Annotated in this window: 84 protein-coding genes and 1 tRNA gene (1 of these 85 only partly in view); 23 read left to right on the top strand and 62 right to left on the bottom strand. The window is 64.5% G+C overall.

From position 1 onward, the window contains the following. Positions 1-729: 729 nt before the first annotated feature. Both G405_RS0112615 and G405_RS0112610 read right to left on the bottom strand, forming a co-directional pair. On the bottom strand, positions 730-1161 hold the full coding sequence (locus G405_RS0112615) for a CBS domain-containing protein (RefSeq protein WP_022701892.1): 432 nt from the start codon (positions 1159-1161) through the stop codon (positions 730-732). Positions 1162-1244: 83 nt separating this feature from the next. Next, positions 1245-1958 (bottom strand): rhomboid family intramembrane serine protease, encoded by a 714-nt coding sequence (locus G405_RS0112610; protein WP_022701891.1) that lies wholly within the window; start codon positions 1956-1958, stop codon positions 1245-1247. An 84-nt stretch (positions 1959-2042) separates the two neighbouring features. Here G405_RS0112610 and hfaA point away from each other — a divergent pair, with 84 nt between their 5' ends. From hfaA to hfaD, 3 genes are read left to right on the top strand one after another with little or no spacing between them, the layout of a single operon-like run. Further along, the gene (hfaA, locus tag G405_RS16030) at positions 2043-2510 is read left to right on the top strand and encodes a holdfast anchoring protein HfaA (protein WP_022701890.1); all 468 of its coding nucleotides are present in this window, start codon (positions 2043-2045) and stop codon (positions 2508-2510) included. After that, on the top strand, positions 2500-3489 hold the full coding sequence (hfaB, locus tag G405_RS0112600) for a holdfast anchoring protein HfaB (RefSeq protein WP_022701889.1): 990 nt from the start codon (positions 2500-2502) through the stop codon (positions 3487-3489). The genes hfaA and hfaB overlap by 11 nt, the downstream gene beginning before the upstream one ends. Further along, entirely contained in the window at positions 3404-4642 is a 1239-nt protein-coding gene (gene hfaD, locus G405_RS0112595) for a holdfast anchor protein HfaD (protein ID WP_156861505.1), read from the top strand. The genes hfaB and hfaD overlap by 86 nt, the downstream gene beginning before the upstream one ends. Positions 4643-4787: 145 nt before the next feature. Here the strand turns inward: hfaD and G405_RS0112590 are convergent, their stop codons facing one another. Next, positions 4788-5669, bottom strand: a complete 882-nt coding sequence (locus G405_RS0112590) for a hypothetical protein (protein ID WP_022701887.1) — start codon at positions 5667-5669, stop codon at positions 4788-4790. A 173-nt stretch (positions 5670-5842) separates the two neighbouring features. Here G405_RS0112590 and G405_RS0112585 point away from each other — a divergent pair, with 173 nt between their 5' ends. The 4 genes from G405_RS0112585 (at position 5843) to G405_RS0112570 (ending at position 9248) form a co-directional block, all read left to right on the top strand. After that, positions 5843-6427 (top strand): PAS domain-containing protein, encoded by a 585-nt coding sequence (locus tag G405_RS0112585; RefSeq protein WP_022701886.1) that lies wholly within the window; start codon positions 5843-5845, stop codon positions 6425-6427. Between the two features lie 55 nt (positions 6428-6482). Then, complete coding sequence (locus G405_RS0112580) at positions 6483-7097, top strand: PilZ domain-containing protein (RefSeq protein ID WP_022701885.1); 615 nt, start codon at positions 6483-6485, stop codon at positions 7095-7097. Positions 7098-7235: 138 nt separating this feature from the next. After that, complete coding sequence (locus tag G405_RS0112575) at positions 7236-7760, top strand: DUF4339 domain-containing protein (protein WP_022701884.1); 525 nt, start codon at positions 7236-7238, stop codon at positions 7758-7760. A 156-nt stretch (positions 7761-7916) separates the two neighbouring features. Further along, a complete protein-coding gene (locus tag G405_RS0112570) occupies positions 7917-9248 on the top strand; it encodes an OmpP1/FadL family transporter (RefSeq protein WP_022701883.1) in 1332 nt (443 codons plus the stop codon). A 63-nt stretch (positions 9249-9311) separates the two neighbouring features. On the opposite strand, the gene G405_RS0112565 is transcribed toward G405_RS0112570, so the two are convergent. Beyond that, entirely contained in the window at positions 9312-9839 is a 528-nt protein-coding gene (locus G405_RS0112565; protein ID WP_022701882.1) for a gamma carbonic anhydrase family protein, read from the bottom strand. A gap of 331 nt (positions 9840-10170) precedes the next feature. On the opposite strand from G405_RS0112565, the gene G405_RS0112560 reads away from it, so the two are divergent. Further along, a complete protein-coding gene (locus G405_RS0112560; protein WP_022701881.1) occupies positions 10171-10926 on the top strand; it encodes a PhoH family protein in 756 nt (251 codons plus the stop codon). 57 nt (positions 10927-10983) lie between these two features. Here the strand turns inward: G405_RS0112560 and G405_RS0112555 are convergent, their stop codons facing one another. From G405_RS0112555 to G405_RS16020, 8 genes are all read right to left on the bottom strand, one after another. Further along, positions 10984-12537, bottom strand: coding sequence for an ABC transporter permease/substrate-binding protein (locus G405_RS0112555; RefSeq protein WP_022701880.1), 1554 nt, complete (start codon positions 12535-12537; stop codon positions 10984-10986). Continuing rightward, positions 12530-13312 carry an ATP-binding cassette domain-containing protein gene (locus tag G405_RS0112550; RefSeq protein ID WP_022701879.1) on the bottom strand — a complete coding sequence of 261 codons (783 nt, stop codon included), beginning with the start codon at positions 13310-13312 and terminating at the stop codon, positions 12530-12532. The genes G405_RS0112555 and G405_RS0112550 overlap by 8 nt, the downstream gene beginning before the upstream one ends. Before the next feature lie 31 nt (positions 13313-13343). Next, entirely contained in the window at positions 13344-13571 is a 228-nt protein-coding gene (locus tag G405_RS0112545; RefSeq protein WP_022701878.1) for a DUF3126 family protein, read from the bottom strand. An 82-nt stretch (positions 13572-13653) separates the two neighbouring features. Then, entirely contained in the window at positions 13654-14481 is an 828-nt protein-coding gene (gene cysE / locus G405_RS0112540; RefSeq protein WP_022701877.1) for a serine O-acetyltransferase, read from the bottom strand. Between the two features lie 35 nt (positions 14482-14516). Then, positions 14517-15125 carry an NUDIX domain-containing protein gene (locus G405_RS0112535; RefSeq protein ID WP_022701876.1) on the bottom strand — a complete coding sequence of 203 codons (609 nt, stop codon included), beginning with the start codon at positions 15123-15125 and terminating at the stop codon, positions 14517-14519. Next, entirely contained in the window at positions 15122-18226 is a 3105-nt protein-coding gene (locus tag G405_RS16025) for an efflux RND transporter permease subunit (protein ID WP_022701875.1), read from the bottom strand. Before G405_RS16025 ends, G405_RS0112535 begins: the two co-directional genes overlap by 4 nt. Before the next feature lie 4 nt (positions 18227-18230). Continuing rightward, positions 18231-19367: an efflux RND transporter periplasmic adaptor subunit gene (locus G405_RS0112525; RefSeq protein WP_022701874.1), complete on the bottom strand. Its 1137-nt coding sequence runs from the start codon at positions 19365-19367 to the stop codon at positions 18231-18233. A 99-nt stretch (positions 19368-19466) separates the two neighbouring features. Continuing rightward, the gene (locus G405_RS16020; protein ID WP_022701873.1) at positions 19467-20186 is read right to left on the bottom strand and encodes a TetR/AcrR family transcriptional regulator; all 720 of its coding nucleotides are present in this window, start codon (positions 20184-20186) and stop codon (positions 19467-19469) included. Positions 20187-20326: 140 nt separating this feature from the next. Between G405_RS16020 and G405_RS0112515 the strand changes: the two genes are divergently transcribed. After that, on the top strand, positions 20327-20953 hold the full coding sequence (locus G405_RS0112515) for a nitroreductase family protein (protein WP_022701872.1): 627 nt from the start codon (positions 20327-20329) through the stop codon (positions 20951-20953). 3 nt (positions 20954-20956) lie between these two features. On the opposite strand, the gene rpiA is transcribed toward G405_RS0112515, so the two are convergent. Genes rpiA through glmU form a run of 3 tightly spaced genes read right to left on the bottom strand, consistent with a single transcriptional unit; the run spans position 20957 to position 24497 of the window. After that, positions 20957-21664 carry a ribose-5-phosphate isomerase RpiA gene (gene rpiA / locus G405_RS0112510; protein ID WP_022701871.1) on the bottom strand — a complete coding sequence of 236 codons (708 nt, stop codon included), beginning with the start codon at positions 21662-21664 and terminating at the stop codon, positions 20957-20959. Beyond that, positions 21661-23136, bottom strand: coding sequence for an NAD-dependent succinate-semialdehyde dehydrogenase (locus tag G405_RS0112505; protein ID WP_022701870.1), 1476 nt, complete (start codon positions 23134-23136; stop codon positions 21661-21663). Before G405_RS0112505 ends, rpiA begins: the two co-directional genes overlap by 4 nt. Before the next feature lie 2 nt (positions 23137-23138). After that, positions 23139-24497, bottom strand: a complete 1359-nt coding sequence (gene glmU, locus G405_RS0112500; RefSeq protein ID WP_022701869.1) for a bifunctional UDP-N-acetylglucosamine diphosphorylase/glucosamine-1-phosphate N-acetyltransferase GlmU — start codon at positions 24495-24497, stop codon at positions 23139-23141. A gap of 130 nt (positions 24498-24627) precedes the next feature. Here glmU and G405_RS0112495 point away from each other — a divergent pair, with 130 nt between their 5' ends. Continuing rightward, positions 24628-25323, top strand: a complete 696-nt coding sequence (locus tag G405_RS0112495; protein ID WP_022701868.1) for an HAD hydrolase-like protein — start codon at positions 24628-24630, stop codon at positions 25321-25323. Here the strand turns inward: G405_RS0112495 and G405_RS0112490 are convergent. Then, positions 25320-25538 (bottom strand): phosphoglycolate phosphatase, encoded by a 219-nt coding sequence (locus tag G405_RS0112490; RefSeq protein ID WP_022701867.1) that lies wholly within the window; start codon positions 25536-25538, stop codon positions 25320-25322. The genes G405_RS0112495 and G405_RS0112490 overlap by 4 nt on opposite strands. A 293-nt stretch (positions 25539-25831) precedes the next feature. Between G405_RS0112490 and G405_RS0112485 the strand changes: the two genes are divergently transcribed. Continuing rightward, a tRNA-Val gene (locus tag G405_RS0112485) sits at positions 25832-25906 on the top strand. Between the two features lie 58 nt (positions 25907-25964). Here G405_RS0112485 and G405_RS0112480 read toward each other — a convergent pair. After that, positions 25965-26639 carry a DUF4386 domain-containing protein gene (locus tag G405_RS0112480; RefSeq protein WP_022701866.1) on the bottom strand — a complete coding sequence of 225 codons (675 nt, stop codon included), beginning with the start codon at positions 26637-26639 and terminating at the stop codon, positions 25965-25967. A 289-nt stretch (positions 26640-26928) separates the two neighbouring features. Between G405_RS0112480 and G405_RS0112470 the strand changes: the two genes are divergently transcribed. From G405_RS0112470 to G405_RS0112460, 3 genes are read left to right on the top strand one after another with little or no spacing between them, the layout of a single operon-like run. Beyond that, positions 26929-27978, top strand: coding sequence for a Fe(3+) ABC transporter substrate-binding protein (locus G405_RS0112470; protein WP_022701864.1), 1050 nt, complete (start codon positions 26929-26931; stop codon positions 27976-27978). Further along, positions 27975-29564 carry an ABC transporter permease gene (locus G405_RS0112465; RefSeq protein ID WP_022701863.1) on the top strand — a complete coding sequence of 530 codons (1590 nt, stop codon included), beginning with the start codon at positions 27975-27977 and terminating at the stop codon, positions 29562-29564. Before G405_RS0112470 ends, G405_RS0112465 begins: the two co-directional genes overlap by 4 nt. Next, positions 29561-30655: an ABC transporter ATP-binding protein gene (locus G405_RS0112460; RefSeq protein WP_022701862.1), complete on the top strand. Its 1095-nt coding sequence runs from the start codon at positions 29561-29563 to the stop codon at positions 30653-30655. The genes G405_RS0112465 and G405_RS0112460 overlap by 4 nt, the downstream gene beginning before the upstream one ends. Here the strand turns inward: G405_RS0112460 and G405_RS0112455 are convergent. The 4 genes from G405_RS0112455 to G405_RS16015 form a co-directional block, all read right to left on the bottom strand. Then, a complete protein-coding gene (locus G405_RS0112455; RefSeq protein WP_022701861.1) occupies positions 30630-32219 on the bottom strand; it encodes an ABC-F family ATP-binding cassette domain-containing protein in 1590 nt (529 codons plus the stop codon). The two genes, G405_RS0112460 and G405_RS0112455, sit on opposite strands and share 26 nt — an antisense overlap. 140 nt (positions 32220-32359) lie before the next feature. Continuing rightward, positions 32360-33427, bottom strand: a complete 1068-nt coding sequence (locus tag G405_RS0112450) for a Leu/Phe/Val dehydrogenase (protein WP_022701860.1) — start codon at positions 33425-33427, stop codon at positions 32360-32362. 162 nt (positions 33428-33589) lie between these two features. Beyond that, positions 33590-34186, bottom strand: a complete 597-nt coding sequence (locus tag G405_RS0112445) for a uracil-DNA glycosylase family protein (protein WP_022701859.1) — start codon at positions 34184-34186, stop codon at positions 33590-33592. Next, positions 34179-34451 carry a DUF3253 domain-containing protein gene (locus G405_RS16015; RefSeq protein ID WP_022701858.1) on the bottom strand — a complete coding sequence of 91 codons (273 nt, stop codon included), beginning with the start codon at positions 34449-34451 and terminating at the stop codon, positions 34179-34181. Before G405_RS16015 ends, G405_RS0112445 begins: the two co-directional genes overlap by 8 nt. 23 nt (positions 34452-34474) lie before the next feature. Between G405_RS16015 and G405_RS0112435 the strand changes: the two genes are divergently transcribed. Beyond that, positions 34475-35197, top strand: coding sequence for an acyltransferase (locus G405_RS0112435; protein WP_022701857.1), 723 nt, complete (start codon positions 34475-34477; stop codon positions 35195-35197). 310 nt (positions 35198-35507) lie between these two features. Here G405_RS0112435 and G405_RS0112430 read toward each other — a convergent pair whose 3' ends face one another. Beyond that, complete coding sequence (locus tag G405_RS0112430) at positions 35508-36788, bottom strand: NupC/NupG family nucleoside CNT transporter (RefSeq protein WP_022701856.1); 1281 nt, start codon at positions 36786-36788, stop codon at positions 35508-35510. A 130-nt stretch (positions 36789-36918) separates the two neighbouring features. Between G405_RS0112430 and G405_RS0112425 the strand changes: the two genes are divergently transcribed. Further along, a complete protein-coding gene (locus G405_RS0112425; protein WP_022701855.1) occupies positions 36919-37116 on the top strand; it encodes a DUF1289 domain-containing protein in 198 nt (65 codons plus the stop codon). 12 nt (positions 37117-37128) lie between these two features. Here G405_RS0112425 and G405_RS0112420 read toward each other — a convergent pair whose 3' ends face one another. Beyond that, on the bottom strand, positions 37129-37947 hold the full coding sequence (locus G405_RS0112420) for a sulfite exporter TauE/SafE family protein (protein WP_022701854.1): 819 nt from the start codon (positions 37945-37947) through the stop codon (positions 37129-37131). A gap of 84 nt (positions 37948-38031) precedes the next feature. Beyond that, entirely contained in the window at positions 38032-39030 is a 999-nt protein-coding gene (dusA, locus tag G405_RS0112415) for a tRNA dihydrouridine(20/20a) synthase DusA (protein ID WP_022701853.1), read from the bottom strand. Positions 39031-39231: 201 nt separating this feature from the next. Between dusA and G405_RS0112410 the strand changes: the two genes are divergently transcribed. Both G405_RS0112410 and G405_RS0112405 read left to right on the top strand, forming a co-directional pair. Next, positions 39232-40698, top strand: a complete 1467-nt coding sequence (locus tag G405_RS0112410) for an aldehyde dehydrogenase family protein (protein WP_022701852.1) — start codon at positions 39232-39234, stop codon at positions 40696-40698. A 123-nt stretch (positions 40699-40821) separates the two neighbouring features. Continuing rightward, complete coding sequence (locus G405_RS0112405; protein WP_022701851.1) at positions 40822-41877, top strand: NAD(P)-dependent alcohol dehydrogenase; 1056 nt, start codon at positions 40822-40824, stop codon at positions 41875-41877. A gap of 84 nt (positions 41878-41961) precedes the next feature. Here G405_RS0112405 and pyrC read toward each other — a convergent pair whose 3' ends face one another. Next, a complete protein-coding gene (gene pyrC / locus G405_RS0112400) occupies positions 41962-43005 on the bottom strand; it encodes a dihydroorotase (protein WP_022701850.1) in 1044 nt (347 codons plus the stop codon). Between the two features lie 40 nt (positions 43006-43045). Further along, entirely contained in the window at positions 43046-45652 is a 2607-nt protein-coding gene (locus G405_RS16010; RefSeq protein WP_022701849.1) for a cation-translocating P-type ATPase, read from the bottom strand. Positions 45653-45800: 148 nt separating this feature from the next. Here G405_RS16010 and G405_RS0112390 point away from each other — a divergent pair, with 148 nt between their 5' ends. The 3 genes from G405_RS0112390 (at position 45801) to G405_RS16005 (ending at position 49611) form a co-directional block, all read left to right on the top strand. Further along, positions 45801-46349 carry a hypothetical protein gene (locus tag G405_RS0112390; protein WP_022701848.1) on the top strand — a complete coding sequence of 183 codons (549 nt, stop codon included), beginning with the start codon at positions 45801-45803 and terminating at the stop codon, positions 46347-46349. Positions 46350-46422: 73 nt separating this feature from the next. Then, entirely contained in the window at positions 46423-46995 is a 573-nt protein-coding gene (locus G405_RS0112385) for a response regulator (protein WP_022701847.1), read from the top strand. A gap of 75 nt (positions 46996-47070) precedes the next feature. After that, positions 47071-49611, top strand: coding sequence for a PAS domain-containing sensor histidine kinase (locus tag G405_RS16005; RefSeq protein WP_022701846.1), 2541 nt, complete (start codon positions 47071-47073; stop codon positions 49609-49611). 22 nt (positions 49612-49633) lie between these two features. Here G405_RS16005 and G405_RS0112375 read toward each other — a convergent pair whose 3' ends face one another. The 26 genes from G405_RS0112375 to G405_RS0112250 all read right to left on the bottom strand — a co-directional run bounded on the left by G405_RS0112375 (position 49634) and on the right by G405_RS0112250 (position 76067). After that, positions 49634-50212, bottom strand: coding sequence for a periplasmic heavy metal sensor (locus G405_RS0112375; RefSeq protein ID WP_022701845.1), 579 nt, complete (start codon positions 50210-50212; stop codon positions 49634-49636). After that, positions 50209-50628: a hypothetical protein gene (locus tag G405_RS16655; protein WP_156861503.1), complete on the bottom strand. Its 420-nt coding sequence runs from the start codon at positions 50626-50628 to the stop codon at positions 50209-50211. The genes G405_RS0112375 and G405_RS16655 overlap by 4 nt, the downstream gene beginning before the upstream one ends. Beyond that, entirely contained in the window at positions 50625-51278 is a 654-nt protein-coding gene (locus tag G405_RS15995) for an RNA polymerase sigma factor (protein ID WP_022701843.1), read from the bottom strand. Before G405_RS15995 ends, G405_RS16655 begins: the two co-directional genes overlap by 4 nt. A gap of 25 nt (positions 51279-51303) precedes the next feature. Then, positions 51304-51867 carry an EF-hand domain-containing protein gene (locus tag G405_RS0112360; RefSeq protein WP_169447520.1) on the bottom strand — a complete coding sequence of 188 codons (564 nt, stop codon included), beginning with the start codon at positions 51865-51867 and terminating at the stop codon, positions 51304-51306. Between the two features lie 73 nt (positions 51868-51940). Further along, entirely contained in the window at positions 51941-54820 is a 2880-nt protein-coding gene (locus G405_RS0112355) for a bifunctional [glutamine synthetase] adenylyltransferase/[glutamine synthetase]-adenylyl-L-tyrosine phosphorylase (RefSeq protein ID WP_022701841.1), read from the bottom strand. Between the two features lie 45 nt (positions 54821-54865). Next, positions 54866-56209, bottom strand: a complete 1344-nt coding sequence (locus G405_RS0112350; RefSeq protein WP_022701840.1) for a sensor histidine kinase — start codon at positions 56207-56209, stop codon at positions 54866-54868. Between the two features lie 113 nt (positions 56210-56322). Further along, on the bottom strand, positions 56323-56994 hold the full coding sequence (locus G405_RS0112345) for a response regulator transcription factor (protein ID WP_022701839.1): 672 nt from the start codon (positions 56992-56994) through the stop codon (positions 56323-56325). A gap of 61 nt (positions 56995-57055) precedes the next feature. After that, complete coding sequence (locus G405_RS0112340; protein ID WP_022701838.1) at positions 57056-58534, bottom strand: Do family serine endopeptidase; 1479 nt, start codon at positions 58532-58534, stop codon at positions 57056-57058. A gap of 136 nt (positions 58535-58670) precedes the next feature. Next, on the bottom strand, positions 58671-59876 hold the full coding sequence (locus G405_RS0112335; RefSeq protein WP_022701837.1) for a bifunctional alpha/beta hydrolase/OsmC family protein: 1206 nt from the start codon (positions 59874-59876) through the stop codon (positions 58671-58673). A 71-nt stretch (positions 59877-59947) separates the two neighbouring features. Beyond that, positions 59948-60319: a cytochrome c-type biogenesis protein gene (locus G405_RS15990; protein ID WP_022701836.1), complete on the bottom strand. Its 372-nt coding sequence runs from the start codon at positions 60317-60319 to the stop codon at positions 59948-59950. Then, entirely contained in the window at positions 60316-62283 is a 1968-nt protein-coding gene (locus G405_RS0112325) for a heme lyase CcmF/NrfE family subunit (protein WP_022701835.1), read from the bottom strand. Before G405_RS0112325 ends, G405_RS15990 begins: the two co-directional genes overlap by 4 nt. Beyond that, on the bottom strand, positions 62280-62780 hold the full coding sequence (gene ccmE / locus G405_RS0112320) for a cytochrome c maturation protein CcmE (RefSeq protein WP_022701834.1): 501 nt from the start codon (positions 62778-62780) through the stop codon (positions 62280-62282). The genes G405_RS0112325 and ccmE overlap by 4 nt, the downstream gene beginning before the upstream one ends. Further along, positions 62777-63736: a tetratricopeptide repeat protein gene (locus G405_RS0112315; RefSeq protein WP_022701833.1), complete on the bottom strand. Its 960-nt coding sequence runs from the start codon at positions 63734-63736 to the stop codon at positions 62777-62779. The genes ccmE and G405_RS0112315 overlap by 4 nt, the downstream gene beginning before the upstream one ends. Beyond that, on the bottom strand, positions 63733-64383 hold the full coding sequence (locus G405_RS0112310; protein WP_022701832.1) for a DUF938 domain-containing protein: 651 nt from the start codon (positions 64381-64383) through the stop codon (positions 63733-63735). The genes G405_RS0112315 and G405_RS0112310 overlap by 4 nt, the downstream gene beginning before the upstream one ends. Before the next feature lie 42 nt (positions 64384-64425). After that, complete coding sequence (locus G405_RS0112305; RefSeq protein ID WP_156861501.1) at positions 64426-65760, bottom strand: hypothetical protein; 1335 nt, start codon at positions 65758-65760, stop codon at positions 64426-64428. A 53-nt stretch (positions 65761-65813) separates the two neighbouring features. After that, positions 65814-67214, bottom strand: a complete 1401-nt coding sequence (locus G405_RS0112300; RefSeq protein ID WP_022701830.1) for a sensor histidine kinase — start codon at positions 67212-67214, stop codon at positions 65814-65816. Next, positions 67211-67897, bottom strand: coding sequence for a response regulator transcription factor (locus G405_RS0112295; RefSeq protein ID WP_022701829.1), 687 nt, complete (start codon positions 67895-67897; stop codon positions 67211-67213). Before G405_RS0112295 ends, G405_RS0112300 begins: the two co-directional genes overlap by 4 nt. A 15-nt stretch (positions 67898-67912) precedes the next feature. Next, positions 67913-68200 (bottom strand): PepSY domain-containing protein, encoded by a 288-nt coding sequence (locus tag G405_RS0112290; RefSeq protein ID WP_156861499.1) that lies wholly within the window; start codon positions 68198-68200, stop codon positions 67913-67915. A gap of 70 nt (positions 68201-68270) precedes the next feature. Then, positions 68271-69170: a DnaJ C-terminal domain-containing protein gene (locus G405_RS0112285; protein ID WP_022701827.1), complete on the bottom strand. Its 900-nt coding sequence runs from the start codon at positions 69168-69170 to the stop codon at positions 68271-68273. A gap of 79 nt (positions 69171-69249) precedes the next feature. Beyond that, positions 69250-73059, bottom strand: coding sequence for a baseplate multidomain protein megatron (locus G405_RS0112280; protein ID WP_022701826.1), 3810 nt, complete (start codon positions 73057-73059; stop codon positions 69250-69252). 16 nt (positions 73060-73075) lie between these two features. Beyond that, positions 73076-73510: an NlpC/P60 family protein gene (locus G405_RS0112275; RefSeq protein ID WP_022701825.1), complete on the bottom strand. Its 435-nt coding sequence runs from the start codon at positions 73508-73510 to the stop codon at positions 73076-73078. Next, positions 73510-74370, bottom strand: coding sequence for a DUF2163 domain-containing protein (locus G405_RS0112270; protein ID WP_022701824.1), 861 nt, complete (start codon positions 74368-74370; stop codon positions 73510-73512). Before G405_RS0112270 ends, G405_RS0112275 begins: the two co-directional genes overlap by 1 nt. Before the next feature lie 62 nt (positions 74371-74432). Further along, positions 74433-75050, bottom strand: a complete 618-nt coding sequence (locus G405_RS0112265) for a DUF2460 domain-containing protein (RefSeq protein WP_022701823.1) — start codon at positions 75048-75050, stop codon at positions 74433-74435. Next, entirely contained in the window at positions 75047-75592 is a 546-nt protein-coding gene (locus G405_RS15985; RefSeq protein ID WP_022701822.1) for a phage tail tape measure C-terminal domain-containing protein, read from the bottom strand. Before G405_RS15985 ends, G405_RS0112265 begins: the two co-directional genes overlap by 4 nt. Next, complete coding sequence (locus tag G405_RS15980) at positions 75589-75783, bottom strand: phage tail assembly chaperone (protein ID WP_022701821.1); 195 nt, start codon at positions 75781-75783, stop codon at positions 75589-75591. Before G405_RS15980 ends, G405_RS15985 begins: the two co-directional genes overlap by 4 nt. After that, entirely contained in the window at positions 75780-76067 is a 288-nt protein-coding gene (locus G405_RS0112250; protein WP_022701820.1) for a GTA-gp10 family protein, read from the bottom strand. The genes G405_RS15980 and G405_RS0112250 overlap by 4 nt, the downstream gene beginning before the upstream one ends. 57 nt (positions 76068-76124) lie before the next feature. Here G405_RS0112250 and G405_RS0112245 point away from each other — a divergent pair, with 57 nt between their 5' ends. After that, positions 76125-76328: a hypothetical protein gene (locus G405_RS0112245; RefSeq protein WP_022701819.1), complete on the top strand. Its 204-nt coding sequence runs from the start codon at positions 76125-76127 to the stop codon at positions 76326-76328. Here the strand turns inward: G405_RS0112245 and G405_RS0112240 are convergent. The 10 genes from G405_RS0112240 to G405_RS0112195 form a co-directional block, all read right to left on the bottom strand. Beyond that, positions 76317-76733: a phage major tail protein, TP901-1 family gene (locus tag G405_RS0112240; protein WP_022701818.1), complete on the bottom strand. Its 417-nt coding sequence runs from the start codon at positions 76731-76733 to the stop codon at positions 76317-76319. The two genes, G405_RS0112245 and G405_RS0112240, sit on opposite strands and share 12 nt — an antisense overlap. Next, positions 76730-77146, bottom strand: a complete 417-nt coding sequence (locus G405_RS0112235; RefSeq protein WP_022701817.1) for a DUF3168 domain-containing protein — start codon at positions 77144-77146, stop codon at positions 76730-76732. The genes G405_RS0112240 and G405_RS0112235 overlap by 4 nt, the downstream gene beginning before the upstream one ends. Further along, the gene (locus G405_RS0112230) at positions 77143-77730 is read right to left on the bottom strand and encodes a head-tail connector protein (RefSeq protein ID WP_022701816.1); all 588 of its coding nucleotides are present in this window, start codon (positions 77728-77730) and stop codon (positions 77143-77145) included. The genes G405_RS0112235 and G405_RS0112230 overlap by 4 nt, the downstream gene beginning before the upstream one ends. Positions 77731-77807: 77 nt before the next feature. Next, positions 77808-78995 (bottom strand): phage major capsid protein, encoded by a 1188-nt coding sequence (locus G405_RS0112225; RefSeq protein ID WP_233346035.1) that lies wholly within the window; start codon positions 78993-78995, stop codon positions 77808-77810. 55 nt (positions 78996-79050) lie between these two features. Next, positions 79051-79518 carry an HK97 family phage prohead protease gene (locus G405_RS15975; RefSeq protein ID WP_022701815.1) on the bottom strand — a complete coding sequence of 156 codons (468 nt, stop codon included), beginning with the start codon at positions 79516-79518 and terminating at the stop codon, positions 79051-79053. Positions 79519-79553: 35 nt separating this feature from the next. Continuing rightward, positions 79554-79808, bottom strand: a complete 255-nt coding sequence (locus G405_RS0112215; protein ID WP_022701814.1) for a hypothetical protein — start codon at positions 79806-79808, stop codon at positions 79554-79556. Further along, positions 79805-80962 (bottom strand): phage portal protein, encoded by a 1158-nt coding sequence (locus G405_RS0112210; RefSeq protein ID WP_022701813.1) that lies wholly within the window; start codon positions 80960-80962, stop codon positions 79805-79807. The genes G405_RS0112215 and G405_RS0112210 overlap by 4 nt, the downstream gene beginning before the upstream one ends. 17 nt (positions 80963-80979) lie before the next feature. Continuing rightward, positions 80980-82212 carry a DNA-packaging protein gene (locus G405_RS0112205; protein WP_028284781.1) on the bottom strand — a complete coding sequence of 411 codons (1233 nt, stop codon included), beginning with the start codon at positions 82210-82212 and terminating at the stop codon, positions 80980-80982. Continuing rightward, positions 82169-82681, bottom strand: a complete 513-nt coding sequence (locus G405_RS17220; RefSeq protein WP_156861497.1) for a hypothetical protein — start codon at positions 82679-82681, stop codon at positions 82169-82171. Before G405_RS17220 ends, G405_RS0112205 begins: the two co-directional genes overlap by 44 nt. 119 nt (positions 82682-82800) lie before the next feature. After that, positions 82801-83262 carry a YcgN family cysteine cluster protein gene (locus G405_RS0112195; protein WP_022701810.1) on the bottom strand — a complete coding sequence of 154 codons (462 nt, stop codon included), beginning with the start codon at positions 83260-83262 and terminating at the stop codon, positions 82801-82803. Positions 83263-83332: 70 nt separating this feature from the next. Between G405_RS0112195 and G405_RS0112190 the strand changes: the two genes are divergently transcribed. Then, on the top strand, positions 83333-84985 hold the 5' portion of the coding sequence (locus G405_RS0112190) for a transglycosylase domain-containing protein (RefSeq protein ID WP_233346034.1). The gene runs 318 nt beyond the window's last position; only the first 1653 of its 1971 coding nucleotides appear in the window; it begins with the start codon at positions 83333-83335; the stop codon falls past the right edge of the window.

The raw sequence follows: 84985 nt of genomic DNA, 5'->3' as shown, positions 1-84985 counted from the left end.
AAAGTGACAGAGATAACAGATACCTAACCGAAGCCAGATATCCAACCTCCACACCTTGAAGAGAAACTAACAAGCTAAACAGCTCTAAGTGAATGGCATCGCCCAATGGGCTGTTCCACTCGCAGAAAGCCGCCGCCTGCGCTTCTCTTTCCAAAAACCAACAATGTCAAAGAGCCGGCCAAATCATCCAGGCCGCAGCCCGGAAACCTGACCGCCGAACCGCCTCACGAAAGAAGCTACCCGGCTGAAGGAGCGCGGTTTCTAGTGAAACCCAAACCTTCCGTCAACCCCTCATGTGCAGCGCCGAAACGCCAAACCCGAGGGCCAACCAAGGAGCGCGGTTTCTATAAGAACCAAACTACCCGGTCAACTCCAAATCTCAGAAGTTCTGCAGTCGGTTAGGCCAGCTGAAAACGACACGAAAGCATCGGTTCCAGCGAAGCGGCTTCGCCGGTTTTTGAACTCCTTCCTTTCGGAGAGGCTCAGCAGTATGGGCCAGTTCGCTGCGGCCGGCAAGATCAATCTTCAGAAGATTTTCACTGGCCGGCTGCGAGGTCGTGTGCCCGCCGCCGAGGTCGTGGGGTGTATCCCCGCCTCCTGACGGGCGCAACCCTTGTGAGCGGTTTTTGTGCATCTTTGTGCAGACGCGGCGACAGTCCGCCTTTCGGCTCAAGCGCCGCCCAGACCGCCTGATGATGCGCCATGGCCAAAACCCACCAGACGGCGTGATCAGGCCCCTTCTATATAGGCCTTCAGGCTTTCGGCCTCCGCTTCGGTCTGGGCGATCTTGCGCTTGACCACATCACCGATCGAGACCACGCCCTGCATGTCAGAGCCTTGCATGATGATGATATGGCGCACCCGCTTCTCCGTCATCAGGGACAAAAGCGTATCGACCGTATCTGACGGGCCAGCCGTAATCAGACCCGTGCTCATCACGGAGCTGACAGGTTCAATGAGCGCAGATGCGCCTGACTGGGCGACGGCCCGGGCAAGATCGCGTTCGGAAAACACGCCGACCGGCTCCTGGTCCGCTCCCGTCACGATCACGGCGCCCACCTTGTATTGGGTGAGCGCTGCAGCGGCCTCTTGCAAGCTCTGCGTCGGGCGGACGGTGAAGACCGTCGCCCCCTTGTCGTCCAGAATACGCGCAGCGGTCATGGCGACCTCCCTGACTTCTTGTCATGAGAGTATAATCGTAAGACGGCTCGCCCTTCAAACGCTCTGCTTGAGCGACGCCGCTTTCAGACGGTCGGCCGGACACGCAAATAACGCACGAACGCCGGATAGGCGGCCATCCCCACCAGAAGCCCGCCCACATGCCCTGCCCAGGCGAGTGGCACGGGGAATACCAGGCCTGCGAGGGCGATCGCCAGGTTGATCAAGAACCAGGGCACGGCGAGCCGGAGCATGCCGGCGCGCCCGCCCCTCATCCAGCCGGCCGCCGCCAGCAACCCAGAGATCGCGGTTGAAGAGCCCGCCATCATGGAAGGCGCGTTCATATGCGTCAGCTGATGCAGCACAGCGCCGCCAACCGCGCAGGCGAAAAAGAAGGCCAGAAAGCCCAGATCGCCGCGCAAGCCCGGTCCGAACGGCGCGCGTGACACTGCGCCGAACGCCGCGAGCGCGCCCAGATTGATCAGGAGATGCGCCCAGCCGAAATGCACGAAGACGTGCAGTACATAAGGGCTGAGGCCGAAACCGGGCGCCGGGGGAAAGGCCTCTGCGGTCGCGCCGGTGCGCAAGGTTCCCGCCCAATAGATGAGACCATGGGCCAGCCCGCCCTGCCCCGCCGCCATCGAATCAGCGATCTGAACGCCCAGCATCACCGCGCCCAGCACCAGAACGACGCCGGGAAACGCATTGAACAAGGGTTCGCGCGATTGCGGTTCCGGCCGGGGCGGCGGGTCAATACCGGACGGGTCGTCTTCGGAGTGCGGCGGAGGCATGGCGCTCATGGCGAATTTCCCTGGCAGGCGATCAGTCTGGCACGGCCATTGCAGCCTGAAACGCAAACCGTCTTCAAAGAGGACACTTAAGGCATGACCCGTCAGCTTAAAGTCTGGCTCTGCGCTTCCGGCGCCGCGATTTTTGCAGCCTCCGCCGCCCTGGCGCAGTCCACCGCTCCCAATCCGTCCGAATGGACGCGGCCCTATGGTCAGGCCTATGGCGCGGAAAACCAAGCCTATGTCGGCGCCCGCCGCGGCGGCAACCGGGTCGTGCTGAACGGCGTCATCCAGACCGGCGTCGGCGTCTCTGCCCAGGCCAGCGCCCTCGCCCAGAGCTCGGCCGGCGTCGGACTGAACACGCAAAACCAGTCAGGCCTGTTCGCCTCCGCTGGCGCCAGCGCCGTCGGCAACCAGCTCAATGTGGTGGTGAACGGCAATTACAACACGGTGGTGGTGAACAACCGCCAGACCAATACCGGCGACATCACCGCCAATGCGGGCGCCGTAGCCGCGACCGCAAATTCTCAGTCCACCCAAGGAGCGTCCGCCAATGATCGTTAAGCGCCTCCTCGCCGCTGCCGTGTCCGCTCTGACGCTTACAGCCTGCGCCACCTCGACGCCGGGGTCTGACGGGCTGTACGCCACGCCGACCGGCAGCGCGCCGGTGACCCCGAACCCGACGCCTTATTCCGATGCGCTTGTGTGTCTGTCCGGATATGCGCGCCAGCATGGCCAGGCCGCGCCGCGCGTCGCTGTGGGCCGGATCGCGGACTATACCGGCCAGATGAACCCTGAAGGCGGCACCCGCGTCACCCAGGGCGCGTCCCTGATGGCGATCAGCGCCTTTGCGAAAGCGGGCGCACGGCTTGTGGAGCGTTTTGACACGTCGGTCGCCGAGCTCGAGCTGCGCTACGCCAACAACCAGCTGATCGGCGACGCCGCCGAGCAGGACGGCTATCGCCAGATCTACGCCGGCTCGATTCCCGGCTCTGACTATTATCTTGTGGGCGGGATCACCGAGCTGAACGCCAATATCCGCTCGAACGGGCAGGATATTCTGGCGGGCGACAGCGTTGATTCCAGCCCGTCAGGCGTCTTCTCGCGCCGCATGTATGTGATGAATGTGGGTCTCGACCTGCGCCTCATCGATTCGCGCACGTTGGAAGTGGTGGACGTCGTCTCCTACCAGAAGCAGATCATCGGCCGCGAATTGTCCGCCGGCGTCTTCGCCTTCTTTGGCGATGTGGTGCTGGACGCCTCGGCCGGCGGTCGCTCGCTCGAGCCGATCCAGCTGGCCGTGCGTTCGGTCGTCGAGCGCGCCGTGCTGGAGATTTCCTCCCAGCTTTACCAGGTCGCGCCAGAGCAGGTCTGCTCCTTCAACGACCCGATCGGCCCGTCCAACATTACCGGCGGCGTTCAGTTGAACACCGCTTACGCCCCCACGGAGGCTCCTTATGTCCAGGCTCGCACGAGTGTTAATCGCGGGCACCAGCGCCGCGACTCTGATATCCGCAGCCAGCTTCGCGGAACCTATCAATAAGGTCGAGCTCGACCAGGACCAGACGGGCCCTGTCTCAAGTGAAGACAATCAGAGTGCGGACGGCGTGCGGGACATGATCTCCACGGCTGTCGCGCAGGGCAATTCCGGCACGGGCGCGCTCTCTGGCGACAGCGAAATCTCGGGCGTGCAAAATTTCGACGGCTCGGTCAGCGCCAGCTCGCTTCTGAGCGCGAACGGGGTGTGGGCCAGCGTCATCAGCACCGCCACCGCTCAGGGCAACGCCCTGACGGCGGGTGTCGAGGATGGCGCCCTGGCGATGGATCTTGAGCAGACCGCCCAAGCCGGACAGGTCAGCGCGCTGTCACGCCTGCGCATATCTGACTATGCCGCTCACACCGTGCAAACCGCTTCGAGCGCCGTCAATGCGATCCAGACGAGCGCGGAAGGCGGTAAGACCTTGTCGATTCGCCAGGCGAGCGCGGCGGACTCAAGCGCTGACGCGCGCGTGGAAGCCGCAGGCGCCGAGATCGAAACCAGCGTCGTCGGCGCAGTCGCAGCAGGCAACAGCCTGCTCTCCACCGCCGAGGACGAGGATTCGGTGCTGACGCTGGATCAGTCCCAATCGGGGTCAACGACCTCAACCGCTTACGCCGAGATCGGCAATGCCGACTATGGCGTCACGGCGGCCTCGCAAGCTGCGGGCAACACCGCCACCTTCCAGAACGATTATGGCGACAGCCAGGTGGGCGGCGTCCAGTCCAATTCCGGCGATGTGCGCTCTGAAACCGTCATTCTGGCAGGCGAATTCGCCAATGGTTATGCGACAGGCTCCGCCAACGCCGTGGGCAACTCGGTCCTGACCTCCACCATCGGCGCGAACACCTATTCCGGCGTCCAGCAAACCAATTCCGGCGATGTGATCGCCAACGTGTCCATGGTGGGCGGTTATGATGGCGGCTCGGGCGCAGGCCTGGGCTCTGTTCTGAACGCCACCGCAATCGGCAATGCGCAATCGGCCTATGTCTGCGCCAGCTGCCCGGTGGGCGTGACGGGTGAGATCAACCAGATCAATTCCGGCGCCGTCACCGCCAGCGCCGTCACGGTGCACAACGGCCAGGTGCGCACGGTCACAAGCTCGGCCACAGCAGTGGGCAACGCCGCGACCTTCGCGACGCAGACCCGCGGCAACTAAGCCACACAGAATACCCACCCAACTGACTGGCCGCCTCATCTCTGAGGCGGCTTTTTCTTGTTCAGTGTCAGGGCGCCCGGCTTCGACGCACAAAAAACCCCGAAGGCGGAACCTTCGGGGTTTGTCTGTCACAAAGACCGGAGACTTAGTGGTATCCGCCCACGCCGCCATCGAGCATCAGGGTCATCGAGCTGCGCTCATACCGTTCGCTGCGGCGTTCGACAGTCTCGGTGTAATGTTCTTCATAGCGATACCAGATCAGCTTCACGCCCGGGCCGTGCAGGCGCAGAAGCGAGCGCTCATTACAGTTGCGGCGATGTTCCTGCGGCGCGCAGAACAGCTCGCCGCCGCGGCCATAGCGCAGCGCTTCGCCTTTCTGACACTGGATGGAGACGCCGTCGAAACGGTCCTCGCCATCTTCGCGCCATCCCAAAGTCGCCTGAAGCGCGGTGCCCGCGACGCAGCGGAAGATCTCGCCGTCAAAGTCAGGCGTCACGCGCTCATCAGGGTCCGGACGCGAAGCAGGATGCGGATTGCCGCTATCGTCCATGCAATAGGCGCGGACCAGCCGCCATTCCTCGACCCAGCGCGAGCGCTCTTCTTCATAGCTCTCGTATTCGCTTTCACCGGCCAGGCGCAGGCCTGAAACCATGCTCGCGGCCGGGGCCGTGCCGCGGCCGAAATATCCGCCGCCGCCATAATAGATCGTGGCGCCCGAACCTGATGACGCCGTGGCGGTCGCTCCAGCGCTGGCTGTCGCGCTGACATTGACGTTGACGGAGTTGTTCACCGTGACGCCGCCCACATGAACGCTAGGCGCGCCGATATTGATGCTGGGCGTGCCGATCACAGGCCCGCCCGGATGGGTGCAACACGGAGGCGGCGGAGGCGGCGGGGCGCAACACGGGTCCCCGGCGCCAGAGCCGGTCAGGGTCACAGCCTGCGCCGGCGCGGTCATCGCCGCGGACGCCAGAAGGCCCGCCGCCAGGGCGGCCAGTGCAGAAGCGTATCGTGTTGAAACGCGCATGGCGGTCTCCGTTCTCATTCCCCGATCCACTTGCAAGACAGAGGCCGAACACGGGCGCCGCATTTCTCAACACGGAAAAACCGCCTGAGACAGAGGTTTGGCAAGCCCCTTGCAATCTGTGCCGTCAAGTTCGGCGCCGCGCCTTTTCAAGGTTCGGAAGAGGGACGCCAGACATGACGAAGGAAGAGGGACGGCGCGTGAAGCACCCCAACACAAAAACTTTGCTGGCCTATTGGGACGCTCGCCGGCGTGGCGAGTCCGCGCCGCAACGCGCTGATATCGCCCCTGAGGATCTGGGTTCGTTACTGGCGAACCTGTTCTTGTTGCGCCGAATGGATCAGGGCCACCATGTGTTCCGGCTTGCAGGGACCGGGCTGTGCCGCATGCACCAGCGCGAATTCCGCGATCAGAACTTTCTCTCGCTTTGGCAGGGCCATGACCGGGCGCATGTCTCGGCGCTCCTGGAAGGCGCGCTGTCTACGCCCGCTCCAGCCAGCCTGGTGACTGAAGCTGTGAGCCTGGACAGCGAGCAGACGCAGGTGGAAATCGCGTTATTGCCGCTAAAGGGGCCGGAAGGCTGGTTGGACCGGGTGCTGGGTCTGTACCAACCTCTGACGCCGAGACCGGCCAATAGCCGCCCTATCGTCAGACACCGGCTGCAGGCTTTGCATCCAGCGCAATGCCCGGATCCGCATTTCTCCGCCTTCACCGCGCCCAGCTTTGAAGCGGTGGGCCTGCGTGTGGCGAACGACAGCTAAACTAGCGAAATATTAAGTCTGCGCGCCCTAGTCTGACGTGTGAGTCGAGGGTGAGATGACGCGACCGGTTGATTTGAGCGCCCGGCTGGACCGCCGGAAAATCAAGATTGCCGCGCGCGGCGCTGAAGAGCGCCGCCGTCATCGTCGTGTGCGCCTGTCTGTGAATGGACGAGGCCTGTCGCCCAGCGCGGGCGAATTCACCTGCACGCTTGTGGACATATCCCCCGGCGGCGCCCGCATCTCCAGCAAAACCCCGCCGGCGAAGGGCGAACGCGTCGTCTTGTTGTTTGACGGCCTGGGACGGCTTGAGGGCGAGGTTCTGCGTGCAGGTCGCTCAGGTTTCATCGTCCGGCTGCAAGGCTCCCAGCGCAAACGTGACCGGTTGGCAGACGCCATCACCTGGCGTTTCAATATGCAACGCTTGGGTCTGGATGAAGACCGCACCGCACCCCGCAAACCAGGCCGCGGACGCGCGAAAATCCGCTTGCGTGACGGGGTGGTGATCCAGGCGGACGTCATTGACGTCTCCATCAGCGGCGCCGCCTTCGCCTGCCTCGAACGCCCCCGTCTGGGAGAGGCCGTTCGTGTGGGCGATATGCAGGGTCATGTCGCACGATGGCTGGACAATGGCTTCGCAGTAGCGTTCGATCCTTCTGCCGACCGGAGTTGAGGGCTCCGGGTGGTTTTTCACAGATCACGCATGACAGCGTCATCTTGAGACACCATATACCGAGGGGAACGGCCCGTTTCTTGCCTCTGAGAGGATGACGCCTCAGGCAATAGGGCCCTTTGGCCGGGAGAATTATTGATGCCGCGCGACGACGGAATCGCCATGTCCTGGTTTGTGAAAGTGGAAGGCCGTGTGTACGGGCCTTACACCGGAGCGCAGATGCGCGCCTTCGTCGGCGAAGGCCGCGTAGCTGCGCATTCCACCGTATCAGAACAACGCGATGGTGAATTTCGCGATGCCCGCGACGTGCCGCAGCTCAAAGCCTGGCTGGATGAAGCCCGGCGCGCGCCGGGCGAACGCCGCCCCGCGCCCAGCGACGCCCGCACCTCCAATTTCGTCATCGTCGCCGACCTCAACTCTGACAGCCGCGGCGGGTTTGAAGCCGCGCTCAAGGATTTCGGGGATGTGGAAGCCATTACGCCCGGTGTCTGGTTGCTGCGCGGCGCTGCAAGCGCGGCACATTTGCGAAATGAGCTGAGCCATTTGCTGGCGCGTGATGACAAACTGCTTGTGGTGGACGCCTCGCGCGACCGCAGCGCCTGGTTCAATCTGGGCCGCACGGCGGATCAACGCATCCGCGACCTGTGGGGTCGCCGCGACTGATCCAAGGACTGCTGCGATTGCTGCACAGTATCGCCGGTGACATCACATCGCTGTCACAGGTCTGTTTTTATGCGTTGTCATGAATGCTGCGGATGCACATCTGTGCCCCAAAGGCTCTGAAGAGCCTGCACAGAAAAGCCATCCAAAGGATTGTTCATGCTCCGCACTCCCCCCCTCCTCGCCCATCTGGGGCTGGCCGCCGGCCTGGCTCTGACCACCGCCACCCCGGCTCTCGCAGGCGGCTTCAAGCTGTCGGAGTATTCGGTCCGGGATCTCGGCATGGCGGACGCCGGCTATGCGGCGCTGGCTGACGATCCCTCAACGATCTGGTCCAACCCCGCAGGCCTGGCGCGTCTGGACGGCTTGCAGGTTCAGGTCGGCGCGCACGCCATTATCGGCCAGGGCGACTTCACAAATGCGGGATCCGTGGATGTGCTGGGGCGCCCGCTGGGCGGCACCGAAGAAAACGATCTGTTCAACGACGCCGTCATTCCCAATTTCTATCTCTCCCGCCGCCTGAATGATCGGGTCGTGCTGGGTCTGGGCGTGACCGCACCCTTCGGTCTGGCGACAGAATACAATCAGGATTCCGTCACCCGCTTTCAAAGCGTGAAAAGCGCGCTGAAAGTCGCCGAGATCAACCCCTCCCTCGGCGTTCAGGTCACAGACCGTTTGTCGCTGGGGTTTGGCGTATCCGCGCAATACTCCGAAGCGACCCTGGCCAGCCATATCGACTTCAGCGCAGTCTGCCTCGGCCAGCTGAGCGCAGCGCAATGCACCGCGACCGGCTTTTTGCCGGGACGCCCCGAAGGCTATTTGCGGGTCACCGGCGATGACTGGGCGTTCGGCTGGAATGTGGGCGCGCTCTATGACCTGACCGAGACCACGCGCATCGGCGTCTCTTACCGCTCCAAAGTGGATCACACTCTGGAAGGCGAGGCCGATTTCGGTGCGCCGGCGAACGCCGCCCTCTTCCAGCCCGCCTTTACCGACACGCCTGGCTCGGCTGAACTCAACCTGCCGGCGGAGCTGGCGGTCAGCGTGGCGCACCAGGTCAATGACCAGCTCTCGCTGAACGCGTCCGTGGCCTACACCTTCTGGGATTTCGAGCGCCTGGTGGTCGAATTTGACAACCCCGCCCAACCGGCAGCAGGCGAGACCCTGGGCTATGACGGCGTGGCGCGCTACGCCATTGGCGGCGAGTATCGCTATAATACGCGTCTGACCTTGCGCGCGGGCCTGGCCTATGACGAAAGCCCGACCGAAGACGAACACCGCACGACGCGCGTGCCCGATTCAGATCGAACCATCGTCGCGCTCGGCGCTTCGTATCAGTTGACGGAAGCCCTGCAGCTCGACGCCGGCTATCAGCACCTGATGTTTGATGACGCGCCGATCAATCATGTGGGTTCCACCGGTGACCGCGTGATCGGCGAGTACGACAATGTCGCCGATATTGTCGGCCTGTCCCTGACCTGGCGCCGCTAGGTTCAAGCCCATCCCTACAATGACGGCGCCGCAGGAGCTCCTGCGGCGCCGTTGTGATTCAGTCTATCCGACCGGTTTCAGCCCCTTGGCGTAGCGCGCGGCGTTATCGGCGTAATGATCGGCGCTGGCCTTGAGCATCTCGGCCACCCCCTCACCAATCTCTTTCACCACCTTGCCCGGCGCGCCCATCACGACCGATCCGTCCGGGATCTCCTTGCCTTCGGTGATCAGGGCGTGTGCGCCAATGATGCAGTTCTTGCCAATCTTGGCGCCGTTGAGAATCGTCGCGCCGATGCCGATCAGCGAGTAATCGCCCACGGTACAGCCATGCAGCATGGCCTTGTGGCCTACGGTGACGCCTTTTCCCAAAGTCAGGGGAAAGCCCATATCGGTGTGCATGACCGAACCGTCCTGCACATTGGACTCTTCGCCGATGGTGATCAGCTCATTGTCGCCGCGCAGCACGGCGCCGAACCAGACTGACGCACGGGGCAAGAGTTTTACACGGCCGATCAACGCCGCATCGGGGGCGACCCAGGCGCCGTCATCACTGATCTCCGGGCTCACATCGTCCAGGCTGTACAGGGTCATTTGGGGCCTCCCCAGGTGTTGCGCCGCAATATATTGCGGTCTGAAAACATATTTATGTCGGCCATGAGACCTATGGACTCATACTTCGTTAGGCGTCCAACATCAGACTGTGCATGCGATTCGAGATCAAGGTTTCGATTCGCTTCGCACGCGCCGCAAGGCGCCGGATGTGTGAAGGAGGTCGCCATGGCGTACGCGCCACCGCAAGCTCAGATGACCCCGCCGCCGTGCGCGTCGGAATCGTCTGTGTCCTCAGCCTCCATCTCCACCGCTTTGATGACCCCTCCGCTGCCGCGTGAGGGGTTTTTTCTTGTCTTCTGGAGGGCCTGACATGGGCAGACGAGCCACCAAACGCCGCCAAGCCGGACAATTCAATGCTGACTCCTACGAGGAAGAGAAAGTTCGCTCGCTCTTTCCTGGAACCAGCTGGTCCCCGGACGACAAGGAGCCGATGCGCGACCAGAGCTATACCAAGAACGTCAAGCCGCGCTCTAAGAATCAGGCCGAGCTCATGGAATCCATTGATTCCCACAATCTGGTGATGGCTCTGGGCCCGGCGGGGACGGGCAAGACCTATCTCGCCGTCGCCAAGGGCGTGGAAGCGCTGGAAAACGGCGAAGTGGGCCGCATCGTCCTGTCGCGTCCTGCCGTGGAGGCAGGCGAATCGATCGGCTTCCTGCCCGGCGCCATGGAAGAGAAACTCGCCCCCTATCTGCGTCCGCTCTATGACGCGCTGGCGGACCGGCTGAGCCCCAAACGCCTGAAAGCGCTGATGGCGGAAGGCCTGATCGAGATCGCCCCGATCGGCTATATGCGCGGCCGCACCCTCAACAACGCTTTCGTGGTGGTCGATGAGGCGCAGAACTGCACCTACGCACAGCTCAAAATGCTGCTGACGCGCCTTGGGTGGAATTCCACCATGGTTGTCACCGGCGACCCGGCGCAAACCGACCTGTTGCCCGAGATGTCAGGGCTCGCAACCATCGCAGACAAGCTCGAAGAAGTTGATCATATCGGGATCATCCGGCTCCAGCAGGAAGACATCGTCCGTCACCCGCTGGTCGCCAGCATGCTGACCGTTCTGTAAGGCCAAACCCGGGAACAAATGAACGGCCTCGCGCTCCGGCGCGGGGCCGTTTCGCGTTCAGGGCTCAACAGCGTCCAGGATCAGCTGAGCGGCCTCGCTCACAGGTCGACGCTCGACTTCCACAACGGCGTTGGCCTGCCGCATCAAATCCGCATCGATTGCGCCCAGGAGCGGCGCCAGTGCGCGGGCGATCGCGGGACGCTGCGCCGCTTCGGCTGACAGCAGGATCACAGCGTCATAAGGCGGCAGCGCGCCAAGCGGGTCCTCAAGCACGACCAGGTCATACGCCAGCACACGTCCGTCAGACGTATAGGCGGTAATCACGTCAACCGCCCCGTTCTGAACCGCGTCATACATGAAGGTGGAATCCATGCTGCGTTGCTCGACGCCCTCCAGACCGTAAAGGCTACGCGTGCGCTCCCATTCAGGGCGTGCGAAAAACTCAGGGTCGGCCCCGATCGACAGCGATGACAAGCGGGCCAAATCTGAAATCGTTTCAAGTTCATTCGCGTCCGCAAACGTGCGGGTGACGGCGAATCCATAGGCGTTCTCAAATCCCAGCCGCCCCAGCGAGACGATTCCCGCATTGTCATACAGCCAGCTCGTCACTGCTGCGTTCATCAGATGCCGGCCTATGGGCGCATCCTCGCCCATGGCGTTGGCCCACAGCGTGCCAGTGTAATCCACATAGACGTCGATCTCACCCGAGCGCAGCGCGTCAAACACCACTGTGGAGCCCAGATTGTCACGGCGTTCCGTCTGGGCGCCCGCCGCGCGGAGCCGGGATTCGATGACTTCGGCGAGGATGTATTGCTCGGTGAAGCTTTTCGCGCCCACCACGACGGGCTGGTCGCTGAGCCCGCTTTCAGCGCGCGCCATCTCTGCGCCCGCTCTGTCATTGGGAGTGCTGTTGATGACACTGGCGGCGCCGAGGGCCAAAGCCGGAACGAGAACCGTGGCGAGCGCCGCCCCGATCGCGCCGCGACGCTCCCCCGATTTCAACGCACGTTCGAAGGCCGCGATCAGCTGGTCCAGCAACAGGGCCAAGCCCGCCGAGCACAGACAGCCGAAAATGACCGCCGCCCAGGTGCGTGTCTGCAGGCCGGAGAAAATGTAATTGCCCAGGCTGGTTGCCCCCACCGGCGTCGCCAGGGTCGCCGCGCCGACAACCCAGACCGTCGCGGTGCGGATTCCCGCAATGATGGCCGGCGCCGCCAGCGGCAGCTCGACCTGCATCAGGCTTTGCGCCGGCGACATCCCGACGCCCCGCGCCGCTTCACGGACTGTGACGTCCACGCCCTGAAGCCCGACAATGGTGTTGCGCAAAATCGGCAGCACGCCATACAGCGTCAGCGCAATGAAAGCGGGCAAAAACCCGATCATCCCGCCCAGCAACGGCACCATCAGCGCCAACAGAGCGAGCGCGGGAATGGTTTGCAGCACGCTCGCCACGCCCAGCGCCGGACGGCCGATGACGGGATTGCGCGCCGCGACGATTCCCACCGGCAAGGACACGATAAGCGCCGTCAGGATCGCAGCGACAGACAGGCGCATATGGCCGCCCAGATAGGCGGGCAGGTTTTCAATCAGGCTGGGTAGAGCGTCAAACATCGTCACGCTCCGCCTCGGCCTTCAGGGCCTGTACGGCGTCCGCTTCATGAAGCGGGCTTTCCAGCATGGTCCTGACAATGGCGTGGCCAGGCGCGTTCAGCAGCGTCCGGGGCCTGCCGGACTGGACGATCTCACCGTCATGCATGACCGCGATCCTGTCCGCCATCAACAGCGCTTCGGCCATGTCATGGGTCACCATGACCGCTGCAAACCCCATCCGCCGCTGCAAGGCGATGAAGTCACGACGCAAGGCGTCGCGCGTAATGGGGTCCAGAGCGCCGAAGGGTTCGTCCATCAAGACGAGGTTTGAGCCCGCCGCCAGCGCGCGCGCGACGCCGACTCGCTGGCGTTGACCGCCCGACAGCGTGCCGGGACGCCGATCGCGGAAAAGCGCCGGGTCCAGCCGAACCAGCTCCAGCACGTCATCCACTCTGTGTGAGATTTTCTGCGGCGCCCAGTCGAGCAGCCTGAGGGTGACGGCGACATTGTCGCCAACGCTCATATGGGGAAACAAGCCGTCGCCCTGCATCACCCAGCCGATCCGGCGCCGCAAGTTTACAGGATCAAGCCCGGCCGCATCTTCGTCTTCAACGAAGACCCGACCGGCGCTCGGCTCCAGCAGGCGGTTGATGCATTTAAGCGTTGTGGTCTTGCCGCAGCCGGACTCGCCGACCAGGGCCACCAGCTCTCCCGCATCCACGTCGAAGCTGACATCGCGGACGGCTTTCACGCCGCCGCGATAGGTTTTTTCAAGCTGGTCGACGCTCAGGATCACGGGAGGTGATATCGCCAGTCAGAGCGACTGATCAGATACCTTCAAGGTCGATGTCGAGGATGACGATCTCGAAGGAGTAAGAGGTTTCGCCCTCTTCGACATTCTTGGACACGACGCCGAGCAATTCGGATTCGATGTAGATTTCCGCGCATTCGTCCGCGCGCTGGCGCAGGCGGACCGCCAGTTTCGGGTTCAGCTTGCTGCGCAGAAAGGTTTCGACTTTTTTCGCTTCAGCAGCGGTAAAAACGGGCGCGGACACGGCACTACCTCTTTTTGATGGATCGATGAGTCAGGCGCACCCTAGCGTTCTCCCCGCTCAGGGCAACACAAAGGGCGCAGGGCTAGCTGTCGTCGCCGTTGGCGGGGAAGGTCTGGTCCATCGTGCGCGACGGCTCTGCGCACCGCCCGCCCACAGGCTTGGCGGGAACGCCCGCCACGGTGCAGCGCGACGGCACGTCAGACAATACGACCGATCCGGCTGCAATCCGCGCTTCCGCGCCGACGGCGATATTGCCCAGCACCTTGGCGCCGGCGCCGATCAGCACGCCATTGCCGATCTTGGGGTGACGGTCGCCGCTATCCGCGCCCGTGCCGCCCAGGGTGACTTCGTGCAGGATCGAGACATTGTCGCCCACCACCGCCGTCTCGCCGATCACCACCGAGGTGGCGTGGTCGATCATGATGCCGCGTCCCAGCTGGGCGGCGGGGTGCACGTCGACGCCAAAGCGCTCCGACATCCGGCTTTGCATATGAAACGCCAGCGTGTCGCGGCCTTCCCGCCAGAGGCGGTGGCTGATGCGATAACACAGAAGGGAGTGGAAGCCCTTGAAATACAAGAAAGGCTGCAGGAGCGACCGGCAGGCCGGATCGCGCTCATCCACGGCCAGCATATCAGCGGCGGCCTGCTCGACCAGATCATGCTCGGCTTCCAGCGCCGCCTTGGCCACATCATGGACCTGCAGGGCGTCGAGCTGGGAATCGCTCATCTTGGCAGCAACCCGGTGCGCCAGCGCTTCGGTCAGGCCGTCATGACGCAGGATCGCCGCGTTCAGGAAACTCGCCAGCATCGGTTCTTCCGCCGCCGCCGAAGCGGCTTCCAGACGCAGCCGGTTCCAGACAGAGCCGGCCAGCGGCGTCTCCGCGAAAGTCTGGGTTTGCGCGATGGTCATGGGCGGCTCCTGTGAGGGTCGCGAGTCAGGGCGTCTCAGGCTTTCTCAAGCCCGGACAGGATGGACCGGGAAAGGGCGGGGTCAAGTGCGCCAAGACGGGCCTTTTCAAACGCAGTCATCAGCATGATCAGAGTGAACCCGTCCCGAATAGCGCCAGAAGTGGCCATGGACAGCGCCTCGCGCAAGGGCAGACGCCGCATCTGCATGTCCGCCTCGCTGCCCTCACGGTCCGGCTCTCCCGCTTCAAGCCCCCAGGCGATAAAGCTGTGGGCGCGCTCATTGGTGATCGAATTTGACACATCAAACTCAATCAGCTCGCACCAGTGAGACGCGCTCAGGCCCGTCTCTTCCGCCAGCTCCCGTTTTGCAGCGCCGAGCGGATCGGCGCCCACTGCGCCGCCGCCCTCGGGCAATTCCCAGGAATAGGCGTCCAGCGCGAAACGATACTGCCCCACCAACACGGTATCGCCATTCGCAAACACGGGCAGCACGCCGATGGCGGCGTTGCTCGGCTCCACAACGCCATAAAGCCCCGGCGCTCCGTCAGGACGCAGCACGTCAAACTCTCGCACCCGCATCCAGGGATTCTCATAGCCCAGACGTTCTTTGAGGATCGTCCAGGGGCCGCGCTTGCGCTCCGTCATGACACAGGCTCCAGCGTATTGACGGCGGGCAGGTCTGGCCGGGCTTCAAATCTCGACAGCAGCACAAACGCCGCCGGCGCGAAGATCAGGGCCAGCAGCGCAGACCCCGCGACGCCGCCAGCGACGGCCGCCGCAAACGGCAGCCAGAAAGCGTCGCCCTGGATCAGCAAGGGCGCGAACCCGCCGATCGTGGTCAGCGTCGTGGCGATGATGTGCCGGGTGGCGTCCACCACGGTCTCACGCACGGCGTCAGCATCTCCCTGGCGGGCCTTGGTGTTGGCCTTCAAAGCCGAGAGCACCACGATGGAGCCGTTGATCGCCAGCCCCACCAACCCCAAAGACCCGACAATGGCGTTAAAGCCCAGCGGCGTTCCGAACATCCACACGCCGAACATGGCGAGCCCCACGGACAGGAAACCGACGCAGAAGATCACGCCCGCATAGCGGAAGGAGTTGAACGCCAGAACCACCGCAGCGACCATCAGGATCAGCAAGGGAATGGCGGTGGACATGAGATTCGCCATCGCCTCGCCCTGGTTTTCCGCTTCACCGCCCAGAACAAGCCGGTATCCCGGCGGCAAAGGCCGACCTTGCGCCTCATAACGCTGCTGGAAGTCCGCGAGCGTGGACGCAGGCAGCACATAGGGAGAGAGATAGCCGTAGATCTCATTCACACGCTCTCCATCCGTGCGCGTGATCACAGACGTCTCAGGCTCAAGAGACACCTCGCCGAGCGCGCCCACAGGGGTCGCGCGGCCGGACCCGTCTGCGGTCGGCACAGGAACAGCGGAGATGAAAGACGCAGAAGCGCGCCGGTCTTGCGGGGCGACGACCCGAACGGGCAATTCTTCAACGCCCTCCAGCACCGATCCCCCGACCACGCCGTCAATATCGGCCCGGACCCGGTCCGCCACATCGCCCAGCCGAACGCCGAACAGGCTGGCGGCCGCTTCATCAACATTCAGGCGCACGATGGGCTCGCCCAGCGCCAGCTCCGCCTGGGTGTAGGTCACGCCCGGCGTCGAGCCCAGAATGCGCCGGATGTCATCGCCCAGCTGATCGAGCACCGCCAGATCCGGGCCAATGACGCCGATGACGATCGGCGCCGGCGCGGGCGGTCCTTGCTCAAACGGCAAGGCGAGGAATTGGTCATTGGGAAACTGCTCGCGGACCTGAGCCTGAAGCGCCTGCACCACGCGGCGCGAGGTCCGGGCGTCGGTCGCGCGGACAAAGCCCTGGGCGAAGTTCGGTCGCCCCTCCTCGGATCCGAACATGTTGTAGTAAACACGCGGGCTGGCTTCGCCGAGCACCCAGACCACATCTTCCACCCCGTCATAAGACAGGATGAGATCGGTCGCCTCCATCACCCGGTCGCGGGTGAGGTCGATCGAACTGGCGGGCGGCAGCACCAGCCGCACCTGGAACATGTCGCGTTCGGTCGGCGGGAAAAACTGCCCCGGCAAAGTGCTGGCGGCGGCGAATCCGGCGATGGGAAAGACGAGCCCCAGAGCCACGCCAAGCCAAGGCTGCGCGATCACCGCGTCCAGAACGCCGCGATACATTCTGGACAACGGGCGGGCGCGCAGGCCATCGCGCCAGAACGGCGCGTTCTCTTCTCCGGCGCGGCCATCGTCAAACCAGGCGGCCATAGCCAGAATGACCGTGAAAGCCAGAACGAAGCTGGCGGCCACGGCGAATATCACCGAAATGCCGATCATGGAGATGAACTCGCCCGCTGTCCCCGGCATCAAGGCGATGGGACCGAACGCGAAAATGGTCGTCAGCGTCGACGCCAGAAGCGGCCCGAACAGAGTCTTGACCGCCTTGTCCACGGCGTCCAGTCGCTCCATCCCGCGAGCACGCAGCAGGCGATAATCATCCACCACCACAATGGCGTTATCGATCAACAATCCCAGCGCGACGACCAGCCCCGTCACCGACATCTGGTGCAAAGGCTCGCCGTAGAAATTGATCAGCACCATCACCAGCAGCACGGTGAGCGGCAGGGCGGACCCGACGATGAAGGCGCTGCGCCAGCCCATCATGAAGAACAAGACGACGAACACGATCAACGCCGAAAAGCCCAGATTGCGCGCCAGCCCGGACAGCCGGTCCACCACATATTCGGACTGGGCCATCAGGATCTCGACCTCGACGCCGGGATTGGCGGCGGCGAACTCGGCCACAACCGCCTGTGCGCGCGCATCCCAGGCGTCCACCTGGAGCTCGGGCTCCAGATAGCCAGCGACGAGGATCGTTCGCCGCCCGTTGAAATAGCTTTCACTGGCGTTGGGGGTGCGCAGGGTGCGCTCTACGCTGGCGATGTCGGACAGGCGCAAAAAGCCTTGCTCGCCTTGCGCCACAGGAACGTCCCGCACCCGGTCGAGCGTTTCGAAGGCGCCGGCGACATCCACATTCACGTCCAGCGCCGGCCCCGCCATACGGCCTGCCGGCGCCTTGGAATCCGATCGCGCGAGCACCCCGGCGATGTCAGCCGCCGTGACCCCCAGCGCCGCCGCGGCTTCAGGGTCCAGCGTCACGCGCACTTCTTCTTCGGGGGCGCCAAAGATGTCGGTTTCATCGGTGCCCGGCACGCTGCGGATACGATCCGCCAAGTCTTCCGCCAATCGGGACAAGACACCGAGACCGGCGTCAGAGTCCTCGGGCCAGCTCAGCGACACCACCAGCGTCGCGGCGCCCATATACTGGCGCTCCACCCGAAGGGGCAGGACGCCGTCAGGCAGGCTGGCTTCTACGGCGGAGACCTGATCACGCACTTTCGTCCAGGCTTGCTCCACCATGGCGGGGCTGAGGTCTTCTCGCACATCCACGCCGATCAGGGCGATATTTGAGCGGATCGTGGAATCCACTTCATCCAGTTCCACGAGCTCCATCAGCGCCGCTTCTATCGGCTCGACGATCAGCGCCTCCATGCGCTCGGCGTCGGCGCCGGGAAAGCTTGCGACCACGACGCCGAAGCGTTCAGTGAGCGACGGGTCTTCCTGGCGCCCCATCACGCCCAGAGCGGCAAGACCAGCTGCGAGTGTGAGGAAAATCGCCAGCAAGGTCAGTCGCGGCAACCGGAAGAACAAGGTGGCCATCTGATCAGCCCTCGCTTACCGGCCGAACAGGCTGTCCGGGCGCCACCCGGTGCACGCCGGTGGTCAGGATGCGCTGGCCATCATCAACCGCGCCGCGCAAATAGACCCGGTCCCCTTCTGAATGAAGGATCTCAACCGGCCGAGGCTCAAGGACATAGTGCTCTCCCGAAGGCGTCAGCGCATAGACGGACCACATGCCGCGACGGCCTTCCGTCAAGGCGCCGGCGGACGCCCAGAACCCACGGTCTTCAAGCGCATGGTCCAGCAGCAGGCGCGCGACGCTCCCGCTCGACACCGTAGCGCTGGCAGGAACGTCAAAGACGGCGCTGACCGTGCGCTCTCGCGTCTCGATCACCTGAGTGATGGCGCGCAGGGTTACGGACAGGCGCTCACCTGAATTGAGTTCAACTTCATAGGCCTCGCCCACGCGTAGTCGGGACGCATCGGCAGACGGCAAACCGACGCGCAGTTCCAGCGCGGCGCTCTCTACGAGCGTCAGGACAGGGGCGCCTGCGCCAACCGAAGCGCCTTCATCAAAGCTGCGGTCGGTAATGACGCCCGCGAATGGCGCAGTCAGAGTCGCCAGTTCGATCTGGACACCCAAAGTCTCGTGAACCGCCTGGGTTGACTGGATGCGCGCGCGAGCCGCGTCATAAGAGGCTTGCGCTTCGTCCAGGGATTGGCCGGACACATGCCCGCGCTCAACCAGGCTTTGCTGGCGGTTCAGCGTCACTTCAGCCAAATCAGACTGCGCCTGAGCGACACGGATGTCCGCACGGGCCGCCTGCAGCTGCGCTTGCAAGGCGCGCGTATCCAGCCGCGCCAGGGGCTGCCCCCTCTCGACGCGATCCCCGACATCCACAAGAATCTCGGCGATCTGCCCGCCCGAAGGAAATCCGAGCGCGCTTTGGCGCCGCGCTGTGATCAAGCCGGGAAAAAGCGCCCTGATCCGGGTCTGGTCTTCGTATCGAACAGGCGTGGCGGGAACGGGTATGATTTCAATCTGCCGGGCATCGCCGTCAGCATTGGCGCCTGACCCGCGCAACGCGCTGACGGCGATCACGGCGACAATGACGAACACCGCAATGGCGGCGACTGTCAGCGCGAAACCCTTCCCAGACCCAGATTTCACGCGCGTCATGACGGATATTCCTGTACTATGCGAGATAGCATATAGGACGGCAAACGTCGTTTGAAAAGCAAACAGCGTTCACTTATCCGAACTTTATCAATTTTCCAGCTAGAAGCGCTCCCCGGCGTCCAGGCGATCCACAAGACGGGTCGTGCCCAGGCCGCGCAGGATGACTTCACCGTGGAACCGGATCAAACGGTCCAGCTCGGCGCGCACATACTCATCCGTCAGCTCGTCAGGCGCACGCTCTTCATCGCTGAACACCGGCAATGAGCAGGGAAACTGCGGGATCGCCACCGCCAGCTGGGTCAGACCATGGGCTGAAGCCCAGACGGATTTCGCAGCGAGCTTCAAATCCACCGAACGGAACCAGCCCTGCTCCATGCCTTGCTTGATCATCTGATCGAGAAACTCCGCAGCGGCATAGGCGTAAGTTTCTTCGGGATTGTCGTCGATATCAGGGAAGGACGAGAAGGCCAGCTTGTAGTGACCGGGCTGTTCCAGCCCTGTCTCGACATAGGCGCGAATACAGGCGGTCCCCAGCATCGGGCCGTCATCGACCGCTTCGCTCACCGCTTTCATCCGGTCATGCAGACGCTCGAAAAAGCTTTCACGGATCTCGCGGAACAGGGCTTCCTTGGAATCGAAATACTTGTAGAGCGCCGCCGGCGAGTAATCGATGCGCTCTGCGATGCGGCGCATGGACAGCCCCGCCTCTCCCTCTTCGGTAAAGATCGTTTCGGCAGCATGGATGATCGCATCGCGCACTTTGCGGCGGCGGCGTTCCGCCGGGCTGAGCGCGTCTTCGGTAACGGCGTTGATTGTCAAATCCCCAACTTTCATCGTTCGCCCGACCGGTCCAAGCCTGCATCGGGCAGGCGCCGACTTGATCCGGACGTGCTAGGCTACAACGTATAGCGGCGTTTCACGTATACGGTCAAAATTCACTTACGATCCGAAGGCAGATCATGGCGTCTTTTCCCTCACCCGACTTCCCCAATCCCGGCGACAGTCTGACCGCTCCCGCTCCGAATGCGGAGATGCTGACCCGCCTGGCGCGACGACGCTCGACCCTGGCCAAGGATATGGGCGAACCCGGCCCCAGCGCCGATCAGATCGAAACCCTGATCCGAATCGGCGCGCGCACGCCTGATCACGGCAAGCTCTTCCCCTGGCGTTTCATCGTGTTTGAAGGCGAATCGCGAACCGTGTTCGGTCAAAAGCTCGAGGCGCGCTTTCGCGAAATCGAGCCCGATGCGCCAGCCGAACGACTGGAGCTGGAACGCACGCGCTTCGAACGCGCCCCGCTGGTCATCGCCGTGGTGTCAGACACGGACGAAACTCACAAAATTCCCGAATGGGAACAGATTCTGTCTGCAGGCGCTGTGTGTCAAAACCTGCTGATCGCGGCGGGCGCCATGGGCTTTGGCGCGCAATGGCTGACCGAATGGTACGCGTACGACAAACCCATGAAAGCCGCGCTCGGCCTGCTGCCGGGCGAACGCGTGGCGGGCTTCATCTATGTGGGAACACCCCGGATCGACGCCGCCGAACGCCCCCGCAAAGCCCCGCGCATGAGCCGCTGGGAAGGCTGACCCCTAAAGCTCCAGCACCCGGGCGCCCTCTTCCTCGCCGACGATGACGGCGCGGGCGAGATTGATGAACAGGCCGTGCTCGACCACGCCGGGGATGGCGTTCAGGCGCGCCGCGACCTGTTCGGGATCCGCCAGCGCCTTGCAGGCGCAATCGAGAATGTAATGGCCGCCATCGGTGACGAACGGATCATTGCCATCGCCCCGGCAGCGCAGCTTCACGTCCGGGCGCACCACGCCGGCCGCCGTCAGCGCGTCATAGACTTTCTTGGCGGTGATGGTGAAGCCGAACGGATCCACCTCCACCGGCAGGGCGAACGCGCCCAGCGTCTCCACCAGCTTGGTCTCGTCCACCACGACCACCATCAGGTCAGAGGCGTGGGCGATGATCTTTTCACGCAGCAGGCAACCGCCGCCGCCTTTGATCAGCCGGAAGCGGCCGTCCACCTCGTCTGCGCCGTCCACCGTGATGTCGATCCTGTCGGCCTGATCCACCTCAATCAGCGGCACTCCGGCCTCGCGCGCGACCCGCGCCGTGTTCTCGGACGTGGGCACGCCTTTGACATTGTTCAGCGAGCCGCTTTCCAGCGCCGCGCCCAGCAGCCGCACGAAGATGTCTGCGGTCGAGCCCGAACCCAGGCCCAGCGTCATGCCGTCTTCAATGAATTCAAGCGCCGCTTCGGCAGCCCGGGTTTTGTCTTCGACCGCGCTCATTGATCCACTCCTGACAGCAGCACGAATTTCAGCTCGGTGAATTCTTCAACGCCCCATTTGCCGCCCTCACGGCCGATGCCGGATTCCTTGACGCCGCCGAACGGTGTGGCGGGCGAGCCCACCATAGGCGCGTTGACCCCGATCATGCCGAAATCAAGCGCTTCGGAGATCCGGTGCACCCGGCCCACATCGCGTGTGTAGACATAAGCCGCAAGGCCGTAGGGCGTTGAGTTGGCCAGCTCGATCATCTCGTCCTCAGAGTCCACGCGGTACACTGCGCAGACCGGGCCGAAGATTTCAAAACACGCCAGCTCCAGCTCGAAATCCGTGCCGCCCTCGATCAGGGTCGGCGCATAGAAGGACCCGCCCAGCTCATCCGCCAGCGACTTGCCGCCCGTATGGATGACGGCGCCACGCTCGCGCGCGTTCTCGACCAGCTTGTCGACGCGGGCGACCGCCTCGTCATGGATCAGCGGGCCGACGGTGACGCCTTCGGTCAGCCCGTCGCCCACCTTGATGGCCGAAATGCGCTCTTTCAGCGCCGCGATCAATTTATCCGCGATAGGGGCGTGAGCGATGATCCGGTTCGCCGACACGCAGGTCTGGCCAGACGCGCGGAATTTCGACGCGATGACGCCGTCAGCCGCTTTTTCGATGTCCGCATCATCCATGATCAGGAAAGGCGCGTTGCCGCCCAGCTCCAGCGCCACACGCTTCACCGTGCTCGAAGCCTGCTTCATCAGCAGCTTGCCCACCGGCGTGGAGCCAGTGAAGCCCACCATGCGCACCTTGTCGGACTGGGTGAAGACATCGCCGATGGCCGGGGCGTCGCCGGTAATGACGTTGAAAACGCCGTCCGGAAAACCTGCGCGCTTGGCCAGTTCGGCCAACGCCAGGGCGGACAGCGGCGTTTCCGGCGCGGGTTTCACCACCACGGTGCAGCCGGCCGCCAGCGCCGGAGCGCATTTGCGGGTGATCATGGCCGAGGGGAAGTTCCACGGCGTGATGCAGGCGACAACGCCGATCGGCTGATGGATCGTCCAGCCACGCGAGCCCGGGAACGGGGTCTGGATGGTCTCGCCATGGGACCGCTTGGCCTCTTCAGCCGACCAATCCACAAAGCCTGCGCCATACACCACTTCGCCGCGCGCTTCAGGGAAGGGTTTTCCCATTTCCGCCGTGATCAGATGCCCCAGATCGTCGGCGTGCTCGAGGATCAGGTCATGCCATTTCTTCACCAGCGCCGCCCGCTCAAACACCGAAGTGTTCTTCCAGGTCTTGAAGGCTTCAGCGGCGGCGTCGATCGCGTCTTCCGCACCCTTGGCGCCCACATCGCTCATCTGCGCCAGCACCGACCGGTTTGACGGGCTGGTCACCTCGATCCAGGGCTTCCCCTCGACCCAGGCGCCGTTGATGAAGGACTGGGTCTTGAGCAGAGCCTTGTCCTTGAGGCGGTCTAGAAGCTCGGTCATGGCTATCCCTTCTTGATCTTGTCTTTTTTAGCGGACATGGCGCGTCTGAAACGCGCCGCCCAGCCCTCTTTGTTCATCTGCTTGGCGCGCGACACCGCAAGCGCATCATCGGGCACGCTATCGGTGATCACGCTGCCCGATCCGGTCATCGCGCCCTCGCCAATACTGACCGGCGCCACCAGAGACGAATTGGAGCCAATAAAGGCGCCCGCCCCGATCACCGTCTGGTGCTTGAGAAACCCGTCATAATTACACGTGATCGTGCCCGCGCCGATATTGGCCTTCGCGCCCACGCTCGCATCTCCGATATAGGAAAGGTGGTTCGCTTTTGCGCCCTCTCCCAGCACCGCTTTTTTCACTTCGACGAAATTGCCGACCTTGGCGCCGGCCTTCAGCACAGCCCCCGGACGCAGGCGGGCATAGGGACCAACCTCGCAGCCGCCATGCACTTCAGCGCCTTCCAGGTGGGAATAGGCGCGAATGCGGGCGCCGGATTTCACCACCACGCCCGGCCCGAACACCACATGGGGTTCGATCACCACATCGTTCTCGATCATTGTGTCATGGCTGAAAAAGACGGTTTCGGGCGCGATCAGGGTCACCCCCTCCACCATCGCGCTGTGTCGGGCGCGGGCCTGAAACGCCGCTTCAGCGTCGGCGAGGTCCACGCGCGAGTTCACGCCCAGCACCTCATCCGCATCCGCCTTCACCGCTTTTGCGGGCAGGCCGCGTCCGCGCGCCAGCCCCACAAGATCGGTGAGGTAATACTCGCCGCTGGCGTTCTCATTGGTCACCTCGCCCAACAACTCGAACATGAGTTCGGCGGGCATGGCCAGAACGCCGGAATTGCACAAGCGGACCTTCAGCTCGTCCGCGCTGGCGTCCTTGGCCTCGACAATCGCCTCAAGCCCGCCCTCGGCGTTCTCGATCAGACGGCCATAGCCGCCCGGCGCGTCCGGCTCGAAGCCCAAAACGGACACCGCCGCGCCCTCTCCAAGCGCGTCAAACACGCGCTCAACGGTTTCGGGCTGGATCAGCGGGGTATCAGCGTAGAGCACGATCACATCGCCCTCAAAGCCGGACAGCGCGTCTTGCGCCTGTTGCACGGCATGACCGGTGCCCTGGGGCGGGTCCTGCACAGCGGTCTCCGCACCTGCCGCCTCAGCCTGGGTTTTCACCTCCGGCGCATGCGCGCCCCAGACCACCACTTTCCGGTCCGCCTTCACCGCGTCCGCCAGCGCCAGCGACCAGTCGAGCATGGAGCGGCCCGCAATCGCGTGGAGCGGCTTGGCCATCGCCGATTTCATACGCTTGCCATGGCCGGCGGCGAGGATGATTGCGGCGCGGGGGCGAGAGGACATGAGCCGGGCTCCGTAGTGAGGAATCTGCAGCGTTTTTCACGCCTGAGCGCTATAGCCTATCAAGACAGAAGACGCGACCGCACAGACGCGTCACATTCTCTGATGCCTCTGAAACCCAATGTGAGAGCCCATGCATACCAATCTGAACGGCGCCCGGATCGCCTTTGACCTTGACGGCACGCTGGTGGACACGGCGCCCGATCTGGTGCGGGCGCTCAATGAAAGCGTCGGGCCTTTGGGGTTCGATCCGGTGCCGCTTGAGGATGTGCGCGCCATGGTGGGCCGCGGCGCCCGCGCCCTGATCGAGCGCGCTTTCGAGCGTGAGGGACGCCCGTCGCCGGACGCGGAGCTGGTGACCGACAGGCTGACGGTGTTTCTGGACGCCTATCGCGCAGACATCGCCCGCCATTCACGACCGTTTGCGGGCGTTGAGGCGGCGCTCGATTCGCTGGCGGCGGCGGGGGCGCGGTTGTCGGTCTGCACCAACAAACCGACTCAGCTGGCGATTCCCTTGCTGGACGCGCTGAACATGCGCCACCGATTCGAACGGGTGATCGGACCGGAAGATGCGCCAGCCAAGAAACCGGACGCCTCGCACCTGTTGGTCGCTGTGGGCGGAGAGCCCATCGACCATGCGTGCGTTCTGGTAGGGGATTCAGAACCCGATGCCCTGGCGGCGAAAGCGGCGGGCGCCGGGTCAGTGATATTCGAGGGCGGTTATAGCGAAAAGCCGGCCCGCACGCTGGGTGCGGACCGGCTTTTTGCGGCGTATGGCGTGTTGCCCGACCTGTTGGCCGAGCTGATCGTCACACGCAAAAGCGCTTAGGCGCTGCGGCGCTCGGAAGAACGGTCGTTCGCCGGGCGCGGCATGCCGTTGACCATGTTGGAGCGCACATCGGTGCGCGCCGAACGCATGGCCGGCATGAAGCCGGCTTCGGTCAGTTCAATGTTCACGTCGTAGCCGCGCTCTTTCCAGTATGCTTCGATACGTTCTTTGAGGCGGAGCGCACCTTCACGGGTGCAGAAGTCGTTGGTGGCCATGGGGGAGAAACCTCCTTCAAACACGCGCAGCAGCTCGCGTGCGTAGGGTTCATTATCATTTGGATTTGTTAGCTACAGACTGAGACAGCCCTGTAGCGAGACGCGGGTCTATAAGTGATATTTCTTCTTGACGAAAGTATGACGGGCCACTTTTTCGAAAAAAAATTATGCAACCGAGGAATTTCTGTAACTTAGCAGAAGCCCGGCTGCGCCCGATCTGCATCGAGTCTGCGTTTCCTGCGCCCGCCCGCTTGACCCTATTGAGTCCCCGGCATAAAACCCGCGCCTCTTGAGGGCGATTAGCTCAGCGGTAGAGCACTTCGTTCACACCGAAGGGGTCACAAGTTCGATCCTTGTATCGCCCACCAATATGCCTGAAGAGGCGCGAACCCCGGCTCAACCGAGCCGGGGTTTTTGCTATTCGGCTCAGGGCCTGACCCAGCGCCCGCCCGCAATCAGCAGATAAAGCGCAAACAGGCTCTCCCCCGCCACGGGGACCAGATAGGCCAGCGCGAAGCTGTCATAGGCCTCCGGCGCCAGAAGACGCAGCCCTGTTCCGGTCAGATAGACAAGCCCTGACACGCCGATCAGCCCCGCCAGCCAAACCGGCAACGCACGGGCCCGGATCAGCAGAAGCGCCGTCAGAAGGCAATTCACCCCGAAAAAGGCGAGTCCCAGATCATAGCCGATCGCCTGAACGCCCAGCAGTCCGATCACCTCGGATGAAGGCGCGCCTGCGTCGAGCAGCTGCACGGCGCGCACCTGGAAGAGCAGATTAGCGCTGATGACCATCGCCTGGGCGCCGCGGAACATCAGCGCCGCCAACGCCAGCCCGGCGCCGTACGGAGCGAGCAACCGGTAGAGCAGCACCGCCACCCCCAGATCAGCCATCACCATCAGCGCGTCCGCCACCAGGCTTTGCCTGAGCGGCAGAGCCGAAGCGAGGTTCAAGCCGTCCGCCCCGCCAGCCAACACCGGTCCGCGAAGCAAGACTTCGCTGACCAGTCCCAAGACGATAATGGCGAGATAGAGCACGCCTGCGAAACGCGCAGTCGGTCGGAATGCGAACTCAGGGCTCGCCGGGTGTGTCGCTGACGTCATCAGATTCTCCTAGAGCACCGGCGACAGTAAAGGATCGGGAGCCCTCCGTGGAGATCAGATGCGTCGCCGCGAGCCTGCTCAAAACGCTCAGCGCCATGACGATGGAACAGCTGACGGTGACAGGCGCTGACTCCGGAACGTCACTCCGTCTCGAAAAGCCCGCAATCGCCGAACAACTGAAGATGCGGCTGGCAGTCGCACTTGCGAAACGTTCTCAGAAATGGCAGTGAGAGGCTTCCCCGGACCTGAGAGGCGTCTATATGCCTGCTCGCAGCACCAAGGACACGTCATGAAACTCGCCTCAGCCTGCTCAAGCCTTTTCGCCGGACTGATGGGTCTGACGGCTCTGGGCGCCTGCAGCCCGTCGGGATCACCTGACGGCGAAGTGGTGAATGTCTATACGGCGCGGCATTACGCGTCTGACGATCAGGTCTACGCCGCCTTCACTGAGGAGACCGGGATTGCGGTCAATGTCATTGAAGCGCCGGGTGATTTGCTGATCGAGCGCGTACGCGCCGATGGCGACCGCTCCCAGGCGGACGTGGTGATCACGGTGGATGCAGGCCGGCTCTGGCGCGCCGATGAAGCGGGGCTGTTCCAGCCCGCGCCCGAACTTGCTGACACCTTGCAAGCGGTGCCCGCCAATCTGCGCCAGCCCGATGGCGACTGGTTCGGCTTCGCCAGCCGGGTTCGCGTCATCGCCTACGCCAAGGATCGTGTGGACCCATCCCTGATCAATAATTTCAGCGACCTGACGGCGCCGGAATGGGCGGGCCGGATCTGCGTGCGCTCGTCCAACAATGTCTACAATCAGTCGCTTCTGGCGGCCATGGTGGCCCAGCAAGGCGCAGACGCCGCTGAAGCCTGGGCTGAAGGCGTGGTCAGCAATCTGGCGCGCCCGCCCCAGGGCGGCGACACCGACCAGATCCGCGCCGTCGCTGCGCGCGAATGCGATGTGGCCATCATCAACCATTACTATCTTGCGCGGATCATGCGCTCTGAGGATCCGGGCGATCAGGAGATAGCGGACCAGATCGGCGTTGTCTTCGCCGGCCTTGGCGAGGGCGGCGCCCATGTGAACGTGTCCGGCGCCGGTCTGGCCGCCAATGCGCCGCATCGCGAGAACGCGATCGCCTTTCTAGAATATCTGTTGACCGAAGACTCCCAGCGCGCCTTCGCCGAGCTGACCAACGAGTATCCGGTGATCGCAGACGTCACGTATGACAATGACGTGCTGGACGCCTTCGGCGCCTATGCGTCAGATGATGTGAATGTGGACGCGCTCGGCGAGAACGCCGGCGAAGCCCAACGCATCTTCGACCGCGTCGGCTGGCCGTGATCGCAAGCCGCGCCCAGTTCAATCCGGTCCGGCCGGCCCTTGTCGCCGCTCTGATCTGCGCCGCACCGCTTCTGGCGGTTGCGGCGCTTGGCGTTTTTGGCCCCTGGACAGATTACATGGCGCATATCGCGCGCACCCGCCTGCCCGCCTATCTGGGCCATACGGCGCTGGTCACCGGTGTCGCCGCATTCAGCGCGGGCCTGATCGGCGTGCCGCTGGCCTGGCTGGTGGCGCGGTACCGGTTCTTTGCGCGCTCTGTCTTTGAATGGCTGCTGGCCCTGCCGCTGGCGGCGCCCGCCTATGCGTCGGCCTATGCCTGGTATGACCTGACGCAGCCCGGCGGCCCGGCGGACTGGCTGCCCACTGTGCGCGGTCCCGTTGGCGCCGGGCTGATCTTCGGGTTTGCGCTCTACCCCTATGTCTACCTTCTGGCGCGCGAGGCCTTCGCCGGTCAGTCCGCTGACGCTTATGAAGCCGCCCGCACGCTGGGCGCCAAGCCGCGCGAGGCGTTTGTCCGCGCCGCCATTCCCATGGCCCGCCCCGCCATCGCCGCCGGACTGGCGCTGGTGGTGATGGAAAGCCTCGCCGACTACGGCGCTGTCGTGCATCTGGGAGCGCCCACATTGTCTGTGGGCCTGATCCGCGCCTGGGCCGGGGAAGGCGCCATCGCCGACGCCGCGCGCCTGGCGCTGATCCTGGTGATGATCGCCTTCGTGCTGTTCGCGCTTGAGCGCAGCCAGCGCCAGCGCGCCCGCCAGACCAGCGCCTCGGGCCGACGCCGTCCGCCCCGGCGCATGGATCTCGGTCCAGCGCGGGCCGCACTGGCCATACTGGCCTGCCTGAGCCCGGTCCTCATTGGCCTGATCATTCCGCTGGCGCGTCTGGGCTATCGCGCCTTGCACGCGCCGGTCGCGCGCGACCTGATCCAGGCCGCGACACACTCGCTGACCCTGGCTGTGCTGTCCGGGCTGGCCGCGGCGGTTCTGGGACTGGCCTGCGCCTACGCGCTGCGCAGCCGCAAACCCGCCGCCGTCGCTGCGGCGCGCCTGGCGGGCCTGGGCTACGCCGTTCCCGGATCGGTCGCGGCGCTGGGCGTGCTGGTGCTTCTGGGCGGACTGCAGACCGGCCTCGACGGGGCGTGGACGGCGATGACCGGCGCGCAGTTTCCGATCCTGGTCTCGGGCGGGGTGATCGCGCTGATCTTCGCCTATCAATCGCGCTTCGCCGCCGCCGCCATCGGTCCGTCTGAAAGCGCGTTGCAACGGGTCACGCCGACGCTGGACATGGCCGCACGCACGCTGGGCGCGGGTCCCGGTGAGACCGCCTGGCGCGTGCACCGTCCGCTGGTGATGTCAGGGTCTTTGCTCGCAGCGCTTCTGGTGTTTGTCGAGGTGCTCAAGGAATTGCCCGCCACCATGATCCTGCGTCCGTTCAATTATGACACGCTGGCGGTGATCGCGAACAATTACGCCTCTGACGAACGGCTGGGCGAAGCGGCCCTGCCTGCGCTATTGATCACCTTGATCGCCTTGCCGCCCATGATCTGGATCGCCCGCCGCATCACCCGGCAGGAAGCCGCCCGATGACTGTGAGCCCGCCTGACATGACCGCCGTCAAACTTGATGACCGCCTGCTGGAAGTCTCCGGCGCCCTGGTGCGGTTCGCCCCGGGCCGGCCCGCCGTGGACGGGGTGGAGCTGACCTTGACCTGCGGGCGAGTGACGGCCCTGTTGGGCCCCTCTGGCTCAGGCAAGTCGACCTTGCTGCGCGCCATCGCCGGTCTGGAGCCGCTGGACGCCGGTGAGATCCGGTTTGAAAACCATCTATGGAGCGCCAAAGGCCTTCACAAACCGCCTGAAGACCGGCGCTGCGGCGTGGTGTTTCAGGATTATGCTCTGTTTCCGCATCTCACAGCGCTCGACAATGTCGCGTTCGGCCTGCGTGAGGGCTCCAAGGCCCAGCGTCGCCAGACTGCCCTCACCCGCCTGGAAGCCGTTGAGCTGGGCCATCGCGCCAAGGCCTATCCGCATGAGCTGTCGGGCGGCGAGCAGCAGCGCGTGGCGCTCGCTCGAGCGCTGGCGATCAAACCCGATGTGATGTTGCTGGACGAACCGTTCTCCGGGCTCGACCGCCGCCTGCGCTCTGAACTGCGCGGCGCCACCGCCGATGTCCTGCGCCAGTCGGAAGCCGCGACCCTGATCGTCACTCATGACGCGGAAGAGGCGCTGGAGCTGGCTGATTCCATCGCCTTGATGAATGAGGGCCGGATCATTCAGACCGGCGCGCCGGACACCTTGTACATGAAGCCCAATTCGCTGACCGCCGCGCGACTCTTGGGCGATGTAGGCGTGTTTCAAGCGGATATTCGCGACGGCGCCGCGGACACCCTTCTGGGTCAGTACCCGGCGCAAGAGTTCACAGACGGCGACAAAGCCCTGCTGCTCGTGCGTCCTGAAGGGGTGAAGCTGGGACGCGCCGATGCGCAGGGCGCCTTGGCGATGATCACCCAGCGGCGGGTCAGTTCAGGCTATGCGCGCCTGATCTGCCGACTTGAGACCGGTCAGATACTGGAAGCGCGCGCCAGCCTGAAAGAAAACCACCGGGTCGGCGACGCCGTTCGGCTCAGCGTCGAGCCCGCCTTCGCCCATCTGGTCAAAACCGAGCCCGATCAAGGCTGAGCGTCTGATCCAGGCTGATGGCGTCAAGAAACGCCTGGTCATGGCTGACCGCCAGAAGCGCGCCGTCAAACGCCACAAGCGCCTCTTCGAGCGCCTCTACAGCCTCGATATCGAGATGATTGGTAGGCTCATCCAGCAAGATCAGTTCTGGCGGTTCGCCGCCCAGAACGCCCGCCAGCCCGGCGCGCAGTCGTTCCCCGCCGCTTAAAACGCCCACACGCTTCTCGGCTTGCGCGTTCCGCAGATCAAATTGCGCCAAAGCGGCATAGGCGGCGTTTATGGAGAGGTTCGGATCACGGACGCGCAGCGCCTCGACCACGGTCAAATCCGGATCGAGATCACTCACCGTCTGGTCCAGCCGCCCGATGCGGCCCACCGTCCGCCGGATCTCGCCAGAGCGCGGCGTCAACAGCCCTTGGGCCAGTTTCAACACGGTGGTCTTGCCGGCGCCATTGGGACCAGCCAACGCCAGACGCATCCCCCCTGTGATCGCAAAGCTCAAGCGATCAATCAGCGCCGTCTCGCCATAGCTGAAACTGACGGCGTCAAACGCCAGAACCGTGCGGCCTGACGGACTATCCGCGCCCTGAGCCCTGATATTGAGCCTGGGTCCGCGATGACGCTGGTCGCTCGCCGCCTCCAGCTTCGCTTCGGCGTCCGAAACCCGTTTGTCCCGCACGCCGGCCAGCCGCGCCGCAGTGCTCTCGCTGCGCGCTTTCATGGCGTCGAGCAAGACCTTGGCGTTGCTGCCATCAGCGCGTTGGCGCTTCCCCGATTGCGCGCGTCGCTCCAGTCGCGACTGAGCCTCTTTCGCAGCGCGTTTGATCTGACGCGCGTCCGCCTCCAGCCGATCATGCTCGGCTTCGGCACGCGCCCGCGCCGCATCTCGCTGGGCGACATACTCTGACCAGCCGCCGCCAAACACTGACCAGCCCGGCCCTTCAAGGGCGATAATCCTGTCCACACGCTCCAGGAGCGCGCGATCATGGCTGACGATCACCAGCCCGCCCGGCCAGTCCGCCATCATCTGGTGCACCGCGTCCCGGCCCTCGGCGTCGAGATTGTTGGTCGGTTCGTCCATCATCAGAATGTCCGGCGCGTCCAGCATCGCCCGGGCCAGAGCCAGTCGCGCTCGCTGCCCGCCAGAAAGCGATGAGAGCGGCGCAGTGAGCGCAAGGCCGCTCAGCCCCATTTGCTCAAGCGACGCCTCTACACGCGCTTCCAGCGTCCAGTCTGCATGATCAAAGTCGGCCTCACCCCCCTCGCCCGCCAGAATGCGGGACAGACGGGCCAGAGCCTCACTGACGCCCAGACCCGACGCCACATCGCCTGTCGCGTCAGGGCCGGATTGCTCCATCCAGCCGATGCGGCCATGTCGGACCACCTGACCGCCCACAGAGGTCAGCGCGCCGGCGAGCGCCTTGAGCAAGGTTGATTTCCCTGCCCCGTTCGGGCCGACCACGCCGGTGACCTCACAGCCGAAACTGAGGGTGAAGTCCTCAAGCAGGACTTGATGGTCAGGGGTGCGAAGGGTAAGCGAGTTTGCAGATAACAAGGCGGACATGACGGACTCCAGACAAGGTTGCGCGAGGGGCGGAACGGGTCTGTAGCTTCATGGGCCTCAAGTCCTTCAATGCAAAAACGGCGGCCTGAGTACAGGCCGCCGTTTCACAATTCAAGTGTCTTTCAAGTCAGAAAGCGCGCTTATTCGGCCGCGAGCGCTTTCTGCTCGGCGGCGTCCGCGAGACGCTGGCGCGCCAGTTCGTCAGCGACAATGTTCGCCGGACGCGCTTCACGCGCCGCGGTGTCCATGATCTCGCCCAGCGTGGCTTTCAGGGTGACCAGCTTGCCTTCAACCCATTTGGCGTCGAAGCGCGCGTCCAGCTCGCCCATCACATTGATGATGCCGCCGGCGTTGATGACGTAATCAGGGGCGTAGAAGATGCCGCGCTTTTGCAGCTCGGCGCCCATGTCGCGGGTCTCCAGCTGGTTGTTGGCGGCGCCCGCGACCACTTTGACCTTCAGGCGGTCAATGGTCTCAGGGTTGATGATCGCGCCCAGAGCGCACGGGGTGAAGATGTCCGCATCCACGTCGTAGATGGCGTTGGGATCTTCAACCACGGTCGCGCCCAGCTCCTTGGCGAGCGCATGCAGCTCGGCGGCGCGAATGTCTGCCAGATGCAGTTCGGCGCCGGCTTCGGCCAGATGACGGCACAGATAGGCGCCCACATGGCCGGTCGCGCCCTGCACGGCGATCTTCACGCCATTGAGGTCTTCAGAGCCCAGACCGCGAGCTGCGGCGGCCTGAATGCCCATGAACACGCCCTTGGCGGTGACCGGCGAAGGATCGCCCGTGCCGTCAGGCAGGCCGACTACATGGCGCGTGGTGCGGCGCGCAGCGACCATGTCGTCCGGCGACACGCCCACATCTTCAGCAGAGATGTACTGGCCATTGAGGCTTTCCAGCGCACGACCAAAGGCTTCAAACAACGCCTGGCGGTCAAAATCGCTTTCAGGGCGCATGATTACGGATTTACCGCCGCCAATGGGCAGGTCCGCCATGATGTTCTTGTAGCTCATGCCCTGGGACAGACGCAGCACGTCGGTCACCGCCTCGGCAGAGGACGGATACGACCACATGCGGCAACCGCCCACGGCCGGGCCGCGTGCGGTGGAGTGCACCGCCAGGATAGCCTTCAGCCCCGTCGCCGGGTCCGTGGCGAACAGAACTTTCTCGTGATTATCAAACGCTTTGTGCTCGAACAGGCTCATGAGCGGGGAGTCCTTCCTGTCGCGATACGAATAAAAATCCGCTGGTGGAGCGGCGCCGCTTCGTTGGCGGTCGCAAACACCCAGGGTCCAGCGTGTGCGACGCCTCGATACTCCCTGTGACAATCGTGTGCAAGTGCCCGTTTTACTTGGGTAAATGTACGGTCAATTTAGACTGTTCAGCATTTTGCGGACGCGAGCTTTTAGCTCGGGCAAAACCTCGTTCTCAAACCAAGGGTTACGTTTCAACCAGCCCGTGTTTCTCCAGCTGGGATGCGGCAGCGCAACATAATCCGGCAAGTGCAGTCGCCACTGCTTTACGGTTTCAGTCAGGGTTTTCGCCGCCGCCTCGCCCAGATGCCAGCGCTGGGCGTGGGCGCCCACCAGCAAGGTCAGCTTCACATGGGGTAACGCCGTGCTCGCCCGATCCTGCCAGAGCGGCGGACACTCACGACGCGGCGGCTTGTCTCCGCCCTTGGCGTCGAGACCGGGAAAGCAGAAGCCCATGGGCGTGATGGCGATGGCGCGCTCGTCATAGAACTCGGCCTCGCTCACCCCCATCCAGTCGCGCAGACGATCCCCGCTGAGGTCGGTGAAGGGCATGCCGCTGGCCTGCACTCGTGTACCGGGCGCCTGGCCGATGATGCGGATGACCGCGCTCGCCTCTCCTCGCACGACGGGGCGTACGGGATGATCAAGATGGGGCTGACAGACCCGGCAGGCGCGGATCTGCGCTTTCAGCTGGTCGAAATCCTCAGCCATCTCTTTCAGGCGCCGGCGCGTCCGGCGCCTTGGCCAGGCGGTAGACGCCCTTGAAGTTTTCAGGGTCGACCGGCTTGCCCTTGCGCAGGATCACCACCTTGCCCTGGCGGGCCAGATGGATCGCCGCATTGCGCACATGGCGCATGCGCTTTTGGAAGTCTTCAGGGAAGACTTCACGGGCCGCCTCGGACGGGCAGATGCTTTTATCCGGCCCTCGCGCCTCGACCAGGGACAGAATCGCGGTTTCGATAACGTCTTCGCTCATTCTTGGCTGGATACTCCAAAACCATGCGTCATGACCACCGCCCATACTGGATGCACGATCTTTGGGAGCAGTATGAAAACTGGTGGGTCCGGCGCTTTCTGAAGCCGCATTTCGAGAGTTTGGGCCAAAACGCCAAGATCGTGCGCCCGTGGAATGTGGAAGTGTTCGGCCCTAATGTGCATGCAGGACAGGCCATCCATGTGGTCAGCCGAAGCGACCAGCCCGTCAGCTTCACCGTCTGGTCGCCCCAGGATGCGCCGGGCGAAATCGTGATCGGCGATTGCTGCTTCTTCGCGGGCGGCGTGCGCATTCTGGCGGCGGAGAAGATCGCCATCGGAGACGGCGCCCTGATCGCCAAGTCCGTCACCATCACGGATAGTGACTGGCACGACATCTATGACCGCATCACCCCGCGCCCGCCCAGCGCCCCGGTGGTCATCGGCAAGAATGTCTGGATCGGCGACGGGGCGTTCGTGGGAAAGGGCGTGACCATTGGCGATAACGCCGTCATCGGCGCGCGCTCTGTGGTCACAAAAGACGTGCCCGCCAACACCGTCGTCGCCGGCGCTCCGGCCAGAACCGTCAAGAGCCTTGACCCTGACGGCCCGTTCAAAACGCGCATGGAGATGTTGGGCGACGCTGACGGCCTCGACCGGTTCATGAAAGCCGCCTACCGCGAGCAGCTTTCGGGCAATTCCACGTTGGGATGGCTCAGAAGCAAGCTGTTTCCAAGGCGCGGGGATTAGGGGGACCGCGTGTTCGCTTGGCCCTTCAATCCTAATCTTGTCATTCACCGGTTTATCCGGTGAATCCATGCCGGAACCTGTGATCAAACCAATCGGCATGGATCGGCCGGGCAAGCCGTCCGATGACAGTCTGAGAGCGTTGAAAATACCCTTCTCTTTCCCGGCGAAGGCCGGGACCCAGTGATCATCAAGCGCCGCGCATCCGGCTCTGGGCCCCGGCCTTCGCCTGGGAAGAGGGAAAAAGAGATTCGCCCAAACAAAAACGGCCCCGGATTTCCGGGGCCGTTTTCGTGTCTGCTCGTGTCAAAAATTAGCTGAACAGGCTCATCGGCAGGGCGCCGATCACAGCGCCGGTCATCAGCGTGGCGAGCGTGCCGGAGATGAGCGCACGCGGGGCGAGCTGGAGGATGTCCTCGCGGCGGCTCGGGGCCACGGCGATCAGGCCGCCCACCAGAATGCCCACCGAAGAGAAGTTCGCAAAACCGCACGCCGCATAGGTCATGATCAGGCGCGAGCGCGGGCTGAGCACGTCGGCGTTCGCAGCCAGCGCATCATAGGCGAAGATCTCGTTCAGGGCCGTCTTGAAGCCCATCACGGTGCCGCCCGCCTGCGCTTCGCTCCACGGCAGTCCGGCGATCCAGACCAGCGGCGAGAAGATGAAGCCCAGAACGCGCTGAACGGTGATCGGCTCACCCATGAAGTCCGGCAGTCCGCCCAGCATGAAGTTGATCAGCGCCACGATGGCGGTGAACACCAAGAGCATGGCGATGATGTTCACAAACAGCTTCACGCCGTCTGAAACGCCCGTGGTCAGCGCATCCATGGTGGAGTGATAGAGCTGGACCGGGATGCGTTCTTTCTCGGCCTGCTCGGCGGTTTCGTCCTGCGGATGCATCAGGCGCGCCAGCACGGCGGCGGCGGGCACCGAGATCAGCGAGGCGGTCAGGATGTGACCGGCGGCGTCATCGAGCACGGCGTTCAGCTGGCTGACATAGATCGCCATCACCGAGCCTGCGACGGTGGAAAAGCCCACCGTCATGATCAGGAACAGGTCGGACCGCGAGATCGCCGGCAGGCGCGGACGGATCAGCACCGGGCTTTCCGTCATGCCGAGGAAAATGTTGGCAGCCGCGCCCAACGAGGCGGCGCCGGACAGGTTGAGGATGCGGCGGAACAGGCTGGCGAAGCCGCGCACGGCGAATTCAAGAATGCGCCAGCGCCACAACACCGCCGAGATCGCGGACAGCACGATCACCATGGGCAGGGCCTGGAAGGCGAAGGTGAAGGTCAGCCCCTCCATCCCTTCGCGGATCATATAGGGGTTCTCACCGCCGCCCAGATACCCGAACACAAAGCTGGTGCCTTGGGTGGTGGCTGCTTGCAGCACCTCCACTACGGTCGTCAGCGAGGACAGGAAAGCGCGCGTCGGCGCAAAGCTGAACAGCAAAATGGCGATGGCGAACTGCACCGCCACACCGCCAATAATCAGCACCACAGGCGGCGTCTTGCGCGGCCCCAACACCCAGGCGATCGCCAGAAACACGAACACGCCGATGAGGCTGCGCAGCTGCAGACCCAGATCTTCAATCATATCTGATGATATCCCCTAATGACGGCTCACGCCGCGCCGGGCGTTTGTCACAGGTTCGCCAAAATACCGTTTTCTTAAAGAAACACTAGTGCGCTTGCAGCAGAAGCCTTAACGCGCCAGTTTGCGCCCCATGACAGACCCAATCTGGAGCCCCTGCAAGCGCGTGTGCGTGGTCGACCCGAACCAGGCGATCTGCGTGGGCTGTTTTCGCACCCTGGAAGAGCTGGGACGCTGGACCCTGATGAGCCAGGCCGAACGGCTCGCCATCAAACCCGAGCTGAAAGCCCGCGAGGCGGCCTATCGCGAAGCGCGCAAGTCCGCGCGCTGATCAGGCCCTGATTCACCCGACAAAGATCGCTTCACGCAGCATGTTCAACGCCATGATCAGAAGGCCGATGGCGAAAATCTGCTTGAGGCGCTTGGCGTTCAGGCGATGAGCGAGATTGGCCCCCACCGGCGCCAGGAACACCGCCGACGCCGCCAGCGTCACAAAGGCGGCCATGTTCACATAGCCCAGGGAAAATGGCGCGCGGCCCGGCTCATCCAGCCCCGCCACCATGAAGCCGATCGCGCCGGGCAGGCCGATCGCGACGCCGAAACCGGCGGCGGTCGCGACCGCGGTATGCATGGATTTGCCGAATATGGTCATCAGGGTGACGCCGAACACGCCGCCGCCGATTCCCATCAGGGATGACAACACGCCGATGACGCCGCCCAGCAGCGCCTTCCAGGGATGACCGGGGAGCTGGTCCGCGAGCTTCCAGTCCGGACGCCCAAAGAAGAATTGCGCAGACAGCAAGAGCGCCACGGCGCCAAACAATCCCGTCAGCGCCCGCCCCGGCGCAAGATCCGCCACGGCGGAGCCGAGCAAGGCGCCAATGACGATGAAGGGCGTCCAGCCCTTGAGCACCGCGAAATCCACCGCCCCTTTCTGGGCGTGGGCGGCGACCGAGCGCAAGGAGGTGGTGACGATCACCATGAGCGAGGTGCCCACCGCCGCATGCATGGCGTGCGCTTCATACCCCAGCGCGGTCAGCACATAATACAGCGCCGGCACCATCACGATGCCCCCGCCAATGCCGAACAGCCCCGCGATCAGGCCGGCGAACGCGCCCACAGCCAGCAAGGTCAGGATGAAGGGAATCAGCGAGGCGTCCATGGGGAGAGCCTTTCAGAAGGACCAGTGACTTGGCCCAACATGGCCCGGTTTCGTGTCGCGCTGCAACACGGCTGAAGACTGGCGTTATTCCGCCGCAGCCGGACGCACTGCGTCGAGCGCGTCTTCCAGCACCTCCCACCCGGCGCCGGGCCGGTTGGCGCGTTCAGACAGCACCTGACGCCATTTGCGCGCGCCGGGACGCCCTGCGAACAGGCCCAGCATGTGCCGGGTGATGGCGTGTAGTTTCACGCCGCGCTCAAGCTGAGCCTCCACATAGGGGCGATAGGCCTCCACCGCGTCAAAGGGCGTGGCGCATGGGTCGGACGCCGCGCCATAGACGCGGGTATCCACTTCGGCCAGCGTCCAGGGGGTGTGATAGGCGGCGCGCCCCAACATGATCCCGTCCGTGCCATGCATCTCGGCCATGCCATGCTCAAGGCTTTCCAGCCCGCCATTGAGCAGCACTTCCAGATCGGGATGCTGGGCCTTCATCCGCCGCACCAGATCATAATCGAGCGGCGGCACATCCCGGTTCTCCTTCGGGCTCAGACCTTTCAGCCAGGCTTTGCGGGCATGGACGATGAATGTGGTCACGCCGCTCTCGCGCACCGTCTCGACAAAGCCGAACAGGGTCTTTTCGGGGTCCTGGTCATCCACGCCCAGCCGGTGCTTGACGGTGACGGGAACCGACACCGCCTCGCGCATGGCGATCAGGCAGTCGCGCACCAGTTCGGGCTCACGCATCAGACAGGCGCCGAACTTGCCCGATTGAACCCGGTCTGACGGGCAGCCCACATTGAGATTGATCTCGAGATAGCCGTAACTTTCAGCGATCCTGGAGGCTCTCGCCAGCAGCTCCGGGTCACTGCCGCCCAGCTGGATGGCGACCGGATGCTCGGAGGCGTCAAACCCGATCAGGCGCGGCACATCGCCATGGATCAGCGCCTGATCCACCGCCATCTCCGTGTAGAGCACCGCCCGGCGCGTGAGGATGCGATGGAAGGCGCGGCAGTGCCGGTCCGTCCAGTCCATCATGGGCGCCACCGTGAACCGGCGGTCGAGAAGAGCTGCGCTGTCTGTCATGGGCGGGGGATGTAAGGCGAGACGGGCAAAATCGCAAATCAGGGCCGCACGCGAGTCAGAAAACCTCAGCTCGCATGAAACTCCCAAGGCATCCAGGCGTTGCTTATGGGCACCCTGACGAAGCGCTCCCTCGCAAGAGCACCCAAGCCGCACCAGACGACGCCTTGCGAAGCGCGCCCTCCCCCGTTTCAAGGATTTCCCATGACCGACGCTTATACGGATCTGAACCGTCAATTCATCGCTGGCGAATGGCGCAAAGGCGGCGCAGGCCAGACCATGGAGAGCACGGACCCGTACACGGGCGATGTGCTGACAAAGATCGACGCCGCCAGCGAAGACGATCTGAACGCCGCTTATGACGCTGCGCGAGAGGCGCAGCAGGACTGGGCCGGGAAAGCGCCTGCCGAACGAACCGCCGTTTTGCGCAAGGCCGTGTCGATCTTTGAAGACCGGCACGAGGAAATCGTCGACTGGCTGATCAAGGAAAGCGGCTCCACCCGCATCAAGGCCGAAGCGGAATGGTCCAACGCCCGCAACATCACCGAAGAGGCGGCGAGTTTCCCCCTGCGTGTGGAAGGCCGCATTCTGGCCTCCAATATTCCCGGCAAGGAAAGCCGCGTCTATCGCAAGCCCCTGGGCGTGGTCGGCGTCATCTCGCCGTGGAATTTCCCGCTGCACCTGGCGCAACGCTCCGTCGCGCCGGCGCTGGCGCTTGGCAACGCCGTGGTTCTGAAACCTGCGTCTGACACGCCGGTCTCCGGCGGGCTCTTGCTGGCCAAAATCTTTGAAGAAGCCGGGCTTCCGAAAGGCCTTTTGAATGTGGTGATCGGCAAGGGCTCTGACATCGGCGACGCGTTTGTCGAGCATTCCATCCCGAAGCTGATTTCCTTCACGGGCTCAACCCCGGTGGGCAAGGGCATCGCGAGCAAGGTCGCCGCCAGCGACGATCTGAAACGCCTGGCGCTGGAGCTTGGCGGCAACAACGCCTTTGTCGTGCTCGATGACGCCGATCTCGACCGCGCCGTGAACTCGGCGGTGGCGGGCAAATTCCTGCACCAGGGCCAGATCTGCATCGCGGTGAACCGCATCATCGTCGACGAGAGCCTGTATGACACCTTCGTCGAGAAGTTCGCTGAGCGGGTTCGGAGCCTGAAATACGGCGATCCGTCAGACCCTGACACCGCGGTCGGCCCGATCATCAATGAAAGCCAGCTGGACGGCCTGAAAGACAAGATCGCCCAGGCGAAAAAGGACGGCGCCCGGCCGCTGGTTGAAGGCGACATCAAGGGCCAGCTCGTGCCGCCGCATGTCTTTGCGGACGTCACCATGGAGATGGAGCTGGCGTATAACGAGATCTTCGGCCCCATCGCCGGCATCCTGAAAGCGCGCGATGAAGCGCATGCGCTCGAACTGGCCAACGCCACCGAATACGGGCTCTCCGGCGCCGTGCACTCTGGCGACACCGAACGCGCCGCAGCGTTTGCCCGCCGCATGGATACGGGCATGACCCATATCAACGACCATTCGGTCAATGATGACGCCAACGCCCCCTTCGGCGGCGAGAAGAACTCCGGGCTCGGCCGCTTCAACGGCGATTGGGCCATCGAGGAGTTCACCACCGATCACTGGATCACGGTGCAACACGCAGAGCGTCCCCTGCCCTTCTAAGGCGGAGCGACCTGCTCGACGACTGCAGACGCAGGGCCAAGCGTTACTTTGTATCGCTTGCGATATAAATGCTTGGCCCTACATCTGTGGCAGACCCAGTGAAGCCAGTCTGAGGAGACATCCGTGAAAACCACCGGATACGCCGCCTATTCCGCCGACAAGCCGCTCGCGCCCTATGATTTCGAACGCCGTGAGCTGCGCGGCAATGATGTCGCCATCGAGATCACTTATTGCGGCGTGTGTCACTCCGACCTTCACACGGCGCGCGGCGATTGGGGCAAGGTGGATTACCCCGTCGTCCCCGGCCATGAAATCGTCGGCAAGGTCATCGCCGTCGGCCCAGATGTCGAGCACTACGCAGTCGGCGACGATGTGGCCGTGGGCTGCATGGTCGACAGCTGCCAGGAGTGCGACCAGTGCGGTCATGGCGAAGAGCAGTTCTGCCGCAATGGCATGACCGCCACCTATGATTCAAAAGACCGTATCACCGGCGAGCCCACCCAGGGCGGCTATTCCAAGCATATCGTGGTGCGTGAAGAGTTCGTGCTGGCCATGCCGGACGGGCTCGACCTGTCACGGGCGGCGCCGCTGCTGTGCGCCGGCATCACCACCTATTCGCCGCTGCGCACCTGGAATGTGGGTCCGGGCAGCCGGGTCGGCGTCGTGGGCATGGGCGGGCTCGGCCATATGGCCATCAAGCTGGCCGTCGCCATGGGCGCGCACGTGACCGTGCTCAGCCGCTCGCCCAGCAAGGAGAAGGACGCGCTGGAGCTGGGCGCAGACACCGTGCTGATCTCCACCGACAAGGCCGCCATGAAAGCCGCCCGCGGCTCTCTGGACCTGATTATCGACACCGTTCCAGTCAAACATGATGTGAACCCCTACGTCCCGCTTCTGGACGTGGACGGCACGTTGACGCTCGTCGGCCAGGTCGGCCCGATGGAGGAATTCGCCACGCCGCCCATGTTGATGGGCCGTCGCCGCATCGCCGCATCCCTGATCGGCGGCATCGCGGAGACACAGGAAATGCTCGATTTCTGCGGCCGCATGAACATCCTGCCCGAGTGCGAGATGATCAAGATGGACGAGATCAACACCGCCTTTGACCGCATGGAGAAGGCTGATGTGCGCTATCGCTTCGTCATCGACATGAGCAGCGTTGACGCGCCCTCCGCCTAGGCGACGCCCCGGCGCCAACGAAAACGCCGCCTTGCATTTCGCAGGGCGGCGTTTTTGCATTCAGATCGGCTTGGACCTGTCAGGTCAGTCCTCGACCAGCCGCCAGTTCATCACTTCCCCGGCGTGGAACGGGACGACCTTGATGTCGCCCGCGTCAATCGTCGTGGGGATTTCGGTGGGCTGGCGCTCCAGCGTGATCGTCCCCTCATTGAGCGGCAGACGGTAGAAGGCCGGGCCAAACTCGCTGGCGAAGCCTTCCAGCTTGTCCAGAGCGCCCTCTTCTTCAAACGTCTGCGCATAGCTTTCAATCGCCACCGGCGCGCTGAAAATGCCGGCGCAGCCGCAGGCGCTTTCCTTGGCGTGGCGCTCATGGGGCGCCGTATCCGTGCCCAGGAAGAATTTCGGATCCCCGGACACCGCAGCCTTTCGAAGGGCGAGCTTGTGCAGGCGGCGTTTGGCCACCGGCAGGCAATACGCGTGGGGACGCATGCCGCCCACCAGCATGTCATTGCGGTCAATACGCAAATGGTGCGCGGTGATGGTCGCGGCGATGTTGTCTCCGCCCGCCTTCACGAAGTCGACGGACTGCTCGGTGGTGATGTGCTCGAGCACCACGCGCAGGCCGGGCATGGCTTTGATCAGCGGCCCCAGAACCGTGTCGAGGAAGACCGCCTCTCGATCGAAAATGTCGATATCGGGGCTCACCACCTCGCCATGGACCAGAAGCGGCATGCCCAGCTTTTCCATCCGCTCGAGCACCGGGCGGATATTGGCGATGTCGCTGACGCCATGAGCGGAATTGGTGGTGGCGTTCTGCGGGTAGAGCTTGGCCGCTGTGAAGACGCCCGCCTTGAAGCCGCGCTCGATCTCGTCCGCTTCAATCGTGTCGGTCAGATACGCCGTCATCAACGGCGTGAAACCGCGCTCGAGCGGAACCGCCGCATTGATCCGGTCGCGATAGGCGCGCGCCTGATCCACCGTCGTCACGGGCGGGGTCAGGTTCGGCATCACGATCGCGCGGGCGAATTGGCGGGCGGTGAAATCGGCGACCAGGTCGAGCATCGCGCCGTCGCGCAAATGCACATGCCAGTCGTCGGGCTTTCGAAGGGTCAGCGTGTTCTGGGTCATGGACCACGGATTTAGGCCGCCGCCGCGAAAAGCGCAATCATCAGCGCCGGCGCGCCTGCAGGAGATATTTGATCGCTTCGGGAATGATAAGCAGCGTCAGCGCGGATCCAATGATGATCTGCCAGGACAGAGCGCTGGGCGGCGCCAGCCCCATCAAGGCCTGCAAGGGCGGCGCGAACACCAGGGCCAGCTGGGTCAGAACCGCCGCCAGCGCTGCGACCGGCAGCCAGACATTGCCGCGCCACCCCAGCCGCGCCAGCGGCAGGGTCTGGGAGCGAAAGCTGAACACGATGCAGGCGCTGAGGATCACCACAGCGCTGAAAGCCGCCGCGTTCGCGGCCGCCTCGCCCGACGCCAGAGAGGCCTGAAACGCCGCCAGCGTCGCCGCGGCTGACGCGGCGCCGAACATGGCGATCACGCCAAGCGCGGTCTTGTCCACAACCGGCGCCTCAGGGCGGCGCGGCGGGCGCGCCATCAGATCGGGCGCCGCCCGTTCGGCGCCCAGGACCAGGGCAATGGGGCCATCTGTCAGAAGATTGACCCACAAGAGTTGCAAGGGCGTCAGGATCAGCGGCGCAGCGGACGCGATGTTCAGCCCCACCGCCAGCACTTCGCCCAGATTGGTGGCCAGCAGGAAACAGGTGAAATTGCGGATCGCCGCCTCCTGCCGCCGGCCTTCACGCACCGCGTCGATGATGGTGCTGAAGTCATCATCAAGCAGCACCAGATCCGCCGCCGCCTTCGCCGCGTCCGAGCCGCGGATTCCCATGGCTACGCCGATATCCGCCTGCTTGAGCGCGGGGGCGTCGTTGACGCCATCGCCGGTCATGGCCACGACCTCACCGGCGCCCTGAAGATGTCGCACTACCCGAAGCTTGTGTTCAGGCGTGGTGCGGCTGAGCACGTTCGCAGTTTTCAGCGCCTGATCCAGACCCGCATCATCAAGCTCGTCAATCTCGGCGCCGCTGAGCACCCGGCCGGAGGCGAAGCCCACCGCCTGGGCGATGGCTTCCGCTGTCCCCGCCGCGTCGCCCGTAATCATGATCACCTGAAGCCCGGCGCTGCGGGCCGCATCCAGGGCGGCGCGCGCGCGTGGTCGCGGCGGGTCCATCAACCCCACCAAGCCCTGAAAGATCAGATCATGCTCGCCCGGCTCGTCGTCGCCATGAGGTTTGCGCGCAATGGCGAGCACCCGCAGGCCGCGGCGCCCCATGGCCTCCGCCTGTTCAGTCCATTCGCGGCGCGCCGCCTCATCCATTTTGACGGCGCCGGTTTGCGTCGCCAGATGGGCGCACAGCGGCAACACGAAATCTGGCGCGCCCTTCACATGGATCATCGCGGCGTCGCCATCGCGCACCTGCACCAACATGCGTTTGCGTTCCGCGCTGAACGGCTGTTCCGCCAGACGGTCCGGCGGAGCATCCCCATCGAGCGTGGTGTGCTCCAGCGCAGCGAGCATCAAGGCCCGCTCGGTCGGCTCGCCCTGCACGGCTCCGTCCGGACACAGCTCGGCATTGTTGCAGACCCCGGCGGAATAAAGCGCCGCATGCGCCAGCGCATCAGGCTCTCCGGCCCCCACCTCCCACCGGCCTTGAGCGGTGAGCGTCTCCACCACCGTCATCTCGCCGGTGGTCAGCGTGCCGGTCTTGTCAGTGCAGATGACCGTGGCCGATCCCAACGTCTCCGCCGCCCGCAAACGCCGGACCAGCGCATTGCGCCGCGCCATGGCGCGCACGCCCAAAGCCAGCGTCAACGCCACCACTGCCGGCAAGCCTTCGGGCACCGCCGCCACCGCCAGCGAGACGCCGGTGAACACCATCTCCAACAGCGGACGCCCGGTCGCGACCCCGATCAGCATGATGCCGAGCGCCGCCAGGATCGCCAGCCCGCCCAGCATAGCGCTCAACCGCCCCAGCCTGCGCTGCAAGGGGGTGGCCAGGCGCTGGACCGAGCCCGCCAGCGCCGCGATACGCCCAAACTCGGTGCGCACTCCCGTTGCGACGACCAGCCCCGTCGCATGTCCATCCAGCACCAGAGCCCCGGCAAACGCCATCGAGGCGCGATCATGAACCGGCGCGCCTTCAAGGTCTGCGCCCGGCGCCTTGCGCATGCCGCGGGATTCGCCGGTCAGGGGCGACTCGTCCATCAACAGCGTTTCCGCTGTGATCAATTTCAGATCGGCGGGCGTCCGGTCGCCGCGCCGGATCTCGACCAGATCACCGGGAACCAGATCCAGCGCGTTTATGCGCTGGCGGCGCCCCGACCGGATCACAGTGCTATGGGGCGTCATCAGCCCCGCAATTGCAGCGAGGGCGCGTTCTGCACGCCATTCCTGAAAGAAGCTCAAGCCCACATTCAGCGCCACCACGATGCTGATCATCACCGCGTCCAGCACTTCGCCCAGAAGCGCCGCCAAGCCAGACGCAACCGCCAGCAAGATCACCAAAGGGTCGATGAGTTGATGCGCCAGCGCCTTTAGCGGCGAAAACCCTTCCTGCACCTCAATGACATTGCCGCCGCCTTCAGCCAGACGTTTGCGCGCTTCCGCCTCGTCCAATCCGTCTGAGGCGTCGCCGCCCAAACGGCGCAGGACTTCGTCGGGCGGCTCTGTACTGCAGTGAGAAAGGTCCGTCTGAAGCCCGGTCATAGGCGCAGTGTTTCACTTCACTCGCGGCCCGGCCACTGGCAGGCCTTGCTCCAATTGTCGCAGGCGCAGACGACGTAGAGCGATTAACCAAAGTGTTTAACCCGGCTTTGAGACCGGCATGCCATCTTGCCCCCATAGGGAGCATGACATGGCGAAAGCTGAGTTTCACAAACACCAGCGGGTTTACGTCAAACCGGTGGGCACATGGGCGGTGATCGAGAAGGTCAAACCCCATTGGGTGCGCGACGTCGAAGAACCCGTGAAAGTTCTTTATGATTGCGGACTTGGACGTGATTTCACAACCGATGAGTTGAGCGCTGAAGCGGTTGAGGATTCCCAGGTCGGCAATTGGCGGCTGATGCGGGCGCGCAACAAATGGCAATCGGTCGAGGAATGCGCGCACCATCCCCAGCCCGGCAGCTATCCCGTGGTGGTGACAGACGCCCAGAACTGGGGCGGCTGGCGGGTGCCGGGCGCTGAATATGATCGCGATCCGGGCCGTATCGAGCACCAGGCGCGTCTGATCGTTCACGCCCCCAGCCTGTTTGCGCTTGCAGAGCGCCTGGTGCGCTCGGCTCAGGACGATCCGGACGCCTCCAGCCAGACCATAGCGCTCGCCAAAACGGCGGCGGAGTTGATCCGCGCCGTAAACGCCAGACCGGATACAGGTCAGCCGGGTGATTTGTCAGTGGATTAACCACACGGCAACAGCATACGCCCTAGGTTGAAGAGGATTCAGACAGACGCGCTGAACCAACGGAGCTGCGGCCATGACGCCCCGCATGGGCAATGTGAACACCCTGATCATCGACGACAATGCTCACATGATCAGCATTGTCCGCTCGATGCTGCTTGGTTTCGGCATTTCCCGCACCCATGAATCACGCGACGCCGTGGAGGCGTTCGAGATTGCGCGTCATGAGCCCATCGACCTGATCATCGTGGACTATCAGATGCCGCTTCTGGATGGGCTGGAGTTCATCCAGATGGTCCGTCGCGGCGCGGATATGAAAAACCCCTTCGTGCCGATCATCTTGCTGACCGCGCATACCGAACGCTCTCGCATCATGGCGGCCCGAGACGCCGGCGTCACCGAGATCTGCGCCAAGCCGGTCACTGCGCGGCAGATGTGGGAAAAGATCGTGGCGGTGGTCAACAATCCCCGGCCCTTCGTGAAGACCGCGAACTATCTGGGACCGGACCGCCGCCGCAAGCACGAAGACTATACCGGCCCCGAGCGCCGGTCTGTCGCCTCAGCAAATCCTGATGCCGGTGAAGGGGTTGACGTCTCCGAAACCGGTGATGAAAACGATCAGGGCGCCATTGACCAGCTGATGGCCTAAGCGCTCAGGCGCCCCTCTTAACCTGCCATTTACGGCGCTGGACGAACGCCCGCGGAACACCTTAGTTTGCTAAGGATGATTCGTGTCGGCCAACACTCCGCGCGCGGCGCAAATCGCGACCGCTCCACCGCTTCGGCCGACGCTGAAGCGAAAGGCACGTTATGGCCCACAACTCTGGCCGTCATCGCCTTCTCCCTGGTGTTTGGCTGCGTCATCCTGGTGAAGTTGCATCAAGAGTGGACAGCGGCGCGCGCCGAGGCTGAGGCGTCTCAGGCGCGCACGGCCGCTTTCATCGCCGAGCGTGTCTCAGGTCGACTGTCTGAAGTGCGCGGGGCGCTCGCCATGGCCGCCTCCCAGCTTGAGGTGATGAGCCCGGCCAGTCTTGACGCCGGCGCCCAGGCCGGGCTCGACAATCTGATCGAGGCGCCGTGGGTGGACGCTGCGGCGCTCTTGACCCCGGACGGCCGCCTGATCGCAGCAGGCGCTGCGGACCCTGACATGTTGCGCGACGCCGCCAACGCGGCCTTGCTGGCGTCAAGCGGACTTGCTGCGAGACCGGGGCAAACCCCGCCGCTTGTCCTGACGGCTCCCGCGCCCTTGTCTGACGGGTCAGTGGGCGCTTTGGTCGCCAGCCTTACGCCACAGGCCTTGCTGCCGCGCTGGAACCGCGATGACGTGGCCATGCTGACGGACGCCGAAGGGCGACTACTGGCGCTGAACCCGGCGACTCCCTTTTCCGGCGCGCCTTTCGCCGCCGAACGGCTGGGCCTGGATCCCGTGTCCGTCTCGGCCATGGCGCGAAATGGCGGCGCCATGCGCGGCGCCCAGCTTGGCGACGAGGCCCGCATTCTGGGAGCGGCGGCCATCACCGGCGCGCCTCTGCATGCGTTGAGCCTGGGTCCGGACGGCATCAATCGAAGCGCCTGGAATAGCACCTTGTTGTTCCATCTGCTGCTGTTCCTGGCGCCCCTGGGCACCGCGATCGCCTTGTCGATTGTTCTGCGCAATCAGATGGGACGGCTTGGGGATACGCAGGCGAAACTCACCGATTCCGAAGGCCGTCTCCATCTCGCTATCGAGGGGGCGCGCTGCGGCGTGTGGGATTGGGATCTGGATACAGACGAGGTCGTTCTGACCGATTCCTTCGCCCAGCTGATCGGCCGCGCGCGGGGCGAATCCATGTCAGGTCCCGAACTTCTTCTGCTGTTGGGCAAGGAAGACCGCCCGAAAGTGCGCGCCGCGCTCCGCGGCGCCGCCAATGCGCAGGATGTGGACCTGGAAGTCCGCGCCGCCGGCCTGCCGGTCTGGTTGCAATTACGCGGACGCTTATTGCCTCAGACCCGGCGCATCATCGGCGTCGCCATCGACATCACCGAGCGCAAAGGCGCCCAGGCGCGGGTCGCAGCAGCGGAATCACGTCTGCGCGCTGCGCTGGAATCCATGAGCGAGAGCTTCGTGCTTTGGGACGCGCGCGGACGCCTGGTGCTCTGGAACCGCAAATTTCGCGACTTTTTCGGGTTTTCCGAAGGCGATCTGCGTATCGGAGCCAGTTATGAGCAGGTTGAGGCCGCCGCGGCGCCCGCCATCAAGATGGCGCACGCCTCAGATGACGGCCAGAATGACTATGACCTTGAGCTGCACGACCGCCGCTGGATCCACTATGCCGAACGGCGCACTGCCGATGGAGGCCTCGTCAGCGTCGGCGCCGACATCACGGCGCTGAAAGCACAACAAAGCGCGCTGAAGGAAAATGATCGGGAGATGCGCCGTACGGTCGAAAACCTGCGTCGTTCCCAGGAGCGCGTGCAGGAGCTGGCCGCCAATTACGAGCAAGAGAAAATCCGCGCCGAGGAAGCCAACCGCTCAAAGTCCGAATTCCTGGCCAATATGAGCCACGAATTGCGCACGCCGCTCAACGCCATCAACGGCTTCTCAGAGATCATGGCCGGCGAAATGTTCGGGCCTCTGGGCCACGAACGCTACCAGGATTATGTGGGCGATATTCTCAGCTCTGGTCAGCATCTGCTCTCCCTGATCAACGACATTCTGGACATGTCCAAGATCGAAGCCGGCAAGATGCAGCTTCAACCCGAACCGCTCCTGCCGTCAGAAGTCATCGAACAGTGTGTGCGGATCATGCGCGCCCGCGCTGAAGAGAAGTCCATTCAACTGACCGTCGAGGGCGACGAACTGCCGGAAATTTCCGCCGACCCGCGCGCGCTCAAACAGGTCATTCTCAACCTGATGTCCAATGCGGTGAAGTTCACCCCGGAAGGCGGCAAGGTGCAGATTCGCGGCTTCCACGCGGCGGACGGGGTGGTGATGCAAGTGTCAGATACGGGCATCGGCATTGGAGAAGACGATCTGCAACGCGTGGGTCGCCCGTTCGAGCAGATCGAGAGCCAGCACTCCAAAAAACACCAGGGCTCGGGCCTGGGACTGGCCCTGTCCAAATCCCTGATTGAATTGCATGGCGGCGCCTTGCGGATCGATTCCAAACTTGGCGAAGGCACCACAGTCTCCTTCACCCTGCCAGCGCATGCCGCCGATCATGACCACAACACGCCGGGCGATGACGCGGCCGATGCAGACGCGACCGTAACCGCCGAGGCCTGAGCGTCGTCAGGCAAGAGCTGGTCTAGTGGAACTCGGGTCTATCGCCAGGCGGCGGTCCGTTCGGGCCGCGCCGATCATCATCCCTGTCGCCTCGCTCTGCCTCATGACGGCCATGTCGCCGATCATGATCGCGGTCGCCATGCCGGGTCAGAGCGCGTTCGAAGGCCGCCCGGCGCACATCCGCCGGCAAGCTGTCGGCGGCGTCCAGAATCAAGGCTTCCGTGCGCTGTTCAAGCCGCGCCCGCGCCTCCCGCGCCTCGCGCAAGGCCTGGGCGGCGGCGTCCGGGTCAAACGGATCGGAAGTCAGAACCATACGCACGGCGCGACGCTTCTCCCCCAAATCACGCATCAGGGCGAACACCTCTTCGCGTGAGCCTTCCATCTGTTCAAACATGGACCTGCGATACTCGTCCGGTAGCGCACGGAAAAACCTGCGCGGTTCAAAGCCTCGCATGCGGGCCACATCCGAAGCGTCAGCGCGGATGGAGGTGCGCGCCGCGCCGTCATCGCTTAGCCAGCGATGCGCGCCCGCCCCGATCAACACCCCGTTCACAAGAACGGAGACCAGCAGCAGGGCGATCCAGATATTGATCCGGCTCATGAGGCGTCCTCAAACAGGGTTTGCGTCTCTGACAGGACAGAGAACGCGTTGGCGTACATGACATCGTCTTCGGGCTGGGCGTTCATCTGGGCGCCGGTCCATCCCGCGCCCGCTCCGAACATCAGCGCGATGGCGGCTGCAATCCCGGCCCAGCGCGGCGGCGCATAGGCGCGGCGCAGGCCGGAGGCCGTGATCGTCTCAAACAGCGCGGACGCAGGCGGCGCGGCGACGTCCAGATCAAGAAGCTGATCGAGCGCGGACGCCTCTTCCAGGCACGCCTGCGCGAAGTCGGGCTCAGCGTCGCAGAACATGCGGGCCGCAGCTTGCACCTCGCGGGGCCAGCGCTCCAGCGTTCCGCCATAGGCGTCAGCAAGCTCTGCAAACCGGTCCGGGGTCATACTTGTGTCTGTGCTCATAGCTCTCTTCCCGATCCGTGTAAGCCCGCAGCGTCCTTGATCAGCTCGTCGCGATCTCGCGCCAATGTCTTTTTCAAAGCTCTGCGGGCGCGCGCCAGCAGGGATTCCATCGCCTCGACGCTGACGTCCATGATCAGGGCGGCCTCGATATTGGTCCGTTCCTGAAAATGGCACAATTCCAGAGCCAGTTTCTGACGCTCCGGCAAGGCCCCGACGGCAGCCCGAACCCGGCTCAAGGCGTCCTCACCCGTCAGTCGGGCATCAGCGCTGACAGCGTCATCAACCTGTTCTGGCGCATCGTCGCTGATCTGGCTCTCACGCTTTTTTCGCAACCGGTCATAGCTCGCATTCATGGCGATCCGGGTCACCCAGGTTTCAAGCCGGGCGCGCTCGGGATCATAGAGCGCGATCTTGCGCCAGACCTTCAAGAAGGTCTCCTGCGCGACGTCCTCCGCCTCAGCCCGATCGCCCAGCAAGCGCGCCGCCACGGCATGCACCCTGGGCAGGCAACGTTGGGTCAACGCCCGAATTGCGGCGGCGTCGCCTTGTGCGACGCCCTGGGCCAAAGCCGCATCAGCCGCGCGCGCCTCCTCGCCTCCGCCCGTCCGGCGGGGGGGACCTTCAATCACTTTCAGGGCAGGGCGGGACACGCGCGCGGCTTTCTCGACTGGACGACTAGTCGCGCCACCAGGGTGCACGACGTTCTTCTCGCCGTTCCGCCCGGTCTTGCATATGCGCGTCCAGTTCATCAGGCGTAATGGCGCCATCCGAGTTTGCGTCCAGTCGATCAAACATCGCCTGAGGGCGCGTCATGAATTCCTCGCGCGAGATGCGGCCATCGTCATCCAGGTCCGCGCCATGCATCATACCTTCGTGGCCACCACCACGCCCTTCCCGTCGGCGGGGGCGGTCTTCACGCAACGCCATCATCCGCTGACGCATGGGAGAGGCGTCCGCCTGATCCAGGAAGCCGTCCGAATTGCGGTCCCGGAATGCAAACTCTTCAGTCTGCAATTGTTCAATTTCCGCGCGAGTGACAGTGTTGTCGCCGTTCAGGTCCGCCGCTTGCAGCATCATCATGCCGCGCATGCCATGCCCCCCGGAACCCCGCCCATGGCGTCCGCGCTCATGATGCTCGGCGCCCCGCGCGCCCGGACCGTCATACCCCATGGGTTGAGCCAGGGCCGCGCCAGATCCCAGAACCAGCACTGCGGCTGCGGCGCTCATCAATCTCTTCATCGTACCAATCTCCTGTGTCGATGCGGGGCTTGTTCTCTCCCTCGCTGATACCTGTGGTACGCATGGCATGGCTTTATTCCGTCGCGGCGAATGTCACCTCGCCGATATAACGCTCGAAGAGAGTGCGCACGCGCGCTGCGGCGATGTTCAGCGCATCCGCCGTGCAGTCCAGATCATCGCAATGCGCCGCCTGACACAAGCGTAGAGCAAAAGGCTCGCTCGCCTTATCCGGGTCAAAGTCAGCGCCGTGAGCGGCGCGCAGGATCTGGGTCAGGTCAGCGTACAGCTCATGGGCGGTTTTGAGCGTTTCACCGTCTTCATCGCGCAACCAGCCGGCCTCCACCAGCCGATCCAACGCGCCCTGGGTGTCAGCGCCCAGCCGCTCGCCCAGCACCAGCTGGCCGATCTGGGCGATGAACTCGATATCGATCAGCCCGCCTGCGCGCAGCTTGGTGTCCCACGGAGAGCGGGCTGGCCGATCACGCTCCAGTCGGGCGCGCATGTCGGCGGCGTCGCTTTTCAGCCTGTCTGGCGGGCCCGCCGCCTTGATGACGTTCGTGACGGCGCGATCCAGCCGCGCCGCCAGACCGCCTTCGACGACCATGCGGCTACGGGTCAGCGCCATGCGCTCCCAGGTCCAGGCTTCAGACGTCTGATAATACTCTTCAAAGCGGGACAGGCTGACCGCCGCGGGCCCAGCCGAGCCCGAAGGCCGCAAGGCCAGATCCACGTCATACAGCTCACCCTCCTCGGTAGGCGCAGAGAGTGCGGAGACAAGCCGCTGGGTGAAACGGATGAACCAGGTTTGCGCGCCCAGCGGACGCGGCCCGTCTGACGCTTCAGCGGTTGGCTCGAACACCAGCATGATATCAAGATCAGACGTCGCCGACAGCTCTCGCCCGCCCAGCTTGCCCAGCCCCAGCACCGCCCAGTCGCCGGGCGGCGGGCCGTGACGCTGGCTCATTTGCGATAGCGCCGCCTGCGCCATCGCCCCCAAAGACGCATCCGCCAGATCGGCATAAGCCTGACCGGCGTCCTGCGCCCGCGCCCGCCCCAGAAGGAGCTGACCGCCGATCCGCAGCTTCTCTTCACGCGCCAGCCGTCGGGCCGCGTTCAGCGCCTGCTCGTAATCGAGCCCCTCCAGCCCTGAAAACCGCTCAATGCGGTAGGCGGGCGGGTCCTCGCTCAAAGGCCGGGCGAAAGCCGGGTCGAGCAGGCTGTCCATAAGCGCAGGTCGCCGCGCCAGGACCTCTGCAAGGCGTGGCGCCAGCCCCAGCATGGCGATCAGCTCCCGTGCAAGCTCGGGCTGGTTGACCAGCAATGACAGCGGCTGCACCCCGCTGGGTAGCCCTTCAAAGAATGTCGAGAACCGGGTGAAGGCGGCGTCGGGATCGCCGGTGGCCGCCAGCGCCTCGATCAGGCGCGGCGCAAACCGCGAGAACAAGCGCCGGGCGCGTTCGGTGCGCGCCGCGCGCGCCCGCCCCGCCGCCCAGCCGGCCAGCCGCTCCCACACCCGGTCGGGCTGAGAAAAACCAAGCCGGTCCAAAGTCTCGACCGTGTCCGGCGTCGGCTCGACTCCGGTCAGGACCAGACTGCCCGCCTCCGTCGCAAGGCTGTCGCCATCATCAAACTGAGCGGAGAAGGCCGTATGCACGGCGCCGAACAGCGCGGTCATGCGCGCGTCAAACTCTGACAGATCATCCGTGCCCGACAGCGCCGCTACAGCGCGCCGCGTCTCGGCCTGTATCGGCAGAGTCTGGGTCTGTTCGTCTTCGAGCATCTGGATGCGGTGCTCCACATCGCGCAGCGCCCCATAATAGACGATCAGGGCGTCCGCCTCGTCAGCGTCCATCAGATCATGGGCGGCGAGCGCCGATAAAGCATCCACCGTGGCGGGCGCGCGCACGGCGGGCATGCGCCCGCCGAACACCAGCTGCAGGCACTGGGCGTAGAACTCGATCTCGCGAATGCCGCCACGTCCCAGCTTCACGTCATGCCCCGCCGCGCGCACTTCGGCGCGCTTTCCCACGGCCTGGATCTGCTTGGCGATGGAGCGAATATCCTCGACCGCGGCGAAATCCATGGTCCGTCGCCAGATGAAGGGGGTGAGGTCTTTCAAGAACCCCTCGCCCGCGGCCCGGTCGCCGGCGCAGACCCGTGCCTTGGCGTAGGCCGCCCGCTCCCAGTTCTGACCCAGCGCTTCAAAATAATAGCGCGCCATGTCCGCACTGACCGCCACCGGCGTTGAGCCCGGATCGGGGCGCAGCCGCAGATCGACGCGGAAGACATACCCGTCCGCGGTGACGTCCTGCATGATCGCGCTGAGCTTCTGGGCGATGCGCGAGAACAGTTTCAGCGGGTCCTTACCCTCCGGCGCGGTGATGATCTCGGGCTCATAGGCGATCACAAGATCAATGTCGGAGGAGAAGTTCAGGCTGCGCGTGCCATGCTTGCCCAGGGTCAGCACGAAATAGCCCGGCAGCGGGTTGAGCGGATCGCTGACCGCGACGCCATAACTGCGCGCGGCTGAGGCGAGGCTCGCCTGCACAGCGGCGTCGGCGAAGTCCGTCAGCGCGCCCATCACTTGCTTCAGGCTGAACGCGCCCGACAGATCCGCCAGCGCCGTGACCAGATGCAGATCAAGCTTGGCCCGGCGCAACACCGCCCTCACCTCGGCTTCGTCTTCAAGCGCTGCGGCATCGCGCGCGGTCTCGCACAAGCGCTCGATCAGGGTTTCAGGAGGGGTCGTGGCGAGCTGGCGCAGCGTGTCAGGCCGCCGCGCCGCCGTGCGCGCCAGATAGGGCGCGGCAGCGAACACGCTGTCGAGGAAATCCGCCGCCTCGCCCCAGGCGTCAAACGCCGCCGCGCCGATCCGCTCTCGCGCGCGCCGGGTGCGGTCGGGCGCGACATTAGGCAAGGTCTTGGTGAGGCGGTCTATGAGGGGCGCGGTCATGTAGGGAAAATGAGGCGCGCCGCAGTTTAGGGCAAGCGCTCGAGGTTAGGCCTTCCGCTTCGGAAAGGTCAGAGCGATCCTGAGGCCGGGGCCGGAGCCGTCCACGGCGCCGGGGCCGTCATCAAGACTCAGCACGCCGCCATGCACTTCCGCGATGGCGTTCACCAGCGACAGGCCCAGCCCGACGCCGGGTTGATTGCGGGAGCGATCGAGACGCACAAAGCGCTCCAGCACCCGCTCGCGGTCTTCCGCAGGTATGCCGGGGCCGGTGTCAGTGACGGAGATTTCGACCCGCCCCTCGCCGGTCTTGCGGCCGCGCAGCGCAATGGCGCCGCCATCAGGCGTATATTTGATGGCGTTATCGATCAGGTTCGCCATGGACTGGGCGATCAGCTCGCGATCCCCCATCACGGTCAGACCGGGCTCGCATTCGCATTTGAAATCGGTGCCCGCATCTTCGCACACCGGCTCGTAAAGCTCGCACATGTCTTCCATGAGCACGCTGAGATCGACCGGGTCGAAGGCGCGGCGGCGCTCGCCGGTCTGAAGCCGCGAGAGCGACAGAACGGCGTTGAAGGTCTTCAGAAGTTCATCTACATCGCTGACGGCCTGGATCAGCGCCGCTTCGCGCGCCTCCACATCGCCTTCCTCCACCAGCGCGGATTCAATGCGGCCGCGCATGCGGGTCAGCGGCAGGCGCAGATCGTGGGCGATGGAATCGCCCGCCGTGCGCATGCGGTGCATCAGATTTTCCAGCCGGTCGAGCATGTCGTTGAAATTTTGCGACAGCTCATCGAGCTCATCACCGGAATAGGTCCGCGGGGCGCGGGTTTCGAGCCGCCCGGTCATCACGGCGCGCGCGGCGGCGTTGATGCCGTCCAGGCGCCGGGCGAACCGCCGGCTGACCACGGCGCCGGACACGATCCCCAGCGCCAGCGACAGCCCCGAAGCGATCAGAACCGAATTGAGGGTGTTGGCGACGAAGCGGCTTTCTTCTTCCACGTCGAGGCCGACAAAGAGCTGATACCCGTCGCCCAGCTCGACGATCTGGCCGCGGGCGTCGCGGCCTTCCTCGGCGCGGTCGTTCACCCCTTCCACGGGCTGACGGTCATAGGTGAAGCGCACCCGCCCTTGCGGATCAGTGGGCGCTTCGGGCAGGCCGTAGATATTGCCCACCAGCTGCTGGCCGTTGGGATCGAGCAGCATGTAGAAGAATTCGCCGCCGCCCACGGACCGTTGCACCAGATAGCGATAGGCGCCCTGATAGCCGCGCTCTTGATAGAGCTGCTGGATCTCGGCGACCTCGGCGGACACCGACGCATCCGCCCGGCGCAAGGCCGCGCTCACTGACGCCGCATAGACCAGCGCCAGGATGACAAAGCTCGACAACGCAAAAAGCGCCGCGGACAGCAGCGTCAGGCGAAAGGCGGTCGTCCGCAGGAATGCGGGCGCCCGCCAGCCTTTATTGAGCTTGATAGTCAGTGTTCGTCCGCCTGTCTGTCTCAGCTCGACAGACGATAGCCTGCTCCGCGCACGGTGTGCAGCATCGAGGTGTCAAAAGGCTTGTCGATTTTCGACCGCAGACGAGAAATGTGCACGTCGATGACATTGGTCTGAGGGTCGAAATGATAGTCCCAGACCTTTTCGAGCAGCATGGTGCGGGTCACGACCTGGTCGGCGTGACGCATCAGAAATTCCAAGAGACGAAACTCACGCGGTTGAAGCTGGATCGCTTCCTCGCCGCGCTTTACGGTGCGCGCCAGCAGGTCCATCTCCAGATCACCCACCTGAAGCCGGGTCTTCAACGCGTCAGGATCGCGGCGGCGCGCCAAGGCGTCCACACGCGCTTTCAGTTCTGAGGGCGCGTAGGGTTTGACCAGATAATCATCGCCGCCCGCCGTCAGGCCCGCCACGCGATCATCCACTTCACCCATGGCCGACAAGACCAGCGCCGGCGTCTTGTCGCCTTCCTCGCGCAGGATGGAGATCATCGACAATCCATCGCGGCGCGGCATCATCCGGTCCACGATCAGCACGTCAAACGCGCCGTCACGCGCCATGGCCAGGCCATCCTCGCCATCATGGGCCGCATCGACCACATGGCCGGATTCGCGCAACATCTTGGCGATGTTACCCGCGACCTCGCGGTCGTCTTCCACGATCAGAATTCGCATGTCTCACTCTCCCGAACCAGATCAGGCGCCGGGCTTCCCGACCCGGCGCCTGTTGTTGTTATTATTCTTCTTCGGTCTCGTCAGACGGCATCTCGAGGGCGGCGTAACGCCGCTGACCGTTCTGGGAGACCACAAAAACCAGAAGCGCCCGACGATCACGCGCCCGCGCGTCTTCGACAGCCGCTTCAAAATCGGACAGACCGACCAGATCGCGTCCGCCTGCTTCCAGGATCACGTCGCCGGGACGCAAACCCTTTTCCGCCGCTTCAGAGCCCGGGCGCACGCCCTGAACCAGAAGGCCGCGGCCCTCGAGCTCCAGCTGCTCGGATTCGGCTTCGGTCGGGGCGCTCAGCGCCAGACCAAACTGGGCCGCAGCGCCCGCTTCACGTTGCGCGCGTTCTTGCGGGGCGGCGCTTTCCGGGCGCTCGGTCAACTCGACGCGTATGGTGCGCTCGCGCTCATCGCGCAAAATGCGGAAGGCCACACGTTCGCCCGGCGCAAAGGCGCCGACGACACGCGTCAGCTCACGCGGATCGTCCACCGCTTCGCCATTGATCTGCAAAATGATGTCGCCGTTCTCAAGACCGGCGGCTTGCGCCGGCGTGTCATCGAGCACCTGATTGATCAAAACGCCTTCCAGATCGGCGTCCAGGCCCATGGCGTCCTTGAGATCAGCGGTCAGAACCGCCGGGGAGATGCCCAGATAACCGCGGCGCACTTCGCCATTTTCAATCAGCTGATCAATGACGGTTGCGGCGAGGTCTGAAGGAATGGCGAAACCAATGCCCACATTGCCGCCGGTCGGGCTGATAATGGCGGAGTTCACGCCCACGACCTGACCGTCAAGATCAAAGGCCGGACCGCCCGAATTGCCCCGGTTGATCGGCGCGTCGATCTGCAGGAAATCGGTATAGGCTTGGCTGGCGCCCATCTGACGCCCGGTGGCGGAGATGATGCCCGCCGTCGCAGTGCCGCCCAGACCGAACGGATTGCCGACCGCGACAACCCAGTCGCCCACGCGGATTTCCAGATCACGGTCCAGCTCCACAAAGGCGAAGGGCTCGTCTTCTTCCTCAACACGCAGCAAGGCCAGATCAGTCGGCACATCGGTGCCCACCACTTCTGCGACCAGAGACCGGCCATCGGTCAGCACGACGCGAATGGTGTCCGCGCCGTCAATCACATGGTTGTTGGTGACCACATAGCCGTCTGCGGAGATGAAAAAGCCCGAGCCTTGCGCGCGGCGTTCGCGCGGCTGATCGGGCATGCCGCCAAAGCGCTCGAAGAATTCGCGAAACTGCGGCGGCAGCTGGGACATGTCCGGCGCGTCGCCCGCATCCACGCTGCCCTCTGCCTCAATGGAGACCACCGCCGGACTGACCCGTTCGATCAGGCTGGCGAAGCTCATCGGGGCGCCGTTGGGCGCACCATAAGTATAGGCGGACGGCGCCTCCTGGGCGCTGACGACCGCCGTCGTGGCGGCGCCCAGCGACAAAGCGGCGACAGTGGCGGACAGGATCAAACGTTTGGTGAGTTTCATGGCAGACAATCACAGTCCTTTACGCGTGTCAGAACCGGCATGCGCCGATCCATAGGAACAAGAATTTGATGACAGGGTGCGGCTGACCAGACCATTACGGCAACCTTACGGTTCCGTAATTTTTCAGCGGGCAAGCTCAGGCGCCTGATTTATAGCGACTTTCAACCTGAGCGCCGCGCTCCAGCGTCCGGTGAACCGGGCATTTGTTCGCGATTTCCAGGAGTTTCAGTTGCAGGGCCTCATCCTTGAGCCCCTGCACAACGATCTCGCGTTCAAACAGATCGGCGGGCCCGTCAGACTTCACCTTGCTGTGCCGCACCCGGGTGCAAATGCGGCCCAGCTCGATTTTTTTGTGGTTGGCGTACATCCGCAAGGTCATCGTGGTGCAGGCCGCAAGCGCGGCGGACAGCATGTCATAGGGCGCAGGGCCGCCATTCAGGCCGCCCATCGCCTCAGGCTCATCGACGATAAAGGTATGGTCGCCGGTCACGGCCCAGCTGTGAAACCCACCCAGGCCCGTCTCTTCCACCACCGCCGTTTCATCGCCTGAAAGGCGCGGCGGCGTGCTGACCTTGGCCGGCGGCGCATAACGGCTGGCCCATCCGGCGATCATGTCTGCTGCGTAATTGGCGTCCGCTTCCCGGCTGAGCAGATGATCGGCGTCATCCAGGCTGACAAAGCTTTTGGGGTGCCGCGCCGCGACAAACAGACGGGTCGCGTTTTCGATGCCGACCGTTTCGTCGACCGGGGAATGCGCGATCAGCAGAGCGGCCTTCATCTGCCCGACAATATCTTCGAGTTTGTGCTCGCCGATATCGTCCAGGAATTGCTTCTTGATCGTGAAAGAGCGACCGGCCAGCGCCACTGTCGCAGAGCCATTCGCCTCGATTTCATCCACATCATCAGCCGTGAAATGGTGACGCACATGATCGGCGTCCGCTGGCGCATTGAGCGTCGCCACGGCTTTGGCTTCAGGAATTTGCGGGGTCGCTGCGATCACGGCGGCGCCGCCCAGGGAGTGCCCGATCAGAAGGCTCGGCGCCTCATACTGCTCTCGCAGAAAGTCCGCCGCCTTCACCAGATCGGCCACATTGGAGCTGAAATTGGTGTTGGCGAAATCGCCTTCAGACTGCCCCAGCCCGGTAAAGTCAAACCGTAACACCGCATAGCCATGAGTGGTCAGCCGCCGGGCGATGCGCTGAGCCGCGTGAACATCCTTGGAGCAGGAAAAGCAGTGCGCGAACAAGGCATAAGCCCGTACCGGGCCATTCGGTCGCTCCAGACGAGCGGCCAGCGTGTCGCCATAGGCGCCTTCAAACGTGATTTTTTCTGACTGCGCCATGCCTGCCTCGTTCAGCGATCCGGGTCATGAAGAGGTGGCGTCTTTCCCTGATGTGATCAAGGCGGCGCTGCTCACGATTTCGAGCGCCGCTTTCGCATGGATGTGACCAGCAGGCCGCCGCCCAGCACCAATAGCAATACCGGCGTCGCCCAAAGGATCGCGGTGCTGGAATCCACAGGCGGCCGCATCAACACCGCATAGCCGAAACGCCCCACCAGCGCTTCGCGCACCTGATCGTCATCTGCGCCCAGGGCGACCTGCTCACGCACGAACCGCCGCATGTCCTGCGCCTGACCGGCGTTTGAGTCCAAAATGGACTCCCCCGCGCAGACCATGCAGCGCACTTCGCGCATCAAAGCCTGGGCGCGAGCCTCTTCGTCTGCAGGAAGGCCCGTGGCGGCCGTTTGCGCCGCCAGCGCTGCGGCCAGGATTAGCGCTTTCATGACGACGCCTCCATCGCGGGTTGGGTTGTACGCTCAGTGCCGGGCAGCACCGACCTGGCGCGCAAACGCCCGCCGAGAGACAGCGCGCCGCCCAGGACGATGAAGATGGCGCCCAGCGAAAGCGCCCAGACCAGCGGGTGGAAGGCGATGCGGGTCTCAAAAGCGGTCGTGCCGTCTTCACGCATGCGCGCCTCTCCCACGGAGGCGTAGAGGTCGCCCGCAATAGAGGATTTGAGCGCCACTTCGCGCGTGGTCTGGTTGGCGCCGGCGTAAAAACGGCGCTCGGGCTCCATAACGCCGCCTTCGCCGTCATCAATCACGAGACGCGCCCGATCCGCCATATAGTTCGGCCCGTCCGCCCGGCGGACGCCGTCCAGCGTCAGGGTACGCCCGGCGATCTCGACGCTTTCCCCCGGCGCCAGCGCCAGATTCTGGTCGGGCGGACGCGAGGCGTCCGCCGCAGCGCCCAGCGCAATGAACCCCACCCCGGCATGAGCCAGAACCCGGCCCGTCACCATCAGTTTCTGACCCCGCGCCATAGCCACCGGCAGCGATTGGCCCAGATCCATCACGGCGCCGGAAATCGCCCAGACGCCAATGGCGCCGCCCACAATCGCCAGCGGGCTGGCGCCCGCCATCAGCAGCGCCACGATCACGGCCGCGACCGGGATCAGCATCAGCGCCGCACGCATTTGCGACACGGCGTTCTTCAACCCGCCATTGGCCCAGGGCAGGAAAGGCGCGATGGGCATCAGCAAAGCCGCGATCAACAAGAGCGGCGTCGCCGCAGCGTTGAAATACGGCGCGCCGACCGAGATGGTCGCCCCGCCCAGCATCTCCAGCAGCATGGGATACAACGTGCCCACCAGGACCACACCGGAGGTGGCGGCGAGCAGCAGGTTATTGGCGCCGATCAGCGCTTCCTTGCTGGTGGGTTCAAACCCGTCGCCCTCACCCAGCGATCCGGCCCGCAATGCGAACAGCAGGAACCCGGCCACGGCCGACACGCCCAGCATGCCCAGAATCCAGACCCCGCGTTCGGGATCGAGCGCAAAGGCGTGCACCGATGTGATCACGCCCGAACGCACCAGAAACGCGCCCAGAATGGAGAGGATATAAGCCAGTAGCGCCAGAAAGACCGTCCAGCCCGGAAACGCGCCGCGCTTCTCTGTGGCGATGGAGGAATGGATCAACGCCGCACCCAGAAGCCAGGGCATGAAGCTGGCGTTCTCGACCGGGTCCCAGAACCACCAGCCGCCCCAACCGAGCTCGTAATACGCCCAGAAAGCGCCCAGCGCGATGCCGGCCGTCAACGCCGTCCAGGCGCCCAGCGCCCAGGGGCGGATCGCCGTCGCCAGAGCCCGGCCTGGCGTTTTCTGCATCAGGCCCGCCGCCGCGATGGCGAACGCGGTCGAAAGACCGACATAGCCCACATAGAGCATGGGCGGATGAATCACGAGCAACGGGTCTTGCAGGATCGGGTTCAGCTCGGCGCCCTGAAGCGGGACCGGGGACACGCGCTCGAACGGGTTCGAGGCGAAAGCGAGAAAGCTGTAGAACAGGGTTTGCAACAGGCCCTGAAAGCTGACCGCGCGGGATCGCAATCCTAGCTCTTGCGGCCCGCGTCGGGCCAGGCCATAGCCGAACACCGTCAAGATCAGGCACCACAGCAGCATCGAACCTTCATGGCCGCCCCAGCTGGCCGCGATCTTGTAAGCAAGCGGTTTGTCGACCGATGAATTGGCCGCCACATAGGCGATCGAGAAATCAGACCGCAGAAAGCTTGCGATCAGCAGAACCATCGCTGCGCCCGCAGCCAGCATGCCGATTTCCGCAGCGGCGCGTCCGGCTTCAGCGAAGGCGCCGCGTCCACCCTGATCCGCGCCCCGCCAGGCGGTGATCATCTGAACCAGACTCGCCAGCAGCGCCAACGCAATGAGATAACGGCCGAGTTCGGCGATCATGAGGGCTGCTCCGTCTCAACGTCGCCATAGCCGCTCGCGCCGCCATAGCCGGAATGGTCACCGGTCTCTTCGTGCCACATGCCCGACTCGCGCAAGGCGGCGGCGACTTCAGGCGGCATGTAGGATTCATCATGCTTGGCGAGCACGGTGTCGGCGGTGAACTGACCTTCAGGGCTGAACGCGCCCTCGGCGACGATGCCCTGCCCCTCACGGAACAGGTCAGGCAGCGAGCCGCCATAAGCGATGCGAATTTCGCCGGCGCCGTCAGTAATGGTGAAGTTCGCGCCGCCGCGAGCAGGACGCTCTACCGATCCGTCGAGCACCAATCCGCCGACACGGACACGCTGGCCGGCTTGCGGCGGGTTTTCAGCGACCATGGCGGGCGAATAGAAAAACACCATGGCGTCACGCATTGCGGTCATCGCCAGCGCCGCCGCCCCCACCAGAACCACGCCGGCTGCGAGGGTGATCATCAATCGTCGCTGGGCTTTTCTCATCCGTCGTTCTCCTCACGAGAAAATGCGCTTTGCATGGCTGAAATCAGGACCAGCGCGCCAGGATTGTTCTCAAACCGGGCCCGCGCACGTTCCAGCGCTTCCGCGCCCGCCTCGGGCTCGTCTTGCATCCAGCGCGCACGCGCCAGCGTCAACCACCCTGACAGGTCATCAGGATTCTCTTCCAGCCGCATCTCAAGCCGGTCCACCATCATGTTCGCCAGATCTTCAGGCGCTGCGCCTGCCGCGATGGCGTCCGCAAAGGGCGCAGCGCCGCCAGAGCCCGGTCCCCCCTGAGGCCGAGACAGAAGATCGGCGGCGCGGGCTGCGATGGCGGCGCGGAACGGATCGCCTGCATCCAGACGCGCAATGATGTCTGACCAGACCCGGGCCGCTTCATTGCGGTCCTCACGAGCGTAATAGGCTGCGCCCAAGAAGAAGGGAGGCTCGGGCAATGTCGGGTCAAGCGCGTAAGCCGCATCAAAGGCGCGTTCGGCTTCGGGCGTGACCTGACCGTCATTGAGCACCACCAGCGCCTGGCCAAGATCAGAGAGAATGCGGGGATCCTCTTCAATTTGCAGCGCCCGCGTGAAAAACGTCACCGCTTCCAGCTCGCGTTCGGTGCGCGCCAGAAACCGGCCCAGCAAGGTCAGCGCCTGAAGATCATCGCGATCTTCTCGCAAAATCGCCCGCAAACGCGCTTCCTGTTCATCGGGCGTCAGCTGTGTGGGGTCCGTCGCATTCAAGCGCGCAGCGACTTCGCTATAGGGCGCTCCGGGCGTTTCGGGTTCGCCATTGATGAAATAAAGCCCCAGCGCCCCCAAAAGCACGACAGGTACCGCCGCCAGAGCGAGGATTCGATTGCTCCCCTCGGTCCCGGACGCGTTGAAAAACGGCATGGCGAGGCGCCAGGCCGCAAGCGCGCCGATCAGGGCGCTGATCAGAATGAAACCGATCATGCGACGCCTCGCCGGAAGGTCAGCAGAAGATTGTTGGACGGCATTTCAACGCGCTCAACCCTGACATACCCATGTTCGCCCGCCAGGGCGTCCACATCCGCCAGCGGCCGGACGCCCCATCGCGGGTCGCGCTGTTTCAAGCTGGCGTCGAAGTCGAGATTGGAGGGGGCGGTCGCCTCCCCTTCCTGGTAAGGCCCGTACAGATAAAGCGCGCCCGCGTCCGACAAAAGGTGTGCGGCGCCAGAGAAAAGCCCACGCGCGGCGTCCCAGGGCGCAATATGGATCATGTTGGCGCAATAGATGGCGTCCACAGTCTCGAGCCTGTCCCACCAGCCGGTGGCGCAAACATCAAGGGCCAGCGCAGGCTGCATCCGGCCATCAGCGTCTTCGGCCCAGGCGTCAGCGCTGGCGCGCGATTGCGGATCCGGGTCGCTTGGCGTCCAGCTCAGATCGGGGCGGTGGGTCACCAGGGCCAGAGCATGTTCGCCCGTGCCGCTGGCGATCTCGAGAACACGCGCGCCCTGAGGCAAGCGTGCGCTAAGCGCTGTCATGATCGGACCACGATTGCGTGCGGCGCTCGGCGAGCTCAAGCGCGCGCCAACCTGGCCACGATCTTCCAATGCGATGGGAGCAGTTTTATCGGTCATGCAGGGGTAGATAGACTGTCCCCCGCCCGCTTTGAAGGCGCATTAGGCCGCTTGGGCTGCGGCGGCTCGGCGCAGGAGGACTTCACCGACCGATCTCATGCCCAGAATATCCAGAATACGCGTGACTTCGCGCAGCCTTACCAGGTCCGCTTCTTCGTCATCAGAGACATTGCGCCGCAGTCTGGCGAGAATGCCTTCACCCAGTTTTTCAGTGGCGTCCTTGAACTCTTCCAACAACAAGGCGTGAGCATTGCCCACCGCCGCGCGCGCGGCGTCGTCTTTCACGCGATACAGGAACGCACATACAGCTTCCGCTTCGTCAAAGGCGGGCTCACCAGGGTGCGGAATGTCCTTATAGCGACGCCTCGGGCCTGTCTCGGGCAAGGCCCGTTCGAACAGACGTCGGGCTTCTTCATGAATACGCTCCATCTGCTGGCTGGCGGCGTTTCTCAATTCAAAAAGCCGCCTCCCCCAGGCGCCGTCCTTGCGAATGCCGATTTCGCGGGTCATGCCGACAGTCACGGCAGCAAATTGCGTCACCGCTTTCACGGCGCTCTCCACCGCCTCAGGAGTCCGAGGCGCGGATTGAAATCCTTTCAGATGAAACTCTGCATCGCCGAGCAGGGCGTCGCCAATACTGGACATGTCCGTATGGGTCAGCAGGAAATCGTCTTCCCGCCGGGCAATCCGCTCGAAAACACGCAGCATGCGCCAAGGCTTGTAGACCTTGGCCATAATCATCAAGAGCACCCAGACGCCGGATTCAGGTTTTTCCTCAATGGCTTGCTCATAGCGATCTCGCAACTCCGCACAAACCTCATCCCCCATTTCCTCGATCTCGTCGGGCAGACCGTCCAAGGCGTCACGCAAGGCCGGGATGCTGTTGAGCATGCCAGCAATGTTTCGCACTTCGTCAAAACGGGTCACGCCCAATTGCTGGCGCAGGCGCTTGCTTTCCCTCGGCTCATGTTCAAGTTCGTCCAGCGTCTTCAGCATCGCGGCGGCGACGCGCGCGCGTGTTTCATCCAAGGGCTCATCGACTGGCTTGTCCGTAAATGACGACGCAGCGTCCATGGCGGCCTTCGCCGCTTCGGGGTCCAGATCGCTGATCCAGTTCCACAACGGCACCAGCAGACTTTCGGGGATCAGCGCCTTTGAAGGCTCGACGATCGTGCTGTCGCCGATGACATCCTGCAAGGGCAGGAAGAAGAGCCGACTGGCGGCGCCGTCAGCGCCATATCGGCAGAATTCAAGCATGCGCGCCATGCCCGGATCAATTTCCTGCGCAAGGTCGACAAGACCTTCCACCCGCTCCACAGGCATGTGGGCAAGCAGAATAGATAATTTCTCGACTTTCCCCGCGGAGAGCGGCCCCATGTCATCACCAAGGCAAAAACTGTGACTGCAGAAATAACTGAACGCGGTTAATGTCAGCTTTCCAGAAGCGCTGGCAACCACAAACACGCCTTGAGCCCGCCCATGTTGGACCTTTCGAGCTCTAGCGCGCCGTCATAAGCACGCGCCAGGTCCGCCACAATGGCCAGGCCAAGCCCGGTTCCGGGCGCCTGTTCATCCAGGCGCACGCCGCGCGCCAGCACGGTCTGGCTTTGCTCAGGCGTCAGTCCGGGACCGTCATCCTCAACACAGAGATAGAGCTGGCCGTCACGAACGCTGGCGATGATGCTGACCTTGCTGGCGGCCCATTTGCAGGCATTGTCGATCAGATTGCCGAGCAATTCCTCAAGGTCCTGCTTCTCGCCGCGAAAGACGATTCTGCCCTCGCAGCGCCAGTCCAGCGCAATCCCTTGCCGCCCGTAGATTTTCTGCAAGGTGCGGCCCAGATCGTCGAGCGTGCGCTCCACAGGCGCCCGCGCGCCGATCGTGCGCGCATGAGCGGCGGCGCGTGCACGCCGCAGATGGTGCTCCACCTGCTCAGACATCAGCCGCGTCTGCCGGTCCACCTGTCGGGCGAGCACCCCGTCCTGATCGCGCGCCTCGTTTGACAACACAGTGATCGGGGTTTTCAGCGCATGCGCCAGATTGCCCACATGGGTCCGCGCGCGCTCCACCACTTCCTGGGAATGGTCGAGCAGCTTGTTCAGCTCTCCGCCCAGCGCGATTAGCTCGGCGGGATAAATGCCGCTGACACGTTCGCTGCGCCCGTCGCGCACATCGGCCACGGCGCGTCCCATACGCAAGACAGGCGCGAGGCCTACTCGAACCTGCACGAAAACGCCGACCCCAAGCGCGACGGCGAACAGGAGAAACAATCCCGCCGAAGCCAGGCCGAAGCGCATGATGCGCGCATTCGCGGGCCTTTGGTCTTCAGCGGCGATTACAAGCAAAGGGGCTTGCACGTCGTCGATCAAAATAGCCCGGATCACCAGACGCAACGGCTCGCCATCAGGCCCCTTGCTCGCGGCGCTGACCGGACGACCAGGATTTGCGAGCGCTTCGGCGCGAGCCTTATCCGGCGCCATCAGCAACGCATCCGCCAGAGACTGCGAGCGCAAGGGCTCCACATCAGTTGCAGCGTCCAGCGACACCTGCCAGTAGCGCCCTGAAAATGTCTGGGAGAACCGTGGGTCAATCAGGTCTTCGTCGAGACGCAGGCTGAGCGAGTCACTGACCTCAACATAGGCGATCAGCGCGTCCGCCACGCCGGACAACCGGTCCTCAAGGTCGCTCAGAACTGTCTGGCGAAATAATGCCGTCAGCGACACCGCGCCCAGCACCAGAAGCACAAGCGCCCAGCCCAGCGCCGTCAGAACCAGACGACGCACCATGGAGCCCTGGGTGACAAGGCGCGGCGCTGAAGCGTCTTCGCTCACTCAGCCGCCGAGCTCTTCGCCTCGCCGGGGTCCACCAGCCGGTAGCCCAGCCCACGCACGGTTTCGATGCGATTGGAGCCGATCTTCTTGCGAAGGCGACCGACGAACACTTCGATCGTGTTGGAATCGCGGTCGAAATCCTGATCGTAGATATGCTCCACAAGCTCTGTGCGGGAGATCACACGGTCACGGTGGTGCATCAGATAGCTCAGCATCCGAAACTCGTGCGAGGTGAGCTTGATGAGTTGATCGCCCAGGAAGACCCGCGACCCGCGCGTATCAAGGCTCAGATCGCCGCACATCAGGGTGGAGGTGGCATGGCCTGCAGCCCGGCGGGTCAGCGCGCGCAGGCGCGCCAGCAATTCCTCCGGATGGAAGGGCTTGGTGAGATAATCATCCGCCCCCGCGTCAAACCCGGCCACTTTCTCGCTCCAGCGATCTCGGGCCGTCAGGATCAGCACCGGTGACGCCATGCCCGCCTCGCGCCATCGCTCCAGCACCGTCACGCCATCAAGCTTGGGCAGGCCCAGATCAAGCACAATAGCGTCATAGGGCTCGGTCTCGCCCAGAAACAGGCCGTCTTCGCCATCCGCTGCGGTATCCACCGCATAGCCGGAATGGGTCAGCACATCAGCCAGTTGCCGACGCAGGTCAGGATCGTCTTCAACGATAAGCGCTCGCATGTCTGCCTCCTCCCGTTATCGGCGCACACGGCCTGATCGCGCATCCACACGCACATCAAGCCGCCTGCCCTCACGGGTCAGTATCCGGATCATGTAATAGGGGTTCTCACCATTCACGAGCCGGCCGGACAAAACCTCGGCGCCCGGATAAGCCTGACGCACGGCGGAGACCGCCACCGACATGGGCACGATGGCTTGCGCCTCGCTATAGGCCTGATCCTTATGGACCGCAGCATGGGCGGGCGCCCCCATCAGGGAAGCCGCGCAAACAAGCGTCAGGAGAAGTGTGAGAATTCGTGTCATGACATGCTTAATGACGGATCCGGGCTGAACGCACGCTGAACGGTATTCAGAAACGTGCATGAGAGAGACATCATGACCTGAAACGCTTTCGCGGATGATAATCCGTCGGAGGCGTCCAGTCCTCGATAAAGGCTTCAAGGTCAGGGTCGTTCAGCGGCACGTCGATGACCAGACGGATGATCTGGTCGCCGCGCTCGCCCTCTCCCTTGGGCGCGCCCTTGCCGCGCAGCCGCAACTGGGCGCCTGAATTGGCGCCCGCAGGCACGCGGACCTCGACCATGCCGTCGATTGTGGGCGCCCGCACGGCGCCGCCGAACAACGCTTCTTTCAGGGAAATCGGCAGATCGAGCCGGATGTTGTCGCCCTCGCGACGGAACCAGGGATGCTCCTGGATCACGATCTCGATCAGCGCATCCCCCGCCGGGCCGCCATCGCGACCGGGATGGCCCTGGCCGCGCAGGCGCAGCACCTTGCCGCTCTCCACGCCTGCCGGGACCCCCACTTCCAGGGACTTGCCATTGGATAGCGTAACGCGCTTTTTCGCGCCGCGCATGGCGTCTTCAAAGCTGACATTCAGGCGCGCCTTGATTTCTGCGCCGCGCATGGGCTGCCCGCGGGAACGGGAGGCGCCAAAATCGGTGAACAGATCAGAGAACATATCGCCCAGATCCTCGAACCGGCCGCTGGGACCACGCTCGCCAGGGGCGCCGCCGGGGCGCGAGCGGAAATGATAGGCCGGGCGTTCCTGCCCCGCCGCATCAATCTCGCCCTGGTCAAACCGGGCGCGCTGTTCAGGGTCTGACAACAGCTTGAAGGCCTGGGTGACCTGCTTGAACTTGTCTTCGGACACCTTGTCATTCGGACGTGCGTCAGGGTGCAAAGCCTTCGCCAGCTTGCGGTAGGCGCGCCGGATCTCGTCGGCGCTCGCAGTGCGGGACACGCCCAGAATCGCATAGGGGTCAGTCATCATGGCCGTTGTGATAGCAGTCTCTTGCAAGTCGGGCGAGCACCGGGCCGCACCCGTACGGGTCACATCTGTGCGTTCCGCCTCAGACCTGCAAGACCGACGCCAGCCCAGCGCCATACCGCTCCGACACTTGCCGGACGCTGAAGCTGCAACCGCTCAGATCCGCCGGCAGCTCGGACAGGGAGAGAACAAGTTGCGGCGAAGCCGTCGACCAACGCGCGATGACAGCGCCGTTCAGGTCACGCAACTCCACCTCATAGGCTTCCCACGCCTCGCCCAGCGGCACGTCCACCCCCTGCCAGCGGTCCCCGCCGATCCGTGTGCGACGAATCCAGTTCAGCGTCAGGTCCGCCCCGCTCAGCGTCACTTTGAGATGAACCGGTGCGAGCGGACGCAAATCACGCGCTTGATAAACCGCCTGCAGCTGGCGGGCGCGACCATCGCTGCGCCGGGCGCCTTGGGGGACGGCGATGACAGACAGCGCCGCATCGCGTTCCGCATCGGTCACCGGCAACACGCCCAGCGCGCCATCAAGCCTCACCACGCTGGCGCCTGCCGGGGCGCCAGGCGCGGGAGAGCCGCCCAGGCCGCGCAACAAGCCTGTCAGGCGCCAGGCGCCGTCCTGTTCGAGCGCTGCGGTTTCAAACGCCAGAACTTCCCAGCCGTCTGGCGTTTCAACCGCGATCTGGTTGGCGCCCGCCAGAACCGACAGACGCGAGCGGCTTTCAAAGGCGCCGTCATAGAGCCGGACCCGCATCTCTGCATCCAGACGCCAACGTCCTTCGGGACCCGCGGGAAGCTCAGCCAGCAAGACGCCGGTCTGCGCAGGCGCGTTTATGCGTGATCGGACCTGCGCGCTCTCCAGATCCGCGCCGGCATACAATTGCACCGCTCCCGCCCAGGGCTGGCTCCACGCCGCCGCCAGAAAGCCATTGCGCGGCGCGTCTTCATCCGGGCCGAGGGGCAGGTCCAGCAAACGCACAAGCGGGCGTCCCGCCGCGACCGGCGCCGCAGGGATTTGCGGTTCCGGCCCGGCCACCGGCGCCAGCCCGCCCAGCGCCGGGCCGAGCTGAGCTGTGCGCGACGCGATCCCCTCCAGCGCATCCAGCCGCCAGAGCGGGCTGTCGCCTTCACGCATCTGCACCGGATCACCCGCTTCAAGTCGGGCCATTGAGGGCGGCAGGGCTGCGCTCAGGCTCTCCCCTTGCGTCCGGGCGCGCGCCAAAAGATCACGCGCCCAGCCCTGCGCCAGACCACGATCGGCCAGGATCGGCGCCTGAATTGAGATCAGACCCTCGGTCACATGATCCAACCCGCGCGCGCTGACAGCGGCGGGGGCATAGTCGCCTTCATCGCCAATAATGACGAGCTGCGCATCGGCGGGCGCGTCTTCCAGCGGCGCGCGGGTATAGACGGCGCCGTCCGCCCCTTCGGGCAATTGATCAACCTCCAGCATGACCGGCGCGCTGACGGGAGACAGCGGCAGACAGGCCGCGCCTCGGCTTTGATCCACCAGCGTAAAGCCGAACACCGCGCCCAGGCTGGCGATCACATCGCGCGCCCGTTGCGGACGATTGATCACATAGCCCGCCAGCACGCCGTCGATCTGGCGCGTGTCCAGCGCGTCCAGCCCGGCGCGGCGGGCGATATCGGTCACCACGGTGCTCAACGAAGACTGCCCCGCCCGCCCCGTCAGCCAATGCCCGCGCCGCCAGTTTCCGCCATCGCTCCAGATATCGCTGCGGGCGGGAAATTCAGGAAATGGCCGGGCGTCCCAGCACCAGACATGGCTGCGTTCCAGATCCAGCATGGGGCCGCCATAGACGGGTGACACCGGATTGCGGCCCAGCTCGGGCGCCCAATAATCGAGCACGGTTTCGATGGCCCGGCGCTGGATCAGGTCGTCACGCGCGCCGTTGGAAAAATGCGGCGCCCGGCTTTCCGCGCTTTTGGGATCGAGGAAGACATTGGGCTGGTTTGAGCCCTTGTCCACCGCCGGGCAGCCGAGCTCCACAAAGCGGATCGGCTTGCCGCCCGGCGCCCAGCCTGTGGGCGTCGCCGCACGGTGTCCGCCCACCCGGTCATGATGGGGATTGGACCACCAGTCCGCGAGGCGCTTATACGCCCAGATCCAGTCCTCCCCATGGGCCGTGTCGAGGATGGGCGTCCGGGTCTGGCTCAAACGGTCGGCGTCCGACGCGTAATACCAGTCCCCGCCTTCACCGCCTTGCACATTGGCGCTGAGATAGGCGCGATCATGGATCGAGCCGAAATCCGCATCGGCATGGCTCTCCCCGTCTCGCCAGTCTGACAAAGGCGCATACCAGTCGAGCCCTACATAATCCACGTCGGGATCCGACCAGAGCGGATCGAGATGAAACAGGCGGTCCTCGCTGCCGTCCCGGGGCGCATGCCCGGAATATTCAGACCAGTCCGCCGCATAGGACAGTTGCACCGACGGCCCCAGAAGCGCCCGCACTTCGCCCGCCAGCGCCTTGAACCGCGTGACCGCCGGGTATTCGGTACGGCTTGAGCGCACACGATTGAGCGCGACCATTTCCGACCCGATCAGAAAGCTCTCCACACCGCCCGCCGCTTTCGCCAGCGCGGCATGGTGCAGGATGAACCGGTCAAAGCCCCAATCCCCGGCCGGGCCGTCATAGCGCACCGTATCGCCGGAAACCTGGAAGTCCGTCGCGCGCACGCCGCCGAAAAAACCATCCACCTGCACGCTCGCTTGCGCGCTTTGATCGGGCGAGCCCGGCAAACCCGGCGCCGGCGTGCAACTGATCCGTCCGCGCCAGGGATAGGCGGCCTGATAGGGCGCGCCATAAGGGTCGTCGCCGCGCGTGGTCTCAGGAATATCCATCAGGATGAAGGGATACAGCGTGACCTGATAGCCGCGCTGTTTGAGCGCCCGGATCGCACTGATCACGGTCTCATCAGACGGCGTGCCGCCATAGACCGGTGCGTCATCACGCTGGGACACCAGATGCGCGTCAGCTCTGGACAGTCCTGCTACCGACCAGTCCAGCGGCCGTGTGGTCTTTTCACGCGTCTCAACGCCCGGCCGGATCTGGCAGGCGCCGCAGCGCAGATCATCGCCGAACCAGCTTGTGACCAGCGCCACCGATCTGACCTGCGGCAGGCGTGCGGCCAGATCATCCAGCGCCGCTTCGAGATTGGTGAACGCGCGGCTGGTGTGAACGTTCTCGGCCAGCTCCTCGCCTTCGCGCAGCTGGCGATAGACCGGCTCTGTCGCATAGACGAACTCGCCCGAGGCCGGGATCAGACACACGCCCTGAACCAGGTGTTCCAGTTGCGGCTCATCGCTCTGGTCCTCGCCCGCGCCCAGCACCTCAAAGCTCAAATTGGGCAGGCGCGCGCCATAGGCGTCGAGCGGGAAATCCTCAAACACCATGTAGGCGAGGCCGCGATAGGCGGGCGCAGCGCCCTCCACCGCTTCGATCAGCGGGTCCGGCGCCTGATCGGACGCGCCGGCATGGAGCCGCATCACCGCCGCGTCATGGTCCAGCAATTCGCCATTCGCCCAGATGCGCCCCACGCCGGACACCAGGCCTTCACAGAGGGCGACCGCAAAGCTCGCGGCATACTCATACTCGGTGATCTCCGGCCCGCCCTTGCCGCCGCCGGAGCTGCGCGTGCGGGCGGTTTCGGTGACCGGCCCCAGCCAGATCACCTGCCCGGCGAGACGCATCCGGCCATAGACGATCGGCATGAAGGCGCCCTCGGTGGAGGTCTGGACGCTGAAGCTCTCAAGACGCGGGCCTTGCTGGTCTGACGCAAACAGGCCGCCAACCAGCGAGCCCACCCCCGCTTGCAGGAATGACGCGCCGACCTGCTGGGCGGCGGACAGGAGAAGCTGACCCATATGATCCTCGCTCTGGCTAAAGGGGGAAGGCGAAAGCGCCTGCGATCCGCCGGCGCCACCAGGGACCCAGCGCGGTCTCGCACACGCGCTGCCCCCGCCAGGCGTGCAGGATGCGATCCGGCGCGCTCAGGATCGCGCAATGGCGCGCCGGGCCGTTCGGAGAATAGTGAAACAGCACCACATCGCCCGGCGCCGCCGAGACGATCTCGACAGGAGATAACCAGCGCGCCGCCGCCTCGCTCAGCAGATCGCGCGCGCTGCGCTCGGCCCAGTCAGGCGTATAGGGCTGCAGGGTCTGGGGTTCGGGACCATAAAGCGCACGCCAGACGCCGCGCACGAGGCCCAGGCAATCACAGCCCGCCCCCTTCACGCTCATCTGGTGATGATAGGGCGTGCCAGTCCAGCTTCGCGCTTCGCGAAGGATGCGCGAGCGGTGTTCCAGCTCAGTCATCAGCGCGCGCTCACCGGACGGATCAGGGCGTCATTGCCGGGCATGTGCGGACAGCCGCGAAAGTTCGCAGCGTTGGAAAAGCGCGCCTTGCAGGTCTCTAAGCGCTTGTCGCATCCGAGTGTCAGCCTGAGCGCCTCGCCCGCTTCGGCGGCGGGCGCCGCGCTGTCGAGTTCAACAATCAGCCCGGTCCCGTCCGCGCGCGCCGTGACGATGCGCTGGTCCGGCCAGGATGGCTGAGCTGTCCAGGACAGCACACCTTCAGAGAAAACACTGGCGTCACCCGGCGCCGGGTCCAGCCCCTCTATCCGAATAGCGCGCCGGGTGATCTGTCCCGCCAGCAGGCCGCTCACTCGGCGTCCCAATGCGGCCAGATCGACCTGACAGCGTTCATCGCCCAGCTCGGCGTCGCATTGGCGCGAGAACACCCGGCCGATCGTGCGGTTCAGACGCGCGGACAGGCCTGAAACTTCCGCTTCAAAGCCCTGATCGCCATAGCGGATCTCGCCCAGCTCTCCGGTGAAGGCGCGATAGTGAAGCGTCGGGTCTGACCAGTCGACCCGATAGAGCGTCAAAGCGGCGCCGTCCCAGGCGCCCGCCTTGATGGCGTCCTTGGTGATCACGCCGCTGTCGAGCTGCCCGAACACGGCGCCGCGGGCGGGGGCTGATCCCGTTTCACTTCGCAAATCGCCGGCGCTGAAACCTGAGGCGGGCTCACAGCTTACGCCATCCACTTGCAGTATCTGGTCATGGTCGGTGAAGCCAAAGCAGGCGCCGTCGCGGCGGGTCAGGATCCAGGCCCAGCTCAGCGTGGTCACCCCCGCATCCAGCCGCGCCTGAAACTCGGGCGGAATCTCGATCATCACGAGCCTCCATAAAAAAAGCCCCGGCGAAAAGCCGGGGAGAAGCTGGGAAACATCCAGCCCTAAAGCCGAACCTCGATCAAAGGCACGGAGCCGATCATCGCGGCGCCGCCCTCAAGGCTCGCCTCCAACTGATCGGCGTCAAACCGCGCCGGCACATCAAAGCGGAACCCCGCCGTGATCAGGGCGCCGTCGGGCGGCGGCGCGTCAAAGACGATCTCGCCGCCCGTCTCGACGCTGACCGGTGTTTCAACGCCGTCGAGCGCCACGCGAACGCTTTCGGTCTGGGGCAGCATAATCGGGCGGTCCCAGCGTCCTGCGCCATCGCCATAGGCTTTGAGAAGTGGAAACCGATCCGTCACGCCATCCCCCGCTCCAATCACCTGATCAAGCGGGCTAGGCGCGACGCCGGGCCCCGCCGAGCCGTGATCAAAGGGGTCTGTGAACCGAAAGGCGTGCAACCGCCCCAACCGGGCTTCGAAAAAGGCGGTGAGCCGCGCCAGGTCCGCCTGCGACCGGACGCCCGGCGCCGCATCCCAGCGCCGTCGTGAATCGCGCCAGACAGCGTTGCGCTCTTCACGGCCCGAATTGAGCGTCACGATCTCGGTGCGCCGTTCGGGGCCCCCGCGCGCCGCCAACCCGATCGAGAGGGGAAAGCGCACATCATGAAACGCGCTCATAACCGGCGCCCTCCCCTTTGTACGGCGCGCGCCACCGCGGCGGCGATCTGGCTTTCAGAGCGTTTGACGCCCTCAAGCGCCTGCCCCTGAGCGATGATGGTGATGTTGACCGGCGCCGCGCCCAGGGGCGACACCGCGCCTGACTGGCCGGGCGTGAACACTTCCGGTCCCCGCTCGCCCACCAGATAGCGTTCACCGGCCATCACAGGTCCACCCTCGGCGCGCTGGCCCAGCACCCCGCCCAGAAGCGAGCCCAATTGCCCCGCAGCGCTGGCCAGAAGCCCCGGCAGGGGCTGAAGAATGAAACGGTCCAGCGCCAGCTCGGCGAAGGTTCGGGCGATCTTTTCCGCCATGTCTGAAAAGCTCAGCTCGCCGGAGCGCGCCGCGCCTTCAAGGCTGGAAGCGATGTCGCGGCCCGCGCTTTCAAAGGCGTCGGACAGGGCCCGCGCGGCGCTTTCGCCTTCACGCGCCGTCTCGGTGAGTTCACGCCGCGCCGCACCGGCGTCCGCGGCGAGATCCGACAGGTCAAAGGTGTCGGTCATTGGGCTCCTCCATCAGGAAAGTCTTTGATCAGCGCCTCGATCGCCTGACGGTCGGGCGGCGGCGGAGCGACCGGCCCCAGCGCCGCGCACAGCGCCCGCCATTCCGCCAGCGACAGCGCCCAGAAGGCGTCAGGGCTCAGCCCGAAGCGCAAAACGCCCAGCGCGAACCAGCCCGGCCAGCACCCGGTCATGTAAGGTTCGCTTCAAAACAGCTCAGCACGGCCCGGGCCGCGTCTGCGGGGGCCGCCGCGTCCGCCAGCGCCTGCGCGTCCTCATGCCCGCCCGCGGTCAGCAAAGCGGTCAGAACGCAAGTGAGATCGGTCGCGCTGAGACTTCGAAATCGTTCGGAGAGCGCTTCGAGCCCTGAGACCTCCAGCGCCTGTTCGATCTGCATCAGGGCGGCAAGGCTGAGACGCAAGTGAACCGGCGCATCGCCCAAATGGGCGCGCACCTGTCCAGATTGAGAAATTGTCATGAGCACAAACTTTCTGCGCCGTTAGACTGGGCGCGGATCAATGTGAAGGGATCACCCATGCGCCGCTTGCTCGCCTGTTTCGCTCTCGCCTCTCCGCTGGTTCTGTGCGGGTGTGAAAGCCTGTTTCAGGACGTTTATGACGACCGCTACGAGGAAGAATGCGAGACGCTGCGCAACCCTGACGCCTATCGCGCCTGCCTCAATGAGCTTGAGGACATGCAGCGTCAGCGCCGGATTGACGACCGCAGCTCAGAGGGCTGAGAAGGTCAGGGCGCCCGCTGACGCCAGCGACAGCGAATAGCTCGCCTCGCCGTCATGGCGGCCGGAATATTCCAGCGCGGTCACCAGGAACGGGCCTTCGATGACGCCAAAGTCCGGCACGATCACGCGCCAGCTGCGCCTGGCCTGATCAAAGAACACGCTCCGCACGGTCTCGTCCGCCGCGCTGTCGACAAAGATGCCCGCGCCTGAAATCGCCGCAGTGCGCACCCCGGCGCCGTCCAGCAATTCGCGCCAGCGCCCCGGACTGTCAGCGTGGGTCACCTCGACCGCGCGGGCGTTCAGCGACAGGGTCTTGGCCCTCAGCCCCGCAATGCTGGTGAAACTCTCCGGCGATCCGCCATCGCCGATTTTCAGCAAGACATCCTTGCCCGCTTGCGCCGTCATGGCGTGTCTCCTTGGATTTGAATGAGGGTTCTGACCCGCGCCAGCCCTTGCACGATGCGGGTGTCGGAGGTTGAGAACAGGTCGGCGTAGACCAGGCGTGGATGGATGGCTGCAAAGCCGGCCTCCAGCGTCAGCGGGCCCGTCTCCAGCGCAGACCGGATCGCGCCCAGCGCCTTCTTGATGGTCTCGCTGTCATCGCGCCGCCCGCGGATCAGAAGGGTCTGGCGCAGATCAATCAGCCGGGCCTCGCTAGCGTCCGCCGCGTCGCTTTCCACCCGCCCCAGATACAGGAAGGGATAGCGCACGCCGGATCTGGGCTGCTCAAAGATCCGCGCCTCCAGCTGGGCCGTGACGCCCGGATCGCTGCGCAAATGCGCCAGAAGTCCGTTCTGGAACGCGGCTTCCGCGCTCATAGCCGCACCGGCATGTAGGGGGCTAACAGCCGGTCCACGATCTCAGGCGCAGGCGGCGTCTCGCCCCCCTCGCCCCGATCCGCGCCATAGCGCGCCGCGACCAGATGCAGGATCGCCGCGCGCAAGGGCGCCGGCACGTCGTCGGGCGTCTCGCCAAACCCGGCGGTGAACTCAATCTCGATCCCGCCCGCCTTGACCACAGGGCGCGGCAAGGAGAAGGGCAATATGGCCACCAGCCGTCCCGGCTCGCCGGTCTCCACCCGGTATTCCGCCGGATCCCAGACCGAGAGCGTCCCGTCCCGCTCGCGGCCGCGCACCGCCTCGACGCTCAGAAGCGGCGCCTTGGCGAGGCTGACCGCCAGCCCCGACGCGCTCAGCCGGTCGCGCGGCCAATCATCCAGCCGCTCGCGCCAGCTCTGGGTGATCAGCGCCAGCCCGGTGCGCGCTTCCACATGCTCACGGGCGGCGATGATCGCGTCGGTGATCAGCGCATCGTCGTCTTCATGGCTGACGCGCAGCCAGGTTTTCGCTGCGTCGAGACTGACAGGTTCCGCCCCGGGCGGGCTTAAAAGAGTGAGAGACATCGCGCCGCCTCCTTTTCAAAAAAGCAAAGCCCCGGCGCTGGGGCCGGGGCTTTGAGGTGGGGGAGAGAAGGCTCGGATCAGGCGGCGAATTTCAGACACTTGATCGCGTCGAAATCCTGCACGCCGCCGCCGACGCGGCGGGTGGTGTAAAACAGGACATAGGGTTTCGCCGAATACGGATCGCGCAGCACCTGAACGCCCTGGCGATCGACCACCAGATAGCCACGCTCGAAATCACCAAAGGCGATGGAATAGCTGTTCGCGCCGATATCGGGCATGTCCTCGGCCTCGGTGACGGGATAGCCCATCAGGCTCGCCGGTTGGCCCGCGCCCTGGGCGGGCTGCCAGATATACTGGCCGTCTGCATCCTTGAACTTGCGCACGGAGGACACCGTGGAGCGGTTCATCACAAAGCGGCCATTGGCGCGATAGGCGGTCTTGGGCGCATAGATCAGATCAATCAGCGCATCTGCAGGGTCAGACGCGGAGAAGCCGCCCGACACCCCGGTCGAGACAAACCCCATCTCGCCCCAGCTTTCCGTGCCGACTTCGGCCATGGTGTAGCTCAAGAACCCGCGCGGCTTGTTCACCCCGTCGCCGGAGACGAAGGCCTTGCCCTCGGCCTCGGCGAACACGTCGCGCACTTCTTCAGCCAGCCATTGCTCGAGATCGACCAGCGCATCATCAAGGATCGCAGGCGTCGCGGCGGGCATGGCGTAAAGCTCGGCGGTCGGAAATTCGAGCAGCTCCAGCGAGGACGCGTCGGTTTCAGGCCGGCTCGCCGTCTCCGCCGCCCAGGCGCCTGCTGCGCCGCCCGCGCTGACCGGTTTCTTGAAGGTGTGAGACCGCGTCTGTTTGACCGTGGCGATGGACCGGATCGGGCTGACCTCGCGGATCAGGCGTTCAATACGCGTTTCAAGCTCCGCCGGCGCCACATGGCCGCCCGTTGCGCCGGTCTGGCCCGACAGCGCTTTTTGATCGAGCGCTGGCGTTTCGCCTGTGCGCAGAAAGCCGGACCAGCCCGCCGATTTCACATCGGCGCCGGACAGGTCGGGCCGCGCCGCTTCCCGGCTGAGACGGTCGAGGCGGGATTGGGCCTCGTTCAGCGCCGCGTCTATGCGGTTCACCTTGTCGGCAATGAGCGGATCGGCGCCGGTCTTGGATTCCAGCGCCTCCAGGCGGTCGTCATTGGCCTGTTTGAAGTGTTCAAACGCGGCCAGCATGTCCGCCATGGCCACGCGCGTGTCAGCGGAAGGAACCGCCATCTTGGTTTCCCGGCTCATGAAAATCCTTTCTGTTCATGATGCGAAGTCAAAGCGGTCAGGCCGCCGACGCGGCGAGCCGCGCCTCAGAAGCCCCAAGGACGCGAAGCCGCGCCTGGGCCAGCATGGGAAAGGTAACGATGGACACCTCCCACAGATCGAGCTGAAGCAGATCGCGTCCGCCGCCCGGTCGGGGCGCGGAGCGTTGCGTGCGAAACCCGATGGAGAGGCCATCCACCGCCCCTTCGCGCACCAGCCCCAGGGCGGCGCGTCCGCGCGGCGCGGTCGAGAGAATCCGGCCGCGGACATAGAGCCCGCGGCCGTCCTCGGCGATCTCGTCCCAGACGCCCACAGGTTCCGCTGCATCATGCTGGAACAGCATGCGCACCCCTGTGGGGCCTCGCGCTTTCAGCCCCTCTGCAAAGGCCCCCGCGCGGACGAGATCGCCCCCCTGATCCTCGATATCAAACAGGCTGGCATAGCCAGCCACCTCCAGCGTCTCGCCAGAGCCGTTCAGCGCCTGCATGCGCGCCTCCCCTGAAAATGTGAAAAGCGGACCGGTCAGTCCTGTTCGAGGCGACGCTCGATGCGTTCCAGCGCAGCGCGCGAATACGCGGCGTGCGCTTCCAGCCGCGCCAAACGTTCAGCCACCGGCGCGGTGGCGTCGGCGCGGGTTTCCAGCTGATCGAGGCGCTCATTGGCGGCCCCGGTCCACATCAAGGCGCCCGCGGTCTGCAGCGTCAGCGCCAGAATGACGCCGAGGGTGATCGAGCGATCCAGCCGCCAGCCTTGGGCGACCTGGTCTCCAAGGCTCATGACGGCTCTCCTTGTCCTTGCGGGGCGAGGCCCAGAAGGGCGCGCTTTTCATCCGGCGACAGGAAGTCCGCGCCGGAGATCTGCGCCCAGCGCGCGGCGCGCTCTTCTGTAAAGGCGGGCAGGCCGTCTTCATCCACGCACAGCTTCGGATCGGTCCCGAACCAGGGCGCCAGAAACCGGTTGAGCGCGGCGGCGGTTTTCTTCGCCAGCGGCAACACCGTCTGGCGATAAAACGCCTGATTGGCCTCGCGATAATTGGAATAGGTGTTGTCGCCCGGCAGCCCCAGCAGCATGGGCGGCACGCCAAACGCCAGCGCGATCTCGCGCGCCGCCTCTCGCCGGGCCTGAATGAAATCCATTTCGGCGGGGGAATGGCCCATGGGCTTCCAGTCGAGCCCGCCTTCCAGCAGCAAGGGCCGCCCGGCGTTATCGGGGCCGGTGTAGAGGCTTTCCAGTTCAGCTTTCAGCCGGTCAAACTGATCCGGCGTCAAACGTCCCTGCCCCTCTGATCCGGTCTTCATCACCAGAGCGCCGGACGGGCGCGCCGCGTTATCCAGCAGCGCCTTCGCCCAGGCGCCGCCCGAGGCGTGCACATCCACCGCCCGCGCCGCCGCCTCCATGGGCGACAGGCCATATTGATCGTCGGTCGGGTTAAAGAGTTTCAGATGCAGGACAGGCGACCGGCCCGACGCGCGATCGCGCTGAAACACCTGCGCGCCGGACGCTGTGCGATATTCCCAGCCCTCCGCCCAGCCCTTGGGGCCGGTCATCACACGCACCCGGTCAGGCCGCAGCGCATAGAGCCCCGGCGCGCCCGCCTCAAAGCCGGACAGGTGCAGATAGGCGTCGCCCGCCACCTGCAGATGGCTTTGCACGCTATCCATCAGCTCGGCGCCGGACTGGTCGGGATTGGGCGCTTGGATCAACGCCATCGCCTGCTGGCTGGCGCGATCCTCGCTGAGGGTCTTCAAAGGCGTCGCGGCGACCGCTTCCGCGATCAGCCGCACGCAACGATGCGCGACGGCGTTTCGGGCATAGCCTTCGGTGGCGAAGGCGGCGTAGCCGCGCGGGCTCCAGCTCGCCCCCGTCCCGAATCCGAGCGCAAGGGTTCGCCCGGCCGCCTTGCGACCGAGACCCAGCCAATGCTTGAGCATGGCGTTCTCCTGTTGAGTTAGAGCCGTCGCAGCCGGGGGCTGGCGGCCGAAGGCGTCAGGGCGGCGACCGCCCAGACCAGCGCGTCCACCCGGTCCGGGCTGCCGCTCTGGTCGGGGGCGCCAAAACTGCACATCTGGTCTTCCAGCGCCGGCATGCGCACCGCATGTCGAACCCGGCCGCGGGCGTAGAGCGCGGCGACAGGTTCAGCCCGCGCCCGCTTGCCGCGGCTGGCGTGAACCAGCCGCACCGGCAGATCCGGCGCTGCGGCCTGCAACACGGCGCGGACCATGTCCCCGCCCTGATTGGCCTCGGCGATCACAGCGTCTGCGTCCAATGCGTCAAAGGTTTCCGCCACCCGCGCCGCCCAGTCTTCGGGCCGCGCCTGAAGACTGGCATCTTTCAGGATCACCAGCCGGGCCTCGCGACCCTGACCGGAAGCGCCGGCGGCGATGATGCCGCATTCATCCCCGGTCGCGCTGGCGGGCGGGTCCACCGCCACCACCACGCGTTCGGGCTCGAACTCTGAAAGCGCCAGCGCCTGATCAATCAGACCGCGCGTCCACAACGCCCCTTCGGGATCGTCGATCAGCACGCCCTCAAGCTCCTGTCGCGCCAAACGACTGGCGCCATAGCGCTCGGTCATCGCCGCGACGAAACCCGGCGCCAGATTGGGCGCGTTCGCATCGGTCCCAGCATGGCTGACCACCACGCCCGCCTGTTTCAGAAGCGCCTTCAGCGCCGGCAACGGCCGGGGCGTGGTGGTGATCATCAATTGCGGCTGCTCGCCCAGCCGAAGCCCCAGCCCCAGCATGTCGAGCGTCTCCTGAGGCCGGGTCCAGGCCGCGAATTCATCCGCCCAGGCGCAATCAAATTGCGGCCCGCGCAAGCCGTCCGGGTCTTCAGATGAAAAGCCATAGGCCATCGCCCCGTCCGGCCAGACCAGACGGTGACGGCTGGCTTCATAGCGGGGACGGTCCTCATCCTCGCCGATATTGAGAAAGCCTGACGGGCCGGACACCATCACCTCGCGCACATCGGAAAAGGTCGGCGCCACCAGCGCGATGCGCCGTCTGCCCGCCTTCACCTGCGCCCTCACCCATTCGGCTCCGGCGCGGGTCTTGCCAGCCCCGCGCCCACCGAGAAACAACCAGGTGCGCCAGTCGCCGTCAGGCGGCAGCTGATCAGTGCGCGCCCAGAAGCGCCAGCTAGTCGCGAGGCGTTTCACCTCCTGAGGGGTCTGATTGCGCACCCACGCCCTTCGCTCTGAGATGCTCTGCGAGGCGATCGAGCCGGCGATCGAGTTCGGCGTAATAGTCTCGTTCGTCACCCGCTTGCTCCTCATGCGCGGCGGGAGCGCCACCCGTCTCGGTCTGGGTCATGGTTTCACTCCAATGTTTGAGATCGCGGCCCGCCTTGATCAGCGCGGCGATGGTCTTCGCCTGCCGTTCGGCCTTGCCCGCATCCCCATCGTCGAGCGCCGCCAACGCCGCTTCCAGGCGCCGGTTCAGCTCCGCGATCATCCTTGCGGGCGCGGGGGGCGGGAAATGCTGGTCAATCCAGCCGCATCTGTCGGTGATTGTTTTCGGCTTCAGCCCGAAAGCCGCCGCCAGGTGTTCGGCGCCCTGCCCGGCCCGCCAGCCTTCATGAATGGCGATCCAGTCAAAGCGCCGCCCCCCACCCGTCCGGTCCGGCGCCAGGAGGGGCGTCTTCGTGTTCATTTCGACCATGCCTGAAGACTAGCCGATAACCGCCTCGGTCGGATTGAACGCGCACGGTTTCGTCCAACGCCTTGCGGCGTCAGGGAAGGACGGTTCAGGAATGAAGGACAGGCGAGGCGTTATCCCCGCTTTGCGTCCTGACGGCTGACGATATGGCTCTCGAAATCGCCCTCGTCGACGTCATTTTCGCTGACAAGCTTGCCTTTGACCGAATGCCCGGCCTGCACCACGCTTTCGCGGTCACCGGTTTTCAGCGGATGCCAGTCGGGCAGGCTCTGGCCTTCATTCAGCAAGCGATAGGCGCACGTGTCGGGCATCCATTTGAGCTGGTCGATATTCTTTGCGCTCAGTCGCACGCAGCCGGGCACATGGGTCTGGCGGTTGGCGTAATCGGTGCAGCGCACCGTTTTCAGGTCCAGCAGCTTGCAGCCCACATTGGTGCGCCAGAACGTGTCAGGGTCATCTTCATCGCCTAGAATGACGACGCAGCATTTGCCGCAGCCATCGCACAGCGACTCCCATTCGCTGTCGCTCATTTCAGAAAGCGACTTGCGTTCGTAAAAGGGACGATTATCGCTCATGGCCTAAGTTTAGCCGTGATCGGCTGATTTTGAGACATGTCCCAAAGCCCGTACGGGCTGCGAAACCCTATTGAGGTCCGCCATCACATTCCGCGCCGATCAATCGCCCTCCCTGATAACTAGGCTCAAAGCCCGCTGGCGCCTCATCGCGCTCGTCACCGTGCAACTGGTGCTGCTGGCGGGGCTGGCCTGCGGGGTTGTAATCTGGCGTTGGGCCTACCACGACTTGCCGCCCGTTCCAACAAACGCACAGGATTTGTGGAGCGTAAGGCGCGAGGCGGCGGTGACGGTGCTGGCGGAAAACGGCGCCATTCTGGGCCAGCGCGGACCGCTCTATGCGCGACCTGTGCAGCTGGAAGACCTGCCCGATCATGTACCCCAGGCCTTCCTCGCTATCGAGGACCGGCGCTTTTACGATCATGACGGCTTTGACGAGCGCGGCTTTGCGCGCGCCATGTGGGCCAATCTGCGCGCAGGCTCGCTGGTCCAGGGCGGCTCGACCCTGACCATGCAGCTGGTGAAGAATTTGATCCTCAGCCCCGAACGCACCGCCAGACGCAAGCTGCAGGAGATCCGCATCGCCACCGAGCTGGAGCGTCATCTGACCAAGCAGGAAATCCTCGAGCTTTATCTCAACCGGGTCTATCTGGGCGATCAGGCCTATGGGGTGGAAGCTGCGGCCCAACGCTATTTCAACAAATCCGCCAGCGCCCTGACCGTCTCAGAAGCGGCGCTTCTGGCGGCGCTGCCCAAGGCGCCGTCGCGCCTGGCGCCGACTTCCAACCTGCCCGCCGCCCGCGCCCGCGCCGAGGCGGTGCTCTACAGCATGCTGGACGCCGGATTCATTGATCAGGCGACCTATGAGACGGCCCTTGAAAACCCGGCCGAGCTGGCGGCCGGCGATGAAAGCTTTGAGCCGGGCGCCTTTGGCTATGTGTTTGATCAGGCGGTGGCGGAAGCCCGAGAGCATCTGGGCGACGCCGCGGATACGCCCGATCTGGTGATCCGCACCAGCCTGAACGTCACCGCCCAGCGCGCCGCCGAGCGCGCCGTCGCTGCGGTCATGGACCTGCAGGCTGAAGCGCGCAACGCCGACGAAGCGGCTTTGGTGGCGATGGATCTTCAAGGCCGGGTGCGAGCGATCGTGGGTGGGCGCGATTACACCGCCAGCCAGTTCAACCGCGCGGTTCAGGCCCGCCGCCAACCCGGCTCGGCGTTCAAGCCCGTGGTCTTCGCCGCCGCGTTTGAAGCCGGCATGGAGCCCGCCACCGCCTTCAACGACGAACCCATCGAGATCGAGGGCTGGAGCCCGGAAAACTATGGCGGCGATTATCGCGGCCGCATCACCATCGCCGACGCCCTCAAACGCTCGATCAACACCGTGGCCGCACAGGCGGGCGCCGCGGTGGGCGCGGACGCCGTTGCGGAAATGGGACAGCGCCTGGGGATCACCACAGCCCTCAACGCCGTGCCGTCTCTGTCCCTGGGCGCCTCCGGGGTCAGCCTGATCGACATGACGCGGGTCTATGCCGTGTTCGCCAATGACGGTCGCCGCCCTGAACCGGTTCTGGTGCTGGAGGTGCGCAATTCGCGCGGCGATCTTCTGTATCAGGCGCCTGAAGCGACCGAAGGCCGCCAGGTGATCGAGCCCGAGCAGGCGCAATGGATGTCGACGCTGCTGCAAGGCGTGGTGATCGAAGGCACGGGCCAGCGCGCCCAGATC

This window comes from Oceanicaulis alexandrii DSM 11625, from assembly GCF_000420265.1.
GTDB classification, from domain to species: Bacteria; Pseudomonadota; Alphaproteobacteria; order Caulobacterales; family Maricaulaceae; genus Oceanicaulis; species Oceanicaulis alexandrii.
This window is presented reverse-complemented; position numbering and strand designations above follow the sequence as displayed.

Excerpts from the sequence above, each read along its gene's own strand:
- G405_RS0112430 (WP_022701856.1), bottom strand. The coding sequence starts at position 36,788 with ATGATTGAAGATCTGGGTCTGCAGCTGCGCAGCCTCATCGGCGTGTTC.
- G405_RS0112505 (WP_022701870.1), bottom strand. The coding sequence starts at position 23,136 with ATGACCGAGCTTCTAGACCGCCTCAAGGACAAGGCTCTGCTCAAGACC.
- G405_RS0112560 (WP_022701881.1), top strand. The coding sequence starts at position 10,171 with ATGGGCAGACGAGCCACCAAACGCCGCCAAGCCGGACAATTCAATGCT.
- G405_RS0112570 (WP_022701883.1), top strand. The coding sequence starts at position 7,917 with ATGCTCCGCACTCCCCCCCTCCTCGCCCATCTGGGGCTGGCCGCCGGC.
- G405_RS0112585 (WP_022701886.1), top strand. The coding sequence starts at position 5,843 with ATGACGAAGGAAGAGGGACGGCGCGTGAAGCACCCCAACACAAAAACT.
- G405_RS0112230 (WP_022701816.1), bottom strand. The coding sequence starts at position 77,730 with ATGTCTCTCACTCTTTTAAGCCCGCCCGGGGCGGAACCTGTCAGTCTC.
- G405_RS0112460 (WP_022701862.1), top strand. The coding sequence starts at position 29,561 with ATGACTGTGAGCCCGCCTGACATGACCGCCGTCAAACTTGATGACCGC.
- G405_RS0112425 (WP_022701855.1), top strand. The coding sequence starts at position 36,919 with ATGACAGACCCAATCTGGAGCCCCTGCAAGCGCGTGTGCGTGGTCGAC.
- G405_RS0112555 (WP_022701880.1), bottom strand. The coding sequence starts at position 12,537 with ATGTTTGACGCTCTACCCAGCCTGATTGAAAACCTGCCCGCCTATCTG.
- G405_RS0112615 (WP_022701892.1), bottom strand. The coding sequence starts at position 1,161 with ATGACCGCTGCGCGTATTCTGGACGACAAGGGGGCGACGGTCTTCACC.
- G405_RS0112480 (WP_022701866.1), bottom strand. The coding sequence starts at position 26,639 with ATGACGTCAGCGACACACCCGGCGAGCCCTGAGTTCGCATTCCGACCG.
- G405_RS16655 (WP_156861503.1), bottom strand. The coding sequence starts at position 50,628 with ATGAGCACAGACACAAGTATGACCCCGGACCGGTTTGCAGAGCTTGCT.
- pyrC (WP_022701850.1), bottom strand. The coding sequence starts at position 43,005 with ATGACCCAGAACACGCTGACCCTTCGAAAGCCCGACGACTGGCATGTG.
- G405_RS16010 (WP_022701849.1), bottom strand. The coding sequence starts at position 45,652 with ATGACCGGGCTTCAGACGGACCTTTCTCACTGCAGTACAGAGCCGCCC.
- G405_RS0112195 (WP_022701810.1), bottom strand. The coding sequence starts at position 83,262 with ATGAGCGATAATCGTCCCTTTTACGAACGCAAGTCGCTTTCTGAAATG.
- G405_RS0112250 (WP_022701820.1), bottom strand. The coding sequence starts at position 76,067 with ATGACAATTTCTCAATCTGGACAGGTGCGCGCCCATTTGGGCGATGCG.
- G405_RS0112610 (WP_022701891.1), bottom strand. The coding sequence starts at position 1,958 with ATGAGCGCCATGCCTCCGCCGCACTCCGAAGACGACCCGTCCGGTATT.
- G405_RS0112385 (WP_022701847.1), top strand. The coding sequence starts at position 46,423 with ATGACGCCCCGCATGGGCAATGTGAACACCCTGATCATCGACGACAAT.
- G405_RS0112280 (WP_022701826.1), bottom strand. The coding sequence starts at position 73,059 with ATGGGTCAGCTTCTCCTGTCCGCCGCCCAGCAGGTCGGCGCGTCATTC.
- G405_RS16005 (WP_022701846.1), top strand. The coding sequence starts at position 47,071 with ATGATTCGTGTCGGCCAACACTCCGCGCGCGGCGCAAATCGCGACCGC.
- G405_RS0112535 (WP_022701876.1), bottom strand. The coding sequence starts at position 15,125 with ATGACGGAGCGCAAGCGCGGCCCCTGGACGATCCTCAAAGAACGTCTG.
- G405_RS0112235 (WP_022701817.1), bottom strand. The coding sequence starts at position 77,146 with ATGAGCGCGGAAGCCGCGTTCCAGAACGGACTTCTGGCGCATTTGCGC.
- rpiA (WP_022701871.1), bottom strand. The coding sequence starts at position 21,664 with ATGAGCGCGGTCGAAGACAAAACCCGGGCTGCCGAAGCGGCGCTTGAA.
- G405_RS0112355 (WP_022701841.1), bottom strand. The coding sequence starts at position 54,820 with ATGACCGCGCCCCTCATAGACCGCCTCACCAAGACCTTGCCTAATGTC.
- G405_RS0112490 (WP_022701867.1), bottom strand. The coding sequence starts at position 25,538 with ATGGCCACCAACGACTTCTGCACCCGTGAAGGTGCGCTCCGCCTCAAA.
- G405_RS0112325 (WP_022701835.1), bottom strand. The coding sequence starts at position 62,283 with ATGATCGCCGAACTCGGCCGTTATCTCATTGCGTTGGCGCTGCTGGCG.
- G405_RS0112495 (WP_022701868.1), top strand. The coding sequence starts at position 24,628 with ATGCATACCAATCTGAACGGCGCCCGGATCGCCTTTGACCTTGACGGC.
- G405_RS0112565 (WP_022701882.1), bottom strand. The coding sequence starts at position 9,839 with ATGACCCTGTACAGCCTGGACGATGTGAGCCCGGAGATCAGTGATGAC.
- G405_RS0112315 (WP_022701833.1), bottom strand. The coding sequence starts at position 63,736 with ATGATCGGTTTCATTCTGATCAGCGCCCTGATCGGCGCGCTTGCGGCC.
- G405_RS0112455 (WP_022701861.1), bottom strand. The coding sequence starts at position 32,219 with ATGTCCGCCTTGTTATCTGCAAACTCGCTTACCCTTCGCACCCCTGAC.
- glmU (WP_022701869.1), bottom strand. The coding sequence starts at position 24,497 with ATGTCCTCTCGCCCCCGCGCCGCAATCATCCTCGCCGCCGGCCATGGC.
- G405_RS0112245 (WP_022701819.1), top strand. The coding sequence starts at position 76,125 with ATGCGCCGCTTGCTCGCCTGTTTCGCTCTCGCCTCTCCGCTGGTTCTG.
- G405_RS0112240 (WP_022701818.1), bottom strand. The coding sequence starts at position 76,733 with ATGACGGCGCAAGCGGGCAAGGATGTCTTGCTGAAAATCGGCGATGGC.
- G405_RS0112345 (WP_022701839.1), bottom strand. The coding sequence starts at position 56,994 with ATGCGAATTCTGATCGTGGAAGACGACCGCGAGGTCGCGGGTAACATC.
- hfaA (WP_022701890.1), top strand. The coding sequence starts at position 2,043 with ATGACCCGTCAGCTTAAAGTCTGGCTCTGCGCTTCCGGCGCCGCGATT.
- G405_RS16025 (WP_022701875.1), bottom strand. The coding sequence starts at position 18,226 with ATGGCCACCTTGTTCTTCCGGTTGCCGCGACTGACCTTGCTGGCGATT.
- dusA (WP_022701853.1), bottom strand. The coding sequence starts at position 39,030 with ATGACAGACAGCGCAGCTCTTCTCGACCGCCGGTTCACGGTGGCGCCC.
- G405_RS0112210 (WP_022701813.1), bottom strand. The coding sequence starts at position 80,962 with ATGCTCAAGCATTGGCTGGGTCTCGGTCGCAAGGCGGCCGGGCGAACC.
- G405_RS0112265 (WP_022701823.1), bottom strand. The coding sequence starts at position 75,050 with ATGAGCGCGTTTCATGATGTGCGCTTTCCCCTCTCGATCGGGTTGGCG.
- G405_RS0112360 (WP_169447520.1), bottom strand. The coding sequence starts at position 51,867 with ATGAAGAGATTGATGAGCGCCGCAGCCGCAGTGCTGGTTCTGGGATCT.
- G405_RS0112470 (WP_022701864.1), top strand. The coding sequence starts at position 26,929 with ATGAAACTCGCCTCAGCCTGCTCAAGCCTTTTCGCCGGACTGATGGGT.
- ccmE (WP_022701834.1), bottom strand. The coding sequence starts at position 62,780 with ATGAGAAAAGCCCAGCGACGATTGATGATCACCCTCGCAGCCGGCGTG.
- hfaB (WP_022701889.1), top strand. The coding sequence starts at position 2,500 with ATGATCGTTAAGCGCCTCCTCGCCGCTGCCGTGTCCGCTCTGACGCTT.
- G405_RS15990 (WP_022701836.1), bottom strand. The coding sequence starts at position 60,319 with ATGAAAGCGCTAATCCTGGCCGCAGCGCTGGCGGCGCAAACGGCCGCC.
- G405_RS0112420 (WP_022701854.1), bottom strand. The coding sequence starts at position 37,947 with ATGGACGCCTCGCTGATTCCCTTCATCCTGACCTTGCTGGCTGTGGGC.
- G405_RS0112410 (WP_022701852.1), top strand. The coding sequence starts at position 39,232 with ATGACCGACGCTTATACGGATCTGAACCGTCAATTCATCGCTGGCGAA.
- G405_RS0112445 (WP_022701859.1), bottom strand. The coding sequence starts at position 34,186 with ATGGCTGAGGATTTCGACCAGCTGAAAGCGCAGATCCGCGCCTGCCGG.
- G405_RS0112270 (WP_022701824.1), bottom strand. The coding sequence starts at position 74,370 with ATGATCGAGATTCCGCCCGAGTTTCAGGCGCGGCTGGATGCGGGGGTG.
- hfaD (WP_156861505.1), top strand. The coding sequence starts at position 3,404 with ATGTCCAGGCTCGCACGAGTGTTAATCGCGGGCACCAGCGCCGCGACT.
- G405_RS0112310 (WP_022701832.1), bottom strand. The coding sequence starts at position 64,383 with ATGACCGATAAAACTGCTCCCATCGCATTGGAAGATCGTGGCCAGGTT.
- G405_RS0112580 (WP_022701885.1), top strand. The coding sequence starts at position 6,483 with ATGACGCGACCGGTTGATTTGAGCGCCCGGCTGGACCGCCGGAAAATC.
- G405_RS0112305 (WP_156861501.1), bottom strand. The coding sequence starts at position 65,760 with ATGGGGCCGCTCTCCGCGGGGAAAGTCGAGAAATTATCTATTCTGCTT.
- G405_RS0112375 (WP_022701845.1), bottom strand. The coding sequence starts at position 50,212 with ATGAGCCGGATCAATATCTGGATCGCCCTGCTGCTGGTCTCCGTTCTT.
- G405_RS0112225 (WP_233346035.1), bottom strand. The coding sequence starts at position 78,995 with ATGGCGGTTCCTTCCGCTGACACGCGCGTGGCCATGGCGGACATGCTG.
- G405_RS0112215 (WP_022701814.1), bottom strand. The coding sequence starts at position 79,808 with ATGAGCCTTGGAGACCAGGTCGCCCAAGGCTGGCGGCTGGATCGCTCG.
- G405_RS0112340 (WP_022701838.1), bottom strand. The coding sequence starts at position 58,534 with ATGAAACTCACCAAACGTTTGATCCTGTCCGCCACTGTCGCCGCTTTG.
- G405_RS15985 (WP_022701822.1), bottom strand. The coding sequence starts at position 75,592 with ATGACCGACACCTTTGACCTGTCGGATCTCGCCGCGGACGCCGGTGCG.
- G405_RS16015 (WP_022701858.1), bottom strand. The coding sequence starts at position 34,451 with ATGAGCGAAGACGTTATCGAAACCGCGATTCTGTCCCTGGTCGAGGCG.
- G405_RS0112295 (WP_022701829.1), bottom strand. The coding sequence starts at position 67,897 with ATGCGAGCGCTTATCGTTGAAGACGATCCTGACCTGCGTCGGCAACTG.
- G405_RS0112525 (WP_022701874.1), bottom strand. The coding sequence starts at position 19,367 with ATGACGCGCGTGAAATCTGGGTCTGGGAAGGGTTTCGCGCTGACAGTC.
- cysE (WP_022701877.1), bottom strand. The coding sequence starts at position 14,481 with ATGACCATCGCGCAAACCCAGACTTTCGCGGAGACGCCGCTGGCCGGC.
- G405_RS0112275 (WP_022701825.1), bottom strand. The coding sequence starts at position 73,510 with ATGACTGAGCTGGAACACCGCTCGCGCATCCTTCGCGAAGCGCGAAGC.
- G405_RS15975 (WP_022701815.1), bottom strand. The coding sequence starts at position 79,518 with ATGCAGGCGCTGAACGGCTCTGGCGAGACGCTGGAGGTGGCTGGCTAT.
- G405_RS0112335 (WP_022701837.1), bottom strand. The coding sequence starts at position 59,876 with ATGGCGCAGTCAGAAAAAATCACGTTTGAAGGCGCCTATGGCGACACG.
- G405_RS0112435 (WP_022701857.1), top strand. The coding sequence starts at position 34,475 with ATGCGTCATGACCACCGCCCATACTGGATGCACGATCTTTGGGAGCAG.
- G405_RS0112285 (WP_022701827.1), bottom strand. The coding sequence starts at position 69,170 with ATGATGACTGACCCCTATGCGATTCTGGGCGTGTCCCGCACTGCGAGC.
- G405_RS0112390 (WP_022701848.1), top strand. The coding sequence starts at position 45,801 with ATGGCGAAAGCTGAGTTTCACAAACACCAGCGGGTTTACGTCAAACCG.
- G405_RS17220 (WP_156861497.1), bottom strand. The coding sequence starts at position 82,681 with ATGAACACGAAGACGCCCCTCCTGGCGCCGGACCGGACGGGTGGGGGG.
- G405_RS15980 (WP_022701821.1), bottom strand. The coding sequence starts at position 75,783 with ATGACCGGGTGCTGGCCGGGCTGGTTCGCGCTGGGCGTTTTGCGCTTC.
- G405_RS0112575 (WP_022701884.1), top strand. The coding sequence starts at position 7,236 with ATGCCGCGCGACGACGGAATCGCCATGTCCTGGTTTGTGAAAGTGGAA.
- G405_RS0112590 (WP_022701887.1), bottom strand. The coding sequence starts at position 5,669 with ATGCGCGTTTCAACACGATACGCTTCTGCACTGGCCGCCCTGGCGGCG.
- G405_RS0112450 (WP_022701860.1), bottom strand. The coding sequence starts at position 33,427 with ATGAGCCTGTTCGAGCACAAAGCGTTTGATAATCACGAGAAAGTTCTG.
- G405_RS0112515 (WP_022701872.1), top strand. The coding sequence starts at position 20,327 with ATGGCGTCTTTTCCCTCACCCGACTTCCCCAATCCCGGCGACAGTCTG.
- G405_RS0112290 (WP_156861499.1), bottom strand. The coding sequence starts at position 68,200 with ATGACACGAATTCTCACACTTCTCCTGACGCTTGTTTGCGCGGCTTCC.